Consider the following 115343-nt stretch of genomic DNA (forward strand, 5'->3'; position numbering starts at 1 on the left):
TGCGAGAGAAACAGTAGAAAAAGCTGACGAGCTCTCATTGTTTATAGAAATCATTCGAGAAATATAATCATGAATGATTGCTTAAAGATTGCTATTGTTGCAGGAGAAGAATCTGGAGATTTACTGGGAGCAGATTTAATTTCTTCTTTATCACATCAGATGGAACGTGATATCCACTTGATCGGTGTTGGGGGTAAAAATTTAGAGTCGCTGGGTTTGAAAAGCGTTTTTAACTTTGACGATATTAATTTGATAGGTTTAGGTGCAGTTTTAAAAAAATTACCGTTGTTATTGACACGTATTCGCACTTTGTCCAAATTTATTGCACGAGAAAAACCAGATTGTTTAATTATCATTGACAGTCCTGATTTTACCCATCGTATTGCAAAAAAGGTGCGCGTATTAGCGCCTTCTATTCCGATTATTAAATATGTTGCACCGACTGTTTGGGCATGGCGGCCGGAGCGTGCTAAAGCTATGTGCGGATTTATTGATCATGTTTTGGCGGTCTTTCCTTTTGAAGAAAAGATTATGAAGGATTTAGGAGGACCGCCTACTACCTATGTCGGACATCGTCTTTTGACTCACCCACCGCTTTTAGCTATTCAAGCAGAAAAAAAGCATTCGCTTAGCAAACAAATGCCGCTGTTTACGATGGTCGTTTTACCTGGGTCGCGCACTTTCGAGGTTCGCCATTTAATGCCTATTTTTGGAAAAGCGGTAGAAATTGTTCGACAGCGTATCCCTAATTTACGCATTCTTTTACCAACTTTACCGCATTTGGTGAATGAAGTTCGTTTTTTAGCGCAGAATTGGAGCAGTAAGGCCGAGATTGTTGTCGGTGAAGATGCAAAATGGCGCGCTTTTGGAGATGCTGATGTTGCACTTGCGGCACTTGGGACAGTATCGCTTGAATTGGCACTGGCAAAAATTCCCATGGTGCTGTGCTATAAACTTGATTACCTTTCTAAGCTATTCTTCTTGCCAAAGATAACGTCATGGAGTGCTGCACTTCCAAATATTATCGTCGATAAGCCCATTATTCCAGAATATTTCAATGAATTTTCGCGGCCTGGCATATTAGCAAGACAGGTAGAGCAACTTTTACGTAACCGCTTATTTAGGCAGGCGCAATTTGATGCTTTTGACATAGTGGAACAGAGAATGAGAACGAAAACACGCTCAGGAGTAATTGCCGCTCAAGTGGTCATAAATTTCCTCAAAAAAAAGAGTACGGAAAATTGCGGGCAAAACAATATCGACAATTAATATTTGGTTTTTGCAAAAAAATCACGAGCGCGTTGGCTTTTGGGATTGGTAAAAAATACATCAGATGTCGTATCTTCGATAAGTTTCCCGTTTTCTAAAAAAAGTATCCTTTTTGAGACTTCGCGTGCAAATTTCATTTCATGAGTAACGCAAAGCATTGTTATCCCTGTATTTGCTAATTGAACTATAACCTCCAAAACTTCTCCGACACTTTCTGGGTCAAGAGCTGATGTTGGTTCATCGAAAAGCATAACTTCAGGTGTCATACAAAGTGCGCGCGCAATAGCGACGCGTTGTTGTTGTCCGCCAGACAATTGCAAAGGATATTTTTCGCAGTGTCTTTCAATACCAACGCGTGTAAGATAATGGATTGCTCGCTCTGTTGCCTGTTTTTTTGAAAGTTTTTGAACTGCCATAGGTGCCAAAGTGCAATTTTGTATAACAGTCATATGAGGAAATAAATTAAAATGCTGAAATACCATTCCTATTTTGCGTAGAACATTTTTTTGTTGCTGCATAGGAGCGGTATGAATGTCAACATTGTGAATACGAATCGTACCTTCTTGTGCTCGTTCTAACTGGCTAATGCAGCGGATTAAAGTTGATTTTCCCGACCCAGAAGGACCGCAAATAACAATACGCTCGCCTTTTTTTACATCTAAATTGATATCCTGTAATACTTGAAAATTTCCATACCACTTAGTTAAATGACGGATAGAGATAATTGAATCTTTGGGGATATTGACAGGCTTATTATTTTTATTTTCTGAATTCATATTGTTGCGTTCTTTTATTGAATAAATGAAACGATTACGGGTAGCTTAATCCGCTGGAAAGTTTTTACGATCATTTATGTTTACCGTAAATACCGGGTGAGACGGTGTTCTGCGAAAACGATAAAACAGTGAATAAGCTCAACGATGAAAAGGTAAATAATAGCAACCCACATATAAACTTGAAAATCGAATGTGCGTGAATAGATTAGTTTGGCAACGCCCATTAAGTCGTAGACAGTTACAAGTGAAGTAATGGCGCTGGATTTAATCAACAAAATAAATTCATTTCCTAAGGGACGTAACGCCATGACGGCTGCTTGCGGGAGGATGACTTTGAAAAATGTCACGAAGTTGTTTAGCCCTAAAACTTTTGATGCTTCACGTTGTCCAGTTGCTACTGACAGAAGACTCCCTCTGAAGATTTCTGCTTGATAAGCAGCGGAATTAAGCGAAAAAATGAATAGACAGCAATACCACGCGTTTTGAAAAAACCACCATAAACCGGCGTGTTGCCAAAAATCGCTCATTGAACCGAGGCCATAATAAAAAAGAAATAGTTGTGCTAATAAGGGAGAACCACGGAAAAAATAAATATAAGCGCGGGCTAAGTATTGCAAGGGCTTGTTATTTGCTAAACGTGCAAGCGCAAGCAACATACCGAGCAAAAAACCTATAAAATAAGAAATAGAGACGAGTTCAAAAGTAACTATAAGACCGTCGATGAGCTTCGGCCCATACTGATTTAAAAGTTCAGGATTAAAAAGAAAGCGGAACCACTCAAAGACCATCAGACTAATACCTTTTGATAGGCCTTTTGGCTCGACGTTTCTAGATAGCGCGAAATTATAGCAGAAATCCCCGAAAATATCAGGTAAAATAAACACGCAACAAGATAAAACAGCATGGGTTCGTTGGTTGCTGCAACCGCTAAATTAGTCTGTTGCATAAGGTCCATAAGTGAGATAGTCGAAACAAGAGATGTATCCTTGAGTAAAGTAAGCCAATTGTTAAAAAGCCCCGGTAAAGCATTGCGAATAAGCTGAGGGAAAACGATACGAAAAAACGTCGTTGAACGCGAAAGACCTAAAGCTCTGGCTGCTTCGTATTGGCTTTTATCGAAAATCTTAAATGCCCCAAGCCAAACTTCGCAAGAAAAGGATGCAAAAACCATACTGAGTGCAAGGACACTGGCAGCGAAAGCATTAATGTTAAATATTACATCAATACGAAAATATTCAAGTGTAGTTTGAATGAGACTTTGTAAGCCGTAATAAACAAGGAATAGAGTTAGAAGCTCTGGCAAGCCACGAAATATTGATGAAAATAGAGTCGCTGTAATTTTAGCCACTTTGATATCGGACTGAATCATCACTGCACTCAGAAGTCCCAGGGGCAATCCCAGAAATACACAACATAAAGCTAGCAACAATGTCATCCCTGCGCTAGAAACTATTACCGCACACCACCCCTCATTGCTAAACAATAGCAATGCCCAATTTCCCATCATCCCGGAGCTCCTAATAAAGATTCGGACAACTATTTTCTAACAATATAAATGATTTGTCTAATTTTAAATTCTTATCGATACTCAATAGATATTGATTTTAAAATATTTTTTCATAATTTCATCATATGTCCCGTCTGCTCGAATCTCTTTTATAGCTTTATTGAACTTTTCTTTAAGGTCATCGTTATTTTTGCGAATACCGATCGCAACGGGGGTTTTCGCCTCTTCAAGATCCCCTAAAAGAAGGCAACAATCCTTCCCATCATTTTCAAGCCAGTTTAATGCTTGCAATTTATCCAGGACAACAGCGTCGAGGCGGCGGCTCAAAAGATCGCGATTGACATCTATCGTCGTAGGATAGAGCTTAACAGTTACCCCTTTAGAGGCATAATTATCTTCTGCATACATAGCTTGTATTGTATTTGATTGTACACCAAGGTTTTTGCCTTTAAATGCTTCTGCTGATATTTTTTTAATTTCTGAATCTTTTAAAATAACTACGGCTGACGTTGTATTATAGTAAGAATCCGTGAAGTCAATTTTTTGTAGCCGCTCTCGTGTAGGCGTGAGAGATGCTACGACGGCGTCATATTTTTTCGCCAAGAGTCCTGGAATAATCCCGTCGAAATCTTGGATAGAGACTGTACATTCGACCTTCATTTTTTCACAAAGTGCGTAAGATATATCGATATCAAAACCACGGAGTTTATTGTTTGAATCAATATAGCTGAACGGAGGGTAGGAGCCTTCACTTGCGATTTTCAGCGTTTCAGCATTAGCTAATTGAAAAGGCAGCATCATACTAGTCACCAGAGCTGCTATCAATAATTTCATAAAGTCCTCCTGTTAAATATGCGGAAAAATGACGAGTCACCACGCGTTTTTATAATCTTTAAGTCCTGCTGAAAGGAATACAAAAGTTCATCAGTGTTTAAATAGCATCAAATTTAGCCACAAAAAAGCTCAAATTTAGCAGCTCTGCCCGCGTGAATAAGTTACGCGAATATCGGCGTTTTGGGTATTTCATGTTGAGAATAGGACGAAACTAATAGGCTTGCGTAGATACGGATGTGTTTTTCCACAGAGAAAAAAGGCAGCATATTTTACGCGAGCAATGCCAAAAAAGGCGTAGATATATGGCGTGATTATTCTGCTTATACACTAACGTTGCTTGCTGTTGCTGCGTTATTTTTCAGAAGTAGGAACTTTAGCAGTATATTTTTCCCCTTTTCTAATTTGCGGAAATAAAGATGTAAAGGCACTCTGCACGTCGCCGAAGAGCGGCCATTAAGTAGATTTTGGCGATATTATCTAAAAGGGAAGAGCATAAATTTTTTGCAGTTTCCTTCCTATATGAGGATGATTGTAAGTCAATTATATTTGTATAGGACATTGGTAGAGGCTACTTCTAGCTCAGTGGTATTATCGCTTAAAAGCATCCTCTATATCAATAGGACGGCCGCAACTTCTGCCAACGAATTGGTAAAGAGAGCAGAAAATTTTGGTAATAATTATTATAATTTTAATGATAACGCCATCTTTACAGAAAAAGCCTCAGGGATACGCCTACAAATATTTCTGCCTTAAATTAACCTGGTGGCCCGTGAAATTTAAAAATAAAGTTTCCGATAAACAAAGTTTTCACCGATTGACGATTTCAGCTTTTGAGCTTACACGGTCATCTACGGAAATATACTCACGTGCAGTGGGACCTGTATAAAGTTGGCGCGGCCGGCCAATTTTTTGCGCAGGATCTTCGATCATTTCCTTCCATTGCGCAATCCAACCTGCGCTACGCGCTAGCGCAAAAAGAACAGTAAACATTTCAGGCGGGAAACCCAGGGCTTTTAAGATAATACCAGAATAAAAATCAACATTAGGGTAAAGTTTTTTCTCAACAAAATATTCATCATTAAGAGCAATATCTTCAAGCTTTACAGCAATATCGAGCAGCGGATCATCCTGAATGTTCAATTCTTTTAAAACTTCATGGCAAGTTTTTTGCATAATTTTAGCACGTGGGTCATAATTTTTATATATTCGATGGCCAAAGCCCATAAGACGGAATGGGTCGTCTTTATCTTTCGCGCGCGCGATAAATTCGGGAATTTTTTCAGCAGAGCCTATTTCTTGCAGCATTTTCAAACACGCTTCATTAGCACCACCATGAGCTGGTCCCCACAGACACGCGACGCCTGCAGCGATACACGCGAATGGGTTAGCTCCTGATGAACCTGCAAGGCGTACAGTTGAAGTGGACGCATTTTGTTCATGATCTGCGTGAAGAGTGAAGATTCTGTCCATAGCTCGGGCAAGAACCGGGTTAATTTTATATTCTTCACCGGAGGTAGAAAAGCACATATGGAGAAAATTTTCAGCATAACTGAGATCATCGCGCGGATGGATAAATGCATGTCCAATGCTGTATTTATAAGCCATAGCGGCAAGGGTTGGAATCTTCGAGATAAGGTAAATAGGGGCGATCATTCTCTGTTGAGAATCTGCAATATCAATGGAATCGTGATAAAGCGTGGATAGGGCTCCAAGACAAGAAATCATAACAGCCATAGGGTGAGAGTCACGGCGGAAACCTTGGAAAAAGCGCTCGAATTGTTCACCCACTGCTGCGTTCTGCATAACACAGCGATCAAAATCGATTTTTTCTTGTTTAGTTGGTAATTCGCCGTGGAGCAAAAGGTAGCAGCTTTCAAGAAAATTCCCATTTTCAGCTAATTGGTCTATAGAATAACCACGATAAAGTAATATCCCTTTTTTGCCGTCGATATAGGTAATTTTTGATTCACAGGAAGCAGTTGAGATAAATCCAGGATCATAGGTAAAGGTGTTCATTTTTTTATAAAGAGAGGAGATTTCAATTACATCAGGACCGATAGTTCCTTTACGCACCGGCAACTCTATTTTTGTGTCATTTGCGATGATGTATGCTTTGTGCTCAGACATTAAATATTCCTTTCAGATTCCCCATTTCTAAAACTCAACCGAACCCTTATTTAGACAGGGGATATATAATCGAAGCTTCTCCTACCCATGGCGAGAGTAGATTTACCTTAAAAGTCAGTTCATGCAATCTAAAAATATTTTTTAACTACGATTCTACCTAACATATATTTGCTTCACGTCGAGATAGCTGCATTTAAAATGCTTAGGTGTATTTGTAATACTATTATCAGTGTTCAGCTAGAATAATTTGATCATTAATACGATTAAGAGATTCGTCTCGCCCTAATAAAACGAGGATATCAAAAACTCCTGGTGATGTTGTACGCCCTGTAAGGGCCGCTCGAAGAGGTTGGGCAATAGCTCCAAATTTTAGCTCTTTTTCTTGTGCATAATGCCGAAGAACTTCATCCAGTGTTGTTGCATCCCAATTTGGGCATGCTTTTAAAGCATGATAAACACCTTTCAGGGTGAGCTGGCCGCTTTCATCCAAGAGTGTTTTTGCTTTTTCTTCAAGAGTTAATGGTCGCTGCGTAAAGATGAAGGAAGCACCGTCAATAAGTTCAAGCAGCGTTTTTGAACGTTCTTTTAAGTTCGGTATTGCGGCTAAAAATTGAGCACGGCGTTGTTCATTGAGTTTTTCAAGTATATCTAACCCGCCTTCAATATCTGGCAAAATACCAAGAGCGGCATCAAAAAGGTTTTGAGTATCACATGTGCGTATATAATGCCCATTAATGGCATCCAGTTTTTTGATATCAAAACGAGCGGCACCTTTGTTAATATCATCGATATCAAACCAGGAAATCATGTCTTCTAGAGAGATGAGTTCATCGTCGCCGTGACTCCAACCTAGACGAACAAGGTAATTGCGCATAGCCGCAGGAAGATATCCCATTGTTCGGTAAGCATCAACACCCAGTGCACCACGTCGTTTTGATAATTTTGCACCACTTTCACCATGGATAAGTGGGATATGCGCCATAATAGGGATATCCCACCCCATTGCATTAAAAATAATTGTTTGGCGAGCTGCATTTGTAAGATGATCATCGCCGCGAATGATATGTGTTATCCCCATATCATGATCATCAACAACAACGGCATGCATGTAAGTTGGGGTACCATCGGAACGTAAAATAATAAAGTCATCCAGGTCTTTATTTGGAAAGCGAATATCGCCCTGAACACGATCGTGCAAAACTGTTTCTCCATTTTGTGGTGCTTTAATACGGACAACAGGTTTAACTCCTTTGGGAGCTTCAGAAATATCACGGTCGCGCCACCGTCCATCATAACGGGGAGGACGACCTTCTGCACGGGCATTTTCGCGCATTTCAGCTAATTCTTCAGGAGAAGCATAACAATAATAAGCTTTGCCGTCTTTTACCAATTGTTCGGCAACCTGACGGTGACGTCCTGCTCGTTCGAACTGCGAAATAGGATCCCCATCGTAACTGAGCCCCATCCAGTGTAAGCCGTCTATAATAGCTTTTACCGCGGCATCTGTTGAACGTTCTCTATCTGTATCTTCGATACGTAGAAGCATTTTGCCACCATTGTGTTTTGCATAAAGCCAGTTAAAAAGAGCGGTGCGGGCACTGCCAATATGAAGAAAACCTGTGGGCGAAGGGGCAAAACGGGTAACGACGGGCACGGATATTGTCCTCTAATTAATGTTATGTATGGAACCTTATTAAACAGCTATGTTAGCATAGGTGGCGGAGGGTGCAATAGTTGCATTGTGAGTAAGACGGGGATTCATGGATGCTAGACCAGAATAAAACTGGGGATGGTCTATCAATAAAAGGCTCATCAAAAAAGGAAAATTTTAGCCTGACGTGGCAAGGGTATCCTTATATTATCGGTGATGCAAGTAACGCTACCTATAATGAACAAAAGGTTTCTTTATTTACATCTCTAAAAGAAGCAGCAGTGTTTTCTCAAAAATGGCTGGCAGATTGCATAAAAGAGGAAATCTCTTTTGGGTTCCTTTTCTCGTTAAATTTCGTATTTTTTGCAACAGGAGCCATTTTTTATTTCAGTTTAAATCAAGAACCGAGCTGGAAACAGTTTATCGTAGCAATCAGTATATTCATTGGAACATTGTATATTTTACGTTGCTATAGGAGAATATGGCTCGTAGTTGGGGTTTTATTCTGCGTTGTATTAGGCGCTTTATCCGCAAAAATAGAAACATGGCGCATATCCACATTAATGCTAGACAGCGATGTTTTTGCTACATTAACGGGAAGGATCGTTTCTATTGAAACAACGGCAAAGGGGGAATTTCGTTTAAAAATAGATGTTTTAAGTACAGAAAAGCCTATTTTATATAATGGACCTGATCGTGTTCGTTTAACAGCGAGACATTTGCCGCCGGGGTTAACTCCCGGCGACGGATTATACGGAAGAGTAAAGCTTAGTGCTTTATCCGGGCCGGTGCGTCCAGGAAGTTATGATTTCAGTTTTCATAACTATTTTAAAGGGATTGGCGCCCAGGGAATTTATCTAGGAAAACCAATCAAAATACCAATTTCCCCGCCTGGTACAATATTAGGTATGCTCTCACAGAAAATCGAGAGTTTACGAATGCAAATGGCTGAGAGAATTAGTGCAGCAATTAGTGGAGAAGAGGGAAGCGTTTCCGTTGCCTTAATAACAGGACAGCGGAGTGGTATTTCGTATGGAACCAATGAGGCATTGCGTACGGCTGGGTTGGCGCACATTTTATCAATATCAGGTTTGCATATGGCTTTACTCAGCTGTGTAGTTTTTACTATTATCCGCAGTTTTTTCGCATTTTTTCCAGTTTTTTCATCCTGTTACCCGATTAAAAAGTTTGCTGCGATCGCAGCATTAATAATAGCGGCTTTTTACTTAGTGTTATCTGGCGCAGGCGTAGCAGCACAGAGAAGCTTTATAATGATTGCTGTTATGTTAATTGCCATACTATGTAATCATACTGCTTTGACAATGCGTAATTTTGCTATTTCTGGCTTAGTAATTATTACTGTAAGTCCACATGAAATATTAGAACCAAGTTTTCAAATGTCTTTCTCTGCGGTTGCAGCTTTAATCGCTGCTTTTGATTGGTGGAGTGGCAGGCGGTCTTCTTACAGAGGCATAACAACGCCACCATATGTTGGTGGTCGGGTGTTTCATTTTATTTTTTCATCAGTTATTTCAACTTGTGTGTCTTCATTTGTGGCAGGGTCTGTTAGTGGAATTTACGCTGCGTACCACTTTTCCAATGTAGCATTTCTCGGTATTATTAGTAATGCCTTAGCCTTACCCGTTATATTAATTCTCGTAATGCCATTTGGATTGATGGCGGCATTCGCGATGCTTTTGGGGCTTGAATGGTTGCCATTGCAGATTATGGGCTTCGGTGTAGGGCTCGTGATAAAAATCGCCCACGCTATAACGGCTATTTCTCCTGTTTTTAATCCTGGATTTATGCCATTATCTGTGCTCATTTTACTGAGTTTGGGCTTAATCGGACTAACGTTCTGCAAGACGGCCATTAGATTCTTTTTTAACATTTTTATTTTGGCTGGTATTTTTATCTACGTTACATATTCCCCTGTGCAATTAATTATAGCAGATAGCGCAAAGCTCGTGGGTATTATCGATAACGGAAAGCTGTATATTGACCGTTATTATGCACCAAAATTTGTAGCATCTGTATGGAAAAAATCATTTCATATAAACAAGATTATCAAACCGACAAAAAGCGGTCCACCCTTTAATGAACAGTTCCTCTGCGATGATAAAGTTTGTACATCTTTATGCAAAAATGGGCTGAAAATTGTTATTTTGCACGGAGAAAAGGACCAACATGCAAAACAAAATATTACGGTCAGGACATTCATAACGGATAGTCAAACACGCGACGAGACCGCGCAAATAACATTTACACCTCAAGAATTACTGTCACGTGGGAGTGTTATGGTAACAAAAAGAGGAGATATTATATGGTCCTCTGCAGGGTTCCATAGGCCATGGAATGCGCACAGAAAAAGCTTATAGAGATATTTACTCAATTGCATTAAAAAAACGCGCCCGGATCCTGAGTCCGCAAAATTACAAATTATATCCCCAAAATATCTCAGTGTGATAAAATGATTTTATGCATAATAAACAATGCAGATTACTGCAATTCGGGAATAATAGAATTTTTGAGCATCATACTCACTAACGAAATCATATTCTAAAATTTCTCCGAGATTTCTCCCGACTCGCAATGGCGAAAGGAGTCCGAAGGTTGGGGCACTCTTCGAGAAAAATAATGCGTTTAACGATTTTATCTACATGACCCATTTCTTCCACAGATTCTTTACGTTCTAATTTAGTCAGATTTGTATATCCCCAATTTTCTATCAGAAAAGAATGCAACGAGTACTAATTAATGGTTCTACTTTCGTGTGCAAGAGCTTCGTTTAATTTTTCGATAACCGCTGGATGCCTTTTCATCGTAATCTCTTTTTTCGTATTCCCGATACAAGAGCGCAACTAAAATCAGAAATAATTTGCGGTTTTTTTAATTTGCCTGAATATTCTCACCGTCATCCCCCTAGCTTAAAAAATTTCTTCAAGATGATTAATTTTCAAGACCTGATTACTTCAGCAGCTTCGTAGAGGCGTATAATTAACGCAAATTTTCGACGGTGGAAGTTAAACCAAAATTCTCTATTAAATATGGCGAAATTTAAATGATTTTGACCAATTACTAATTTTCGCGTCATTTCATTAAAATGCTTTTCTGTAATAACTAGTATTTTTTAGTTAGAAGGCAGGAATAAATTTGTGGCAGATTAAAGTGGCAGATTGCTTTTTTATGGTTAATTCGTAATGAATATCACTGATTAATATAAGGAAAAGTGATTCATGGATATCCAAGAGCTTAAAAAAATGGCGGCTTCTAAAGCGCTTGAATTCGTCCAAGATGATATGCTGCTTGGCATAGGGACTGGTTCCACAATGAATGAGTTTATTCGCCTTCTTGGTGAGCGTGTTGCGAGCGGTCTGCGTGTGACTGGTGTGGCTACTTCACGCTATTCCGAACAATTATGCCGCAAATTCGGAATAGCTGTCACTACTTTAGAGCAAGTATCTGAGCTCGACCTTGATATTGATGGAGCCGATGAGATCGGTCCTAAAATGACTTTAATCAAGGGGGGAGGAGGGGCGCTGTTATATGAAAAAATTGTAGCGGCGGCATCGCGTGCGATGCTGGTCGTAGCCGATGAAACAAAAATGGTAAAAACACTTGGCGCTTTTGCTTTGCCGATTGAAATTAACACATTTGGTGTAAACGCTACACGCAAAGCTGTTAGAAAAGCGGCTGAAAATTTGGGGATTTCAGGAGAAATTACGCTTCGGATGAATGGAGAGAATCCTTTTGAAACAGATGGGGGACATTTTATCCTGGATGCAGATTTTGGCCGTATTTTACAGCCAAAGTTATTATCGAACGCACTATTTGAGATTCCTGGCGTTGTTGAGCATGGCCTTTTTTTAGGATTGGCCTCTCGCTCGGTTATAGCGATGGCAGATGGCGAAATAAAAGTTTTAGAACCATCCGATTTTTAAAAAGTGATTTATACGTTGACATATTCGTTATAATAGAAAATACCACTGAAAATTTTGGATAAAATATTAGGACAATTACGGGAGTGGACGTTAATGAGAGCGGTGTTATTTTGTTTCCGGCGCTTTGCAGCGTCATTTAGCGTAGTTGCTATGTTAGTTATGAATATTGGGATAGCTGGCGCACAACAGGATATAGATGAGCGTCATTTAGCTTCAGCTCAAAAAGCGATTTCTGCTATTCACGCAACCGATCAATTTGATGATTTTTTGCTGATTGCTGCACGTGATCTCAAAGACAGATTGATAAGTAGTGATCCTAATTTGGCAACTAGTATTTCTGAGATAGTTGATAAACAGGCACTTGCTTTAGCTAAGCGGTACGCTGATTTAGAAAAAGAAGTCGCTTACGTGTATGCAAAACATTTCAGCGCTGAAGAGCTCGATAAAATCACGATATTTTACAGTTCTGACGTTGGAAAAAAATTTTTAACAAAAGTTCCAGATGCTGCACGCGATGCTTATTCTGCATTTAATACCTGGCGTTCTGCTATTGCACAGAGTCTCATGGAAAACGTAAAAAGGGATATGTCCAACGTGCCCGATTCGAGCAAGTCTGTTACTTCTGTTGCGCCCAGCTCCTCGAAAGGTCCAAAATAGTCTGGCTCAGATAATTGCAGTAACTGATAGCTCTTCTTTTATAAGAAAGTAGGCGGTCCGTGCGGCGTTTTCTGAAAAAATGGCTTTTATATGATGATAAATGACTTTGGAAAACAAAAAGGAGCTTTTATTTTGTGATAAATGCCGATAACGCTGTGCAATGTAGCTGTGTGGGAAGGGGTGGTCCATTATGTCTTTTAATTTTGATTTATTTGTGATTGGAGGGGGGTCCGGTGGGGGCCGTGCTGCCCGCCTCGCTGGGAAGCTTGGTAAGCGTGTGGCTATAGCGGAAGAATATCGTTTGGGAGGCACTTGTGTTATTCGCGGTTGCGTACCCAAAAAATTGTTTGTTTATGCATCACAATATGCACGAGAGTTCAGTAAAAGCGTTGATTTTGGATGGGAACACACTGCTCCAGTTTTCAGTTGGGAAAAATTAATTGCGGCCAAAGATAAAGAAATATCGAGATTAGAGGGGCTGTACCGTAGAGGGTTGGAAGATAATAATGTCCGTATTTATGAAAGTCGTGCTATTTTTGTAGATGATCATACATTGGAGCTTTCTGCAACAGGTGAACGGGTAAGAGCGGAAAAAATTTTAATTGCAACGGGGGCAAAAACCGCGTCAAATACTGAAATAAAAGGGAGCGATTTATGTCTTACTTCCAACGAGATTTTCGATCTTAAAGCATTTCCGAAGTCAATAATAATTGTTGGTGGTGGCTATATTGGTGTTGAATTTGCCAATATTTTTCATGAACTAGGTGTAAAAACAACATTACTCCATCGCGGCGATTTGGTCCTTCGTAATTTTGATCACGATTTGCGGCGATTGCTAAGTGACGCGATGATAAAAAAAGGGATTTCTGTTGTCTATGCAGAAAAAATTTCCCAAATTAAAGCCAGAGGTGAATGTCACGATGTTTTTTTATCAAATGGACAAATCCTTAGTGCTGATCAGGTTATGTTAGCTACAGGACGGGTACCAAATACAGTGGGTTTAGGGCTTGAGCGGGTAGGCGTTCAATTGAATGAATCTGGTGCGGTCATCGTTGATGAAAGAATGACAACAAACATCCCTCATATTTGGGCTGTCGGTGATGTGACAGGCCGTATTCAATTAACGCCCGTCGCTATCCATGAAGCAATGTGTTTTATTGAAACGGCGTTTAAGAATATCCCTACTGTACCCGATTATAATTTAGTTGCAACAGCCGTTTTTTCGCAGCCAGAGATCGGAACTGTTGGTCTTTCAGAAGAAGATGCTGTAGGCCGCTATAAGCGCGTTGAAATTTACCGTACGTTATTTCGTCCTATGCGCGATATTCTTTCTGCTAATTCAGAAAAAATGTTTATAAAACTCGTTGTAGATGGTGAAAGTCGTGTTGTCGTTGGCGCACATATTTTAGGAGAAGGGGCCGGTGAGATGGCTCAGCTTATAGGGATATCTTTAAAGGGAAGAGTGACGAAAGATATCTTTGATAAGACTATGGCCGTGCATCCAACTATAGCAGAGGAGTTGGTGACTATGTACGAGCCAAGTTACATATACGAAAATGGGAAAAAGTTGGAAAATTAGGCAGTGCTATTACAGTGAATAGCAAGATTTTTTGCGTTTAGATTTTGTGTAAGGCTTCAGAGAGGTAGCTTTAACACGGATTGCTTCGAGTTTTTGAGATTGGTGCGCAACATCCGCTCACATGTCACGGATCGGCAGTCGTACACGTCAACCTGGTCATACACATGTTGAATATTGCTAAAATATTAAAAATCTTGTCGGGTTGAAATGTAGCCATTCCGTTGCTCCTGGGGAGCTTTTGAAATTAATCTCTTAATTTTGAAAATGAAGCGGGAAGGCTTAGTCTAATTGTTCGCTTTGGTTGTGATAAAGTCGAGGGTCATCTTCCTGTATTAATGCGTGTAGTTGAACGTGAAAAGCTCAGGATGATATGGTCTTGTTGTCCGATGTACAGTTGTAAATGGCTATAAAATGCGCCCTTTTCGTATTTTGCAGGAGGGTGAGAATTTTTTTGGGTACATCGAAGGGAAGGAACTCATTCAGGCAGTATTTATATCGAAATGATTGGTTATAATGTAACAGAATGCACAGGTGGTGTATGCGCTATATCAGTGGGAGATCTTTCCGATCGCTATCGTATCCACTGTGATCCGCGGTCAAACGCGGGCCAGTCTCTAAAACTAGCCTTCCTCATTGCCGAACTTCTTAAAAAATTGCAATGTTGATCCGAAAACCGCCGTTGGAAATTTATAAAAAAGGCGGAGGCGGTGTCATTTATTTGCGGTATTTGTCAGGCTAAATGCTCTTTAAAAGAAAAACTTTTGCGCTTGCAACCTGTGTGTAATCAGGCTAAGCCTGCGTGTAATCATACTAAGTCGGAGCAGCATGGTGACACAAAAGCTTATAAAAAATGATTTTCGAATTTTTGTTGCTCAATTAGATCCCGTTATTGGCGATATTGATGGGAATTTTTCTCTTGCAATGATGGCATATCAAGAGGCCCAAAAACAGGGTGCTGACCTCGTTTTATTGACTAAGCTTTTTGTGAGTGCTTATCCGCTGGAGGACCTTGTTCTGAAACCTGCTTTTACAGAAGCGTGCGAGGGCGTTATCGGGAAATTAGCAGAGGCGACGACAGAAGGACCTGGAATTATCGTTGGTGTCCCGCTGAGGCGCGATGACGCCGTCTATAATGGCACAGTGCTTCTTGACGGCGGACGGATAATTTCTGAGTGCCTAGGGTTTGATTTGCGTAATAATGCTGCATTTGACAAAAAGGGCGCATTTTCTCCTAGTCTAGGCTCCGAACTTATCGTTCATCGTGGAATAAAATTAGGAATCGTGATTTGTGAAGATATTTTGAACGATCCTTCTATTGATTCAGAGTTTGGTGATGAAAAAGCGGAAATTCTCCTTGTTTTTGATGGATCTCCTTATTTTCGCGATAAGATGCTGAAACGCGTAGATGTTGTTCGTGCACATGCTATAAGGTCTGGTGTACCAGTTATTTACGTTAATCAAATTGGTGGCCAGGATGAGTTTGTTTTTGATGGAGGTTCCTTCGCTCTCGATGGACAAGGTAAGATAGCATTTCAAATGAAACATTTTGAAAGCCATATTTCTTTGAATCACTGGCAACGAAAATCTACAGGGTGGCAATGTATTTCTGGCCCGAGTGAAAAGCTCTTAGATGGTTTGGCTGCAGATTATCATGCTTGTGTTTTGGCGTTAAGGGATTACGTCAATAAAAACCGTTTTAAAGATGTTGTTCTTGGTCTTTCAGGAGGGGTTGATTCAGCGCTTTGTGCAGCGATGGCTGCGGACGCACTCGGAGCTGAAAGGGTCCGCACTGTTATGATGCCCTATCATTATACTTCAGAGCAATCGTTGAAGGACGCTGAAGATTGTGCGCGGCTTTTGGGTTGCCATTATGAAATAATACCAATTTTCCAGCCTGTTGAGGGTTTTTTGAGTGCGTTGGCACTTGTGTGTTCGGGAACACAGCCTGATGTTACGGAAGAAAATCTCCAAAGTCGTGCACGGGGAACCATTTTAATGGCCCTTTCAAATACATTTGGTTCAATGGTAGTGACAACAGGTAATAAGTCGGAAATGTCAGTCGGATATACTACACTTTACGGCGATATGTGTGGGGGCTTTAACCCTATTAAAGACCTTTATAAAACGCAGGTTTACGCATTAGCTGAGTGGCGTAATAAAAATCACTCGCAAAATTTGTTAGGGGCGAAGGGAGCTGTTATTCCGTCGAACATTATAACGAAAGCGCCTTCCGCAGAACTTAGGGAAAACCAAAAGGACGAAGATACTCTCCCCCCTTACCCTATTTTAGATGATATCTTGCAGTTTTTTGTAGAAAGAAATATGAGCATTTGTGATATTGTTAAATGTGGTTATTCACGAGAAATGGTTGAGAAAATTGAACACCTCCTTTATTTAGCTGAATATAAGAGGCGACAGTCTGTGCCCGGCGCAAAGATTAGCTGTAAAGATTTTTGGCGTGGCTTTCGTTATCCTATTACTAACCGTTTTCGTGATAAAAATTGAACGTTGTTTTGATGATCAAAGTCCGTTTTGCTCCGTCTCCGACAGGTAATATTCATATTGGCAATGCTCGTATCGCGTTATCTAATTGGTTTTACGCGCAGGCGCATAAGGGGGCGTTTATTCTGCGTTATGATGACACAGATACTGAACGTTCTAAACAAGAATATATCGATGGTATTGCGGCTGACCTCGAATGGCTCGATATTAAACCAGACGAAGTTTATTATCAATCTAAGCGGTTTGATCGATATAATGAGGTTGCAGAAACTCTGAAACGACGTGGTTTTCTTTATCCTTGTTATGAAACAGAGGAGGAATTAGATCGGCGTCGTAAAATTCGGCTTTCACGCAAACAACCTCCTATTTACGACCGTAGCGCATTGAAATTGACATCAGAAGACAAGAAGGCTTTTGAATCTCAAGGTCGTAAGCCCCATTGGCGTTTTCTTTTGCCTAATTTTGAAAATAATCCATTGCAGACAAGGCGAACAGAGATTCACTGGGACGATATCGTAAAGGGAAAGCAGAGAGTTGATTTAGCCTCTATTTCAGATCCTGTGTTAATTCGTGAAGATGGAAGCTATCTTTATACATTGCCTTCTGTAGTTGATGATATAGATATGGCCGTTACGCATATTATTCGTGGAGATGACCACATCACTAATACAGGTGCGCAGATCGCTATTTTTGAGGCTCTGGGTGCAAAATCCCCAATTTTAGGACATATCAATTTATTGACGACAATTTCGGGAAAAGGACTCTCAAAACGTAACAGCGACCTTTCCATCCGTTCTTTGCGAGAGGAAGGGTTTGAGTCTATGGCCGTCCAATGTCTTTCTGTTTTAATTGGGACGTCGCAAAATGTGCGGGCTTATCCTAATCAAAGAGCTCTTTTAGAAAAATTTAATCTCCAGGATACCTCAAAATCTTCTGCGAAATTTGATATTACTGACCTTTTTATTTTAAATGGGCATCTTATTCATGAATTAGACTACAAAGAAGTTAAGACACGGCTTGAAAAACTTTCTATTCGTGGGGAGAAGGCGGAGCGTTTCTGGAACGCGATAAGGGGAAATATCGAGAAGGTGAAGGATGCATCTTTGTGGTGGACAATTATTCAGGATGATAAAAGCTTTGACACAGTTGCGCTTAAAGATCGTGCATTTTTGGAACAGTCTCTCAATTTGTTACCTGAGGGTACATTAAATGATGAAAGCTGGAAAATTTGGACTGCAGCATTGAAAGAAAAAACAGGTCGCAAAGGAAAAGATTTATTTATGCCGCTACGCCAAGCGCTCACTGGTATGGAGCATGGTCCTGAAATGGGGAAACTTTTACCGCTTTTAGGGCGTGAAAAGATAATAGATAGACTGTCCGTTTGAAAAAAGTGAAAGTGCTTAGGCTAATAGAGTATTTTATTAATCGGGTTATTTTGTGGATAATCAGTTTTGCTACGGCACGATAAATCCGGTTATTTATTGTAGGAATATAAAAATTCGAATCATAATCAGCCTCGCAGCTTAAGCCCGGATTTTGATGAGCATGAACGCGGGGATGTCGTCACCAAATCCCAAAGGCGGGTAATTTTTATCTTTCTCATGGTAATACTGCTCGGGAGAATTTTTTTCTTTATTGCTCGCGACCTCGGTGCAAGACAGTCGACCTTTTTGGGGCACTTTCTGAGCCCGAACAGCGCGCTTTCTTTGAATTGTCTTTGAGGACGGTTTCGCAGATTCTGTTTTACAAATATCATTGCTTGTTTTATCACTAAAAGCCAAAGTGGATGGCCCTCCGTCGAGCCACTCAATTTTTTCTTTGCTCATCTCTTCAATGGCAGCGACGTATTTTTCGTCAGCTTGCGTAACGATCGTAAAAGCCTTGCCGCTGCGTTTTGCACGCCCTGTGCGGCCGATTCGATGAATATAATCCTCAGCGTGCGTCGGCACATCATAGTTGAAGATATGGCTTACAGCTGGAATATCGAGGCCGCGAGCAGCGACGTCAGAAGCAATAAGAAGTGTGATTTTGCCGTCTTTGAAATTAGCAAGCGTGCTTGTACGTGTGTGTTGATCCATATCGCCATGAAGCGCGCCTACACTGAAATTATATTTAACGAGTGATCTAAAAAGCTCAGAAATATCTTTTTTTCGGTTGCAAAAAATAATAGCGTTTTTGAGTTTATCGCCTTCATCGTGGATAAGACCTCGCAGAATAGCTCTTTTATCCCACGGTTTACTCCCAGATTTTACAAGTCGCTGAGTGATTGTCCGCGCAGTTACAAATTCTTTCGTAATTTCAATATATACAGGTGAATGCAAAAATTGCTCTGTTAATTTTGCGATTTCTGGCGCCATTGTTGCCGAGAAAAATAAAGTCTGGCGAGTAAAAGGGGTTAGTCTGCAGATACGTTCAATATCGGGGATAAAACCCATATCCAACATACGGTCGGCTTCATCAATGACGAGAATTTCGACGCCCACTAAAAGCAATTTACCGCGTTCGAAATGATCAAGAAGGCGTCCTGGAGTTGCTATAAGAACGTCAGTGCCTCGTTCAAGTTTACGGTCTTGATGTTCAAAGGAAACACCACCAATTAATAAAGCAACATTTAGGCGGTGATTCATTCCGTATTTGTCAAAATTTTCTTTGACTTGAGCTGCAAGTTCTCGTGTTGGGACTAATATAAGAGTCCGGGGCATTCTTGCCCTTGCTCGGCCTTTTTCGAGTAATGTGAGCATAGGCAAAACGAAAGAAGCCGTTTTTCCAGTCCCTGTCTGCGCAATTCCTAAAACATCTTTTTTTTGAAGAACATGAGGAATCGTCTCGCTTTGAATAGGTGTCGGAATCGTATATCCAACTGATTTAACAGCCTTAATAACCTTTGAAGAAAGGCCTAAATTATCGAAACAGTCCGAAGGTGCTATCATTCTTTCTATCGATTGCTCTGCAATTTTAACTCAGCCAGCCGGGTTATCGGCAAAGCCGAGCGTTCTACCTCATCAAGAAGGGTTAAGATGCATTTATAAAAAAGTCAACTATAACTGCCATTATGTACGAAAAGAGTGATAAAAATAATTAATAACGAAACTGTTCCAGTAAGATTCGTTCATCCCATGAATGGTCGGGATCAAAAAGAATAGAGGCTGTTACTTCTGTAGCTGATGAAATGCTAACTGAGCGAACAGATTTGACTTCGACATTATCGGCGGCGGCATTTACGGGACGTTTATCTGATTCGAGCATGTCAAAGCGCACCGTCGCTGTATTGGGAAGCAGAGCTCCATGCCAGCGCCGAGGGCGAAAAGGGCTGACAGGGGTAAGTGCCATAAGGGGTGCCATGAGAGGAAGTATAGGCCCTTGCGCTGATAAATTGTATGCAGTAGATCCTGCTGGTGTTGCGACGAGAATACCATCGCAACTTAATTGTTCCATGCGCACTCGGTGATCAACACTGATACGAATTTTAGCGGCTTGATAAGATTGACGGAATAAAGAGACTTCATTGATTGCAAGTGCCTCGATATGTCCCCGGCTTTCGGAGTCTGCAATCATACGTAGAGGGTGAATTTCTTTTTTATGCGCGGCTGCAACACGGGTTGGCAGATTTTTTTCATGAAATTCATTCATGAGAAATCCTACAGAGCCTCGATTCATGCCATAAACAGCTTTTCCAGTATTCATGACGTTTCGCACCGCTTGCAACATTGTCCCGTCACCACCGAGTGCAATGACGACGTCTGCTTCTTCAAGAGAAAAATGACCATAAACGGAAATTAACTTTTCAGTAGCTTTAATGATATTTTTAGTTTCGGCGGAAATGAAATGAAAGCGGCTTGGCGGAGTAGTCATTAAGAATTATCCTGAATATGCATAACTTACTTTCTAACGTATTTTTTTGAATTTGAAAATTTTATATTAAGAGGCATTTTTGTGAAAAGAGGGATTTTGCACAAAAAATAATTTGTCTAAAAAATAATATCTACATGAGATAAAATACAGAAATGCGTAAACGCATGGAAAGTGAGCCAGCGTTCTCGTTGCAATTTTTTTTAAAAATGCTGATTCATCATTGAAGCTGGAAGTATGATTAGTTAAAAGGTCATAACTGATTTCGACAATCAGTTTTAAGCACCCGTAGCTCAGCTGGATAGAGCGCTGCCCTCCGAAGGCAGAGGTCACAGATTCGAATTCTGTCGGGTGCACCAGACCTCTCGCTTCTGTAAGCTATTTTTATGTTGGTAATTGTCCGGAAGGTTATTTTTTCGTATCTAGTATGAATTGAGTGTAATTAAATGATGAATATCTGCATAAAGTGAGCAAATAGAGATGACACAGCCTTTCATCTTGTATTTGTTATTTCGATGGAAGATAAGCAAAATTTTAGTTTATAGGAAATTATTTCGGTATTCCTGTGCCTTTTGGAATATCTGATATATAATTGTCGTTAGCTCTCATGGAGTTGTGAATCATGGCTTTTGCGGTTAACCTAGCATTCGTCCGCAGGCTTTCAGGTTTTTAGTTAAAATGCAGGTTTTGTAACCGTTGAAGTAACTACGGCTGCGTGGATGGAAAATAAAAAAGTAGCGCATTCTGTGTTGGCTGATTCACCACCGACTTTGGCAGATTAAGAAAACTGTATTTTAATTGTTGATTATTGTGCTCGTTGATTATTACAACAAAAAAAAATCTTTCCATTGTTATTGGTATTAAAATATTACTGCGAATCAACGGATTGGGTATCGTATTCCTTCAAAAAATACTTCATTGTTGCCCGTTATGGAGTACTTACGTAAAAATATTGTGGCTCCTGAGAGTGGTCATTTGCGATTCCAGACATTGATGGAAGGTATGCACTGGTAAGCGAGGAATGTTTCCGGAGATGATTTTGTACGATTTAAGCTAAAATTAGGTATTATTTTGAGAGGAAGTAGAAAGAAGGTTACTTAATTTTAAGGCTTCCTAGCGCATGTATTCGACGAATAAGCAAGTATATTTGGTTTATTAAAGGACGAAAATCGGCGTTTTTAATGCTTTCATAATGGGCTAACGGTGACGTAAGAAGCCGGAGCGATTCTTTACCGCGATGCCGTTTATGTACAGCTTGGCGATGCTTGCTCCTCTGATTTTTTTTTGTTAAAGTAAGAGATATCGGTCTTAGGCGCTGTGGCGATGCAGGGGGATGTCATCTAGCGGTTTTTTTTGTCATCGATGATTTGTTAGCCCCAAGAGGGTGGGGGGCGGTGTAATTTTTGTTGTAAGTGGCGCACGTCGCGTCACAATACGGAATGAAGTTATGTACCTTGGCCGCTGTAATGTTGTGTTTTTCATGAAAATCAGAGAGATAAAGGTTTTTGGCTCTTTGGATTTGTCAAAATTTTTTACATTTCTATCAGCTTAGGTCCTTATTAATTTGCAGAGTGTATTTTATAGAGGGCGTTGTGGCGTTTGAAGAAAGAAATAAATGACAATAAACGAGCTTAAACGGAGCTTAGCTGGGCGGCAGGTCGTATTTTTGGCCCTCGGTTCTGCTATTGGAACGGGCCTTTTTTATGGTTCTGCGCGAGCAATTAATTTCGCTGGTCCGAGTGTTCTTATAGCCTATTTTATAGCGGGTCTAGCCGTTTTCATGGTTATGCGGGCTTTAGGCGAGATGATTGTTCGTAATCCGTTGCCGGGCTCTTTTGCTCGATACGCTGCGAATTACATATCGCCATTAGCTGGTTTTTTAACGGGGTGGACATATGTTTTTGGGATAATTCTCGTCGGTTTAGCCGATATCACAGCCTTCGCAACTTATATGGGGTTTTGGTACCCCGATGTCGCGCCTTGGATATGGACACTAAGCATTACGCTTATTATCACTGGGATCAATATGGCTGCGGTAAAAATATATGGTGAGCTAGAATTTTGGCTGTCTTCTATTAAAATCATTGCTCTTATTGCTATAATTATTTCAGGTATAGCGCTCATTTTTTTTAACTGGAGTATGAATGTAACTTCCTCTATCGGCATTCATAATTTATGGCAAAATGGCGGCGTATTTCCGAATGGATGGCTTGGTTTTTTGGCTTGTTTTAGTGTCGTTATTTTCGCTTTTGGTGGTGTGGAAATTATAGGAATGGCGGCGATGGAAGTACAGAATCCCTATAAAATCATCCCGAAGGCGATTAATTCTACTCCAGTTCGCATTTTGTTATTTTACGTTATGACTTTAGTGGTCTTAATGTCGCTTCATCCTTGGAACGAAATTGGCCTTATCCATAGTCCTTTTGTTTCAATTTTTGAAAATCTCGGTGTTTCATCTGCTGCTAATATTCTTAATATCATCGTTGTTGTAGCAGTAATTTCAGCAATTAACGGCGAAATGTACGGTGCTAGTCGTATGATACATGGATTATCGCAGGAAGGCTACGCGCTTAAGAAGTTCCAGCATTTATCAAAAAACGGTGTACCGATTTTTGTCATTTTACTAATATTTAGTGTTTTTCTTTTTGGTGTTATCCTTAATTATTTTTATCATACCCAGCTTTTTTTCTTTATTGCGGCAATGGCAACATTTGCAACAGTTTTTGTTTGGATGATGATTTTGCTTTCACAAATTTTTATGCGCCTTAAAATGCTTAAAATGGAGCAGCGTGATTTAAAATTTCCAATTCCATTTTGGCCAATAGGATCGATTTTTTCCGTTTTATTTATGGTCTTTATTTTTGTTTTGTTATGCTTTTTTGATGATACACGGCCAGTTTTGATTGTAGGTATTATTTGGATCATTTGGCTCATTTTTTTCTTTTATATACTTAAATTATACAATTTGAATAAGAGATAAAATACACCAAAATACCAAAAAAACTAAAGTTAAATGGTGAGAATCTTAACGAAGAGGCGGTTGGTTGCGTATTAAAGAAGGGGGGAGCGGTTATGATAGTTCTATTACTTTGTTGGCTAAAGAAACTAAATAAGAATGGATCGAATTGCTGCTATAACAGTCTTTTGGCTGTAAAAGAGGTAGTTAAAGAAGCTCATTGTTGCTGAGTTGCGGATACAAGTTTGGGCATTGGGAGCCAAAAGCCGTATATTCTGCTTCAGGGGGGCGTAAAGTTCAAAAATATGCAAAGCCGCTTATCTATAACTGTTGTTGCAGCTAGCCTTCTTTTCAGTTGTTTTTTATAGAATGCTGAACAGACCAGAAACTTATCGGTGGCTTAGATGAAAAAGAGCTTTAATTTTTAAGTTATTATGAAAGCACTAAAAATGCTCATAAAGCGGGGAAAGGAGTTTTATTATCTGCTTGGGTGCTTTTGTTCGCTAGTTCGAGGCTTTTGATTCCGCTGATATTATCGCGCGGCGCCGGCTAAGGGAGGCGCTTTGTTTTCCGCTTTAACAATACGAATATACTACAACGGCATGAACCGTAATGGTGGGCGTGACAGGGATTGAACCTGTGACCCCTACGATGTCAACGTAGTGCTCTCCCGCTGAGCTACACGCCCACCCAATGATGGTGCATACACACCATATACAACCGCAAACGTCAATGCCTGATTTAGTTTTTTATTTAATAGGCATGCACGGGGACTGTTTTTTTAAGCAGCTATAAGTATTTTTTCAACTTCACTGACCAATTCACGCAGATGAAATGGCTTGGAGAGCACTTTGGCATCGGGAGGAGCGTCACTGTTTGAGTTTAGCGCGACCGCCGCGAAACCTGTGATAAACATAACGCGTAAATCAGGATCAATTTCAGTAGCGCGTCTCGCTAATTCAATCCCGTCCATTTCTGGCATTACGATATCAGTCAATAAAAGGGAAAATGGCTCTTCTTGTAAACGTTTATACGCGCTAGCACCATTGTCAAAATCAGTAACATCATAGCCCGCACGTTCCAGCGCTTTTGTCAGAAAGCGACGCATATCGTTATCATCTTCTGCAAGCAGGATTCGTTTCATAGTTACGTCCAACATTTCTATTTGTCAGAATTTTTTCTCATTACAGCAATATATACAATATAGAGTATTTATAAAAAAAGCGATAAAATGCTTATAATCAGAATGAATGGTAAAATGGTTAATTCTTCTGTATTTACTGTGGGTACATAGTTTTAAGGTTTTTTGAGTTGAATTCGGCGTTATGTGTGACCTTGAAAGAAGGTTTTATACCAAAAGAGCTTGAGTTAGTTACTTTATTTGGAAGGTTGTTAAGATTTTAAATACGGCCAGCTGCAAATTTATTTAAAAAACTTCATGTTGTAGGTAGGTTAGGGGATGAACACGTCGAATGCGACCCAAAATTGCTTTTGATAGCGCTCTTCGTGCATAACCGTGTCGAGTTCAGCACCCATAATTGTGACACTGTCTATTAGATGGGTATGTCGGCATAATCGCCGCGCTTCGATGTTATTCGCGATATTGCTTTGATTAGCGAGGACGAATAGTGTCGGGATTTGTAACTGCCTATTAATTATGTTTTTTTTTGCAATTGCGATTGCGTCGAGTGTTGATACCATCCATCTAAATGTCGGCGGTTTAAGAAGACAACTAGAGGACGAAGATGTTTTATCATCGTGCCTAAATTTAATATTTTTCCGCTTCAACTTTTTTCCACCTTTAATAGGCAGACTTCCGAGGCCTATATCAGAAAGGAGCTGCATTAATTTATGTTGAAGACTGCCAGTTTTGTTACCTAACGGGGCAAAAAGAGGGGAGACGCAAAGCATTTTACTGAATTGAGTGTTAATAAGATCCAATGTACTAAGCGCTATCAGCCCGCCCATACCGTAGGTTAGCATATAGTAAGGAGGGGGACATTGCTTATGAATTATTTTTTTAAAAAACTCATATAAATCATTTATATCATTATTAATATTTAAATAATTATGTCGATTTTGTTTTTGTTTATAAAGCTGGGACCTATCCCGACAAAACCAGTCGAATATCGCTGTGTAGAAGCCGCGTTGGGAAATTTCATTCATTGCTGAAAAATATTCTTCTATAGCATTTGCATAGCTTTCGAGAATGACAATGGTTCCTTTGACTTTCGCCGTTACGGGATGCGTTATTGCAAAACGAATTTTGCGGTCAATGGTTATTTCAAAGTAATCGTTATGAATACCAGAGGGAGAAGGACTTTGGCTCGCAGGGTAAAGAGATGTTTCCAATTGAAATCCTTTACAATGTATTTCCGCAGTTTAATACCAAATAAAGAGAATACTCATTGCTTATTGTAATGCTGAGAAAGGATTAAGAAACCGTTACTTTATTTTCGCACGTTCTTTTATGAATTAAAGCATAAAAGAGTTGAAATACAGGAGATTCATTACCAAATAAACACTACAGTCGCCATGACGGGACTGTTAATTGTGTAAACAAGCCTGCCGCGTAGAGGCTTTATAGGTTGGCTATCGTCGCTCTAAAGGAGGGCAATATTATGCGTCAAGTAGATTTTTCGCCATTTTATCGTTCAACAGTAGGTTTTGACCACCTTTTTAACTGGTTTGATTCTAGAACTCAGCCGGATGATGTTTCTTCTTATCCGCCGTACAATATCGAGCGTTTAGGTGAAGATTCTTACAGGATTTCTATGGCTGTTGCCGGTTTTTCCCAGGATGCAATCGATATCGAGACGCATTGCAATCAATTAACCATTAAGGGTGAGAAGACGCTTGAGGAAAATGATGAAGGACGGGAGTTTCTTTATCGAGGGATTGCCTCACGCGCTTTTGAGCGGCGTTTTCATTTAGCTGATCATGTTAAGGTTGTTGGAGCGGAATTGAGTGATGGTCTCCTTCATATTCAGCTTAAAAGAGAAATGCCGGCTGAATTAAAGCCTAAAAAGATAGTTGTGCAAACGTTACCGTCTGCTGCCAAAAAGGCTGAGGGCCGCAGTGTGAGCGAAGAAATCGCGGGGAGCAAAAAAAATTGAATGATATAAATTCGAGCAGTTAAGTGACGCGGGACGGAAGTCTCGCGTTTTTTGTGTGTTTTATCAGAGAAATGAAATATTTGAGAAAAAGGTTGTTTGCGCGCAATAACGGTTATAAATGCGCAATAAACAGACAATATCGTCGGGGCAGTCATTGCTGAGAAAAAACGCAAATTCAGAAAGCTTGAATTGAGCTAATAAAAGAATCACCTGGCCCACAAAAAACAATGCATGCCCTCCGTTTTTTGATACATGACTTGAGAAAATGGTCGGAGCGGCGGGATTTGAACCCACGACCCCTTGACCCCCAGTCAAGTGCGCTACCAGGCTGCGCTACGCTCCGAATTTTTCGAAATGACTAAACGACTGCCTCTTTAAAGGCAAGAGAAAAAATCAATAGAATAAGATCCGATACGGTGTCTTTTTGCTATTTTAACAAGGGTTGAAAAAAATGAAAAAACTTTGTACCCCAGCTCTTTCCAATTAATCTTATATAAGAAATTTAATAATTAAGATATTGATTATAAATAATTTTAACAATTATCATTTACATAATTTTATCATTTTATGTAAATTATGAAAGTCGTGGATAAGGCTATAAAAAATCCTAAATAGGCCTGCTTTTTAATTTAGCCGTAGCAAAATAGCGGAGAGTAGAGGTTGCGTCTTTCGAAGTTCTTTTCATTTGCGCGAGCGTATTTTTTGAAAATGAAGCAGTTTTGTTAGCATTTCTGTTTGTGTACTGATATATTGCAGAAAGCCGACGGATTTTGGCAGATTTTCTTTTTTTTCTACAGTGTTTGTCATTAAAGAGGCTAAAAAGAGAACGATAGCAAGACTAGGATATAATTATGGTTTAACTCATCTAATATGTCCTTTACTATGAGGGAGAAAGCTCGGAATATTTTAGGTGCGTCTTGTTATTTACTTATTGAGACACCAAGTGAATGAGACCGTTAAAGTGCTTGTACAGCAAAAAGAGAGTGAGCGATGAACCGTTTTTCGGTAATAAATTTGACGGAAGCCGCGGTAGACCGCGTTAAAACTATCATGAAGACAGAGGATGCGCGAGGTATCCTCGTCGGTATGAAAAAAGGTGGTTGTGCGGGGATGGAATATACAATTTCTCTCGTAAAAGAGGAGATACCTGATACAGATCTTGTTGAAATTGATGGTGCTTGCGTTTTTGTCGCGCGGGATGCGGTGTTGTTTTTATTAGGAACTCAAATGGATTATGAAGTGACGACGCTTCGTTCTGGTTTTGTATTCAAAAATCCTAATCAAATTTCGGCATGCGGGTGTGGTGAGTCGGTGGAAATTCGTCCTGTTTCGCAAAATCAGTTAACTGAAATGTACGAAGTAAATTAGGTTTAACGAATCTACGTTCAATGAGCTGCAATTTTTATTAATATTGCTAATAGCCGGAGAAAGTTCTCTCGTGGGAGGTAGTTTGTTCACGTATCATGTTGTGGTTTTCTCGCGCTTTTGCTTTCATCAGACTTTTTAAATAAATTTTATTATATCTTTTATAAGCTCAGAGTTCTTCTGTGCTTTAATTTTAGCCAAACAAAACTAAAAGATAATCATTTTTGCAGTAAACGCGTAGCTAAGCTTATTAAATAAAAGTTTTTTTTCAAAATTTGCATTGAGAATAATTCGCTATAATAGAAAATTATCCCGTTTTAGTGCAACGTTCTCTTTGGTTGTACTGTTTTATGATACAGCCAAGCTTGCAAGCTTCGTTGGCCGCACGAAAATAATAGCTTTAGGTATTTATTTAAATATTTCGGACGTAACGCATCGCATCCTGCGATACGATAGTACCAGCGTCGACTAAGGCGGCTAGGTGCAAACGCTTATACCACCCCGGTTAATAACTAGTCGATATATTAACCCCAGCGTCGATGCAGCCACGTCCATTGTTCCGGATATTCACGTACCCAAGTTTCAACAATATCATTTAATTTTTGCACAGAAGCGTTTACGTCAATTTCATTTTCTCCATTACGTGGAAGTTCTAGGCGTTCATATAACTCCAAACGATAACGCCCCCCAGCTAAACGGATACACCGCGCTGGATAAATATCACAATCATATTGTCGAGCAAGTTTTATAATTAAGGGATTGGTTTTCAAAGGTCTATTAAAAAATGTTCCAGAAATACCTCTGTGAAACTTTTGATCTACTAGCAGGCCCACATTTTCACCTTGCGATAGTTTTTCGGCTAAAGCTAAAGCCGAACCCGCTTGTGAGGGAACAAGACACCCCATGGAAGCTTGCCTAGCTTTAAGAACTTGCGCTGCGATATAAGGATTATTAGGCGGTCTGAATAATACTGCAATATTGAGGTCAAAACTTTGCGCGCATATAGGAAGAAGTTCGAAATTGCCGATATGAGCTGTGAAAAAAATATGTGGCTTTTTTTCATTTTTTAAGCGTTGAAATATTTCTATACCGTTGACTTCAACCAAACCTGGTTTATCAGCGTCAGGGTCAAAATCGAATATTTTGTCAAGAAATACATATTCAGCTAAGAGTCGCCCCATATTTTCCCACATTTTTACTGCAATTGTGTTCAACTCTTGTTCTGTTTTTTCTGGATACGCGGCTCTAAGATTTGCAAGCGCAATTTGGTGGCGAGATACAAGAGGACCAAATGTCCTTGTCAGCCAAGCGATGAACGAAAGCCCTATATTCGCTGGAAGATATCGTAGAACGGCTAAAAAGCTAATTAGTAAGTGGGCCCATAGCCAATTAATAAAATTTTTTCTCATGATTTTAATAAGATAGATAAAAAAAATAATTTGAAACTTTAATATAATTTAGTCAAGTTTGAGAATGATTTTACCAAAAATATTACGGCTCTCCATTCGTTTTAAAGCCGTATCAATATCATCAAAGTTAACGATTGTATCGATAACAGGATGTACAATTCCCTGTGCCATTTTTTGCATGGCATTTACCATATTTTCTATACGACAACCAAATGAACCAAGTATTTTAAGTTGCTGCTGGAACAACATCATTAAATTCATCGGTGCTGAAGTACCAGAAGTGGAGCCGCATGTCACTAAGCGTGCTCCTCGCTTCATGCAGAGCATAGAAGCGGACCATGTATCAGCACCTACATGTTCAAAAACAACATCAACGCCTTTTTTTTGAGTCAATTTACGGACCACGCCCTCAAAACGATCTTTACGGTAATTAATAACGTGGTCTGCTCCAAGAGACTGTGCTTTTGCAATTTTATCATCAGAGCCTACAGTAGTAATGACTGTACACCCCGTTTTTTTGGCAAGTTGGATAGCTGCTGAACCTATACCAGAGCCACCCGCTTGTATGAGAATTGTTTCTCCGTTTTGTAATTTAGCGTTATCGAAAAGCATATGCTCGACAGTGCCAAAAGTAATCGGGGCAACGGCTGCTTGTATTGCATCACACTCTTGAGGCGCTGGTATTAATAGGCGCGCTGGTAAATTAACAAATTCACAAGCAAAACCGTCGAGATGGAAACCATAAACGCCTTTTACATTACTACACAAATTGTCGTGTCCTTTACAGCAAGCTCCGCATACACCGCACGTTTGTGCACCATAAATCGAGACAAGCTGCCCAGGTTGTAAGTTCTCAACACCATCTCCAAGTTGAAAAACTTCGCCAGAAGCTTCTGCACCTATAATCAACGGCATTTTTCTTTTAGCAAAGGCCATACCACGCCACCCCCATAGATCGATATGGTTAAGGGCAACAATTTTGATACGCACTGTCACTTCGTTAGGACCAGGCGGTGGCGGCGAGGAAATATTAGTAATCTCAAGCTGGCGTTCATTGAATAGTTGCAGTGCACGCATCATTATTCTCTTTTAATCCAAACAATTAAAGTTAATTATTAACATACTTTATCACCGTTAAGGAACTACTCTGTATACGCTTTGATGACAAGGCTAGTGTTTTGTCCACCAAAGCCAAATGAGTTAGATAAAACTGCATTGACGCAGGCTTTACGGCTATGGTTAGGAACTACGTCTAAAGGGATAGAAGGATCAGGATCGTCGTAATTGATTGTAGGAGGGAGTATTCCTGATTGGATAGTCAAAAGCGAGAAGACGGCTTCTATGGCACCCGCAGCAGTCAGCGTATGACCAATCATTGATTTATTGGAAGAGACCGGAATATGTTTTAAAATATCGCCAAATACCGTTGATAATGCTAAGTATTCCATTTTTTCATTCTCAGGTGTTGAGGTTCCGTGCGCATTTATATAATCAACCTCGTTTACGGTTATTTGTGCGTCAGCTAGAGCTTTACGGACTGATCCAATTGCCGGCGATGCGTCGGGCTTTGAACGTGTACGGTGAAAATCATCTGCTGTTTCTCCACAACCAGCTAAAATTCCGAGAATTGTTGCTCCACGATCTAAAGCATTTTTGAGAGATTCGAGAACGAGAGCGCCAGATCCTTCTGCCATGACAAAGCCATTTCGGTCACGGCTGAATGGTTTCGCAGCTTTTTCCGCGGGATCATTGTGAGTTGAAAGAGCGGATAGTAAAGAAAAACGGATAATAGCTTCTGCTGAAACTGAGCCGTCTGTAGCGATTGTGAGCGCGCGATCTGTTTCACCTCGTCGAATAGATTCAACACCCAGCTGAATCGCCGTTGCACCAGATGCGCAGGCGGTTGAAAGTGTAACAGGAAGTCCTTTTGTTCCAAATGTTTCTTGAAGCTTTTCTGCAATGACAGCAAATTGCGTAGTTTCAAACAGTGCTTCGTGAAGTTGACGGCTGCAAGCTTCTAGAAGATGCGCGTAGGAAGGTTCATTATTAGGTGTTACTTCTTGATCAAGAGCAAAACGTGCTTTCCAGTCAAGTTCAACAGGAGGTGCTGCTAAAAATAGCGGCCCACCAAAATCTTTCTTACTGAGACCTGCTTGCTCTAAAGCCTCTTTTGCTGAAAGATAAGCAAGTTTTTCGGAAAGAGCTGAAGCACCGAGTGTGCTCTCTTCTAGAAAATCAATTGTCCCTGCGATGCACGTATTTAATCCTTCAATAGGAAAACGCGTTATTTTATGAATACCGCTAACACCATTGGTTAATTTTTGCCAATTTTCCTGTTTTCCTTGCCCCAGTGATGTTACAACTCCTGCTCCAGTTATTGCTATGAGCGGACGTCCGAGATGATCGTTATATTTCATAATAGCAATTCTCTTTAAACAGCTATAAGGCGCGCTACACCTTCGGCCCTTTTTATACCAATTGTAGTAGCAAATGCTTCACGTACCTCTCCAGAAAATGATTTTTCGTGAGGACTTAACGCCGGGAAACTGAGCCTTTTTTTGACAGCAATGGCGGCAAGCGCAAGTGCCAAAGGAAATTGCGCTTCTCGCAAATAACCAAATAATGTCATAATACCACGGTAAGCTACGCCGGCGTCATCGAGCGCATGTTGTTCTGCTATTGTCGATTCGTGGGATCCTGAAGCAGCCGAAATCGTAAAGGCAGACTTAGCGTCTATTTTTTCCAACATTTTTGTGATCGTCTCTTTGAGAGGGATCTTTTTTCTATTTGTTTGATCTGCGATAATCTGGCCGATTTCGGCGTAAGCGTGGGCATTTCGTTTTTTTGCGTGCTCACCGTTTTCAAGAATCAGGAAAACACTTCCAGCGCCCGTTATTACGCCACCACCAAGACAATTTTGACGCTCCCAAATCGGTGCCCATCCACCACGTGTTAAAAGGCCTCCAAGTTCGTGCGCTAACAGCATATCGTAAGCCTGTGCGTTATAAGAACTACCCACCAGTACATGTGTACTCTGTCCTGCTTGAATACGGGAAACAGCAATTTTGATAGCCGAGAGCCCACTCCCTTCTTCGCCCATAAAGGTGCGAGAAGATCCAGTTACTTTGTGAACAATTGAAATATTACCAGCTAAAAGATTTGACAATTGCGCTAAAAATAAAGTCGGGCGAAGCTCGGTTGAAAGGGCTGAATTTAGCATAGAATCGCAGTCGGACATTGTGCGCGCTTTAGCAAGAATTTGTGTATCGACGGTAATATCACGTTCGCCTCCACTGGCTGCAACGATCATATCCATTGTCGATGTTAACTGTTCATTATTCTTCATTCCTGCATCATCGAGAGCAAGGCCGGCAGCATAAGTACCGAGGCGCTGCCACGTTCCCATTTGCCGCTGATCACTGCGCTTCGGAATTTGCAAATTCCAGTCAATTTCAGCTAATTTATGGACGGTATAAGGGGAAAAAGTTATACAATCGAGATTAGGCACAACTGTAGGATCATTCAATTTATCCCAATGACAATCAACCCCTTCACCTAAAGAGCTTACGAGTCCTATACCAGTAATAAATACAGCTCGGTTCTGCATAATAAAAAATCAGTCAGCCTGTTTTAAAGAAACGAGTTCATCAATTTTGGTACAAAGGTTTTTAAGAACGAAATATTCCTCAGTTGCAACCGCACCCTCATTAACTTCTTGAGTCCAACGCTCCAATGGTATTTTGATCCCGAAAGCTTTGTCAATGGCAAAAACAATATCGAGAAAATCAAGACTATCAATTCCTAAATCATCAATTGTATGACTTTCTAGCGTAATCATGCTGCGATCAATTTCACTAATTTCTGCGATAATATCGGCAACTGTGTCAAAAGTAGATTGCAATGTGTGATTCCTTATCGTGGTTGATAATTTTACAAGGGATTTAACGCGATTCTATCTAGCCTCTTTCACCTCAAAAAAAAAGACTTAATCCAGAATGCAGCTGCTTTTCCAATATTAAAGGCAAGCTCATTATAGACGATATCATCGCGTTTGAAAATTTTCTAAAGAAGTCTTTAGGTTTCATTTTGTACAAAGATCACTAACTCCGTTTATTTTATCATGAGATTTTTCTATTTGCAGCAAGTACTGCGAGTGCTGTCATATTGACGACTCCTCGCGAGGTTACTGAAGGCGTTAGGATATGTACAGGATGTGCTGCCCCGATCAAAATGGGGCCTACATGGAGTGCATTTGTTAGATTTTTGACGATATTAAGAGTAATATTGGCTGCATCGAGCGTCGGGAATACAAGTAAATTAGCTTCTCCTTTAAGACGTGAATCAGGAAAAACACGGTCCCGAAAAATCTTAGAAAGTGCGGCATCGCCGTGCATTTCCCCGTCCGCCTCTAAATTTGGGTACAATTGAGCAAGAATCTCGGCGGCGCGGCGCATTTTACACGCGCTTTCTGTATTTTTAGAACCAAAATTCGAATGCGATAACAGAGCCGCTTTTGGTATTATACCGAACGCCTCGATTTCTTGCGCTGCCAGCACTGTCATTTCTGCTATTTCCTCCGCAGAAGGGTCCTCATTAACGTAAGTGTCTGTTAAAAAAAGAGTTCTATTTGGAGAGATAAGCAAGCTAACAGAAGAAAACTGGCTGATATTTGGGTCAAGCCCGATAATTTGTTTTATTAATTCAAGATTGCGCTCAAAACGTCCTTCTAAACCGCAGATCATTGCATCAGCTTCTTCGCGTACAACCGCGAGAGCCGCGATAGCCGTTGTCGATGTTCTCACGATTGTTTTTGCTACTTCAGGTGAAACACCATGCCTGCCTGTATAACGGAGAAATAAATTAACATAATCATGAAAACGCGGGTCATTTTCCGGATTTGTGAGCTCAAAATCTACACCAGGGCGGATTTTTAAGCCAAAGCGCTTTAATCTCGCTTCCACTACATGTGGACGACCAATGAGAAGAGGGATTGCGGTTTGTTCTTCGAGGACAATTTGTGCTGCCCGAAGTACGCGTTCATCCTCGCCATTAGCATAAATTACACGTTTGCGCTTTGCTGTTTTTGCAGCCGCAAAAACAGGTTTCATCGTTAAACCAGAACGAAATACAAAGCGATTGAGAATGTCATGGTAAGCTCTCATATCTTCGATAGGGTGAACGGCTACACCTGTGTCCATTGCCGCTTTAGCGACAGCAGGAGCGATACGCAATATTAAGCGTGGATCGAATGGGAAGGGGATAAGATAGTCTGGCCCAAAATTTGGTGATTCTTTCGAATACGCACGTGCTGCGACGTCCGAGGATTCTTCACGTGCAAGATCGGCGATAGCGCGAACTGCTGCCATTTTCATTTCTTCATTGATTGCCGTGGCGCCGACGTCCAGCGCACCGCGAAAGATATAAGGGAAGCAAAGGACATTATTGACCTGATTTGGATAATCAGAACGCCCTGTACAGATCATTGCATCTGGCCTTACTCTACGTGCTTCTTCTGGCATAATTTCTGGCGTCGGATTAGCAAGTGCCAAAATTAAGGGCTTCGGAGACATTTTTTTCAAATCTTGAGGTTTTAAAACACCACCTGCCGAAACACCTAAAAAGATATCTGCATCATTAATGATTTCGGATAAGGTTCGTGCATCAGTTTTTTGTGCGTAATTGATTTTCCAGCGATCCATAAGTGCTTCGCGGCCTTCATAAACAACACCATCTAAATCGCTGAGCCAGATATTTTCAACTTTTGCTCCAAGGCGCACTAAAAGATTAAGACAAGCTAAAGCGGCTGCACCCGCACCTGAGGTAACTATTTTTGCATCTTCAATTTTTTTTTCAGCAAGGTTTAGTCCATTTAATACGGCTGCGGAAACGATAATAGCGGTTCCATGTTGGTCGTCATGAAAAACTGGAATATTCATTTTTGCACGAAGTTTTTCTTCGATTTCAAAACATTCAGGTGCTTTAATATCCTCAAGATTGATGCCGCCAAATGTCGGTTCTAACGCAGATACGGTTTCTACCATTTTTTCGATATCGGGTGCGTCGAGCTCAATATCAAAAACATCGATATTTGCGAATTTTTTAAATAAAACAGCTTTTCCTTCCATGACTGGTTTTGAAGCAAGTGGGCCAATATTTCCTAATCCAAGAACAGCGGTTCCATTCGATACAACAGCTACTAAATTAGAACGGGCTGTATATTGAGCTGCAAGTTTTGGGTCTTCATGGATCGCGAGGCACGGTATGGCGACACCCGGAGAATAAGCGAGCGCCAGGTCACGTTGATTATCAAGAGGTGTCGTTGCTTGTATTTCTAATTTTCCAGGTTTTGGATATTGGTGGTAAAAAAGCGCCGCGCTATCAAGCTCAGTTTTTTGCAAACTGAATTTATTTTTTTGTTTTGTAGCCATTTTTGTGATACCCGAATTGGTACGTGTCTCTATATAGACGCTATCATCTACGATAGGGCGCTTTTTCTCATATATCCTGGTTTACTTGAATATAAAACGCCCCTGCGTGGTGAGGAAATTTTTCTGGATTGCCAAACCGATTTGATGGATTATTTCGGTTATGCTAGTTAGTAACCCCCGTTATATCGTCGCCATTATCTTCTCCCTGCGAGATTTTGTGTCCGAAAAAATGCTAAAAAATACCGCTTCAAGATTACATTACCAAGCAGCTACTTTTTTTGCAATGCTCTGAAGAAGAGAGTGTTAAAAGCGTGGAAAGTGTTTGCTCGTTCCTTTAACTTTTTTTTGTAAAATACACCCTTTATCTGCATGTTTAATACGCCAGCATGAAACCTCTAAATTAACGCTTACATCTCTTTGCTTAATTAATACACTATAAAAAATTTAACAAAACAAACGATGAGGGGATTGCACTTATAAGCAAAAAACAGCGATGATTACATCTTATGGTCAAAATTACTTAAGTTTTGCAAAGCGTGACGGCGAGATAGAATCACATCTTTAACATACGGATGGCGGGTTCGTTAGAAAATTTTGTAGATATTTTAGTATATGAAAATTTAATTGAAAAATTCTCGTAAATAATATCGATTCTCGACCTCATGCTTAATGACGGGACCGACGCAAGACAAAGGCAAAAAATTATCCTTCCTCGCCTTTGCGTGCTCGTTTTATTGAATACGCCCGCTCGCGTGGGCGAGCATTGTATAAACTTTCCCAGTATTCGATACTAAATATTTCTGAATTAAACCGGTATCCTTGGCTTTGCGAGATACGTCATTTAGTAATTTTTCAAAATCTACAATATATTGATTAACTGAACGTCTAAAATTAGCATCACTCATATATTTTTTCTTAACCATTTCAAATATCATTTTTCCATTTAAGGAATAAAGGCGCTCTATCATAATATTTTTTTGCCCACGCTGATAATTACCCCATAACTCAACAGCAGCATCATGATTAACGGCATTTAGTATATCCGTCGCCAATGAATTGAGAGATCCACTTACAGTGCGAGGTTTCATTTGCGTAGGTGGAGGAGAGGGGATATCATATCTTTCTTCGCATAATGTTTCTTCGTGCGAAGCCCTTGCTAAGAGATTGGATACCCATTTACTTGGTTTTACCGTTTCCTGATCTTGTTGCCGAATAGGTTTGGGGGGCACTATCTTCTTTATGTTTTCAGGGGCAGAAGCATTATTCTTACTGGACGTTAACGGCGTAGAAAACACTGACGTTAATGGATCTTTTTTGCTAATATGGCTATTATTTTGCACAACGCTTGCCAAATCCTTCAGCGCCGTAATTTGTTCATTTAGAGCGTGACGGACTGTGTCCATTGTTTCTTTTGTTTTTTCTGGTAGTGCTTGGACGCCTTGATTAATATCATCGTTAATTTTCGAGAGTTCTAGACGAATTTCGTCTGCTGAGCGGCGTATATTTTCCGTTGCTCCTGAAAAACGTGCCGAAGATTCGTTAATAAGCTGATTAAGCGTTTGATGCAGTAACTGCGTAGAGTCGCGCGTATTTTTATCAGTGCGCTCAAACGCTAGATTAAGAGAGTTTTCATAATGTTTGATTAATTCACTGACTTCGTCTGACTTTGCAATAAGAGTATCGCTTAACATAGAGAGCGTGCTTTGTTTCTCTTCGAGAGTCACGTTAAGTGTATTTTCTGATTGCTCAAGAGCCCGAACAGCCTCAGACAGCGTTTGAGCGTGTTCGCTAAATTTGCTCATTATACAGTTAATTTGTTCAAATGTATTTTTGGAAAGCCACTGCAAAATTTCTACATTGCTGTTGAGAGCTTGGCCAGAAGCTGATAAATTTTCTGCTACTTGATTGGTGCTTTCTAGGAAATTATTTGCAGTTTCGCTAAATTGGCCATCAATATTTTGGACCGCCGATATTAAAATATTGCTATTTTCGCAGATATTATAAGTTGATTGATTCAATTGTTCGATGATAGTCGAGATATTATCAACAATATCTTTTTTTACCGTGTTCATGGTTTGAACGGTCTCGGAGTTCGTCTGTGTAAGGGTATTTATTAAAGCTTCATTTTGCGCACAGATTCTCTGTTCGGCTTCTTGGGCCGAGAGAGAGAGTTGTTTACTGACATGCTGCGTTAAATGCTCAATTGATTCGGTTGTGTTTTGTGCAGCCTGATTCAGATAGTCTGTTAGTTCTGCTAAGTGTTCAACATGCTCTGAGATTTGGCCAGTTGTTTGATCTCTCGCTTCTTCTAAACAATTGCTCACATCGGCAAGCTGGCACCCTAGATTGTTTTTAAACTCCTGCATAGATTGATGTAGGATATTTGAGCGTTCATTGAGTAATTGTTCAATTGCGGTTGTTGAAGTGTGGACTACTTCGTTAATTAAGGTCTGCGCGTTGGTTCCCGCCATTGTGAAAGCTTCTGTAGTATAAGTTGTCTGTTCAGCTAAAGCAGAAAGAACTTTCTCGCTTATTTCGGAAACTGTTTGCTCAACATTTGTCACAATACGGTTACCAGATTCTGAAATAACATTTTCCGCTTCTGAAGCAACATCAGAAAAAGATGAAATAAATTTATTGCTGATAGAGAGGATAGAATCTTCTGATTTTTTTGCTTGATCAGCTATTACGAGCGCCAATTTCTCGGAAATGTCGACGAGTCTTTCTTGTACTTTGTCGGTTTCGTTACGTAACGATAAAAGCATTTGCTCACCCGTAGAAGAAAAAACGTCAGACGTTCTCATGGCTTCATTACGAACATTATCTGTGACCATATCTACGGAATTACCTAATGTAGTGCGTATATCATCGACACTCGCTTCTAACGCTTTTTGAATCGTCTCGCTGTGCTCATTACCAAGAATGATAGACGCTTTTAAATCGTCGGAGCGTTCTCCGATAATAGATGTTTGCACTTCGATGGTGTCGCATACACGGCCAAGTTTCTCGGATAGTGTTTTTTCTAATATATCTGCACGTTCAAAGATTTGGCGCGTACGGCCTTCCAGGGTTTCGTCGAAAGATCCTATGCGTACTTCGAGAGCGCCAAAGAACGTATCACTTGACTGAGAGAGGGTATTTTTAAGAATTTCAGTGCGATCTTCAAAGCTTTTGATGTGCTGTTGAACGGCTTCGGTTATAGTTTCATTATTGTTAACAAGAGCACCAAAGAACGTATCACTTGACTGAGAGAGAGTATTTTTAAGAATTTCGGTGTGATCTTCAAAGCTTTTGATATGCTGTTGAACAGCTTCGGTTATAGTTTCATTATTGTTAACAATTGCGCTTTCGACGAAGTCCATTTGCTGCTTTAGTGCTGTATCAATATGTATGTCACTTTTGGTAATAAGGTCATGAATTGTTTCCACGCGCTGTTCAAGTGTGCGTGCTTGACCCGCGAGGACTTCGTTAAGGGAAAAACTATTGATAGCTAAAGAATCACGTAAAGCATCGGCACGTATATCAATATTTTGGGCTTGTACTTCTATGGCCTCTTTTATTGTTTCGCAGCTTTGTGTGACAACTTCTTGTAGCTTTTCTGTACAGTGAGCTATATTGGTTGCGTGAGTTTCAGCATGTTGATTAACAATTTGGATATTATTAACAAAAATCTTTTCCGCGTCTGAAGTATTTTGTGTCAGTGTATCAATATGATGCTTCATAGTATCGGCGATTTTATCTTTTTCACCGTCAAGCATATCTGCCATTAGATCTCTTTGATCAGAGAGTTGTGATTTGAAATCCTGAAAGCGCTCTTGTATAACATCAATGACCGCATTGTCGACATTTTTAACTTCCTCTTTCAGCGCCTCTTTACTTTTATCAATCGCAGACAGGATAGTGTCGTGGCCGCTTGTAAACACATCAGCAATATTAGCAGTTTTTTCTCTAAGATTTGCATCAATTTGCGAGATATGGTTTTCCAAAAATTCGCCAAGTTTTTCAGCATTATCTTCCAAAGCTTGGCTACGAGAGGCGAAAGATTCTACAATAGAATCACTATGCTTTTTGAGGGAAAGGTCGACAGTTACCAGACGGTCTTCAAAGGCTTTAATTGCTTCGGAGGTTATATTATCAAAAGTAGACGAGAGCTTATACGCTTTCTCATCGAGTTTTATGACCTTTTCGTCAAAATCTTGCAATGACTGATTGCTGCGATCGACAATTGCCTCATCCAGCGTTTTAAATTGTTCATCGACTTTAGATAAAGTTTTATCTGCTTCAGTTTGTATATGCGTTGTAATTTTGCCGATATGCATTTCGGCTTTAACAACCATTTCTTTGAAGGCCTCTTCTAATTGTTTTTCATTATCACCAAAACGTTCCGAAAAATTATTAAAGTTTTCTCCTAATTTGTGAAAAAATTCTATATTTTTTTGCTGAATCTGTTCTGCTGTTTCATTAAATTTTTCAATGAGCTGATTTGTTGTTCCATCGCCCGCGTAAGAGAGTTTACTGACAAGATCCTCTCCCTGTTTTTGCAAAGTTTGGGAAAGGGTCTGCGCAAATTTTTCGATATTAGCCGCAATTTTCGACGTAACGAGGCCAAATTCATCATTCAGTTGTTTTTGCGTTCCTTGAATTGTTGATTGCACACGATCAGCATGATTTAAAATCGCTATGCGCTCGTTATTCAATCCTTTAATTAACGTATGAATACGCGATTCATTCTCAATATAGGCTCGTTCAAGATTATTAACTTCCCCTTGTATAATAGCTTCAAGTTCGACGGCCCGCCCAAGGGTGCGCTCAATTTCCTCGTTCATCGCGGCTACTTCTTCACGAATAGTTTGCCCTATAACGGCGGCTTGTTTTTCAGGCGCGTTTTGCAATCCACCAAGGCGCTGTGCGGCGTTTATCATAAAAACGGCAACATTGCGTAATTCATTTGAGCGTTTTGTTAATTGGGCAAATCCCCAAGACATAAGGATAGGAATCGCTGTCCCCGCTATTACGGCTAACCCCGTAGGCGATGTAACAAAGGAAATTATGTTAGCTAAAGAGTTTAGTTCAATAGGAGCTAGCTTATGGGCAACGACAGCACCTCCTGTCGCCCATAAAGCACTAAAAGCTGTTGTAGTCCAATAAATTCGAGAGACAGAAGTTTGTTTTAATGGTCCAAAGTTTAAGGGAGATGTTACATCATCGTTGGCAGGAAGAGGGAGCGCGGGCAATAATGTATCATGCACAGTTCCGCCAGAAAATTCGTGTGTAGATTTTTGATCAAAAATCTGTTTAACGACAGATTCATCAACAACAGCATCATTATGAATATCGGGGATAGGGGCTAAAACGTCGTTTTCAATAAGAATCTCCTCTTCTGCTGTTGCAATTTTTTGTATCAAATCATCTACATTGATGAGATTCGCAGAATCATTTGGCGATATTGTTTCGATCGCGGCATCGCCAAAGTCGCGGTTCATCGCTTTTTCGAGAGCTTCCTCAACTTCAACTTCAAACATTTGTAATTCAGTTCTGCGTGCCATACTCGCCTCATACTTTAACAGACAGAGAAGAAATTTTTTCTGGTATTTTTGATATATTAGCCGTTAATTGTTTATAAAGGAATATGTTTTAGAATAAAAGTTTTAAACTTATCAATATAAAGTTAACGCCATCCTTGTTGCTGATTCAGAAATAGTATGAAATCCATTAAAACAATATGTTGGTGGATTTTATATATAAGATTATAGCTAAGGTAAACTATTGTACTAGTTTTACTGCTATAAGTTTGGCCTAATGGCAGTGTCGCGGGCCTAAATGTCTAATAAGGACCATTACGATTGTGCGGAGTGCTTTAGCGCTTTTTAGTTGAGGAGCGGTTATTTATATCGTCTCGTAAGTGAAATATATGCGATTTTTTTTACTTTAAAAAAGCATTGTATGCGTCGGCGTCTTCTGCGTAAAAATAGAAAGGCCGATTTTAAAATACAATAATCAGTAAAAACAGGTGCTGAGGAGTTTCGTATTTAATGTTTACTCTTATTTCTGTATAATGCTTAATCCCAGAATAGTAATTTTTTACCGAGCGACATTTTATTAAATTTCTAATGCCAGCGCGTTGACAATTTGCTATTTTTCAGTCGATATGCGTTTATGAATATCCCATGTAATCCGAGGTAAAGGTATAGAAATAATGGCAGAACGATCGCAGCACCTGCAAGATGCGTTTTTAAATACAGTTCGAAAGCAAAAAATTTCTCTTACAGTTTTCCTTGTGAACGGCGTTAAATTAACTGGTATGGTAACGTCGTTTGACAATTTTTGTATTCTTTTACGTCGTGATGGGCACGTACAACTGGTCTATAAGCACGCCATCTCCACGATCATGCCGGGGCAAGCCGTGCAGATGTTTGAAGCTGAAGGGGCCGAATAGAAAGGCCGTTTTCCAAAGATTTTTGTCTTTTTTAAAATTGCCGTTTAAATTATATCATGATGGATGAAAATAAAAGGTCTGAGAAATTTATTTCGCAGATTGCGGAGCGGGTGCGCGCTGTTGTTTTTGTACCGGTCTATAATGGGCAGGGGAGTAAAGAAATTTTAGGTGAACGTTCAATTGCTTCTCGGGTGAAGGAAGCAGTAGGGTTAGCGTGCGCTATTAAGCTGAATGTTGTTCATCATGAAATTATTAATATCACTACGCCACGTCCCTTAACTTTCTTTGGGGCGGGCAAGGTAGACACGTTTGCTGATTATATAAGTAAGCACCGTATTGCACTCGCGATTGTAGACCATTGTCTTACACCTGTGCAGCAGCATAATTTAGAAAAATCGTGGAATTGCAAGGTCATTGATAGAACAGTTTTAATTCTCGAAATTTTTGGCGATCGTGCGCGGACAAAAGAAGGGGTTCTGCAAGTTGAACTGGCGCATTTATCTTATCAAAAAAGCAGACTTGTTCGCAGTTGGACACATTTGGAAAGGCAACGCGGTGGCCGTGGTTTTTTAGGTGGTCCTGGTGAAACTCAAATCGAAGCGGATAGACGCCTTTTACAAGATAAAATCACTCGTATCCGCCGCGAATTAGACACTATTGTGAAAACGCGTTCCCTTCATAGAGCAAAGAGAAAAAAGACGCCTCACCCCGTCGTCGCTTTAGTGGGATACACCAATGCAGGAAAATCAACGCTTTTCAATTATTTAAGTGGTGCAAATGTCTTAACAAAAAATATGCTGTTCGCAACACTTGACCCAACTTTACGTAAAATTATTCTTCCTCATGGGCAAACTATCCTTTTATCTGACACTGTGGGTTTTATCTCTGATTTACCCACACATTTGATTGCGGCTTTCAGAGCAACCCTCGAAGAAGTGGTTGAAGCTGATTTAATTCTCCATGTGAGAGATATGTCTGATCCTGATCATCGTGCTCATAGCCAAGATGTTTTAGAAATACTTTCAAGTCTTGGCGTTGATATTGGTGATACAGACCGTATTTTGGAGGTTTGGAATAAGATTGATATATTGGATAAACACACCCTGAGCGTTTTGCGAACAAGCGCGAAAACATCCTTAAATCCAGTGCTAATGGCGTCAGCGCTCACTGGTGAGGGGCTGAAACAGTTGTTAATGGCAGTTGAAGCGCGAATTTCTGGTGAAACGCAAAGTTTTGAACTTATTTTAAAGCCTAATGAGATGTGGCTTATTGACTGGTTTTATAAAAATTCTGGCAAAATAGAGCAAGAAAGCCACTATGACGGTTCTATTACCATTAAAGCAGTATTAACCAACGAAGCAAGAAAGCGCTTAGAATATATCAAATGCAAAATAAATTAAGATATTTTTATAATATACTTAAGTAACTATTGATATAGTTGTGTCTTTAGGCCATTTCAAAAAAAATACTTTACTTGAGAATGTATTCAATTTTTCTTTTAATAACAATATGACCAATTATACTAAAAAGAATAAAACTGAATTTTTAGTAAGAGCTTGTTCATGGACAGAATGTGGCGACTTTAATTATTTTTAGCTAAGCAGCCTGTGAACAAAACTATAAATTAGCATAAATTGTATAGTCGACGGGTTTTTAGAGTTGTAGTATCGTTTTAATACGGACACCGTCAGATGACGTGGATTCTATTTAAATTTTTGAGGCCTATCAACTAGATAATTTTATATTAAGGTTGCGTGATCGGGGGTATTAATCATCTATTATAACAAAAATAGTTATTTTTATGCGGCATTGACGCACTCATTCAAATGATTGAGACTTTATTTTAAGAGTGAAGAGATGTCCGCGGTTGGAGACCGGATTTCGGGGGTAATTCAAAATGATAAAAAACAGACTGAGTAATGATGTTATTTTAACACCGCTACGAAGACAAAATCGGAGACAAATTAGAGCGTGGCTTTATATTATTTTATTGCTGTGTTTGGCAATAGTTTTGGTGGGAGGGGCTACTCGTTTGACGGGATCAGGATTATCAATAACCGAATGGAAACCAATCCACGGTGTGATTCCACCAATAGGTGTAGATCAATGGCAAGAAGAATTTCTAAAATATCAGCAAATAGCGCAATATAAGCTCCTTAACCGCGATATGACATTAAGCGCATTTAAAGCGATTTTTTGGTGGGAGTGGGGGCACCGCGTCCTTGGTCGTCTCGTTGGTCTCGTGGCTTTATTGGGTTTTATCTGGTTTTGGGCTACTAAATCTATTGAAAAAAAATTTTTTCTTAAACTTGTCGCTGTGCCAATTCTTATCGCCGTTCAAGGCGTCATCGGTTGGTGGATGGTGGCTTCAGGTCTTGGTCAAAGTGATTTGACAAGCGTTAGCCAATATCGTTTAGCTATTCATCTGTTGGCGGCATGCTTCGTTATTATTTTTGTCACTTATTTATCACGAGGTCTCGCAGAATATTCAGAAAAACCGGCGAAGAGGGCGGTTCAATATTTCGCAGGTTGGCTTGTTTTTCTTATTTTGACTGAGATTTATTTTGGTGCTTTAGTTGCAGGTCTTCACGCAGGTAAGGCTTACAATACATGGCCTTTTATGGATGGTCAGATCATTCCTGATGGGTTATTGAGTTATAATCCGGTTTGGCTCAATTTTTTCGAAAATCCTTTAACAGTCCAATTTATTCACCGTTGTTTTGCTTATCTTTTATTTATTGCGGCGATTATTCATGCTTTGTACGTACAAAAAAACATTCCCAATTCGATTCACGCTCGTCGCGCACTTTTTTTGTGCGTTATTATAGTTTTTCAGGCACTTTTAGGTATTGTTACGTTGTTAAATGAAGTGCCAATAGGTTGGGGGCTTATTCATCAGAGCGTCGCGCTAGTAATATTGTGTTTTTCGGTTGTGCATTGGCGCGCAACAAAAGGGGCGTACCGTATCGTCGAATAGGAGATTTGCAATCAGGGATTATATCAGTGATTTGAGAGCATTAGGTCGAGATTTTGAATAGCGGCTGCGGCCGCGCCTTTCCCTAAATTATCTAATACAGCGCACAAATTGAAGACGCCCTCGCTTTCGTTTCCAAAAATGAAAATTTTCATACCATCTTTGTGTACTAAGCATTCTGGATCTAATTTAGTGAGTGTATTTGTTTCTTCTTGTGATGCGATTGATATGACGTTTTGGCCCTCATAGTGGGCGTTGAAAATTTCGCGTAAATCAGAGCAATTGGCTGATTTTGCGAAAAGATTACGATGAAGTGGAAGATTCACTATCATTCCTTGGGGAAAGTGGCCGACACTCGGCACAAAAACGGGCGTGTGATTAATTTGTCCATAGGTTTTAATTTCTGGCACATGTTTATGCTTAAGATTAAGCCCATAAATAAAGTAATTTTCCTGACGAGAATCTTGCTCGCATTGTTTTTCCATTCGGGCAATCAATTGTCTGCCGCCGCCTGTGTATCCGGATATAGCATTAATTGATATTGGATAATAAGGTGTAAGTAAACCTGCTTCACGTAACGGCCGAAGTAAGCTGATTGCACCAGTAGGATAACACCCAGGGTTAGTAACATAGCGCGCCGTTTGGATGCGTTCTTTCTGTCCTGCCGTCATTTCGGGAAAGCCATAAATCCAGCCTGGTGTAATACGGTGCGCTGTCGAGCTGTCAATGATTCTGATTTTTTTATTATTTTTAAGCAATTTGACGGTTTTGCGCGCAACATCATCTGGGAGACATAAAATGGCAATATCAGATTGGTTGAAATAATCTTGCCGAAAAGTGATTTCGTGTCTATTTGCGTGAGGAATAGAGAGTAATTCTAAATCGGGACGCTTTATTAGGCGCTTTCGTATTTGCAGCCCGGTTGTGCCGTGTTCACCGTCGATAAATATTTTTGCCGCCATTATATTGTCCCTGAGTTGATTTTTACTGTCGTATCAGACTTATAACATTGCATTTAGCTCCGGTCATTGAGTATTTCGGAATCATAATTTGCCTCACTCACGCAGAGCATATAGCCGCAATGATAAGTTAGGGGAATTTTAGGAAATTACCTCACGCCATTTTTATATATGATATGGTTAAAATTTTGTTGTTTAAGTAGGGAAATGAGATAAATATTCTCCGTATTTGTGCTTTTTGAATTAAAATGGTTCTAAAGTAGTTTGTCTGTGGGGTGTGTTGTGTTATCGTTTAGTATTCTTTTTTAATGTTAGGATACATTTTATGACCGAAACGATGCGTGATTTACGGAATTCCTTTTTTAATAATAGCCTGCAATCTGTTGATCCTGCGGTGCGCGACGCTATCAACGGTGAGCTTGAACGTCAACGTTGCGAAATCGAGCTGATTGCATCAGAAAATATTGTTTCGAGGGCAGTTCTTGAAGCACAAGGGTCGATTCTTACTAATAAATACGCAGAAGGTTATCCAGGGGATCGATATTATGGTGGTTGCCATTTTGTTGATTTGATTGAAGAATTGGCAATTGAACGAGCAAAAAAGCTTTTCGGTGCTGCTTTTGCAAATGTTCAGCCCAATTCTGGCAGTCAGATGAATCAGGCTGTATTTTTAGCTTTGCTCCAGCCTGGCGACATATTTATGGGGTTGGATTTAAATTCTGGAGGTCACCTTACCCACGGTTCATCTGTCAATATGTCAGGAAAGTGGTTCAATGCTGTCGCCTACGGTGTGCGCGAAGAAGATCAGCTTATCGATATGGAAGGTGTTGAGCGTCTTGCAAAGGAATATAGACCGAAGCTTATTATAGCAGGTGGGACTTCTTATTCTCGTTTATGGGATTGGAAGCGGTTTCTCGAGATTGCAGATGAAATTGGGGCTTACTTAATGGTCGATATGTCTCATATTTCAGGTTTAGTGGCTGGTGGCGTCCACCCTTCCCCCGTACCTTACGCTCATATTGTTACTACTACAACGCATAAATCGTTACGTGGCCCCCGTGGAGGCATGATATTGACGAATGATGAAGCTTTAGCTGGAAAAATTAACTCAGCGGTTTTCCCCGGTCTTCAAGGTGGTCCTTTAATGCATGTCATCGCTGCTAAAGCGGTCGCTTTAGGCGAAGCATTACAACCTTCTTTTAAAGATTACGCCGCCAATGTAGTTGCTAATGCTAAAACTTTGGCAAAGAAGTTGCAAGATAATAGATTCGATATTGTTTCTGGTGGTACGGATAATCATTTATTATTAATTGATTTACGTTCCAAAAATTTGAAAGGGAAGTATGCAGCATCAGCTTTGGGACGCGCTAATATCGTTTGCAATAAAAATAGTGTTCCTTTTGATTCCGAAAAACCGTTTATAACTTCTGGTATTCGTTTAGGTACGCCTGCTACGACGACACGCGGTTTTACGGAAAGTGAATTCATTCAGATTGCGGATTTTATTTCGGAAATTCTTGACGGTTTGAGGATAGCAAAGAGCGATGAGGAAAATGCTTCTGTTGAAATAGCCGTCAAGCAAAAGGTGAAAAATATGACAGATAATTTCCCTATTTATTCTTATTAGCACTTGTTGAGGTACAAAAAGGATGCGCTGCCCTTATTGTCAATGTGAGGATACGCAGGTTAAGGATTCGCGTCCTGCGGAAGAGGGGGCGGTCATTCGCCGTCGACGTGTGTGTTCTATTTGTGGCGGCCGTTTTACAACATTTGAGCGTATTCAGTTGCGCGAACTTTTGGTCTTAAAAAAGAGCGGCCGTCGCGAATCATTTGATCGCGATAAATTAATGCGATCAGTTGATGTAGCAGTACGTAAACGTAATATCGATCCTGACCGTATTGAGCGGGCAATTTCCGGCATTGTACGTCAGCTTGAGAATTTAGGAGAACCTGAGATTGCCTCAAAAAAAATTGGGCATCTTGTAATGGAAGCATTAAAAGGCATAGATGATATTGCTTATATCCGTTTTGCGTCAGTGTATCGGGATTTTCGCAATGCAAGTGACTTTCATGATGTTATAGATGAATTGTCAAAAAGCGCAGCGGATGCAGAATTTTGTTTTGATGAATGAAAAAAAAATACAAGATGACCGATTTATGGCAGCAGCTATCCGTTTAGCGGAGCGCCACGTCGGCCTCACCGGTGAAAATCCTTCCGTCGGCGCGTTAATTGTGCGAAGCGATAATACAGGCGAGTCTATCGTGGGCTACGGCGTAACGGCCCCCGGGGGGAGGCCCCATGCTGAAGTGCAGGCTTTACGTATGGCCGGCCCATTATCCCGCGGCGCTACCGCTTATGTTACTTTAGAACCTTGCGCACATTATGGAAGAACGCCACCATGTGTAAATGCTCTCATTGATTCAGGCATTTCACGAGTTGCCGTCGCTCTTACTGATTTAGATAAGCGAGTTTGTGGCCGTGGTATTGCTCGCTTGCGTGCAGCTGGTATCGAAGTTGTTGAGGGGGTTTTAGCTGAAGAAGCTTTTGAAACGTTAAGCTCTTACTTATGTGTAAAGAAACTAAATCGATGTGAAGTTACGTTAAAGATGGCGATCTCTGCAGATAATGGTTTGGGAAAAAAAAGACAAGGTAGGATAAAAATTAGTGGAGAAATTTCTCGTACATATACCCATACTTTGCGTGCTCAAAATGACGCCATTATGGTCGGTATCGGCACTATATTAGCTGATAATCCAGATTTAAGTTGCCGTTTACCAGGACTTGAAATGCGCTCACCTATACGCGTAATTTTGGATACAGATTTACGTATTCCGATTGATGCAAAGGTTATCCAAACAGCGACAAGAATTCCAACATGGATTATTTGTGGTATGGATTTTTCAAAAGAAAGCAAAAAAATAGCACTGAAACAATGCGGCGTTTCTGTATATCCAGTGAAAGCTGATAATAATTTCATGCAGCCCCTTTCTATTTTAAAGTTGCTTCGTCTACATGGAGTCAACAGTGTTTTACTAGAGGGGGGAGCTGAAACAGCGGAGAGATTCTTAAATGCGGGTTGTGTAGATTATTTACTGTGTTTTTATACATCGGTTATTTTGGGCGAAGACCGTGTAGAAGCTCCCGATCTCGAAATTTATATTTCAGGGTTTGATAAAATTGAAACAAAAATGTTAGGAAATGACCGTTTTTATAAATGGAGGCGTAAGACGCTATGTTCACAGGGATTGTGACAGATATTGGTTGTGTTAAAGATATCACGCCCTTAGAGAAAGGGGTGCGTTTAGATATTTCTACTCGCTATAACGTAGAAAATTTAGAAATTGGCGCATCAATCGCATGTTCGGGTATTTGTTTGACAATCATTGAACGTACGCTGAAACAGACAGACGATAATTGGTTTGCCGTGGAAGCATGGGAAGAAACATTGCGTTTGACTAATCTTTCACAGTGGACCAGAGGGACTTTTGTCAATTTAGAACGCTCTTTGCGGCTCGGTGATGAAATGGGAGGCCATTTAGTTTCCGGACATATCGATGGTTTAGCCGAGATTCTTGATAAAAAAAATGAGGGCGATGCTGTTCGTTTTTATTTACAAGTTCCTCCACATTTTGCACCCTTTATTGCAGAAAAAGGTTCTATCGCGCTTAATGGTACGTCTTTGACCGTTAATGGTGTTGAAGGTAATATCTTTGATGTTCTGATTATTCGCCATACACTTAAAATGACAACATGGGGGCAAGCTGGAGTTGGAGATCAGGTAAATCTAGAAATTGACCAGCTTTCTCGTTACGTTGCCAGACTCTTTAGCTGTAAAATAAAGGGTGAATGAACTGAAAAATCTGCTATATTTTTTTGGAATGTTACCCGAAGTTTTTGTGTTTATTTTTATTGAGAGCGCCCTTATGACAACGAAGGCACCAAAAAAATTACATTTGCTAATTGTCGAAGCGCGTTTTTATAGTCAGCTTTCCGACGAACTTCTTGCAGGTGCAGTTGATGTTTTACAAAAAGCCGAAGCGAGTTACGATATCGAGACGGTTCCAGGAGCGCTAGAAATCCCTGGCGCGATAGCTTTTGCTGAAAAAAAAGGCAATGTACCATACGATGGTTATGTAGCGCTTGGTTGTGTTATTCGAGGGGAAACATATCATTTTGAAATCGTCGCTAATAATTCTTGTCGGGCATTAATGGATTTAACTATCCATGAACAGTTAGCTATTGGGAATGGTATTTTAACTGTTGAAAACGAACAACAAGCGTGGATACGTGCAAAACAGGATAAAAAAAATAAGGGCGGTTTTGCTGCTGAAGCTGCTTTATGTATGATTGCTCTGAAAAAAAAATGGAGGTAGTCGCTTAATATGGCTGATGTAAAAGAAGGACATTCTCTACGTTTAGCCAATAAACGCGGAGCGGCGAGGCTTGCTGCAGTACAAGCGCTTTATCAAATGGATATAGTAGGCACCAGTGTTACGGAAGTAGTAGCTGAGTATGAGACTTATCGTTTAGGAAAAAATATTGACGGTGACCAGTATCTTGACGCTGATTTGCAGTGGTTCCAAGCTATCATAGCCGGTGTTGTACAGGATCAAAAAAAGCTCGACCCAATGCTCCATCAGCAACTCTCTGAAGAATGGTCACTTTCGCGACTTGATTCAATATTACGAGCTATTTTGCGCGCGGGTTTGTGGGAATTAATGAATCGCAAAGATGTGCCTACCGCCGTTGTTGTGAATGAGTATGTTGACGTAGCGAAGGCATTCTTTGAGGGTGATGAGCCGAAGCTTGTAAATGCACTCCTCGACAGTATGGCAAAAAAAAACGCCTATGAAAACGACAAAAAAACCTGTCAGCCCTGAGCTTTTATCAGCGTTGTTAAAACTCAACGATTAGTGGTCGGTAGGTTTGTGGTAGTGACGACGCTTTTGATCATTTGGGTCAAGAAAGACTGATCTTTACCAGGAGTTGGCGTAGTTTGCGTGATGAAATCGAATATTTGACCGTCTCGTAAACCATAATTAGCTACTTTTACAACTTGCTTATCTTTGTCAAAATAAACAGCCAAAATTTTACGATCAACAATTTTTGCCTTCAAGAATCGCGCCCCGCGATACCAGGTTTGCGAGATATAATAGAAAACTTCATCATCATATTTTATTTTAAGCGAGGGAGATCCTAAAGCTATAAGCACCTGTTCCTGACTTGATCCGACAGAGACAGAATCAAGAGCGTTTTGATCGAGGATATAGCCTTCATTATACGTCTGGCTTAAATTAAGAGAGCTAACTGAACTACAACCAGGAAAAATTGCCATAGCAACCATTAAGAGAGAAATCGATGATTTATATTTAATTAAGGTGACTCTACGGGGTATCTGAAACAATGATATCTCCATTTTACTCTTATTACATACGACAAGAAAACAGATTTAATTTTTTCACTTTTAGCCTAATTTAGCATAATCCGCCATAGCTTACACTAAGCCCTCTTATTATAAAACAAATTATATCATAAAGAGTTTTTTTTAAAAAAAAGTTCACAAAATGTAATTTTGTTAAATAAAAGTGCGGTATACTAAACCAGTAATGCATAATTTTGGAGTTGGTGATGAATGTTCAAAATGTTGCTCAAATGACGTTTGCTATAGCCTATCCTATATCGGTACGTTCATTACCCGTTAAAGGTGTAAAGGTGCGTGTTCGCGCGGATAAGCGAGAGTGCGCACAGTTGGCTAAGAATCACAATTTGGTTGAAGTAAAATTTTTCGAAGGAGAGTTCCATATTTTGCCATGGAAAAAACGCGGAGTACGCATAAAAGGTTTATTACGGGCCCATATTGTACAATCATGCGTTGTTACATTGGAAGCGTTGGAAAATATCCTCCGTGAAAATATTGATGTTGTATTCGTTCCCGAAGATTCAAATTTGGCCAAGCCACAAATACCAGAAGATACAGGTGAGTTGTTTTTAGATTCGGACGGACCAGATACACCAGAAACTTTTTACGGTGGTGAAATCGATATTGGCGCGGTCATGGAAGAATTTTTTGAATTGTCAATTGATCATTATCCGCGCAAAGAAGGTGTAAATATGAGCACAATTGAAGGTATAGGAAAGGCTGAAGAGGATTTATCACCATTTTCTATTTTAAAACAATGGAAATAATTATTAATACGTAAAACTTAGCTGTTGTATGTTAGTGTAAAAACGGTATTTTTGCACAAATATCTTTAGCGATGAGTTTTGCGCTGGGTTCGGTGGCAAGAAATTTCAATATAAATTTAAAGATACAGGATATATAGGCGTGATTAAAATTTCTGTGGATGCGATGGGTGGTGATTATGGCCCAGAGGTTACTATTGCGGGAGCGGCAGTTGCGCAAAAATACTTGCCAAATATCAGTTTTTTATTTTATGGGACAGATGAAGCTGTTAGGCCAGTTTTAAAAAATTATCCTTATTTGGCCGCCGCGTCACGCTTTTATTCCACAGAAAGTTACACGCGCATGGATGAGAAGCCAAGTCAAGCGCTTCGCAATGGGCGTGGGAAATCGTCAATGTGGCATGCGATTGAGGCTGTAAAAAATGGAGAGGCTGATACTTGTATCTCCGCTGGCAATACTGGTGCACTCATGGCGATGTCTTATTTTTGTTTAAGAATGATGGCAGAGGCCGAACGTCCCGGAATTGCCGGTATTTGGCCGACGCTTCGCAGTGAGAGTATTGTTTTGGATATTGGTGCGACAATTGGTGCATCTGCCGGCCAGCTAGTTGATTTGGCCGTTATGGGTGCTGGCATGTTTCGCGCTTTATATAACGTTAAAAAACCAACCGTTGGGCTTCTAAACGTAGGTGTTGAAGAGATCAAGGGGCTCGATGAAATCAAAAAAGCTGGAACGATGTTGCGTGAAGTGCAATTAGAAGGGTTGGAGTATAAGGGATTTGTTGAAGGTAGTGATATTGGAAAAGGGACTGTTGATGTCGTTGTGACTGAAGGATTTTCAGGGAATATCGCTTTAAAAACTGCGGAAGGGACTGCGCGCCAAATGGCTGAAATCTTGAACACTGCTATGCGTAGTTCCATTTTTTCGTATTTTGGCTATTTTTTGTCTCGCAATGCTTTCCGCAAAATTAAATCCAAAATGGACCTTGATAAAGCTAATGGCGGCGTTCTTTTGGGTTTAAACGGAGTCGTTATAAAAAGCCACGGTAGCGCCAACGCTAATGGCTTTGCTTCTGCTATTCGTGTTGGTTATGAAATGGTTAATAATAGACTCTTGGAAAAAATATCCACAGATTTGCGGCTTTTTCACGCGGGTAAAGCGGCGTTTTTTGACGACAAAAATGAGTCTGTGATTGATGCGGAAGTGATATGATTAATATTTGTAGTACATGCAAAAAAAATCAGGAGAGGATTATGGCTGAATGATCCGATCAGTTATGTGTGGTGTAGGAAGTGCCTTGCCAAAGAAAAGCTTATCGAATGATGAGATTACGAAATTTATTGAAACATCTGATTCGTGGATTGTTCAGCGTACAGGAATTCGCCAACGTTATATTGCTGGAGAAAATGAAACAACGGTTTCTCTAGGAATAGAGGCAGCACGGGCTGCACTGATAAGTGCTGGCATGACAATAAAAGACATTGATTGTATCATTTTAGCAACTTCGACGCCCAACCGTACTTTTCCTGCTTCTGCTGTTGAAATTCAGTACGCGTTGGGAATGGAACATGGTTTTGCTTTTGATATTCAGGCTGTTTGCTCTGGTTTTATTTTTGCGTTAACAACAGGGGATGCTTATTTACGCTGCGGAGCGGCTAAAAGAATTTTGATAATTGGGTCTGAAACGTTCTCTCGAATTTTAGACTGGAGGGATCGCACGACGTGTGTCTTATTTGGTGATGGTGCAGGTGCAGCTGTTTTGGAAGCGCAAGAAGCTGATGGCGATTTTACCCACGACCGAGGTATATTATCTGCTAAGTTACGCTCTGATGGCGCGCATGTTGATAAATTGTATGTTGACGGTGGTCCTTCGACAACGCAAACAGTAGGTTATTTGCGCATGGAGGGGCGGGAAGTTTTTAAACATGCGGTCGGTATGATAACTGATGTGGTTGATGATTGTTTTGCAGCAGTTGGCGTAAATCCTTCTCACTTAGATTGGTTTGTACCCCATCAGGCTAATAAACGTATCATTGAAGCATCAGCTAAAAAACTGGGAATCACAATAGACAAGGTTGTGATTACCATCGATCAACATGGTAATACGTCGGCGGCATCGGTGCCATTAGCTTTGACAACTGCTGTTCAAGATGGAAGAATAAAGAAAGGAGATCTCATTATGCTAGAAGCTATGGGCGGTGGGTTTACGTGGGGAGCGGTTCTTGTTCGTTGGTGAATTATAGCAGCTTGACCATATTTGAATAAACCGTATAAATCACTCTGTAATTTTTAATGTTTAATAGGTAGTTACGATGGCAAGTAAAACAATAACACGTGCAGATTTAGCTGGCGCGGTTTGTAGGAAAGTCGGCTTGTCACACACTGAATCAGCAGCCTTGGTTGAATTGGTTTTAGACGAAATTTGCAATTCACTTGTGAAAGGTGAGATGGTAAAATTATCCTCTTTTGCAACTTTTCAAGTTCGCAATAAAAGCGAGCGAGTTGGACGTAATCCGAAAACAGGCGTCGAGGCACCTATTCCGCCGCGGCGTGTGGTAACATTTAGGGCAGCGAATGTGCTTAAGAAAAGAATTTTAGATACGCACCGTGTGAAACAGAAAATAACTCTCACAAATAAGTAGTGTTAAAATGCTGTGTTTTCGCTAAAGAGGCTTGTATTAGTTAGAGTTTTTTGCTTCACTCTGGGCAAGGGGGCTACCTGAGTGTAGTGGGGGGGGGTCTTATTGTTAGGCAATATTGGTAAAAAAGTTAAATTTGAGTAGTGATTACAGAGTCATTGTGTAATTTTAGGTAAGGTATTGCAAAATGGACAAGAGCCCGGATGCTTTTCGCACGATTAGCGAGGTAGCCGAGTTACTGGAGCTCCCGCAGCATGTATTAAGGTTCTGGGAAACACGTTTTACTCAGATTAGGCCGCTAAAACGCGGTGGCGGGAGGCGCTATTATCGTCCTGTTGATGTCGATTTTCTTAGCGGTATTAAGCAGCTGCTTTACGGGCAAGGATATACTATAAAGGGCGTGCAGCGCCTTTTAAAAGAAAACGGTACTGCTTTTGTCACGGCGCTCGGCAGCGGTGATCCCGCTGCTGAGAGTATTATAACAGAAAAAAAACACACAGAACAAATATCTGAGCCTGCTCAGCCTAAATCTAAGAAGGCAGCGTTCGGACTTTTAGGATTCATTAAAGGTGAGGAGGGTGAAGCCGTAGATTTTGTCGATGATCATCAAAACAAAACAGATAAAGCATTGCTTCAGCAAACGTTATTTGAATTAATTGAATGCAAACGTATACTCGACAGAGCACGGTGATATAGCAGAGAACCTCACAGCCATCGTGTTTTATATTTGTTTTAGGCGTTTATTAGGCGGCGTAAATCTGGTGGCAGCGCTTCATCAGAGAGTTTTTTTATGAGTTCTTCTATAGATAAAGAAATGTGCCCCTCCTTTCCTAATCGGCGCATATTTACGCTGTTTGTTTCGGCTTCTCGTTTACCGCATATCAGGATGACAGGAACTTTTTGTAGAGAATGTTCGCGTATTTTATAATTAATTTTTTCATTGCGAAGGTCCGATATTGCTGACAGGCCTAGGGTTTGGAGTTTTGCTGTTATTTCTTTTGCATATTCATCCGCTTCAGATGTAATTGTCGCTGTAACAATCTGTTGAGGAGAAAGCCAAAGCGGCATATGTCCAGAGAAATTTTCAATCAATATACCTAGAAAACGTTCCATTGATCCAAAAATAGCCCGATGAATCATAACGGGCTGGCGTTTTTCGGAATCCTTGTCGATGTAGAATGCACCAAAACGTTCAGGCAAATTGAAGTCCACCTGTGTCGTTCCACATTGCCACTCGCGACCGATAGCATCTTTCAGGGTATATTCGAATTTTGGCCCGTAAAATGCACCTTCGCCGGGAAGGATACTTGTTTTGATTCGTCCTTCTGATTTTTTTTCAATCGTTTTGAGAACGGATGCCATGATATTTTCTGCGTGATCCCATAATTTGTCCGAGCCAACGCGTTTTTCAGGGCGTGTTGAGAGTTTGAGGCTGATGTCCTCAAAGCCAAAATCGGCATAAGTCGACAAGATCAGATCGTTAATAGCAAGGCATTCGTCGGCTAATTGTTCTTCTGTACAAAAAATATGCGCATCGTCTTGTGTAAAGCCACGTGCACGCATAAGACCGTGTAAAGAACCTGAAGGTTCATAACGATGGATAAAGCCAAATTCAGCAAGTCTAACAGGTAAATCACGATAAGATTTCAAACCATGTTTAAAAATTTGTACATGGCCAGGGCAGTTCATCGGCTTAAGGGCGTAGATACGCTCATCATCCGCACCATCAGCTGCCGGAGTTGCTTTAAACATATTTTCCTGATACCATTCCCAGTGGCCGGACGTTTCCCAAAGTGATTTATCAAGAACTTGTGGTGCGTTGACTTCAGCGTATTCGTGCTTATCCATTCGCCGGCGCATATAATCAACTAAAGTTTGGAACATTTTCCAGCCTTTTGGGTGCCAAAAAATCATCCCTGGGCCTTCTTCTTGAAAGTGGAATAAATCCATTTCGCGTCCTAGACGGCGGTGATCGCGTTTTTCGGCCTCTTCTAACATTTGAATATAGGATTTTAGGTCATTTTCGTTGGCGAACGCTGTACCATAAATTCTGGTCAACATAGGGTTATTTGAATCGCCACGCCAATAAGCTCCTGCAACTTTCATCAATTTAAACGCATTACCGATTTGGCCAGTGGATCGCATGTGTGGACCGCGGCATAGATCAAACCAATTACCTTGATAATAGATTTTCACATCTTGGTCTTCAGGAACGCTATTGATAAGTTCAACTTTATAAAGTTCACCTTTTTCAAGAAAAATTTTCTTAGCTTTTTCACGAGGCCAAATTTCTTTTCTAAAAGGTTTATTACGTTGGATAATTTCACGCATTTTCTTTTCGATAGCGGTGAGGTCATCTAAAGTAAAGGGTTGTTCACGCGCAAAATCGTAATAAAAACCATTTTCGATAACTGGGCCAATTGTGACTTGTGTACCGGCAAATAGTTCTTGCACTGCTTCAGCTAAAACGTGTGCGCAATCATGGCGTATTAATTCGAGAGCACGTGGATCATCACGGACGATGATTTCCACCTGACCGGATTGCCCTAATGGGTCGGAAAGATCCCGAATAACTCCGTCAAGACTATAAGCGACTGCCTTTTTTGCAAGTGATTTAGAAATAGATTCAGCTAGCTCTAAACCGGTTATTTCAGCGTGGTAGTCACGTTTCGAACCATCGGGAAAAGAAAGAGAAATAGAGTAAGACACAGTGCACCCCTTTAATCCAATTCCGCTAACGATTGCGGATGGTTTTATGCAAATCAGTGATAATTAGACGAAGTTAACGGATCAATTTTTCTATACAATATGCATTAAAAAAGGAAAGAATTATTTGTTATTTTTAGCAGAAATTTTCCAGTAGCGCCAAGGTTTGTAAAAATAATAAGAGTTGTCAAGAGAGGTCGGTACTAAATCAATACCGTGCGTCCCGAAGGGACCGCAGCGTATAACGCGAAAAAGGCCCATCCATATACCAGCCCATAGCCCGTAACGCGCTATTGCTTCATAAGTATATTCTGAGCAGCTTGGCATGTGACGGCACTGGTTTCCTATAAGACTGGAAAATGTTATTTGATAGAAACGTACTAAGGCAGCGCCCACTAGCCGTCCGGGTGTTTTCCGCCAGGGACCTGCATAATTTCGGGATTGTATTTTTTCCTGTTTTGGTTGTAGCTTAAACATTTACTTTTCCTTCAATTTGCTCGATGCAATCTATAACTGCATCAAAGGTAAGCATCGTTGAGGCGTGACGCACTTTATAGTCTTTAATAGGCTGTAAGCAAGCAAATGCCTCGAACGGAGCGGAGGGTGGAGGGCCATTTTTTGTCAGCATACTTTGGATAGTCTCATGTAATATTTTAAGACTTTGCGTTTTTTTTCCAATAATATGACTTGCTAAAAGAGAAGATGAAGCTTGTCCAAGAGCGCATGCCCGCACTTCGTGAGCAAAATCTACGATGATGCAGTTTTTTACTTTTAAATCTACAATAACTGTTGAGCCACAGATAGGTGCATACTTTTTTGAAGTTGCATCCGGATTATCGAGGCGTCCGATTCTGCTTATGTGAGCAGCATATTCAAGTATTTTATTACTGTAGATGTTGTCAATCATGAGCTATTGCTTGAAATTTCAAGAGTTTTTGTTATTCGAGCTTTTAATTCACTTATATAAAGATTATACAGGACGGAATTGGTATATATCAAACGCTTTGTACATAGTAAGCTGGAGTTTTTGAAGGGGTAGTGCCGTGCAAGGAAAAGCTGCAAATCTGTTTTTGTCTAAGAAAGAGCGTCCTAGTTTTGAAGAAGTAAAAGTAGCGATTCGCACATTACTCTTATGGGTGGGAGAAGACCCAAACCGAGAAGGGCTTTTAGATACCCCAAGCCGTGTTGCTAAAGCATACAGCGAGCTTTTTACCGGGTATAATGAATCAGCGGAGGAAATTTTAGGAACGGTCTTTGAAGAAATTTCGGGGTATAATGAACCGGTGGTAGCGAAAGGTATCCCTTTTTATTCACATTGTGAACACCATATGCTCCCGATTATCGGAAAAGCCCATGTCGCTTATCTTCCCGGCGAAAAAGTTGTTGGTTTGTCGAAAATCGCGCGCGTCGTAGATATTTTTTCCCGTCGTTTACAAACGCAGGAGGCTATGACCGCTCAGGTAGCTAATGCTTTAGAAAAACATCTAAAACCACGCGGTGTTGCTGTATTAATCGAGGCTGAGCATATGTGCATGGCCATGAGGGGTGTACAAAAGCAGGGAGCTAAAGCGATCACAATGAGTTTTCATGGTTATTATGAAACAGATCGGGTTGCACGGGCTAATTTTATAACTATGACTCATGGGACACAGTAGAGCACGTACTCTACAATTTGTATCATAGTAAGTGGTAATTTGAGTAAAATAAATCATCAGAGCGCGAAAATAGGCTTGTGCCCGGCTTTATGATTTGTTAAATGCCGGGAGGGGGGCAACTTTTATCGCGTGTGCGGTCGTGGCGGAATTGGTAGACGCGCAGCGTTGAGGTCGCTGTGGGGCAACCCGTGGAAGTTCGAGTCTTCTCGACCGCACCATTTATAGCATCGGTTACTGATATTCGAGTGCTGATTAAAGGTATTACAGCGCGCGTTATGGTTGAGTTTTATTTATTTTTTTGTATGTTGTACTACATTCCTGATGAGAGCTTTGTCGTGGGGCATTAAATTTGTTTCTCGCACTGTGGGTTCAAGACGTTGGCTTATTTTAAAATAAGAGTGGGCGACATTATAGTGAAAAATATAATTTGTTCAAAATATTTGGTACCGTTTATTTGCGTTATTTTTCTAACAGCATGCAGTAGTTCGCGTGCTGTGCTTTGGCACGGGGTACACGCGACTCCATCCATGATTGAAGTACAACGGGAGGTTGAAAATAAATCGGTCTTTCCGCGTGCTGTTGTCCCCGTGTACGTTGCAACAAGCCGTATGGCGCAAAATAGTTATTCGCAGCCTTATGGAGCAGAACGGTCAAATAAACTGCACTATAATCGTGTTGATGTAGGAATTCCTCAAAAACACGTGAAAGGTGCTGTTGAAACAAATGCATATAAACCCACTTACGATAAGTACTTTGCTGCAGTGGCTCTGCAACAATATAAAGATAGAGAGCAGTTTAAACAGCAATTAAATGCTGCTCTAGCAAAACGCCCAAAAGGGAAAAAGGAAATTTTCCTTTTTATTCACGGTTATAATAACAATTTTGCAGATGGTGTATTCCGCACGGCTCAGTTAGTTCATGATTATTCATTAGATGTAGTGACTGTACATTATTCATGGCCTTCTGCTGGATCGGTTCCTCTTTATGTTTATGATCGTGATAGTGCTAACTTTGCGCGCGATGGCCTAATGGAACTCTTGCAGATTATTAGTGAAACGGATGTTGAGAAGGTCTCGGTCATTGCACATTCCATGGGCAATTTTGTTATGATGGAAGCGTTTAGAACTTTAGCATTACAAGGAAAGTATGAGCCAATCCGCCGTATGATCAGTCTTTTAATGGCCGCGCCAGATATCGATCTCGATGTATTTGAGCGCCAACTGAAGGATATAAAAAAAGTACCTCAGCCGACGGCTATTTTAGTATCTCGTAAAGATAAGGCTCTTGCTATTTCGGGACGCCTCACGGGCGGGCATCCTCGTGTAGGAGATGGTTCAGATGTTGCACTATGGCGCCAAAATGGGATAGCCGTTTTCGATTTCTCTAATATTGATGGTGGGGCGCATAGTGTATTTGCATCTTCGCCGACATTGATGGCTCTTTCTCGAGAAGGGTCTTTAGCTTTAACGATTATGCAGGGTACGGAATTGTCACCTAGTCAAGCGATTCTTGCTGACAGTAGCAGTGTTTTAGAAGGAACGACGCACCTTATTCTTTATACACCTGCGCGTATTTTATCACCGCTGACACGCCCTTAAATACGAACATTAAAGCAGTAAATGGGGTATAAATAGCTTGGAGGCGATATTTTTTAGTACTTTCTTTAGAATAATTTTATAGAACGGAAAGCAAATAGTGGGATAAATGTATAAAGCCAGTCGTTAGGTGAATTCATGATGGTTACACAAAAATGCCCCACTAAGACGCTTACCTTAGTTGATTATTTGTCTCATTCTGCAGCGAAGTTGCTAGACATTCACGCTATGCTTTTGAAAGTGAAGAAAGAGAACGTCCGCGGATCATCAAGCTTAATGCGTCAGCTTGACACCACCAAAAAGCAGCTAGACGAAATAAGTTATGCTCTTATTTTAGAATATCGTAAACGTCAAGAAAATGAGCGCTTTTTAAAACAAATTTTAATGTCAATTTCTGATCGGCTTTCTGCACTCAATAGCGATTTTAAAGAATCTGGCCGCCTTTTATTTCAAGAGATAAGGATACTTCAATCTCAGATGCAATGCTTCTATGAAAGTGGGGAAAGGCAGCTCGCATTAAATGATTCAGCGTCTTCAGGTTCTCCATCGAAAATTGATGAAGTTATTAAACAATTACAAAAGGCTCGAGAAGACCTCGCTCTTGAGAGCCCGCATCTCTTTGGAAAATAATATCGAAGAAAGAAAAAATGCTTCTTGAATGGCATTTATATAAAAATGGTGAGTCTAATAAAAAAGCTGTGCCTTCGAGGCCGAATCGCGGATGTGCGAGTCGCTGCTGTTTGATTTTTTTATATTTTTTGATGCTTACTTTATTTTACAACATAGGCCTTTTAATACCAATCGTAGGGCCTGTGGTAATATAATCTGTAGATTCAATTAGTGGATTCACGTATTTTTCTGCTCTATTAGTTGCTAGAGGCAATAATGTCGGTAGAAAAGAAGGATTTGGTAGCAGGCGCTTTTGACGGAGAAGAATACGGTAAAAGAGGGGGACGAATTTTTTGTAAAGGGATTTCGTGAAGATTCCTCTTATGGTGTTCAAGGATACATAGGTAAGGACGATAATAGCGGCAACGGTGGAGTTGTAGCGACAAAAGACCCCAGCCACAAAGATAACGCGTATAGGGCTGAGCTTTGTAAGTGATCGTATATGGGGGAAGGTCCTTTTAATCAGTTATCCCTGAGAGCTCGCAATTGAGTAATTTCACAGTGTAAAGACACTGAGCGTAAACATCATTTAAAAAATTATCAATTACACAGGGAACAATTTTTTGAGAAGGATAATCAGTTCATTAGATGATATGATAAAAATGTATACTGATTTGATTGGTCTCTTCAAAACTATCTTAAGTGCACAGCGGCTAAAGTGCCGGAGAATTTTTTTTATTTTGACTCATTATGTGCTTATATTAAAAACTAACCACGTGCGACTGTACCGCAAAATGTTTTGGTGAAAATAATAATAGGCTGCATTTTGCATTACCGGCTTTGCCTTAGGCCTTTGTTCTTTTTTAAAGAATAGAACATCTTCCGCTTGCGCATTTATTGATCAAAGAACTTCTTGGTAATTGCCTGTTTCCTCTTCTATTTTTTCCTTCTCCTGTGCAATTATTTTGAGAGATTGCAACATTCAGAGGTCGTCTTTCGACTCCGGTTAACCGCAATGTCGCAAAAGCATGCAAGGTCGCATGTGCTCGTGGGGCAAACCGCGACAAAATAGTATCTAGACCACCAATTTCTACAAGTGCATTAGAAAAATCTGTAAAACTCGCTGCATTAATTGGAACATTTGTTGGAATTATTGTAAGTACAAAAGAGCGTAAAATTGGAAATGCGTGTCTGATTATGGTACCATCTGGAAGAGTATAGATAGACAAACCGATCCATATCGTTCCAGAAGGTGCACGGAAAAGCCTTGAAACGGAATCCCGGATAGCCTCCTGGCCGATGGCCGTTTCCGATAATTCCCAGTCGTAGTTCGGTAAAGCGGTTTGCGTCGCTGCAGCTGCTGACCTCATATCATTCGTGAAGCTATTTTCTGTCGGAGCTAAAGGAACGCCATAAAGAACATCAGCGAGTTCCAGAGCCTGATAAAGCAAAGGGTATCTTTGTCCTAACGAAATCAGCGGATTAGTATTTGGAGCTGTGTCAAAGAAATAACCTCTTGTACGAGGCACCATTGGGTAATTTTCTTGAAGTTCCGCAATCATCTGAAAAGTTTGTAAAAGGCAGGTACCACATATCCCCGCGGTGATTTGAGAACCAGTTGTAGTAGTTGCTATATCATAAAGCCGTCTTCGCCATTCCTCATTAAGTACGAAATTAGGGGGCAAAGACCGCTTCACTCTTTGTTTAGATCTGGAAACATCCTGTTTTTTTCCGGGAGCCGGACAGTATGGAAGAGAATCTTCCACATTTGCCATAGCATAGCGATTCCACCGTTCAATATCATAAGACAAAACAAATTCAGATTTTGGGGAGTTTTCCGTGTCTTGTTTAAGATAACTAGGCTTTGCCGTATAAGGCATCCCCCAATTAGAGCCGTACTGAGTAACCCTTAAAAAATTACCCTTTCGGTCCAAAAGCGGCCCCTCACGTCCGGCCAAAAGAGAGACGTTCCAGTAGCCACTATCCTTTTTACTGGGAATATTATCATTGCAATATAACCATTTTACCCAATTCCAATTCTCCGAAAAAGATTGTTGAGAAGCCATGCAAGAAAGAAGACCAGCAGAAGGGAAATACCTGGCAATATGGCCATTTTCAGGATTATAATAAAGGTCAGAGATTTCAGGTTTAGATCCATCATACGAAATATAATACATATAGAAGCCGGAAGTACCCGTAAACTTCCAGCCTAGGGAAGTTTTGAGACTCATATTGCCAGGAGTTGCGATAACACTTATCCATTTGTCCATCGTTGAGCTTAAAGTATGATCATAGTAATCTCCTTTATTTTTCGAGATATAGGCATACCATTTGTGATCTTTAACGCGAAATTGCTTATCAGCTGTATACAAAACTCTGCCTGTAATAACCCAACGCTGATTGGCATCATTGATGACACAGGGCCTAAGCTTGATATAATCCCAATCCGCCGTTGCTTTTCGACCAACACCTGTGACTGAATTAGGAGCCGTCATGCACAGCCAGACATTTTTAATCTTCCAAGCCACTCTTTGAAAGACATCATACCGAGCGGATTGAACATTGGAAGAAGAGCAGTTATCGATATAAACATAACTTTCACCATCCACAAATGCCGGAGCATAACAATATTCTCCTCCGCCATGAAGCTTAACGCGGATAGGTTTTTCAATAGGCTCATCGGCAAGTTCTTGAAGAGCAGGAGAATTAGCAAAAGAACTGAAAGAACTAAAAGACAGTAAAAAGGCTGGAAAAAACAGAAAAAAGCACACATCATTTTTCTTTTTTAAATTGTAATTATTTAAATTTAAAAACAAAATTTTGCTATGTTTCATTGTGCGGTAAACCTCGACCTTTAACGGTTTAAGTCACGTTCAAGTCTAAATTTAAGGCAAAAAGTAGAGTAAATTAGAAAAATTGTAAAAGAAAAGGCATTTCAAATTAAAATGCACATAAGCCAATTCAATTAATATGAATATCACAGCTCCATTCTAAAAGCTTCTTTGTGAGATGATCAATGACAAAAGGAAGAGAAACACCCGTAACCTAAATGAAATTGCTTATATGTAGAAAAAGTGGATTGTGTTGGTGATTTTAGCATTTATACCGAAGCTCCGCGATTCGTTTATGCAATTGATAATTTCCTCAGTCAAAAAACGACCTTAGAAAATTTATCCCTATTTTCGTTTGCCTACAAAAGTGTGCAACAACACCATCGGTATATTTCAATATCTCAAAAAAGCACTTTGGTATTTCCATAAGGTAAGTTTGAAATACCAAGATAAAGCGTCAGTTATCATATGTTCTTAAACAAATTGATAAATATATTCTTATTTCGCCTAGCACCATACGCAATCAATAAAAATCGTTCAAGCCTGCGCTGAAAGACGAGTTTAAAAAGATGAACTGAAAAATCATCATAAAAGGTAGAGTATAAAGTGTGTGCATGCAGATATTGAATATTGAAGATACCCATATCCGCGATCTGTGTTGCAGCTTTATTTTTTTACACAGTAAGCTTAGATACAAGCTTAATTTATTGTTAGCAAATTTTTTGATTACACGTGGGCGCAAACCACCACGCTACCGCACAGCTTTATTTAATTGCCCGCTAAACAAATGTCAGACAATATTGTAGAATCGCGCGGAGCTGATGGGGTAGATCAAGAAAATCAAGACAGAGCAACGAGCATGTTGTAAATGGGGCTTACAAAGTGTTGTATAAAGCCCAAAAACTGTGCTTCAATCTCTTTTACCCAGCGTTTACGAAAATTTACGGCTTTTTAAATGAGAAATCTTGACTTTTTATGCAGATATCTGTTCTGTATCCTCGGGTGTCTGTGGATTTTTAAAAAAATGAACAGATGGCATTTATTTGATTTTTGTATCTTATGAAATTTCTTTAAAATGCTGGTGTTTACGCTTTATTAAAAGGGGAGGACATGAGGGATATAATTTGCAGATGATAGATGCAGTGGGCGAGCTTTGTACGGGGATACAGCTGGTGGCTGTGCGCATGCGATTGTTAATTTGGTGGATTAGTCTGTCGTAGAATTTTGGACCCTTAAATGAGTTAGTTAATTCAGTAAGTAGCCGCTTTTTGATATAAGTAAAGATGGCAATCCGTAGCTAAATTGATATCTACACTAAGGTGACCTATCCGTTTCTATCAAGCTAAAGTATCGCTAAACGGTGAGGATGTTGCATTTATAAATAGGTCTGCGTCGATACCGGTAATGTCAAGGACACAATGATGATCAAACACAATTGCTGCGCCCATTGTACCGCGCATTTTTGTCGATGGCCTCTACATTGGTAGCTGCTATAATTTATATAAGTGCGATGCTGGCGGCGGTTGAGATTCATTGCTTTAGGATGCCGCCGCTAGCTTCTTGAGCGTCAATGAGATGTTTAATTAAGGGTATTAAGTACATGCCAGAACAAAAAAGCACAGAGATGGCTTTTCAGATTCAGCATATTTGTACTAAGGATATCTCTTTTGAAGCGTTGAACGTGCAACAGATTTTTCAGCAGGAATGGCAACCGGAAGGTACACTTGATTTAAGTACCGTTTTCAGTCAACCGGCTAATAAAATGTATGCAGCTGCACTGTACGTAACTGTGATTACACCCCTAGATGGAAAAATTGCGTTCCCGTGTGAAATAAAGCAGGCGGGTATCTTCTTTGTGATGAATGAAAGGCGAAGGCGCTGCGCGACATTAAGATGGCAATGAATACCGTCAATGCTTCGATGACCATAATTGGCGCTGGCTCGTACGGCACTGCGTTAGCTGTTATGCTAGCACGTAACGGCCATTCCGTGGTGCTGTGGGGGCGTAATTCTGCGCAAATTCAAAAATTGCAGCGAGATCGCTGTAATAAGGTATTTTTTCCTGACATTCCTTTTCCCAATTTGCTGTTTCTTGAAGCCAATTTATCGTGCGCACTGGCTGCTAGCCGCGATGTGCTGGTAGCGGTGCCGAGCTACGTATTTGGCGATGTGTTGTGCCAATTGAAACCGCATCTGCGCCCAGATGCGCGTGTCTTATGGGTGACCAAAGGGTTGGAAGCAGGAACTGGCCGATTACTGTGGGATGTAGCGCGTGAAATATTGGGCGGCGACATTCCATTAGCAGTGGTTTCCGGGCCAACATTTGCCAAAGAATTAGCCGTTGGACTACCAACAGCGGTTGCATTAGCAGCGACTGATATGCAGTTTGCTAGCGATCTGCAATTGCTGTTGCACTGCAGTAAAAATTTCCGAGTGTATAGCAATCACGATTTTATAGGCGTGCAGTTGGGCGGCGTGGTAAAGAACGTAATTGCTATCGGTGCCGGTATGTCTGACGGTATCGGTTTTGGCGCCAACGCTCGCGTCGCATTGATCACTCGCGGTCTAGCGGAGATGAGTCGCCTTGGCTCTGCGCTGGGGGCTGATCCTCTGACTTTCATGGGCATGGCTGGACTGGGTGATTTGGTCTTAACCTGCACCGATAACCAATCGCGCAACCGCCGCTTTGGGATTATGTTAGGGCAAGGCAAGAGCGTGCAGGAAGCGCAGGACAGCATTGGTCGAGTGATCGAAGGCTACCGCAATACAAAAGAGGTATTAGTGCTAGCGCAGCACCACGACGTGGAGATGCCGATTACCGAACAGATTTATCAAGTGCTGTACCGCAATAAAGATGTTCGCGAAGCGGCATCGAGCTTGTTGGGGCGCACAAAAAAAGATGAAAAGCACGGCACGTGACCTAAAAACGATATGTTGCCTTCCGGTAATTGGCTAGCCGCTTAACTGCAATGTAGTGAGCGATCTATTTAGCGAGACAGAGAGGGGGCTTATGTCGTTTGGAGAGTTAAAGCAGGTTTGAAATAGCATTAAAGTGGAAGTGGGAGTTCTGGCTGACTGGACCCAGGACTTAAACATATCTTATCAACGTCCGAAGCTTTATACGCGATAAATGACATAAAGTCCGACTTCGTTATTCTTTCTGGTGGAGGAGCTTTTGAGTTTGATCGCGATTCACTTTTGTAAAAAATATTTTTGCATCGCTACAAGGGGCATGTTCACGTCCAACCATATTTGGAGCTATTAAAAATAACCCGTTCTTTTGGGGATATAAATAGGTACAGATGTTACGCTCTAATCTGCTTAAATGGGTGTGCAGTAAATAGGAGCCTCTGTGAGGATACTGAGCGAAAAAAATCGCTTCAATTAGCGGTTTTTTGCTTTTTGTAAAATAAACCCGAACGGGATGAATTCACTAAAAATACGCCTATTTTTTATAAAATAATACCGAACGGGTTTATTTTAAAATAACGAGTAAATGCTTCTCTCACTAGAATGGGTATGTGGCAAATAGAAGGGAAACTTGCATAGGGTGGTTCCGTCAAAGGATGTGGTCGATATGAGTCTCTTTTTAGCCTTCTAAATCTCAAAACATAACACTCACGGAGCCAGGATTTATTTGTGGAAATCTAGTGAAAAAAAACGTTTAATTTATTGATTATTATGCATTTTTATGCAATAACGATAAACATTGCAAACGCACCTTTATATTTTAAAAAAAGAAAAAGCGCCAGAGGATCCATTCGCAAAAATCTCCTCTAACGCTTCCAGTAATCTAACCCTTAAAAAAGGATATCAATATGAGTGGTCGTAACATGATTCCATGTGAACCGAAAATTAAAAATATAAATACCCCTTTCGCTATGTCCGGTATTAAGACCGCTAAATTGCGCGAAAAACAACGCAAATACGTTGTTCGAGGTATTCATAATATGCTGAAAACATTAAATAATACCATTGAGCCCAAATTTGGGCCCAATGATTTTGAAGGAACTTACCCGGATTCGATTGGCTGAAAGTTGGTCTGTTACAATATTCCTAAGCGTGAATGCTTAGTCCTAGTGTCCGGTTATGATGTAAACTTGCGTGCCAAAGATTATCGACTGGTGGACGGAATTGGGAAAGGCGTCAAAGGCCCAAAGCTGCAGCCTGTAAACATTTAACCAGGATAGGCGGTACCACATGCATTACGGGCGCGGCCAAATCATTAGGGGTAAGTCTTAGGTGCCTGCTCTCCTATCTTGAAAGGGGAAAGCGGATGGCCGTTATGCCCCTTACCAAGATAAGATACAATCGGGCCACGTAGATTATCGTATAACACCTTTCAGAAACGCGGACAATCCTAAGAAGATTGCTATAGAGGCACACCTTACAGCAAAAGGTGAAGCGCGTTTATTAGATTTTTTCGAGAACTTCTTTAGCAGGGAGGGGCAGTCTAATGAGTAGAAGAAAATATATTCGTTTTAATTATTTAACACCGACTCCTATTTTGAGGGGTGAGGTGATATATGGCAGATAAAAAGAGAGCTATCCGTAGAAAAAATATCCAAAGCCTCAATGAAAAAGAGTTCAAGCTTTTACTTGAGCTTTTAGATCATTACGAAAAATTCAAAATTTTTATATGGATAGTGAAGCGGGCTATATTATTCATTTTTGTATTTACGTTTGAACTACCAAGATTCATTGACGCAATTGATAACTGCGTAACTCACATCAAAAAATGGTTTCTGAAACTTTGATTCTATCATCTTCCTGAAAAATGTCACAACAAAACCGCTAATGTATTTCAAAATCTTAAAAAGAACGCTAAAAATCCCCCCAAAAAGCTTCAAAAAAGCGCTTTGGTGCCCCCAGAGAGACTCGAACTCCCGACCCCCTGATTACAAATCAGGTGCTCTACCAACTGAGCTATAAGGGCACTATCGCGATGGGAGTAACACAAACTCACGAAAAGGCAAATAGAAAATTATAAATCTTGATACATATCTTAAAATAAGTACGCCCTAAATATAAATAAAGTTGAGCTTTTGCTATATTATTACCTACCCTATAGCGCTTATGATACTATCATAACAGTTAGCGCTCATAGGGATAAAACGTGGATTTTTATGTAATTAGCCAAATTTTTTAAGTGTGCAAAGTTATCCAGGGAATAATCTCGTCTTTTAAATAAATACAGAAACTTTAGCGGTTACAGTATCATCTAATTTTTTAAGAATTTCCATTCGTAAGCGATAAGTAAAAAAGCTGCGTTGAGTCTTATTACTTTCGTGGTTAGCTACGGGTTTTGCAAAGCTGATTGATCAGAAAGATATTTTTCTAGCCAGTGGATATTATAATTGCCACTAGCGATATCTTGATTATCAATGAGATTGCGAAAAAGAGGTAGCGTTGTTTTGATACCATCAACTACGAATTCATCTAAAGCACGCCGTAGACGCATCATGCATTCTAAACGTGTGCGTCCATGAACAATTAACTTACCGATTAAGCTATCGTAGTAAGGCGAAATAGAATAACCTGAATATGCACCTGAATCGACCCGAATACCCAGGCCTCCGGGTGTGTGAAAATGAGTAATAAGTCCCGGCGACGGGATAAAATTAACGGGATCTTCAGCATTTATACGACATTCAATGGCGTGACCAGAAAAGCGAACATCGTCTTGCGTAACTGAAAGTCCCTGACCTGCCGCAATGTGGATTTGTTCATGAACCAGATCTATTCCTGTAATTGCTTCAGTCACAGGATGTTCGACTTGCAGACGAGTATTCATTTCAATAAAGTAAAATTCGCCATCTTCATAAAGGAATTCGACAGTTCCTGCCCCACGATATCCGAGTTTTGCACAAGCGTTGGCAACAATGTTGCCGATTTTTTTCCTTTCAGCATCATTAAGCGCGGGTGAATATGCTTCTTCCCATATTTTTTGATGGCGTCGTTGTAGCGAACAATCACGTTCCCCTAAATGAATGGCGTTTCCAGTCCCATCGCCTAAGACTTGAACTTCAATATGGCGCGGTTTTTCTAGATATTTTTCAATATAAACTGCATCACTATTAAAGGCCGCTCCAGCTTCTAAACGTGCGGTTCTGAGAGCTATAGAAAGTTCTTTTTCGGAGCTGACTACTTTCATACCACGTCCACCACCGCCTGCAGAAGCTTTAATGATAACTGGATAGCCAATTTCGGCAGCGATACGTAAAGCTTCTGCTTCTTCAGTTACAGCTTCACTCGAACCTGGAACAACTGGAATTCCAAGATTTTTGGCAGTTTTTTTCGCTTCAATTTTGTCACCCATGATGCGAATATGTGCAGGCGTTGGGCCAATAAATGTAAGGTTATGAGCTTCTAAAACATCCGCGAACTTTGCATTTTCAGAGAGAAATCCGTAGCCCGGATGGACAGCATCAGCCCCTGTGATCTCACAGGCAGAAATAATTTGATAAATATTTAAATAAGAATCACGGGCTGAGGGAGGGCCAATACAAACACTTTCATCAGCAAGACGCACATGCATAGCATCAGCATCAGCGGTTGAATGAATAGCTACTGTCTTAATTCCGAGTTCTTTACAGGCCCGTAAAACGCGAAGAGCAATTTCTCCCCGATTAGCGATAAGAATTTTTTGAATCATAACCATTCCTTGATTTATTCGACAACAACAAGTGGTTCACCGAACTCGACTGGTTGACCATCTTTGACAAAAACAGCGGTTACAACGCCTGAACGCGGTGATGCAATGTGATTCATTGTTTTCATTGCTTCAATGATAAGTAATGTTTGGCCTTCAGAGACAGTTTGTCCCACTTGCACAAAAGATTGTGCACCTGGTGCAGGCGCGAGATACGCTGTGCCGACCATCGGGGATGTGACTGCATTTTCTGATTTTTCTTCTTTTTTAGGCGCTGCAGTTACCGAGGATGAAGGAGTGGCTATAGTGGGGGGGGAAACAGGTACGTGAATTGTGTGTTCAGGTAAAGCCGGGACGTGTTGACGTGATACACAAATACGGAGTCCACCTTGTTCAAGTTCAATATTGGTCAGATTCGTATCATTTAAAATCTCAGCAAGATCACGGATAATTTCTGTGCTAATTCCGGTATGTTTTGTTGTATCCACTTTTTTTGTTGTCATTTTAATTTTAAACTCCTTAACCGACGAAGATCGCCATTATTTATATCTTTATGGCTAAATATCTCTAGATTTTTGGTGAGCCTTTTGACGATCTTATCTAAGTTCAATGACTTCTTTTCTAATATTTTCATCACATTCCGTGATTTGAGAGCAGTCTACTGCTTGAAACTCCACTTATAAGCTCGTTAACAAAAAAGAAAAAGCAGAAAATGATGTATCCGGAATGTCCTTTGATAATTTTGATGAAATAAAAAGAGGCCTCATTGTAAATTTTCTATTGCTGTCTTTAAGATATCTTTGCTTGCAGCCCCGATGAATACTCTATCGCCGATTATATAAGAGGGGGCACCAGTAATATTCAACGCTGACGCGATTCGAATATTCTTCCTGAAAGATTCTAACACTTCAGGGTCTGATATTGCGTTACGCAATTCTGTTTCATTTGCACCTAATGCAACGGCTATTTTAATAGCATTAGCTTCAGTTGCACGACTTTTGCTAGTCAAAAGTTCTTTATAAAATTGGGGATATTTTTGGGGAAATTGTTTCCGAAAAACATAAGAAACAGTATGCGCTGCTGTTGAGTCAGCTCCTAAAATTGGGAAATCTTTAATAATCACTCGCAAATTTGAGTATTCTTTTATTAAGGCCTCCATGTGCAAATAAAAGCGCTTACAATGTCGACAATTATAATCAAAAAATTCAACTAGCTCTATTTCACCATCTGGATTTCCAAAAATAGCATCATTAGAGGATTTAAAAATTTCTTCTTCCAACGATTTAATGACCAAAGCTTGTTTTTGAATTTCTTTTTCTAGATTTTCTTGGAGTGCAAGCTGCATTTCAAGTATAATTTCTGGATTATCGAGCAAGTAATTTTTTACAAGCTGCTGGATATAGTTATCGCTTATGTGGGGTGTGAGTTTTTCGCTAAGCTTTGATAAAAATGCAGAATCTTCCAGAATTTCTGTTTTAAGTCTTTCTATAGCTAAATGATTGGGAGTTTTTTCTTTCGCTTTTGGGTTTGATAAAGGCAGGAAAATTAAAGCACTTAGCGTAATTATCTTTAAAAAATTTACAGCGAACGTAGCTGCCGAGCATTGAAGTGGTTGGATCATCTTTATACTCCGTTGAAATACGATCAACTATATGAAAAGCATCACATATGTGCAATAAAGTATTCAACTATGATATAAATTTAGTGAGATATAAAACTGATAGCTGCTTTTAACTGTTACGAGGAAGTTTTACACGATACATGTACGGAGATAGTTATGTTTTTTTCGGATTTAGCTACTTCGTGCGGAGGTCAACGTGCTTTTTGTCAGTTTAACATCTTTCGAAAAATTTAGCTATTTTGGTAAAAAATATATTTTAAAATTCTTTAGATATATACTATATACTACAGCATATAGTATATAAAAATAGGTTTTGCGAAAAATGAAAAAATATAAATATTGCTGCAATATTTCAATTAACTTTTAAGCTACAGGGATGGTCAGCGGGCAGTTTATTTTTGCGTTAGCAAGTTGTGTACTCTTGTTATAAGCGTCAAAAAACTTTGGTTATTACAGTGATTGATGTAACTTGTTCTTTGTTGCTCGACACTGCCTTTAAATTATTCCGATATCGAAAATATTTTTACGCGTGTTTCTGTAAAAGAAATACCTGAACGCTTGCTTTCGGGCAGTCGTCTTACCTTCCTATTATCTTCGTGTTTAGAACAGTAGGACAAAATAACTCTAATATGAAAGTAAAAAGATGGAGACCACGACGCATTATGATCTGTTTGTTATTGGTGGTGGGATAAACGGATGTGGAGTGGCAAGAGATGCTGCAGGTCGCGGATTTAAAGTTGGATTAGCTGAAATGAATGATCTTGCATCAGGCACATCTGGCGCGTCGACAAAACTTATTCATGGTGGTCTTCGTTATCTTGAAAATTATGAGTTTAAATTTGTCCGTGAAGCGCTGAAGGAACGCGAAGTTATTTGGCGTATGGCTCCGCATATTGTGCGTCCTTTGCGCTTTGTTCTCCCTTATCATAAAGGATTGCGTCCCGCATGGATGTTACGTCTCGGCCTTTTTATTTACGATTATCTTGGTGGTTGGCAGCAAAAATTGTGGCGCACCAAAATGGTCGATTTTTCGAAAAAATTTGGCACTCCACTTAAAGAAAATTATCGCAAAGGTTTTGAGTATTCTGATGCGATAGTCGACGACGCTCGTTTAGTCATTGCCAATGCGCGCGACGCAGAAAAGTGGGGCGCTGATATAAAGGTGCGTACAGAAGTTTTATCTTTGAAGATAAAAGGACAGAAATGGCTTATAACGCTTTGTGATAAGTTGAAAGGCGAAAAATACCGCGTTACAGCTTCTTACATCGCCAATATGGCAGGGCCTTGGATCAATCATATTTTGACGAATGTATTAGATTATAAAGGCTATTCGCCGATACGGCTTGTTAGAGGCTCTCATATTTTAGTTCCTAAGCTTTATACTCATAATCGTGCTTATATTTTTCAAAATGATGATAGGCGTGTCCTTTTTTCTATCCCATATCAGGAAGAATTTACATTGTTAGGCACAACAGATTGTGATCATCAAGGTGATCTTTCTGATGTTCATATTAGTGATGCAGAAATTGAGTATATTTGTACTGCAGCAAGCGAATATTTTGCACGACCGATATCACGTGAAAGTATTATATGGGCTTACTCTGGTGTTCGTTCGCTTTACGATAATGGCTCTCCGAAAGCACAAAAAATAACACGTGAATATGTCTTAAAAGAAATTGGTACACAGGGTGGGCCACAGATTCTCAATCTTTATGGTGGAAAAATCACGACATATCGTAAATTGGCCGAAGATGCGATGCAATTTATCGAAAAAGCGCTTGGCTTCAGAGGGAAGTCTTGGACGAAAAATTCGGTGCTTCCGGGAGGAGATTTTCCTTATAACAGGTTGGATATGATCGAAAAGAGGATTGCCTTTTTGCTCCCAGATTTAGATACTTTTACTCACCGCAGACTTGCCCGTTCTTACGGTTCAGAGGCACTTATAATATTTGCGAATAGTAATGTAGATAAAGGAAAAGATTTCGGGCACGGGCTTTATGAGCTAGAAGTAAGATGGTTAATGGAAAAAGAGTGGGCTAGGACGTGCGAAGATGTATTATGGCGCCGTTCAAAGCTTGGTCTTTTATTTAACAAAAAAGAGACCGATAATCTTGCAGATTATATAGAAAGCAGAAGATAGTAGTTTATAATACTATTTGAGCCGGGTCGTTACGGATTGATTTTCAGAGTTTTTGAGAAGCTTAAATCATTAATACATCATCTGTGTGATGCTTTGCTATATTGCGTATCAAGTTTAAAGGAATCTTAGATAAAATAACGGCGAAGTAAAATTTAAAGGCGTTGTAGGTGGGTAGAAACGTTGTTGTAAAATTACCTCATGATATTGCAATGAGGTCGTCCGTAGCTTGACACAAAAAACGAGGAATCTGCTGTCATTTGGTTAAATTTATTAGCGTTTTGTAAGACAGACAAAGTTATTACATGTTTGATAAAATTGGGGGTAAAATCTTAGAATAACCAAAAAGAAGTAATTAGACGTAAAACCGCATTTTTATATTTTAAATCGACAGTAAAAATATCATAAATTACGGTGAGGATATGAAGTATTTATGGAAAAAAATTATAAAAAGTGGTTATTTATATGTGTAGGCGGGGGTACCTTTAACGGAGGTACATGGCGGTATTTTTATGGCATTTTATAATTCTTCGTCATTAGTAAAGTTTGCGGTAGCGCCAATGTTAGGGTGGACGGATCGACATTGTCGGTTTTTGTACCGTCTTTTGACAAAAAGAGCTCTTCTTTATACTGAGATGGTGGTAGCAGACGCTGCAATCTATGGTGTTCGCGAGCAACTGTTAGCTTTCAGTGATAAGGAACATCCAATTGCGTTACAATTAGGGGGATCGGATGAGAAAAAGCTGGCAGAAGCTGCACGAATCGCCGAAGATTTTGGTTATGATGAAGTAAATTTGAATGTAGGTTGTCCATCAGACCGCGTTCAAGCAGGTACGTTTGGTGCTTGCTTGATGTTGCATCCTGGCGTTGTGGCGGACGCTATAGAAGCAATGAAACGATCCGTTTCTATACCCGTAACTGTTAAATGCCGTGTTGGTGTAGACGAGCAGGATGAAGAAAAAGCTCTAGATTTTTTAACCAATCAGGTATGGAATGCTGGTTGCGATGCGCTTTGGGTACATGCGCGCAAAGCATGGTTGAAGGGATTAAATCCAAAACAAAATCGTAATATTCCGCCGCTTAATTATGAAAGAGTTTATAAATTAAAACGTAAATATAATAATAAATTCATTGGAATAAATGGTGGAATTAAATCAATTAATGAAATAAAAGAGCACCTGAAATTATGCGATGCTGTTATGGTGGGACGGCAGGCTTATCAGGACCCAGCTTTACTGCGGCTTATTGATTCGGAAATATATGGCGATTCTCAAAGCAGTTTTAACGACTGTGATCTCATCGATACCATGTGCGATTACGCTGCTGAACATATCGCGTCAGGCGGGCGTCTTTCTCATGTGACACGCCATATGATTAATTTATTTTACGGCCGGGATGGCGCACGTCGGTGGCGGCAGATACTATCAAGCGACGCGACAAAAAGTGATGCAGGCGCCCACGTCTTAAAAGAAGCTTTTGCTTCTTTTACCTAAAAAATCCCACCGCCGCTTTAACATTTATAAAGCGCTACGGATTTTTTTAATTGATATAAGAAAAATAAGGAGCTTATATACCCTTATCCACAACAACGAAACACCTTCTGCGGAGACTTTTCCCAGTACGCTTAGAGTCAGATCAACTTCAAATCGGGGGAACAGCCCACGCTTATTACCCCACCTTCATGAAATTCACACCCCACAAAAGAGCAAACGACCGCGCGACACCGCCTACAATACTCCCACCTAAAACCAATGAATTCTTCATATCCTACCCGTATAACGGAATTCCAGACCATACACTGTAAATTAAAAAAGGTATTTTTATGACAGCCAGTCCATTTGATGATTTTCGTGCTTTACTTATAAATCTACCCGTTACTGATGAATTTGCTATGATTTTGGCAAAAAAACGGCAAAAAAAAATAACAAAATTGCAAGATACATTGGGAAAATTAGAAGATGTTGCAATTTGGTATGCAGGATGGAGAGGTGAAGAAAGACCTATTATAAAGCGACCTTTAGTGGCTATTTTTTCTGGTAGTCACGGTATTACAGATGAAAATATTACATCATTTTCACAATCCACGATGCGTCATATGGTTAACAATTTTGCTACTGGTGGTGCTGCCACTAATCAAATTTGTACGCTTTATAATCTTGGTCTTAAGATATTTGATTTAGCGTCAGAATATCCTACGATGAATATTACTAAAGATGCAGCGATGGATGAACGGGGTGCGGCTGCAACGATGGCCTTTGGAATGGAATCAATTGCTGGAGGGACGGACCTTTTATGTGTAGGTGAAATGGGAATTGGCAATACGACGATAGCTTCAGCTTTATGTCTAGCCCTATTTGGTGGAGAAGTTGAAGAGTGGATAGAGCCCAGTATAGGACCTGAAGGGGAATTTTACCAGCGCAAAGTAGCAGCAATAAAAGCGGCAATTTCCTTACATAAAGATTATTTTAGCGATCCTCTTGAAGTTATGCGCCGCCTGGGAGGGCGTGAAATTGCTGCGATGGTGGGTGCTATCTTAGCGGCAAGAGTAGAAAAAATTCCAGTTATCTTAGATGGCTTTGTAGCAACAGCAGCAGCGGCAGTACTTTATAAAATGCACCCAAGAGCTCTTGATCATGTTATTGTTGGTCATGTCTCTCCTGAGCCAGTACACGGTAAGCTCCTGGAAAAAATTGAAAAAAAGCCGCTTCTAGATTTAAGGATGCGTTTTAGTGCAGGAGGGGGTGGGGCTATAGCAGCTGGTATTGTGAAAGCTGCTGTTTTAACCCACGCACAAACAGCACTTTTTGAGCAAGAAGACTAATTTTAGTGAGAGCAGCATGGTCATAAATATGAAAAAGTTCCGAGGCAGGCGCTGATTTACTTTTACGTGCTCTAAATAGTTGTCTTTTCATACAGCCCCTTGCTAAACATAATTATTAAAGAAGGATAGGGGGTGTATATCTGCTCGATTTGATAGTATTGCAATTGCGAGATGCGAATAAAAAAATTGATTGCGGTTTATGAGAAAAAGAAAAAAGTCGTAGGATATATTAGATAGAAGAGGGTGGACTTAATTATATTTTATTTTGCTTACTCAGCAACTTAATGGAGAGGGTAGGAGCTATGCCGAGAAAAAGAATTATTTTTCTTTTTTTTAGAGCGTGTTTTTCGCCATACTTCGGGTTTTTGAAAACTTGATTGCCATATTCCTTTTTTTTTCTTTTTAGCTTCTCGTTCTTCTTCGCGATAACTATGATAACTTACAGCCCAACCATTACGCACCATTATTGCATTAATATTGTTGACTTTTTCTGTTCTGCACGTTGCTAAGATACGACGATATTTATCTTTTTTATTTCCGTAGCATGTAACAGGCAGGTTTGCTACGAGTTTTTCTAGGTGTTCTTTTGCTTTAAGACCACATGGGTAGCGTCCTTTTTTTATGCCACAAAATTGATAAAGTTCCGGGGCATCAATTCCTATAAGTCGAATTTTAACAGAGTTTATAGTGATTGTATCACCATCAATGACAAATGCGTCGCCTTTAATAGGCTTTTTTGTGACAGAAATTACCTTTTGAGGATATGCTTGAACGTGCCTGAGATAAGCCATATTGGCGAAAATAACGGCTGTTATAAAGATACTTAGGCCTACGACTTTTTGGCTGAAACTCTTTAAATTAAAATAAAAGATTTCTTTATCCATGATATTAAGCAATTAACATCGTAGTGAATTCGATTAAATCAGAGTGTACCCGAATATGCTGCACTAATCTCGCGATTATGAGGGCGATTTTATCGCTTTTAATGCCCATTATTTAATAATATAAATTACTTACTGTTGCTAGTGAAAATGTGATTCGGCAAAAAAATTGCTCCTACAGCTATAAGTTGTACAATGAAGAGGCGTATACCTTCAGTGTATCACATAAAGCTGTTTAGCTTTTTCTTCATTGCTATGAAAGTTTGTAAGATATTTCTAAAATGTTGCTGTCACTTTATAAGTGCAGTGCTTGTTGCGTCTTAAAGTTATAAGTCTGCGCTTCCCGTACTTTATTTCAGCGATACATAAGCATAATTTATGAACAAAGTTTCATAAAATGGTCAGTTTTATTACCAAAATTATAAAGATGTTATTTTTCTTTTTTTTCAAATTATTATTATAAATATTTTATGTATTAGTTTATTTTTCAATCCACCAGATTTTTTTTACACTGAGGTAAAATCGGCCAATATATTGATGCTAAAAAATATATAGGCTGCAGGTATGCGAATACTAACAAAGTCAAGCCAATCTTAAGTTGCGTATTCTAAAATAATACACGCTGTTATGCTGCTCATGGACAGCAACATTAAGTTATTAGAAAAATCTTAAAGAAACTTTCTTAAATTTAGGCGAACAACATAAATTACATAAATGTAAAAACGCCGAAATTTCTCCTTTAATTAATGGCCAATTACTTAGGGAGAAGATTCCTCAAAAAACTTAAAAAACCCCCACTTTTGTCCGCAGTATTCATAAATGAGCAGAAAAAAGTGGTTATTTAATTTTCGTTTCTCTGAATTCTACGTGCTTTTTTACAACAGGGTCATATTTACGTTTGCTCATTTTATCTGTCATTGTACGGCTATTTTTCTTTGTTACATAAAAAAAGCCAGTATTTGCAGTCGACAAAAGTTTAATCTTAATTGTTGCTGCTTTAGCCATGATAAAGAGTCCTATTCATATCTCAAATGACGGAATTTTACTGTCAAAACCTATTTTAACACGATCAAATGTCGCGGTGACACTAAGGATGTTCTAAAAAAAGTCAAGAGCCGATTAATCTTCTCACTAATCGGACGAGTATTAGTATGATGTATAAGCCAAAAAAGCAAGCCATTGTAAAAGAAAAACCAAAAGGCTTAAAGCTATCCATAGCTTGACCGGCAATAGTTGGTCCAATGAGCATACCAATTCCGTAGCAAAACATAAAAGCAGAATTAGCAGCAGCAAGCTTGGGCCCTTTGAAGCGAGTGCCTAATTGTGCAAGCCCAATTATATAGAGGCTTGCGGATACACCGCCAAGGAGAAAGAGATCAAGCATAAAAAGCCATTTATGTTCCGCTATCCATGATATAATAAGGGTCCCAGCAAAACCTAAGGTAGCGCAGCATATAAGGGAATAATTTTCATTTTTTACATAATCACTTATGAAGCCGATAAGGATTAAAAGAAAGACATTACCAAGCGCAAGCATTGCCATAAATTGTGCAGATTCACTTTCACTATACCCAATTAATAAGCTAAAAGGTATAGTGAGCGTTAATGCGCCTGTTTTAACTGCGCCATAAACGAAGGCTGCCATAGTCAAAGTCGGAGTGTGGAAGATATAAGGGAAAAATGCCGTACGTTCATTCTTTTTGAATTTAGGAGTTGCCTTCCAAGCAAAAAAGATTGGTACAGTAGCAATTGCAGTAAAAATGCAGCAGGTGCCGACGGGCATAAAACCACGAATGCCTATTTTTGCCAGCAATGCTGTGCCCACAGTAAATCCAAGTCCCAAAGTAATTACATAAACAGAAAGTATTAAATTTCGTTTTTGGGGCGGAGCGGAACTGTTAATTAAAAATTCTAATAATACAAACATGATTGTCATAGTGAAATGCAGTGCAAACCGCAAAACGAACCAAATCCACAGCGATTCGAAAAAATAGAAGCCTAAAAAGCTTAAGCATCCAATAAACACCATGAGTAATATTGATTCGGCAATACCAAGATATGAAGCGATGCGAGAAACGAAGACGGCACCGATAATCGTAGCTATTCCGGCAACTGTTCCGCTATAACCAATAGCACTGTTTGAAAACCCTTTTTCAACCATCAACAGTGATATAAGCTGTAGTCCCATCCCTAATGCTATAGCGACGGCACCAATAGCCGTAATCACAGCGATAATTGTGCGCCGAGAGTTATTTTGGAAGCCGGAGAGTTCATCTATCATGAAAAAATCTTAACCCTGCTATATCGCCCATTCCTTTATACATCTTATGATAAATTAACAAAAAATGAGAAAAAACAAAGCTTCATCGAAGGTGCACGCAGCCGTAGCACGTCGTTCATACGGTATCGCACAGATTTTTGAAGTACGAAAAGGAGAGACTTAGCATCATAAAATTCCGTAATTAGTTAGGTTTGCGAAATTTTTTATGTACCACGTACAGCCTCCCTTAGTCCAACCAAACCGCTACACGCAATCGCAGCTTTTTAAAATTTTTTCCTGAAAAAAACAATAGCTTAATCAAAGAGGCGATTTTTTTCTTCTTCTTTATAAAAATCATGATGTGCTAATTTTATAAATTATCTATTTGATTTTTAGTTGTTTTTTGAATACTGTTTTCTTTTATGGAAATTGGGCACACGCTCTTTCTCTGTAAATCTATTTTTGTGGTAAGACAACAGCGAAAAGGTCACTCGACGAGGTTTTGTTAATACTTCAAAGCATAATGAGCCAGATAAAGGCTGTACTTCTATAAGCTTTACCTCTACTTTATCGTTAAGTTGATAACACTTGCGAGTACGTTTTCCTACAAGAGCTTGATGTATTTCGTCAAAATAATAATAATCGCCTTTAAGCGTGGAAACGGGGACGAAGCCGTCTATACTCAGTTTATCAAGTGAAACAAAAAAACCCGCTTTTATAACTCCGGAAATGCAACCTCCAAATGAGCAGCCAACTTTATCGGTTAAATAGTGCGCTAAAAGTCGGTCGATAGTTTCTCTTTCAGCTGCCATTGCACGGCGTTCATGTAAAGAAATTTGTGCGGCGATTTTTGCAAGATTTTTTTCTTGCGAATCTGTTAATATATCGTCACCTAATTGTAGGACTTTAATCAGCGCTCGGTGAACGATTAGATCAGCGTAACGACGGATTGGGGATGTAAAATGTGTGTAATTATGCAGATTTAGGCCAAAGTGTCCTGTGTTTTCGGGATTGTATTCGGCTTGAGACTGTGAGCGTAAAATAATCTGATTGACCAATTCTTGTTGCTGTGTATTTGTAACTTTTGCAAGAATATTATTGAATCGCGCTGATGTAAGTTCTGCTCCCCTTGAAAGGGAAATCCCCAGGCTTTTAAAAAAAACCCGCAGAGTTTCCTGTTTCGCGAGAGATGGTTTATCGTGGATACGGTAAATGAAGGGCTGATTATATTTCTTTAATGTTTCAGCAGCGGCAACATTAGCTTGTATCATGAATTCTTCAATTAAACGATGTGCCTCTAGTTGTGGTGGAATCACAACATCTTCGACATGTCCATTTTGATTAAGAATAATCTTTTTTTCTGCTACTTTTAATTCTAGTGGTTGCCGACGATTACGCGCGGTTTTTAGGCTAGCGTAAGCTGCCCATAGTGGCTGTAAGACATTTTCAAGAAGAGGCTCTGTTTTTTCGTTTGTATTTCCTTCAATTGCACATTGGACTTCTTGATAAGACAATTTGGCCGCAGTACGCATTATAATGCGATGAAAACTATGCTTGCATTTATTGCCATTAGCATCAAAAATCATGCGAACAGCGAGAGCAGGTCTATCTTTTTTTTCATGTAGAGAGCATAAATCATTAGAAATACGCTCTGGCAGCATTGGTACAACTCTATCGGGAAAATAAACAGAATTTCCCCGTTTGAGTGCTTCTTTATCTAAAGCGCTTCCCGTTTTTATATAACAGGAGACGTCGGCAATCGCGACGGTGACGATCCAGCCTCCACTGTTTGCTGGATCTTCATCTTTTATTGCGTGAACTGCATCATCATGATCCTTTGCATCAGGCGGATCAATTGTAACGAACGATAATTGCCGCCAGTCTTCGCGGTTAATTGTATTGGTAAATTTTACATTTTCGGCTTGCTTAAGGACGTCTTCAGGAAAAATATAGGGAATTTCTTTTGAAATAAGAGCTATCATTGAAAGCGCTTTTTCGCTATCTATGCGCCCTAGGACATTTTTTATTTTTGCACTTTTTAGTCCGCAAAAAGTTCTTTTTCCGATTTCAACTTCAACTAAATCGCCGGGTTCTATGTCAATTTTTGAAGATGCATCAATGACCAGTTCGCTGAATTTTCGTTCTATAGAATCAAGTCGCCATTGACCATCTTTGGATTTTTTCACTATACCAAAACTGGTTATTTCTTGTTTATTAATTTTGCGGATAATCCGCCCTGTATAGGAGCTGTCGCGAAGAATCTTATTTCGAAGAATTTTCACAAGGACGTGATCTCCAATATCAATGTTTATACTTCTTATTTGAGGAGAAGGGGGTATTTCAATATTTGGCTTTGGATCACTTTGCCATTTAAGAGGCTGTGCAATAAAATTTCCAGTCTTATTAAGTGCGCTGATTTTCGCTAAAACAATGGTGGGTAATCCCACTTTACTTATTCCTTTTTTGCGTTGTTTTAATATAAGATTTTCGTTTCTTAAATCACACAATATACCTTTTAGCCAGGCACGAGAATCTTTTTTTAAGTTAAAAGCTTTAGCGATTTCACGTTCACTTAATCGATCGGGCTTATCACTGATAAAGGAAAATATTTCCTCTTTAGTGGGTAATCGCTTAATGCTGGACGATTGTGAGCTTTTTATTTTCTTTTCGCTTTTAGCCAAAATTTACACCTTTTTTTCAAGAAAAGCTTTTATTGGTTTTATTTCTTCTTGGAAGTCGTTTTTTTGGTGGATACTTTGGCTGATATAAGCTCTAATGCTTCTGAAAGAGTCACACTAATTGGGTCTTTGTCTTTTGGTAATGTTGCGTTGATTTTGCCCCAATTGACGTACGGGCCGTAACGCCCGCTACGTACGGTGACGGTCCCACCATCTGGATGATCCCCTAATGTTTCTAGTACGGAAGATGCGGTTTTATCCCGTTTTGTTTCATTTTTTTGCTTTTCTGCAAGCACTGTAACAGCCCGATTTATGCCGATATCGAAGACTTCGTCTATATTAGGAAGGGTTGCGTATTTTCCATCGTGTGCGAGATAAGGGCCGTACCGTCCGGTTGCTGCTGTGATTATTTTACCTGTTTCAGGATGAACTCCAACTTCACGGGGGAGAGATAATAAAGCCAAAGCTTTATCAAGATCAATATTATTTATTTTCCATTCTTTTGGTAATCCTGCGCGTTTGGCCTCTTTGCTTTCACCGAGTTGAATATACGGCCCAAAGCGGCCATTACGAAGTGAGACATTACCTCCTGTTTCAGGATCAATACCAAGAAGGGTAGGTTCATTATTATATACAGCTTCATCTTTTTCTTCTGTATCCGAGCCGAGTTTGTGTGTATATTTACATTCAGGATAGTTGGAACATCCAACGAAAGCTCCGTAACGGCCTAATTTTAGCGATAACCGGCCATTCGCACATAGAGGGCAAGAGCGAGAATCACCCCCGTCTTCGCGCGCGGGGAAAGCGAGAGGCGCTAACGTTACATTTAAGACATCGAGGATATCTGTTATACGCAATTCCTGAATGTTGGTGATGGACGCATTAAATCCGCTCCAAAAATCGCGTAAAACATCTTTCCAAGAAAGTTTTCCATCCGATATAAGGTCTAGTTTTTCTTCAAGGTTCGCTGTAAAGCCGTATTCTACATAACGATTAAAAAAGTTTTCAAGGAAAGCTGTAACGATGCGCCCTTTAACATCGGGAATGAGCTTTCGTTTATCAACCATGATATAACCACGATCAGAAAGTGTTGCCAATGTAGATGCATAAGTTGAGGGCCGCCCAATCCCTAGTTCTTCGAGTTTTTTAATTAACGAAGCTTCAGAATAACGAGGAGGCGGTTCTGTTGTATGTTGTATTGATTCAATTTTTTCTTTTGTAAGCGTTTCATCGATATTAATCTCTGGCAAGCGCGTTGATTCATTCTTTTCGCCATTTTCTTCATCTTGCTGGTCAGTGTAGGCGGAAATAAAGCCATCAAAACGAATAATAGAACCTGTTGCACGCAGATTTGCACTATCCTCTCCTTGCAGCGCTTCAATTTCGACAGTCGTACGTTCAATTTCTGCGGAGCGCATTTGGCTAGCAATAGCGCGTTTCCATATCAATTCATAAAGTTTTGCTTGATCGCTATCGAGAAAATTACGTACTTGATCAGGAGTACGCTTAAAATCTGTTGGGCGGATAGCTTCGTGCGCTTCTTGAGCATTTTTTGCTTTTGTTGAGTAAAAACGTGGTTTTTCAGGGAGATAATTACCACCAAAAGAATCAATAATTACTTCTCGTGCTGAATGGATAGCTTCTGACGCCATTTGCACACCATCAGTACGCATATAAGTAATAAGTCCCGCTACTTCACCATTAATTTCGATACCCTCATAAAGCTTTTGGGCAAGTTGCATGGTGCGAGAAGCTGAGAAACCTAATTTTGAAGAAGCTGCTTGCTGTAGCGTAGATGTTGTAAATGGCGGGGAAGGATTTCTTTTTATGGGTTTTGCTTCAACATTTAGTGTGCGGTATACCGCGTTTTCCAGCATAAGGCAGATCTTGTCCGCTTGTTCTTGAGATTGAATATCAAGTTTGTCGAGCTTTTTGTGATTAAGTGCTAATAATCGTGCATGAAAACTATCGTTTCTGGGTGTTTTTAAAAATGTCTCGATTGACCAATAATCTTCTTTAATAAAGCGTTCTATTTCTGATTCGCGATCGCAAATAATACGTAAAGCGACCGATTGGACACGACCAGCGGAACGCGCACCGGGCAATTTGCGCCACAAGACGGGTGAAAGCGTAAAGCCAACCAGATAGTCAAGGGCGCGGCGTGCAAGGTAAGCGTCTACAAGTGATTCATCAATGTTGCGCGGATTGCTCATGGCATCAAGCACAGATTTTTTTGTAATTGCGTTAAAGACAACCCGCTTAATAGGTTTATCTTTTAGAATTTTTTTTTGCTTAAGAACATCAAGAATATGCCATGAAATAGCCTCTCCTTCGCGATCAGGGTCAGTTGCCAAAATAAGACTATCAGCTTCTTTAACTGCTTTTGCTATTTCATTTAAACGTTTTGCGGAGGCGGCGCCAATATCCCACTTCATGGAAAAATCTTCATCAGGTAAAACGGAGCCGTCTTTTGCGGATAAATCACGAACGTGTCCAAAAGATGCCACTACTTTATACTGAGGTCCGAGGTATTTATTAATTGTTTTTGCCTTTGCCGGGGACTCGACGATGACGATATCCATAATTTTATCCGAATGTTGAAATAAAAATTATTCCTATAACCTCCTTTCACATGAATAGCTAATGACAATTGGTCAAAAGCACATAAAAAAAATTATATTATACAACTTTTAATTGTTATTATTTAAAATGCACCTTATAAAAAATAGTACGGCTTATTTTCCACAGCTAGCATAAAAAGCATACGGCGAAATACTAAAATGACGTCTATTGAGAGGTGGGGAGAATGCTCAAGGATAGAAGATTATGCTTATAGATCATTTAAAAGTTATCCAATATATCACGGATATGTCAAAACAAATGAATCAGATGGCTCGTCAAGCTCATAGCCCGCTTTTGGCACTGCTTTTGGATATGGTGGCCGAAGAGGGGCAAAGTATCATTAATAAAGCTGAGGCTCTTGGCGAAGATTCGAACCCGACAATGACACATAACCACCGGAATGCCGAATAAGCTTCCCGGCAAGATCGAGTTCGATCAACAAGAGGTAAAGATTTTGCAGGGAAACACCTGAGTGAGCGCTGAGAGTATCTAAGTCAATTGGAGCTGATGAGAGAGCTGAAAGGACAGCTGCGCGCTCTGCGTCGTCTTCAATTAAAAGAGGCTTATCGATCCTTATATTAGGTGAGCTAAGATTCTCTGGCGGAGGTGGTTCTTCAAAAAAGTTCAGTTGCGGGTTAGCTGTATTTGGAATTAACGGCGTAAGCGCTTCTACAATATCAGAAGGATGCGCGGACAGCAAAGCGCCTTCTTTGATAAGGTTATTTGTGCCAATGGACCTTGGATCAAGTGGGGAGCCTGGGATGGCGAAAATTAATCGCCCTATCTCAGCGGCGTAGCGGGCTGTGATTAGGGAGCCGGATCGCATCGCTGCTTCCGCTACTAAAAGACCAAGTGATAAACCTGCTATAATCCGATTTCTTCTTGGAAAATCGATGGCGCGGGGCCTCCAATTAATCGGCATTTCGCTGATAATTGCTCCTCCATTGGCGATAATATCATCATAAAGTTTTTTATTTTCAGGAGGGTAGATATGATCGATGCCACCAGCCATGACCGCGATTGTACCTGTCGAGAGGCTTGCTTGATGAGCGACACTGTCGATTCCACGTGCGAGTCCAGAAATAATTGTGAAGCCAGCCTTACCAAGGAAATGAGCAAATTGGGCTGCTAATTTTTTGCCAGCTGCTGAAGCATTTCGGGAACCAACGATCCCGACCGAGGGTTTATGAAAAGCCGCAGAATTACCTTTTATGGCAATAAGTGGCGGTGACGCTTCCGTTACCTTGAGAAATGGCGGGTAATCCGGTTCTCCGACACCGATAAACTGAATACCCAATTTTTCGGCTTTTTCCATTTCTCGTTCAGCATCTTTTAATGTTGCTACTCGTATAGGCGCGCTAAGACCGCCTTTTTTACTGAGCTCAGGGAGTGCAGCTAGAGCATTTTCGGCTGTTTTGTAATGGTCAATCAAATTACGAAAAGTAACTGATCCAACATTCTCGCTCCGCAATAACCTCAGCCAGTTTAAACGTTGATGATCAGTGAGCGGAATTCCTCTATCTGTTCCTTTTTTTACCACCAAGTTTACTTTCTTTCCCGATTAATAGCCTACTAATATTTGTGTGATGTTTTACAATTACGAGTACGCTCATCGCAATCATTACGCAATTAGAATAGAGACCAGGAGAAAAAAAATAAGTAAAAACTGGAACAATGATAACAGTAATGATTGCAGATAACGAAGAATAGCGCGTAAGCAAAAAAGTTGTAGCCCAAACAATGGCAAAAATAATCGCTAGCGGCCAACAAAAACCTAAGCATATACCTAGATAAGTGGCAACGCCTTTTCCACCTTTAAATTTCAGCCATATCGGAAAGAGATGTCCTAAAAAAGCAAAAAAACCAGCCAATATAACAATGACATCGTCTTCTGCTAGATGAATTAAGAATTTTGCAATCAGAACAGCAATAGTTCCTTTCAGTATGTCGCAAAGTAGAGTAAGAGCGGCGATTTTTTTATTCCCTGTCCGTAAAACATTTGTAGCGCCAATATTTTTAGAACCAATCGTCCTTATATCGCCAAGCTTAGCAAATCGCGTAAAAAGCAACCCAAACGGAATAGAACCGAGGAGATATGATACCAAAAAGATGAAAAATATACGGAATTGAAAAAGTGTTTCTGCGTCACCCATTGAGAATCTCATTTGATTTGTTGATCGAGCTTAAATACCGACCGGCCTTTAACAAAAGTTTGGAGGACGCGCCCTTGAAAGCGCGCATTCTCAAATGGCGTATTTTTCGAGCGTGAATGCAGCATATCCGCAGACAATATCCATGGTTCATCAAGATCAACCAAAAGAAGATCTGCGTGAGCACCTTTTTTGAGTGTCCCTGCGTTGATACCGAAGAGTTTTGCAGGTGCCGTTGATAAAAGTTCAACTAGTCGAAGAAGAGACACTGACTCGCTGTGATAAAGGCGTAAAGCTGCGCTTAATAAAGTTTCCATGCCAACAGCGCCGGCTTCAGCATCTTGAAATGGTAGACGTTTTGTATCAACATCTTGGGGATCATGAGAAGAAACGATAATATCTATCGTTCTGTCTTTGATTGCTTCGATCATCGCTATACGATCTTCTTCTGCGCGCAATGGGGGAGTTAAGCGAAAAAAGGTACGATATTCACCGATATCATTTTCGTTAAGCGACAAATGATTGATGGACACGCCCGCTGAAATTTTTGTATTACGCTGCTTTGCCAAACGAATAGCATCAGCAGACAGGGCTGTCGATATTTGTGCGGCGTGGTAGCGTGCCTCTGTTAACGCAGATAATCGCAGATCTCTTTCTAATGGAATCACTTCCGCTTCGCGTGGCACTCCAGGAAGACCAAGCCAACTAGCTAAAAGGCCTTCATTCATGACTCCTTGGCCTACAAGATCTTTATCCTGAGTTTCGTGAATTAATGTAATGTCGAAGTCGCGAGCGTAAGTCATGGCCCGGCGAATAATAGCTGAGTTTTGAAGCGTTTTTTTCCCCTCACTGAATGCGACTGCACCTGCATCTTTTAATAAGCCAAATTCAGTTATTTCTTGCCCTTTTAAACCTTGTGTAATAGCGGCAACAGGATGAATATTGACCAGCGACATTTCATGTGTCGTGCGCGTAATAAATTTGACGAGCGCTACATTATCAATCACCGGTTGTGTATCAGGCATCATGAGGAAAGAAGTGATACCACCTGCAGCAGCAGACTGACTCGCTGAAGCTATTGTTTCACGGTGCTCTGCTCCTGGTTCACCGACAAAAACCCGAGCATCAACAAGTCCAGGTAAAATTGTTTTATTTCGCGCGTCGATAATTTCCGCTCCTTCAGGTATCCCCTGATTTAGAGCTTCTTTTCCAGAAGCTATAATGAGCCCATTTTCGACTATAATCGTACCAATTTCGTCGATTGCGCGCGAGGGGTCAACAACACGGGCGTTTTGAAAAACCATCGACCTTGTCATTTTTTTCTTTTCTCCAATTATGCCGGGGATCCAATAAAGCTTCCATGACAGCCATGCGCACAGCAATCCCCATTTCTACTTGTGTATGAATCATACTTTGTTTTCCATCTGCTATGTCAGAGTCAATTTCTATGCCACGATTTATTGGGCCGGGATGCATGATAATGCAATCATCTTTAGCATAAGCTAAGTTTTCTTTATGTAATCCAAAATGGTGAAAATATTCACGAACGGAGGGAACGAAAGCACCTGCCATACGCTCACGTTGCAGACGTAACATCATAATGACATCGACGCCTTCAAGACCTTTCCTCATAGTATTAAAAACCTCAACGCTCATATCTGAGATTCCAGCAGGGAGCAGCGTTGAAGGAGCAACAACGCGCACACGCGCACCTAAAGCATTGAGGCTGATGATATTGGAACGCGCAACACGTGAATGTAGAATATCACCGCAAATTGCAACAGTTAATCCTTCGATACGGCCTTTTGTTTTTTTAATGGTTAAAGCGTCCAATAAAGCTTGCGTTGGATGTTCATGTGCACCGTCGCCTGCGTTAACTACACAACAATCAACTTTTTGTGCTAAAAGGGTGGCCGCTCCAGCGCAATTATGGCGAACGACCAATATATCAGGCTTCATTGCATTGAGAGTTGTCGCCGTATCGATCAATGTTTCCCCTTTTTTTACGGATGAATTGCTAATAGCCATATTCATTACATCTGCTCCTAACCGCTTACCGGCTAATTCAAAAGAGGATTGCGTTCGTGTAGAAGCTTCGAAGAAGAGGTTAATCTGAGTACGTCCACGTAATATAGTTCTTTTTTTGTCAATTTTCTTGGAAAAGAGGACATTTGCGTCTGCACGATCAAGCAATATATTGAGATCTTGTACACTGAGGCTCCTAATATCCAAAAGATGTCTGTGTGGAAAAATTGGAAAAAAAGTATTTTGAATCATAGCATTCTTTTCTATAGATCTCTAAAAAGCTTAAACGGGCACCTGTTTGAGTGTAACAAATGTTTTTAACCACAAAAAGACAAATAGTCTATGATATAAATGGTTTAGTATTTAGGGATATATATCTTATGAGCGCTGTGTTTACGCAGAGAGCAGACCAGAAAAATGCATTTCTTGACGATACACTTATGTTTCGTATCGCATCTACGTTTCCTGCATCTTTGTTAGAAAGTTTTGAAAAAATAGGAAATTTTGTATCGAGTTACGAAGCAAAAGATTTTTCTCGTTTAGCGAATCGCTACCGTCCAGTATTACGCTACGATAAAAAATGGGGTCAGTTAGCAGGGCAATTAGAGATACATCCCGCTTATCACGCTCTTCAACGGTACTCAAGAGAGGCGGGTTTGGTTACTTCGTTATGGGAAGATATAACTTCAGAAACTGGAGTACGTTATCAAGCACGGGCCATCCGTTTAGCTTTATTAGCTGGCTTAGAAACGGGACATTTAAATGAAATTACTGTAACAAGCGCGGTTATTGCGGCATTAATTGGTGATATTGAATTATTTCAAAAATGGCAAAATATACTTTTATCACGCCGGTACGATTTATCGCCAAAACCTATTCTTGATAAAATGGGGGCTTCACTCACTTGTGCTTTCGATGATGTTGAAACAAGTGAAAGGCGCTTTTCCAATTTTTCAGCCGCTCAAAAAGTTTCTTTTGATGAAAAAATGGAGCGCGATCTGTATTGTTTATATGTCACAAAAACCAATGTTATTAATCCTATGGCAGATGGATATCTCGTTAGTGCCGAATTAGATGGTTGTTTAAGCTGTTTTTTAGTTCCGCGTATACAAGAAAATGGCGCATTAAATGGCACTATATCGATTTGCCATTTAGTAGAGCGTTCCGGAGAATGTTCAGTTTCAGAGGGATGTGTTAATTTTCGAGGGAGTCATGGTTGGCTTTTGGGTAACGTCGGGGAAGGAGATAAAGTAATCAAGGATATCGAGACCATGATGCGTTTCGATCAGTCCGTAGTATCAGTCGGTATTTTGCGAGCAGCGCTTCAATTTGGCGTTGATTTTTTTCGGCAGAGAATGCCAAAACAGCCTTTTCCTGCATTGGCAGAACGTATTTTTGCCGATATTGCACTCGACGTCGCTGCTTCACAAGCATTGGTTATGCGTTTAGCACGAGCTTTTGATAATGCTGCAAATAATTGCGCTGAAGCAGCTTTTGCGCGTATCATGACGCCCATCATTGTTTATCATGTAAGTCAGTTGATTGTCCCTATTATTGGCGAAATTATTGCACAACTTGGCTTAGAAAGCTTCATAGAGGGCAATCCATTATCGCAAATGTTACGTGATGGGCCTGCGCGGATAGTTAGAAATAGTAGTGCTAATCAATTAGCGAAGGATGCAGTTCTGATAGCCGATAAAGCACCTGGGTTATTTCAGCAATTATTAGAAGAAATCGCAACTGATATTGGACCAGCCGGTCCACGAGCAATTGAAATTATCAATTCTGCTGCACGTATGGCGTTAACAAATGAGGGAGCAGGTAGGTTTTTTGTTGAGCAAGTAGCGTACGCAACTGCGGCTGCATCGTTACGTTATACGGGGATGGAGGATGTTTCAAATGCCTATATGGAAAGTCGCCTTGGAGGGCAATGGAGATCATCTTATGGTATGCTGATTGCGCGGTATAATGCAGGACGGTTATTGGATATTCTTTATCCATCTGTATGATTCAGAATCTGAATTCTATCAAGAGCACCTTGCAGTATAAAAGCAGCAGCGGCTGAATCGATGCGGTTTGGCCTTTTAGAGCGTGATACATCCATTTCTAAAAGGCAGCGTTGCGCGGCGATTGTCGATAATCGTTCATCCCAAAAAACGAAGGGAATTCTTGTATATATTGTCATATTTTTGACAAAAGTTTTAGTAGCCTGGACGCGTGGGCCGTTACTTCCATCCATATTGATGGGTAGACCGATGACGGCGGCGCCTACATTTTCGTTATTAAAAATCTTTACAAGTGCGTGAGCATCGAGTGTAAACTTTTTCCGTTGAATAACAGGGCGCGGATTCGAAAACATCAAACTGATATCGGAAATAGCAATGCCAATAGTTTTCGTGCCTAAATCTAAACCTGCCACTGTTTGCCCAGATAAAAGATGCGCGGTAACCTCGTTTATGCTAATAATTGTCATGGAGTTTATAACTGGGTGCGTTAATAGTATAGGTTAATATTTTCAGCGAGTTTTTAGTGTGCGCATCAATGTTCTTGCGCTTATGGACGCGGGACTGTATAGCCTAAAGAGTACATAGATTAACATCGGGATAAAATTCAAGCAGAAAGGCAACAATATGTCTGTTGACGATAAGACAGTCAAGCGGGTAGCGCGTTTGGCGCGTATTGCTGTCCATGATGATGAGGCAGAGCGTATAACAAAAGAGCTCAATACCATTTTAGGTTTTATAGAACAATTGGACGAGGTCGACGTCAGTGGGATTGAGCCATCGATATCGGTTGTGGAAGCGACTTTACGAATGCGCAAAGACGTCGTCACGGACGGTAATAAAGTGGCGGATATTATGGCAAATGCGCCTGCAACAGAAGAAAATTTCTTTCTTGTCCCAAAAATCGTCGAGTAATTTTTTATACTCTATAATTTGAGAATTAATATGACAGATTTAACAACCTTAACAATTGCGCAAGCCCGTGACGCTTTAACAAAGGGAGATTTTAAGGCAGTTGAGTTAACTGAAGCTTACTTAAAAGCAATTGAATTAGCTAATCCAATTTTAAATGCTTATGTAGCAATAGTCGCGGAACAGGCGCTAAAAATGGCCGCTAAATCAGATGATCGCTTTGCTAAAGGGCAGGCTGGTATTTTGGAGGGAATACCTCTTGGAATTAAAGATCTCTTTGCAACACGGGGTATTCACACACAGGCTTGTTCATATATCCTCGATGGTTTTAAACCGGAATACGAATCAACTGTAACCGCTAATTTATGGAAAGATGGAGCGGTTATGCTAGGTAAGCTTAATATGGACGAGTTTGCCATGGGATCGTCTAACGAAACGTCGTATTATGGGCCAGTGATTAATCCATGGCGGAAAAAAGGGGCAGATGAGGATCTTGTACCAGGCGGATCGTCAGGTGGTTCGGCGGCCGCCGTTGCGGCACGGCTTTGTGCAGGCGCAATGGCAACCGATACCGGAGGATCGATACGCCAACCCGCGGCTTTCACTGGTACTGTGGGCATAAAGCCAACTTATGGACGATGTTCGCGTTGGGGAGTGATCGCATATGCTTCGTCATTTGACCAAGCAGGGCCTATCGGGCGGGATGTTCGTGATTGTGCTATCATGCTTAAATCAATGGCTTCTTTTGACGATAAAGATTCAACTTCGGTTAATTTACCGGTACCCGATTATGAAAGTTATATTGGCCAATCAATCAAAGGAATGAAAATTGGTATTCCACAAGAATATTATATGGAGAGGATGCCTCCCGAGATTATTGAGCTTTGGCAGAAAGGGATTCTTTGGTTGAAAGAAGCGGGGGCTGAGATTATCGACGTCTCGTTACCTCACACAAAATACGCCTTACCTGCTTATTATATTGTAGCTCCGGCAGAAGCATCTTCTAATTTAGCTCGCTATGATGGCGTCCGTTTTGGGCTTCGTGTTCCGGGAAAAGACATCACCGCAATGTATGAAAATACCCGATCAGTTGGTTTTGGTTACGAAGTTAAACGGCGTATTTTGATTGGGACCTACGTCCTCTCAGCGGATTGTTACGATTCGTGCTATCTTAAAGCTCAAAAAGTACGAACATTAATTAAACGTGATTTTGATCAATGTTTTTCTTCTGGTATTGATGCCATTTTAACACCCACAACCCCGACACCGGCTTTCGGAATTGCAGATAAAAGGATAAAAGACGACACTGTGGCAATGTATCTTAATGATATTTGTACTGTGCCAGTTAACATGGCGGGCTTACCAGGGGTATCTGTCCCCGCGGGTTTATCGTCAAATGGTTTGCCGTTGGGATTGCAATTGATCGGTAAGCCTTTTGCTGAAGAAATAATTTTCCAGATAGCGTATATTATAGAACAGGCAGCAGGGATGCTGAAGGCCGAAAAATGGTGGCCTTAAAGAATAAATTTAAAAGGGGAGGTAGGCATTTTTTAAAGCGCAAAAAGTTAACGTTGCTTAATGAAACATATAGCTCGGTTATTGTACCGTATTTTCAGCCGCCGAGGTAGGCTTTTTTGACTCGTGGATCAGAAAGCACGGCTTTACCTTCACCGTGGAAGAGAATTTTTCCTACTTCCAGAATATAAGCGTAGTCGGCAACGGAAAGTGCTGCGAACGCGTTTTGTTCAATGAGAAGAACAGTTTTTCCCATGTCATTAATTTTCTGAATAATTGAAAAAATTTCTCGTACAAGCAGTGGTGCCAAACCGAGAGATGGCTCATCCAATATCACTACATCAGGATTGCTCATGAGTGAACGCCCTACAGCTAGCATTTGCTGCTCGCCACCTGACATCGTACCACTTAATTGCTTGCATCTTTCACGTAAACGCGGGAATAGATCAAATATCCATTTAATATCACGAGCAACGCCAGCTTTATCACTACGAGTATACGCTCCTAGCTGCAGATTTTCTAAGACGGTAAGATGTGGTATAATACGCCGCCCCTCGGGGCTAAGCGCGATGCCCAGTCTCAAAATTTCCTCTGGCTGTTTGTGAATAATAGATTCACCTTTATATATAATTTCTCCATGAATCGACTTATTAAGCCCTACAATAGAACGCACAGTACTGCTTTTTCCCGCTCCATTAGCGCCAATTAAAGTCACTATACTTCCTTTTTGTATAGACATAGAAAGGTCTTGAACAGCTTTAATAGCGCCATAATGAACATGGAGATTTTTAATTTCAAGAATATTCATGTATATCTCCACCAAGATAAGCTTCAACGACTTTGGGATTATCGCGGATTTTGTCGGGCGTGCCGTTAGCGATGCAACTGCCGTGTTCTAGCACCCAAATATACTGACAAAGTCCCATAACAACTTTCATATCATGCTCAATCAACAAAATCGTGAGATCGAATTCTTTTCTTACTTTTTCTATAAATTCTCTGAGTTCTTCGCTTTCTTTTGGGTTCATACCGGCTGCAGGTTCATCAAGGAGAAGCAATTTTGGTTTTGTTGCTAAGGCACGAGCTATTTCTAGACGTCGTTGCGCGCCGTAAGATAAAGTAGTTGCTCGCTGATCAGCGAGATGATCGAGCTGAAGCTGTTTAAGAAGCTTCATCGAGCTTTTGTAAATTTTATTTTTTTCTTTAATTGCATTTGGCAAAAATAGAGCTGAAGCGAACCATGGTTGTTTCTGCCAGATATGAGCGCCCACCATGACATTTTGCAATACTGTTAACCCTGAAAAAAGGCGAATATTTTGAAATGTTCGCGCAATACGGCTTTTACAAATAGCATAAGGTGGAAGCCCGCAAATTTTCTGCTCGTTTAGCAAAATTTTTCCATCAGTTGGAGCATAAAAACCAGAAACCATATTAAAAACAGTGGTTTTTCCTGCACCATTTGGGCCAATTAACCCGGTAATTGTCCCACGCTTTATAGCTATATTAACATTATTTACGGCAATCAATCCGCCAAAACGCATCGTAACGTTATTGAGTGAAAGGATAGTATTATTCATGATTTTTCTTACTATTAGAGGGCTTTTTTCGTGTTAAAAAGCAATAAATTCCGTTCCACGAGAATTCATGTTGGCCCAATAATCCTTTTCTCCAAAATAAGATAATTGCCAACAGTAAAAGTGAAAAAACGACCATTCGTAAACCAGGTATCCCAGGAATGTTTATAAATCCAAAATTTAATGGATTTTCTATAATACGAAGCCATTCAAGCATTACTGTAATAACGACGCTGCCAACGACACTGCCTGTAATAGAACCGAGACCGCCAGCGACGACAATCATCAAAATATTAAAGGTGAGGAGAAAGTTGAACATTTTTGGGTCGATAGTCGAAATAAGAGAAGCCATTAATGCGCCCCCAATACCCGCAAAAAACGCACCGACAGTGAAGGAAAAACTGCGATAAAAAAAAGCATTAATCCCCATTGTTTTCGCGGCAATTTCGTCATCACGGATAGCACGTAATACATTGCCAGTGTTGCTGCGCAATAAAAGAGCAACAAAGATAATCGTAAATGCCAACCAACCATAATTCCACCACAATGTAGCTTTTTGAGGTATCCCTTTGATTCCTAAGGCACCGTTTGTTAAGGATGTGGTATTGGTAATGACAACGCGAATAATTTCCGAAAAACCTAAAGTTGCAATTCCAAGATAATCGCCTCCAAGGCGCAATACAGGTAAGGTAATTAATAGACCTATAACTGCAGCACACAGGCCGCCTATAAGAACGGCAGGAAAAAATGGTAACTGTAAATTTTGCAGCGGTTCGGCTATCGGTTCGAGAATCCACATCATTTCTTTTTGTTCTGGAGAGAGGAGCAAAATTGCGCATACATAAGCACCAATTGCCATAAAACCAGCATGCCCAAGAGAAAACATACCTGTAAATCCGTAAATTAAATTAAGCGAGATCGCTAATATAGCATTGATGGCGATAAGATTAATAACACGGAGTGTATAGTCATTAAAATGACTCTCAGCATAAAATAAGAAACCGATAAAAACTGTAATAGCAATGACTGATAAAAATATTTTAGCTGATCTCGCCATTAAATTTTCTCCTGACTTTTTTTGCCCATTAAGCCAGTAGGCATCATCAATAAGATAAGAATTAATAAGATGAATGCAAAAGCATCTCGATATCCGGATAAAGCCGGAAAGAAGGCTGTAACCATAATTTCAATAAATCCCAGCAATAATCCCCCAAGCATTGCTCCTGGAATTGAGCCGATACCTCCGATAACGGCGGCTATAAAAGCTTTTAATCCAGGAAGAACGCCCATATAAGGCTGAATTTGCGGGTAGCGCAAAGCCCACATAATTCCTGCAACAGCAGCTAGCCCAGAACCTACGGCAAACGCGAATGCAATGACTTTATCAACAGAAACACCCATTAAACGAGTAGTTTCAATATCATGTGAAATCGCACGCATAGCAAGGCCAGGTCTCGTTTTGTTGATGATCCATAGCAAAAAAATAACAAGAATGAACGAAATAATAGGGACGATGAGAGACATAGGAACAATTCGAATGATTTTCTCTGATCCCAAATGCAATTGAATTGGTGCAACAAGAAAATCTGGCTGCTTTACACCTTTTGGAACACCACCAAAGATCATGGTTGCAAGATTTTCGATGAGAAAAGAAATCCCAATCGCACCGATAAGCCCCGAAATACGCGGAGCATTACGCAAGGGCTTGTAAGCAAACCAATCAATAGCAATGCCTACTGCACTCGTAATAAAAATTGCAAAACAAATGGATAAAATCCAAATTGGTGTAAAATTTTGTGGTGCAATTTTTGAATAGTAGACAAGTCCCAAGATAAAAATAAGAAAAATAGCAATCCAATAATTTTTAGGCCTTTTTTTAAATCCTATAAATGCTGAATAATACATTAGAACTGCGCACAATAGCAGCAAAATAGCGACCCAGGTAGGCATAAAACTAACTGTAGAAAAGAAAACAAAATATGCCCCCAGCATAAAGATATCACCATGAGCAAAATTAATTAATCTCAAGATGCCATAGACAATGGTGTAACCAATTGCGATAAGCCCATAAAGAGATCCTAATGCTAGCGCATTAAAAAAATACTGGATGAACATTTCAGTGCTCATCTCTTGTTCCTCCGTATTTGTTAATTCATATAGGATAAAATGCAAGACACCTGAGAGGCTTAGTTGAAAGAATAATCCTCAACCACATCCTATATTTTGACTCGAGAATTGCTGCTTCAGGGTATTTTTTAGATGGCTGGTTCGATTTCATTCAGATAGACGCGTTTTCCATCCTTTATTTCAATTATACCAATAGGCATTTGGGGATTATGATTTTCATCCATAGACATATTACCAAAAGGGGTCTGAAAATCTTTTAATTTTCCAAGTTCCGTTGTAATTGCTTCCCGATCTGCGCTGCCGGCGTTTTTAATGGCTGTCACGAACATTAAGTAACTAGTATATCCTAAAACAGAATTGATATTCGCCCCTTTACCGGGGTAAGTTTCCTTCCATTCATTCGTAAATTTTTGCGCAGCTTCTGACATATTGGGCATATTTTCATCATAAGGAAGTGTTGTATGTAAAAAGCCCTCTGCGGCTTTCCCTGCAATTGCGATAGTTTCTGGATTATCCATGGCATCGCCACCCATAATATGAAATTTTGCGCCCAGCTCGCGTGCCTGCTTCATGATAATTGCGCCTTCAGAAAAATAGGATGGCATAAACAAAACATCCGGCTCCTGTGCTATAATTTGTATGAGAGCTGCTGAAAAATCCTGATCCCCAGAATTGTAATTTAAATTTGAAATAATTTCGCCCCCTAATTTTTTAAATGATGCACTAAAATAGCTTGCGAGGCCGATTGCATAATCACTCGATATATCTTTTAATATAGCTGCTTTTTTTGCATGTAAGGTTTGGAAAGCGTAAGTCGCGGCACCCATACCTTGATAAGAATCAGTAAAGCATGCGCGGAAATAGTATTTTTTGCCCTGTGTGACCAGTGGATTTGTCGCTGAAGTTGCTACAGCGGGGGTTTTGGCCTTTTCAGATACTTCACCGCCAGCTAATGCTAACGAAGAACCGTAGCTTCCGATGATACCGCTAACTTTATCACTCGCGGTCAAGCGCATTACGGCATTGGCCGCTTCTACTTTATCAGATTTATTATCGATAATAATAAGCTCAACCTTACGCCCTAATACTTCCGGCATTTTTTTGTGAGCTAACTGTACGCCTTCAAGCTCAAGTTGGCCTCCAAACGCATTTTGACCTGTTAATGGAAGGTACACGCCAATTTTGATGGGATCGCTGGCATAAGCGCTTGTTATAAATGCCATCACTGTAGCAGCTGTGGTAAAAAATTTCCTCATTATTGTGCATTCTCCTGAATTTTCCGCGGCTGCGATTTTTATAGCTTATCCCGATTCCTACGCACTCTACCTTGAACTTTATTGTCATGCAAGTTACACGCCCCAAAATTAGCCACTGTATATTAAGGTTTTTTGCTATTTTTAGCCACGTAAAAAATTAGATCAGGCGCTTTGTCTCAATATTTACAATTCATGGACCGGCGCTGCAAATTTTGTGCGACAATGTGGGGAAATCTTATCTTTGGGCTTGCTTGTCAATGCAAGAGCAATGTTTACTTAAATATATAGAATCAATTTACGAAACTTAGACCTACAGGATCATGTTTAATTATGATAAGTAAGGATGCATTAAGAGATTGTGCTCTGTCTGAGGACAATTTTGGTGTTTGTAGCGAAGTTATTGAAATTAGCGGTGTCATTAAATGGTTTGATGGCAGCAAAGGGTACGGTTTTATCGCGCCTGATTTACTGGAACTCCCTGATGTATTACTGCATGTTACCGTAATGCGACGGGACGGTTTTCAAGCGGCTTTGGAAGGCGCCAGGATTGTTTGTGTTGTACAAAAAACTGAGCGAGGATTGAAATGTGTTCAAGTTAAGTCTATTGACTGCTCATCAGCTCTTCATCCGTCAGAAACTCCAGTGCGTACGCACGTTGTCGTTACTCCTGAAAGTAGTTTAGAGCGCGCAATTGTTAAGTGGTTTAATCGTGATAAAGGCTTTGGTTTTTTGAGCCGGGGACAAGGAACAGAGGATATTTTTGTTCATATGGAAACATTGCGTCGCTTTGGCTTGGCAGAACTTCGTCCAGGACAAGTTGTTATCGTACGTTTTGGTAATGGAAAAAAAGGTTTGATGGCTGCTGAGATTTATCCTGATATAGCTCTTCCATTTGCTACGCACTAGATTCTAATCATAGAGTGCTTGTTTTATTTATTCTTAATTTTTTTCGTTTTTGGCTCACGAAAATGGTTTTTGATTTTTTTTAAAAGGCAACTTATTCATTTTTTGCTGTTTTTTTGCGTGAGTATAAATATGAGCACAGCAAAAGAATTTATGAAAATTCCCGTTGACCCAATCCCTTTGAAGATAATAACGGAGAAAGGAACGATTTTTTATAAAGTGGAGCTTGCTTTTTCAAAGGCTCAATCAAAAGCTGGCTTGATGTATCGTACTGATTTTCCTCATGATCACGCAATGCTATTCAGGAATGTAATAAGTGATAAACCAGAAAATGAACGGGAAATGCTTATGTGGATGGCAGATACACCTTTACCTTTGGATATGATGTTTGTAGATTCTAGGGGAATAATTGTTTCAATTGTTGAAAATGCTCGTCCATTTTCTGAAGATATCATTTCGTCAAAAGTACCTGCAGCCTTTGCTATCGAAATTAATGCTGGTGAAGTTGCTGATAAACGAATACAAAAAGGGCAACGTATCATCCATCCTGCTATTTACGAGAAATATTAAGGGTAATAAAAAATGACAGCAGAAGATGTTTGTTTTTTTGAGCATGATGGTTTGCGATTAGCTTACCGTGAAGAAGGGCAGGGCGCACCCATTTTATTAATTCATGGTTTTGCGTCTTCTGCACGTGTTAATTGGCAAGCAACAGGTTGGTTTCGTAGCCTTGTTGAAGCGGGTTACCGCGTTATTGCCCTTGATAACCGCGGACACGGTAATTCAGATAAAAGTTACGATCCTTCATTTTATATGCCGCCAGCTATGGCTAGTGATGCGGTCAGGTTACTTCAGCATTTAAGATTACCCAAAGCCCATGTTATGGGATATTCCATGGGTGCTCGAATTAGTGCATTTATGGCTCTTTTACATCCGACGTATGTGCATAGTGTGATCTTTGGTGGCTTAGGTATTGGTATGGTAAAAGGAGCAGGTAACTGGAAACCTGTCGCAGAAGCTCTTTTAGCAAAAGATGTTTCGGCTATTGCCGATTCGCGTGGTCTAATGTTTCGTAAATTCGCGGACCAAACCAAAAGTGATAAGCGGGCTTTAGCTGCTTGTATTATGACATCAAAACAGGAATTAACAGAGTCTGAGATTCGTAGTATCAAGCGGCCCGCGCTCGTTGCAGTTGGCTCTTTGGACGAGATTGCTGGTCAAGCAGAGCCGCTGGCAGCTTTGCTACCACACGGTGAAGTATTACAAATTCCTAATCGAAACCATATGCTCGCTGTGGGAGACAAAGTTTATAAAAAAGGTGTTATCGATTTTCTTTCTCGTCATCCTATGGTTTAAGGGCCGTTCATAATTTACAAAGATTAAAGAAGGGGATGATGTCTTTTCGTTTTTGGCTTACGAAAATTTTACTTATAATTACATTATTGCAGTACGAAATTTGTAAGCTGTGAGGCGGGAGAATATTGCATTTAGCGTGTTTTTATGTTTTTTGCGTAAAAATTTTGAACAAATTGTTGCAAGTCATATATTAACTCATTTATTGATAAGCGGAAGTCAGATATTTAGGTACGATCGCCGTCTATTAAATATCGCATGAGCGTAGATATATGAAGCTTTGTATAGATCATTGTAATGGGTGTTTTAGTGTGTTGTGGCCGGATTTTGCTGTAAAGCATGAAGTACGTAATTGAAAATTTTATCGTCTTCTCCGCCGGAAAAAAATTATTGATAATCTCAAAATGCAGGAGAGCGCAGTGAATGCTGATGAAATCAAAAAACTTGACAGTTATTTTAAAACAACATTCCAAAATTCAGCGTTGCAGGTAAAAGCTCGGCCAAAGAAGAATGACTCCTGTGAAGTTTATATAAGAGATGAATTCTTGGGTGTGATTTACCGCGACGAAGACGAAGACGGACTGTCCTATAATTTTTCAATGGCAATATTAGATATCGATTTAAAAAATTAATGTATTCTCGTAACCGGATTCAGTTTTCTTTATATGAGCTTTAGTTCTTTAAAGCTTGTATAGTTGTTACGTGCGATAATAATATGGTCGTGGACCGTGATTTCTAGCGCATTGGCAGCGTCTTTTAATCTGTAGGTCATTGATATATCGGCTTGAGAAGGTGAAGCATCACCTGAAGGGTGATTGTGAACTAAGATAAGCCCTGACGCAGACAATTCCAAGGCTCTAGAGACTACTTCACGAGGATAAACGGGAGTGTGATCAATGGTTCCAATTTGTTGTACCTCATCAGAAAGCAGACCGTTTTTCTTATCAAGAAATAAAACGCGAAACTGCTCGCGTGTTTCATGAGCCATGACGGCTTTACAATAAGCTAATACTTTATCCCATGATGAAAAAATATTACGTTTAGATAATTCCGCGCGGGCGAGGCGTCCTGCAACACTTGAAATAATTTTCAGATCAATAGCGGTAGCTGGACCGCACCCTTGAACTTCTTGAAGTCGGTGGATATCAGCCCCTAGTACCTCAGCTAATGAACCAAAACGTGCTATTAAATTTTTGGCTATTGGCTTTGTGTCTGCTCGTAAGATGGTACGAAAAAGCAATAATTCGAGATATTCATAATCTTCAATTGCGTTACCTTTCATCTTTAAATAGCGTTTACGAAGACGCTCACGATGTCCTTGATAAGACTTATTGATCTCTGCTTTCTTTTTAAATTTTTCACTTTTTGTTGATGACGTTGAATTAAGTGGAGCATCTAAGGTTAAGTTTGAGCAATTATTTTTAGCAACTCCATTTTTATCTGATCGTTTTGCCATGATATTTTTACATTTATCTAAGTACACGAATTTGAAATATAAAAAATATTTTTCGGAGAGTAAGTAAATACCTCACATCCTTCACTTGTTACGCCAATTGTATGTTCATATTGTGCACTAAGAGAGCGGTCACGTGTAACAGCAGTCCAGCCATCGGATAAAATTTTGACCTGAGGTTTACCGAGATTGATCATGGGTTCAATTGTGAATATCATACCTTTTTTGATTTCTTCACCTTCCCCCGGTGTTCCATAATGCAAAATATTGGGGGCATCGTGAAAAAGCTGGCCGATACCATGTCCACAAAAATCCCTCACGACTGAGCAGCGTTCAGATTCTGCATAACGCTGAATAGCTGCACCAATATCGCCTATTGTTGCACCGGGTTTTACAGCGGCAATACCTCTCATAAGGCTTTCATGGGTTACATTTAATAAGCGTTCTGCGGCGCGCTTGATTTTCCCGACAGGATACATACGGCTCGAATCTCCGTGCCAGCTATTGAGGATAAACGTTACATCAACATTAACAATATCGCCTTCTTGCAAAGATTTTTTATTTGGTATGCCATGACAAACAACGTGATTGATGGATGTACAGCATGAGTGGCTGTATCCGTGGTAATTTAGATCAGCGGGTAAGGCGCCCCGCTCAACTCCAAAACTAAAAACAAAATCATCAATTTCTTGCGTAGTGACACCTGGCTTAATAATATCCACAAGTGCATCGAGGCATTCTGCAGCAACACGGCAAACTTTGCGCATTTCACCAAAAGCATAATCGTCGAAGATACGGATTTGTCCGTTAAATTTTGGAGGTACTTTATTGTATTCAATGTAACTGGCCATTTTTTTTGCTATTTTCTATTTTCACTCGATGAATCGGAAAGATACCTTCCACACTTACGTGGCATTTTATAGCATAAAATTCTACCCCTGATTTTACCGCTAAATCAAATTTACGTCCATAAACAGGGTCAAGATCATGGCATACCGCAAAAGCTGAGCAGTCTTCTCTCTGAATTATGTAAAGCATAGCTGCTCGTTTTCCTCGCTGTACAATTTTTATAAGCTCTTCGAGGTGACGTGTGCCGCGCTTTGTCACTGTATCAGGGAATTCTGCTAATCCTTTTTGCCGAATAAAATGAACATTTTTTACTTCTAAATAACATTCAGGAAGAGTGCCATCGCATAGTAAGAAATCGATGCGGGATCGTGTACCATAGCGCTGCTCACTTAAAATTGTTTTATATCCATTTAATTCGGGCAATAATCCACACTGAATTGCCTCCCGGGCAAGTTGATTGGGTAAAGTCGTGTTAATGCCAACCAAGGTATTATCTGCTTCGACAATTTCTAATCGATAGGGATATTTTCGTTTAGAATTATTGTTATAGGAAAGCCAAACGTTAAAATTAGGGGTTGTCAGTCCAAGCATTGAACCGGTGTTAGGAACAGAAACAGTTAAGATGCGTTGATCATTTGTTCTGACCTCAGCGAGGAAGCGTTTATAACGACGAATGAGTTTTGCAGGATAAAGTTCGGGGATAAAAAGCATATTCCTTTATTAAAGTGTGCAACATCATAATTCAATTTAAATTATGGTTCAATAAATCAGTGATACATCCGGTAAAGCTGCGTTCATAAAAAATAACAGATGTGACGATATGTGCCATTGCGTATAAAAGTGGGAGCTATTTTTTCGACATCCTTTGTTCATCTTAAGGTTTTAGGCAAATAATTATTTGATTTTAAAAGCTAAAATTGATTACAGTTTACCGCTAAAAATCTCATTTTAGGGAGTACTTGTTCGCAAAATTGAGTTAAAAAAACCGACGGTAAAACACAATTTATGAAAATTGGTGAAATTAATGGCAGGAACAAATAAAAATTGTAAAAATATAATGAGTGGTCCAATTATTATTTTGGTTGAGCCGCAATTACCTGAAAATATCGGTATGGTCGCAAGAGCAATGGCGAATTTTGGGTTATCTGAACTTCGGTTGGTCAAGCCGCGAGAATCATTTCCGAATGAGAAAGCCAGAGCTGCTGCAAGTAAAGCAGATCATGTAATTGATAATACATTGATTTTTGAAACATTACGTGACGCAATTATAGATTTAAATTATGTTTTTGGTACAACCGCGCGCAAAAGATATAGTTTTAAAGGTGTCAAAAGCGCCGTTGAAGCGGCGGGTATTTTACGTTACCGCGAAAACGCTGGTCATAAAACGGGAATTTTGTTCGGAAGAGAAAAGTGGGGACTAAAAAATGACGAAATCAGTCTTGTAGATGAAATCGTCACTTTTCCGGTTAATCCCGCTTTTGCGTCGCTTAACATCGCTCAAGCAGTTTTACTTATGTCTTATGAATGGATGAAATCAGGTTTAGAAAATTTAAATGATACTGCTTTTGGCGCGATAGAGATGAAACCCGCTGATAAAAAGGAGCTTCATGGTTTTTTATCACAATTAGAAAGTGCTTTGGATGTGCGTGGATATTTTAGGCCTAAGGAACGTAAAGAGGTGATGGTTGCAAATATGCGTTCTGTTTTTACACGTGCTAATTTTAGCGAACCCGAAATTCGTTTATTACGGGGAGTTGTATCTTCGCTCGATCATTTTTCGCCTAAATTTCCGCGGGGAAGTGGCGCACCTGTAGAACTTGATCGGAAACAAGTCAAAACGAGCGTGAATGCTGATGGATAAACGACCACTCCTTTTTTTTGATAGCGGTATCGGTGGATTAACGGTGCTGAGGGAAGTATATGCTCTCGTCCCAGAGTTTCAATTTATTTATGTTGCTGACGACGCAGGGTTCCCTTACGGCGTCTGGGAAGAGGATGTTTTAAAACGCCGCATTTTAAAGATTTTTACGAATCTCCTAGAACTCTATAATCCTACTTTATGTGTGATCGCTTGTAATACAGTTTCTACATTGATGATGGCAGATTTACGAAATGAATTTCCCCATGTCCTTTTTGTAGGAACTGTACCGGCAATTAAATTAGCTGCGGGAAGAACAAAGTCTGGTTTAATCTCAGTGTTAGCGACTCCTGGAACAGTTAAGCGTGCATATACATATGAATTGATAAAATCTTTTGCTGGCCAATGTCGTGTCCAGCTCGTTGGAAGCGAAAAGCTTGCTGGATTTGCTGAAGATTATTTACACGGATATCCTGTTAATTATGAAGACTTACGCCGTGAAATTTTGCCATGCTTTGTTGAGGAAAATGGTAAATATACTGACGTCATTGTTTTGGCCTGTACGCATTATCCTTTTTTGGTCAACCTGTTTTGTGAACAAGCTCCGTGGCCGGTTGAATGGATTAATCCCGCAAAGGCTGTGGCCAGACATACGAGATCGTTGTTACTTCCCAAAATGCAAAGCAAAAATTTGAAAAAACATGAAAATCTTGCATTGTTTATATCGCAAAATATCAGTTTCCCAACAGAGCATTTATTGAAAAGATTCAATTTAAATATAATAAAGGGAGTTGACTTTAATTTGTGAGACTAATAGAAAAGGCGCGGATTTTTCTTTTGAGAAAATGTCGTTAACTGACGTGTCCCGTGGATATCTTCGCAAGTTGTGCGTGAGGTGTTCTGTCAGTCTTCGTTTTTGAAGACAGAGGAGGGCGCGTTTCCTCTGAGTTGGGTTATTTTGACCTTGTTTTTTATTTGAAGGAAATGCGATGAGTAAGCGCGAATCAACAAAATATAAAATTGACCGCCGTATGGGGGAGAATATCTGGGGCCGCCCGAAATCTCCCGTTAATCGTCGTGATTATGGTCCTGGCCAACATGGTCAGCGGCGTAAAGGAAAACTCTCTGATTATGGTGTACAGTTGCGTGCAAAGCAGAAATTAAAGGGTTTTTACGGTGATATTTCCGAGAAACAATTTCATAAGACTTACGTAGAGGCCGCTCGCCGTCGTGGTGATACAGGTGAAAATCTTATTGGCCTTTTGGAGTCGCGTTTGGATGCTGTTGTTTATCGCGCAAAATTTGTTCCTACCATTTTCGCTTCCCGCCAATTTATCAACCACGGTCACGTTAACGTAAATGGTCGGCGCACTAATATCCAGTCTTATCGCTGTAAGCCAGGTGATGTTATTGAGGTTCGAAAAAAATCGAAACAGCTCGTTTTAGTTTTAGAGTCTGTGCAATTGGCTGAGCGGGACGTTCCTGAATATATTGAAGCCGACCACAGCGAAATGAAAGCGACTTTTATCCGCATTCCTTCTTTTGCGGATGTTCCCTATGCTGTGCAAATGGAGCCGAATTTAGTTGTCGAATTTTATTCGCGATAAATTTCTCTATACAAAATTACTTTTCGCTCTTATATCTCTGATATGTCGAGAAAATTAAGCATTTTGCTTTGTTTTCATCGGGACTTTTTTTAGGCGGCGTTAAAAAGTCCCTTTTTATTGGATGCTAAGCGCGGTATGTTTTCTGTTTTTTTATCACGCTGTAACATAGAATAACTCTTTTTTTAAGTTTACGGATTTAAATTAGAATAGGTTCGGTTTTTTATATCTGTTATTGCGCGTGTGGGGTATTACGGAACGGACTGTTGCGTTATGCGAGGTCGTGATCTCATGTACAAATCTTTAATTAAATATCAGGAAACTGCAGAAAATAGTGATCTTTTAGAGGGGGAGGGTACTGGTTATCATTCGATGTTCCGGGACGCCCCTTCAAATGTAGAGTTTAATAAATTGCGCAAACGGCTTTTGCGCCACGTGCGGCAGGCATTTAATGATTTTTCTATGCTTTCTTCAGGAAATAAATGGCTTGTTGCCTTGTCAGGCGGAAAAGATTCTTACGGCTTACTAGCGCTTCTCCTCGATTTAAAGTGGCGTGGTCTTTTTCCCATTGAAATTTTGGTTTGTAACCTTGATCAGGGCCAGCCTGGCTTTCCGAAGCATATTCTTCCTGATTTTTTAAATTTTCACCGAATTCCGTATCGTATTGAGTATCAGGATACTTTCTCAGTTGTTAAAGATAAGCTAAAAGACGCGTCAACATATTGTTCACTTTGTTCTCGATTAAGACGGGGAAATTTATATCGTATAGCACGTGAAGAGGGGTGTTCTGCTTTAGTTCTTGGGCACCATCGTGATGATGTTTTAGAAACGTTTTTTATGAACCTATTTCACGGTGGTCGGTTAGCCGCTATGCCGGGCAAATTTTTAAATGACGAAGGCGATCTTTTTGTTTTGCGCCCTCTTGTTTACGCCGCTGAGGAAGACATGGAAAAATTTTCTCAGTTAATGCGCTTTCCTATCATTCCTTGTAATCTTTGTGGTAGCCAAGATGGTTTACAGCGCAATGCAATGAAAAAAATGCTAAAAGATATCGAAAAAAGGATGCCGGGACGTAAAGACACAATGATTCGCGCTTTGACAAATGTGCGCCCAAGTCATTTACTTGATAAAAAGCTTTTTGATTTCAATGCGTTAAATTAAGTATTGATGACATAAATCTTCTTCTTTTTTGATATTCTAAACTGCAATGCCGTAGAGATCATAGGAATCAGATCGTTCAATTTTAACGGTGACAAATTCACCCACACGAAGCGGCCGCCGCGATGATATATGCACGATGCCATCTACTTCTGGAGCATCGTATTTACTACGGCCTTTAGCTGTTTTTCCGTAACTTTCATCAATAAGAACTTGGAGCCTTTTTCCAACTTTTTTCTTCAGAAGATAAGCGGAAATTTTCTGTTGTTTTGCCATAAAACGGTTCCAGCGACTTTCCTTTACTTCTTCAGCAATATTTTCTAATCCTAAATTATTTGCGGCGGCGCCTCTCACCGCTTCGTATTTAAAGCAACCCGCTCGTTCAATTTTTGCTTCTTCCAACCACTCAAGGAGCATATCGAAATCTTCATTAGTTTCTCCTGGAAAGCCAACAATGAACGTTGATCGTAAAGTGAGGTCTGGACAAATTTTACGCCATTTTTCAATTCTATGGTTTATTTTTTCGATGTGAGCAGGGCGTTTCATATTGCGCAAAACAGTTGGAGATGCGTGCTGGAAAGGAATATCTAAATAAGGAAGAATTTTTCCTGCAGCCATAAGTTCGATGACTTCATCGACATGGGGATAAGGATAAACATAATGCATTCGTATCCAAATGCCCATATTTCCTAACTCAAGACAAAGATCCAAAAATTTTGTTTTTATTGTGCGGTCTTTCCAAAGGCTTTCAGAATATTTTACATCGATTCCGTAAGCACCGGTATCTTGAGAAATAACCAAAAGCTCTTTTACACCTGCTTGTACAAGTTTTTCTGCTTCGCGAAGAACATTGCTTATAGGACGTGAAATAAGATCACCACGCAGAGAAGGGATGATACAAAAACTACATCGATTGGAGCACCCCTCAGAAATTTTTAAGTAAGCATAATGGCGGGGCGTTAAGCGGATGCCTTGTGGAGGCACTAAATCAATAAAAGGATCGTGGATAGGAGGAATCACTGTATGAACCGCTTGCATGACACTTTCATAATCTTGTGGTCCAGTAATCGCTAGTACATTAGGGTATGCTTGGCGAATAGTATCCGGTTCGGCTCCTAAACATCCAGTTACAATGACTTTTCCATTTTTTTTAATAGCTTCGTCAATGTTAGCTAGTGATTCATTGCGTGCAGAATCAAGAAAGCCACAAGTATTAACAATAACGAGATCAGCACTTTTATGATTATTTGATACTTCATAGCCTTCGGAACGAAGACTTGTAATAATTCGTTCAGAATCTACAAGCGCTTTTGGGCAACCAAGAGAAACAAAACTAATACGAGGCGCTACCATGATAATTCCTGCATTTTATTCATTATTGTTTACTCAAAGAGTAAAATTTAAAGTATCCTGTGTTTTTCTGTCTTTATATATTTACAATGCAATTTACTACCAAGTTATTTATTCTTTTCATAGGTATCCTGGCAGAACGCGTGATATAAAATACGGAAAATATACCATCAACTTTTTATTTAAATACACAAATTGTGCTTATTTTTGCTGCATTATTTTAGTCAATATCGACGAATAAGCCCAACGAGTTTACCTTGTATGAGAACGCGCTCAGATCCATATATGCGCGTTTCATAGTGAGGATTCGCGGCTTCTAGTGCAATAGAGGCCCCTTGACGTCGATAACGTTTTAAAGTTGCCTCTTCTTTATCGATTAATGCAACGATAATCTCGCCTGATGTTGCTGTACTTTGACATTTAACAATTATAGTATCTCTGTCAAAAATACCTGCTTCGATCATAGAGTCTCCTTTAACCTCTAAAGCGTAATGTTCTCCTAAACCGATCATGTCTGGCGGAAGAGAAAGTGTATTTATTTGTTGTTGTATAGCAGAAATAGGTACACCAGCGGCGATGCGGCCCATGATAGGAATAGTGACGTTTTTTTTATCTACAGCGTTAATATTATCGAGACTGTCTAAGTTTCTTGATATTTTCTTTTTGTCTTTTTTTATCATACTTGGAAAAATTTTACGAGCCGAAGAAAGATCAAATGTTATTCTATCTGGGAGTCTGATAACTTCTACTGCGCGGGCACGATTTGGTAAACGGCGTATAAATCCTCGTTCTTCTAGAGCTGTAACGAGTCTATGAATACCGGATTTTGAAGCAAGTTCTAGCGCTCTTCTCATTTCATCAAAGGAGGGTGGGACACCTGTTTCTTTCATATGATTGTGAATGAACAAAAGCAGCTCATATTGTTTACACGTCAGCATTCAACATTCCAATCAAGAAATCGAAAAAGAAATCACTAAAAAACAAAACATAAAAAACAAAACATATGTATTTCACACTTGTTCTACAAGTTTTTATGAAATAAATCAAAAATCTTTGCCTATTGTTTGAGTATAAATTAGAAGCTTATAGGGCTATTTTTTTTATGTTCAGCTTATAAGTTACTTAGCTGTGTTCTCTGTGTTATCTGAGTGATGTCGTTAAAAAATAATGATATATTTCGTAAAAACAGCTTCACGTAATTTGGCTATTATTTATTTGTCACGCATCATAATATCGGTTAAATGCTATTTTGAACTTTGTGTAGTTAACTATTTTAGTTAAACACTCGAAATTATCGTACATACTGGTTTTATTATCGTTCGTAAAATATTTACAACTGAAAGCTTTATGTTTTTATTTTAATAGTGATTTTCGAGCACACAAGCTTCCTTTTTATAATATAGATTGTTGCTTGAACGTAAGTATCTACTGATACAGCTCAGTATAATATTTTCGATATATATCAATATATTATATTATAGTTTTAATTTATTAATTAAATGATATTAAACACAATTTACTGTATTTATATATAACTTTAATATAATTACTTTAATAATTCTAGGATATTCACTTATTTAAACTATTTTTATTATTTAAAATTAACAAAATAGCACAAAATGATAAATTAACAAAAATAATAAACATTTTGGATAATTTGAATTGAGGAATAATATTTTTTTAAAAAGTGTTGACCAAATGAGAAGTCGCCCGTATGTTCCTGTCACTTTCCAAAAGCAAGTTAGCTTGCTTGGGAGCGCGTAGCTCAGCTGGTAGAGCAACTGACTTTTAATCAGTAGGTCCAGGGTTCGAATCCCTGCGCGCTCACCAATGATAATATTTCAAATATTATGCAAGAAGTTAGGAAGTTAACTTTTCTAATTTGTTTATTGTTGTTGTCCTAAAACTGTTTAAGGTAAACTATATTCTATTTATTCACAGTTTATAATTTTCTATTTTTGTGCTAGACTTTTCTAAAGCAATTATTTCGTAAATATAAGCTTTATTGTATACAGAAGGTGCAAGCTGCTGTTTATGGACGTGAATAGAAATAATTAGGTTAATAAATGTTTTTAAACAGTGAAGAAAAAGCTATTTCCATTACTAAATTAATATTTCGATTTTTTTTATGATGGCTACATTGCAATTGCTAACGGCGTGCGTGAATCAAGTAACACACTCTGTAATGAAAGACTCCAGTGATAAAATGGAGGCTAAAATTGCCTCAGTACCCCCAAAATTATTAAATAACCAAAATCAGAAAAAAGACGAGGGGAGATTTGTTGTCGGTAAACCTTACCAAATAAAAGGAAAATGGTATCATCCAAAAGATGACCTGAGCTACAAGCGTGTCGGGAAAGCATCATGGTATGGTTCGTATTTTCATGGGCGTTTAACAGCAAATGGGGAGATTTATAATATGAATCTTTTGACTGCTGCTCACCCGACACTGCCTTTACCTAGTTATGCTCGTGTTACTAATTTGAAAAATGGAGCTTCTATTATTGTTAGGGTAAATGATCGCGGTCCTTTCAAAAAGGATAGAATTATTGATTTATCAAAACAAGCTGCAGTAATGCTTGGCTATGCAGATGAAGGTGTGACAGATGTTCAGGTGGAGTACGTCGCTAGAGCACCTACTGATAATTACGAAAATTCCTATTTAATGGCTTCTTATGTACGTAGAGATAGTATTCCATCCGTAACGAAAAAAAAGGAAAAAGATGCTGTATTTTTGGCGTTTAGTACAGACAGCCAGCGACGATTAATTAAAACTTCAATAGATAAAAGGCAACCAATAGTAAATAAAGAACAATCAATTAAGCCTGTGCTGATAAAATTGCCGGAAGCGGGTCCAATTTTGCCTGATAAACCTGTATTATTCAATCAAATGGTTTTCGCAGATAAAGCGATTGGGAAGATTATGATAAATTCGCTCAATCTGCTTTAAACGGAAAATTAAGTTTACGTTAATGATAAAAAATGTTTAAGCGACAGATAATTAATGATGATCGATTAGCAAGTAGCTTATTCCAAACGTGCTAAATAAGTCAGGACGGACATGCTCGCTGAAAAGTCAGATTATCGAGAATTTATTGTATCAGCGGTGAATTTGAAATATTGAAGGTAATTTCAAAGGAAGAAACAAAAGATTCTACAACACATTATTGTATCGCTTTAATGATGTTGAATGAAGCTTGAAAAGTTGTTAAATTCCAGGGCGCTTTGGTCATTCTTTCTACGGAAGTAAATTTCTTCTCGCGCAATATATTTCTTTGTATCGATTTTCTAGATAAGGGGGAATCAACTGTGCGTGCTGCATTAAAGCTTTTGCTTGTCTTATTTTGGATATTAATATTAAATAAAGTGGGATGGGCAAAAGAATTCCAGACGCCCGCGCCGCAGTTGCTTTTATTAGATGGTAATACAGGCACGGTGCTTTTAAAAAAACAAAGTGATGTCGCTTTTTTTCCTGCCTCTTTAGCGAAATTGATGACAGCTGAAGTAGTGTTTCATCAATTAAAAGAAGGAATATTAAACGAGACACAGAAATTTAAAGTAAGCGAAAATGCTTGGCGCAAGGGGGGAGCGCCTTCAGGTACCACTACTATGTTCGCGAAGATTAATACAGAGGTAGGTATTCTTGATCTTTTGCGGGGTATGATTATCGTAAATGGGAATGATTCGGCCATTATTCTTGCTGAAGGCATAGCGGGAAGCGAAGACAATTTTGCAAAACTTATGAATCAAAGAGCTAAAGCGCTTGGACTATTACACAGCCATTTTGTTAACGCAACGGGTCTTCCCGAAGAAGGGCAATTTGTCACGTTATATGACATGATCACGTTAGCGCGTCATATTGCGCGTGAATACCCTGATTATTACGCGCTTTATAGTGAGCCTCATTTTACTTGGAATAAAATTTTTCAACGCAATAAAAACCCCTTTATTTCTGAGAAAATTGGCGTAGAGGGATTAGGTTTTGGGTATAGTGAAAAGGGAGGTTTTTCAGCGGTTGTTACCATTAATAAAGAACATAGGCGCCTTTTTTTAGCGATGAATGGTTTACAAAATAATAAAGAGCGTACAAAAGAAGTGGTACGCACTTTCCAATGGGGAATGACAGCTTTTGACCTAAAAACAGTTTTGGCAAAAGGAGAAATAGTCGGTTACGCTTCTGTTTACGGTGGATCGCAAATTTCTGTTCCCCTTATCGTTAAAGAGCCAATAAATTTTATGCTTTCAAATGAAAAGAAGAAGAATATTAAAGCAGTAATTAGATATCCTGGTCCGCTGAAAGCCCCTGTTTTTTCTGGACAACAAGTCGGTGTTATTCAGATTTTATTGGATAAAAATCTCCTTCTTGAAAAGCCAGTTTTTACTGGATCTGATATTCAAGAAGGAAATTTTTTTATAAAAGTAAGAGATGCGTTATATGAAGCAACAATCGGGAAATTGCGAAGATATTTATAATGCGCACTAAATAAAAAATTAAGGTCCATACGTGTCAGGTTATTTTATCACATTTGAAGGCGGGGAGGGGGCGGGTAAAACGACTCAAATCTTTTTTCTTGCTCAGTATTTTCGGAATAAAGGCTACGAAGTCGTTGTAACACGAGAGCCTGGAGGAACAGCAGGTGCTGAAGCGATTCGCTATATTTTATTGTCTGGTAATGTAGAGCAATACGGAGCCTTCGCTGAAGCAATCTTGTTCACAGCTGCACGTGCTGACCACGTCGCTAAAGTAATAGCACCTTCGTTGAAGGAAGGTAAAATTGTTTTATGTGATCGTTTTATTGATTCCACGCGTGTTTATCAAGGATTAAATGGCCAAGTAAGTTCCCATATTCTTTCTATTTTAGAAGATATTGGTATGTGCGGAATAATACCTAACTTGACGTTTTTGTTAGATGTACCGGCGAAATTTGGCGTGCAGCGTACAAATTTACGAAGAAAAAAAACTGAAAAAATTGATTATTTTGAAAAAGATGAATTAAGTGTTCAAGAACAAAGACGACAGGCTTTT

The 115343-nt window shown here is 39.9% G+C and carries 97 protein-coding genes, 6 tRNA genes and 2 pseudogenes (2 of these 105 running past the window's edge); 54 read left to right on the top strand and 51 right to left on the bottom strand.

Features of this window, described 5'->3' with window-relative positions; genetic code table 11:
- Together BANH1_RS02915 and lpxB are read left to right on the top strand one after the other, a co-directional pair.
- Positions 1-77, top strand: a pseudogene (locus BANH1_RS02915) (LpxI family protein); it begins 800 nt to the left of the window's first position.
- Positions 70-1269 (top strand): lipid-A-disaccharide synthase, encoded by a 1200-nt coding sequence (lpxB, locus tag BANH1_RS02920; protein ID WP_015397940.1) that lies wholly within the window; start codon positions 70-72, stop codon positions 1267-1269. Before BANH1_RS02915 ends, lpxB begins: the two are co-directional and overlap by 8 nt.
- Here the strand turns inward: lpxB and BANH1_RS02925 are convergent.
- The 6 genes from BANH1_RS02925 to gltX (BANH1_RS02955) form a co-directional block, all read right to left on the bottom strand.
- A complete protein-coding gene (locus BANH1_RS02925) occupies positions 1266-2045 on the bottom strand; it encodes an amino acid ABC transporter ATP-binding protein (RefSeq protein WP_015397941.1) in 780 nt (259 codons plus the stop codon). The genes lpxB and BANH1_RS02925 overlap by 4 nt on opposite strands.
- Positions 2046-2125: 80 nt before the next feature.
- Positions 2126-2833, bottom strand: coding sequence for an ABC transporter permease (locus BANH1_RS02930; protein WP_015397942.1), 708 nt, complete (start codon positions 2831-2833; stop codon positions 2126-2128).
- On the bottom strand, positions 2833-3552 hold the full coding sequence (locus BANH1_RS02935) for an ABC transporter permease (protein WP_041582953.1): 720 nt from the start codon (positions 3550-3552) through the stop codon (positions 2833-2835). The genes BANH1_RS02930 and BANH1_RS02935 overlap by 1 nt, the downstream gene beginning before the upstream one ends.
- A gap of 81 nt (positions 3553-3633) precedes the next feature.
- Complete coding sequence (locus tag BANH1_RS02940) at positions 3634-4386, bottom strand: transporter substrate-binding domain-containing protein (RefSeq protein WP_015397944.1); 753 nt, start codon at positions 4384-4386, stop codon at positions 3634-3636.
- Between the two features lie 807 nt (positions 4387-5193).
- On the bottom strand, positions 5194-6513 hold the full coding sequence (gene gltA / locus BANH1_RS02950) for a citrate synthase (RefSeq protein WP_015397945.1): 1320 nt from the start codon (positions 6511-6513) through the stop codon (positions 5194-5196).
- Between the two features lie 226 nt (positions 6514-6739).
- The gene (gene gltX / locus BANH1_RS02955; protein ID WP_015397946.1) at positions 6740-8167 is read right to left on the bottom strand and encodes a glutamate--tRNA ligase; all 1428 of its coding nucleotides are present in this window, start codon (positions 8165-8167) and stop codon (positions 6740-6742) included.
- Between the two features lie 110 nt (positions 8168-8277).
- Between gltX (BANH1_RS02955) and BANH1_RS02960 the strand changes: the two genes are divergently transcribed.
- Entirely contained in the window at positions 8278-10542 is a 2265-nt protein-coding gene (locus tag BANH1_RS02960) for a ComEC/Rec2 family competence protein (RefSeq protein ID WP_015397947.1), read from the top strand.
- A gap of 174 nt (positions 10543-10716) precedes the next feature.
- Here the strand turns inward: BANH1_RS02960 and BANH1_RS07530 are convergent, their stop codons facing one another.
- Positions 10717-10908 carry a ferritin-like domain-containing protein gene (locus BANH1_RS07530; protein ID WP_244427667.1) on the bottom strand — a complete coding sequence of 64 codons (192 nt, stop codon included), beginning with the start codon at positions 10906-10908 and terminating at the stop codon, positions 10717-10719.
- A gap of 492 nt (positions 10909-11400) precedes the next feature.
- Here BANH1_RS07530 and rpiA point away from each other — a divergent pair, with 492 nt between their 5' ends.
- The 6 genes and pseudogenes from rpiA (at position 11401) to gltX (BANH1_RS02990) (ending at position 18228) form a co-directional block, all read left to right on the top strand.
- Complete coding sequence (gene rpiA, locus BANH1_RS02965) at positions 11401-12105, top strand: ribose-5-phosphate isomerase RpiA (protein ID WP_015397948.1); 705 nt, start codon at positions 11401-11403, stop codon at positions 12103-12105.
- A gap of 93 nt (positions 12106-12198) precedes the next feature.
- Positions 12199-12762 (top strand): DUF2059 domain-containing protein, encoded by a 564-nt coding sequence (locus tag BANH1_RS02970; RefSeq protein ID WP_015397949.1) that lies wholly within the window; start codon positions 12199-12201, stop codon positions 12760-12762.
- 187 nt (positions 12763-12949) lie between these two features.
- Positions 12950-14341 (top strand): glutathione-disulfide reductase, encoded by a 1392-nt coding sequence (gor, locus tag BANH1_RS02980; protein WP_041582959.1) that lies wholly within the window; start codon positions 12950-12952, stop codon positions 14339-14341.
- Positions 14342-14628: 287 nt separating this feature from the next.
- Positions 14629-15006, top strand: a pseudogene (locus BANH1_RS07625) (3-deoxy-7-phosphoheptulonate synthase).
- Positions 15007-15166: 160 nt separating this feature from the next.
- Positions 15167-16846 carry an NAD+ synthase gene (locus BANH1_RS02985; RefSeq protein WP_015397951.1) on the top strand — a complete coding sequence of 560 codons (1680 nt, stop codon included), beginning with the start codon at positions 15167-15169 and terminating at the stop codon, positions 16844-16846.
- An 11-nt stretch (positions 16847-16857) separates the two neighbouring features.
- Positions 16858-18228 (top strand): glutamate--tRNA ligase, encoded by a 1371-nt coding sequence (gene gltX, locus BANH1_RS02990; protein ID WP_015397952.1) that lies wholly within the window; start codon positions 16858-16860, stop codon positions 18226-18228.
- 138 nt (positions 18229-18366) lie between these two features.
- On the opposite strand, the gene BANH1_RS02995 is transcribed toward gltX (BANH1_RS02990), so the two are convergent.
- Both BANH1_RS02995 and BANH1_RS03000 read right to left on the bottom strand, forming a co-directional pair.
- Positions 18367-19773 carry a DEAD/DEAH box helicase gene (locus tag BANH1_RS02995; protein ID WP_015397953.1) on the bottom strand — a complete coding sequence of 469 codons (1407 nt, stop codon included), beginning with the start codon at positions 19771-19773 and terminating at the stop codon, positions 18367-18369.
- A gap of 148 nt (positions 19774-19921) precedes the next feature.
- Complete coding sequence (locus BANH1_RS03000) at positions 19922-20695, bottom strand: NAD kinase (protein WP_015397954.1); 774 nt, start codon at positions 20693-20695, stop codon at positions 19922-19924.
- Between the two features lie 279 nt (positions 20696-20974).
- Here BANH1_RS03000 and BANH1_RS03010 point away from each other — a divergent pair.
- Together BANH1_RS03010 and BANH1_RS03015 are read left to right on the top strand one after the other, a co-directional pair.
- Positions 20975-21051 (top strand) — tRNA-Arg (locus BANH1_RS03010).
- A 1256-nt stretch (positions 21052-22307) separates the two neighbouring features.
- The gene (locus BANH1_RS03015) at positions 22308-23672 is read left to right on the top strand and encodes an amino acid permease (RefSeq protein WP_015397955.1); all 1365 of its coding nucleotides are present in this window, start codon (positions 22308-22310) and stop codon (positions 23670-23672) included.
- A gap of 589 nt (positions 23673-24261) precedes the next feature.
- Here BANH1_RS03015 and BANH1_RS03020 read toward each other — a convergent pair.
- The 3 genes from BANH1_RS03020 to BANH1_RS03030 all read right to left on the bottom strand — a co-directional run bounded on the left by BANH1_RS03020 (position 24262) and on the right by BANH1_RS03030 (position 26000).
- Positions 24262-24336 (bottom strand) — tRNA-Val (locus BANH1_RS03020).
- Positions 24337-24429: 93 nt separating this feature from the next.
- Positions 24430-24792: a cell cycle two-component system response regulator CpdR gene (gene cpdR / locus BANH1_RS03025; protein WP_015397956.1), complete on the bottom strand. Its 363-nt coding sequence runs from the start codon at positions 24790-24792 to the stop codon at positions 24430-24432.
- A 308-nt stretch (positions 24793-25100) separates the two neighbouring features.
- The gene (locus tag BANH1_RS03030) at positions 25101-26000 is read right to left on the bottom strand and encodes a serine aminopeptidase domain-containing protein (RefSeq protein WP_015397957.1); all 900 of its coding nucleotides are present in this window, start codon (positions 25998-26000) and stop codon (positions 25101-25103) included.
- A gap of 269 nt (positions 26001-26269) precedes the next feature.
- Here BANH1_RS03030 and BANH1_RS03035 point away from each other — a divergent pair, with 269 nt between their 5' ends.
- Positions 26270-26764, top strand: a complete 495-nt coding sequence (locus tag BANH1_RS03035) for an Hsp20 family protein (protein ID WP_015397958.1) — start codon at positions 26270-26272, stop codon at positions 26762-26764.
- A gap of 266 nt (positions 26765-27030) precedes the next feature.
- Here BANH1_RS03035 and BANH1_RS03045 read toward each other — a convergent pair.
- Positions 27031-27107: transfer RNA gene (locus tag BANH1_RS03045), tRNA-Pro, on the bottom strand.
- Between the two features lie 647 nt (positions 27108-27754).
- Here BANH1_RS03045 and BANH1_RS03050 point away from each other — a divergent pair.
- Positions 27755-28132, top strand: a complete 378-nt coding sequence (locus tag BANH1_RS03050; protein WP_015397959.1) for an iron-sulfur cluster assembly accessory protein — start codon at positions 27755-27757, stop codon at positions 28130-28132.
- 521 nt (positions 28133-28653) lie between these two features.
- Here the strand turns inward: BANH1_RS03050 and BANH1_RS03055 are convergent.
- The 7 genes from BANH1_RS03055 to BANH1_RS03085 form a co-directional block, all read right to left on the bottom strand.
- Positions 28654-29556: a lipid A biosynthesis lauroyl acyltransferase gene (locus BANH1_RS03055; protein WP_041582966.1), complete on the bottom strand. Its 903-nt coding sequence runs from the start codon at positions 29554-29556 to the stop codon at positions 28654-28656.
- Positions 29557-29586: 30 nt separating this feature from the next.
- Positions 29587-30615, bottom strand: a complete 1029-nt coding sequence (locus BANH1_RS03060; RefSeq protein ID WP_015397961.1) for a zinc-binding dehydrogenase — start codon at positions 30613-30615, stop codon at positions 29587-29589.
- Between the two features lie 65 nt (positions 30616-30680).
- The gene (locus tag BANH1_RS03065; protein WP_015397962.1) at positions 30681-31955 is read right to left on the bottom strand and encodes a beta-ketoacyl-ACP synthase; all 1275 of its coding nucleotides are present in this window, start codon (positions 31953-31955) and stop codon (positions 30681-30683) included.
- Between the two features lie 14 nt (positions 31956-31969).
- Positions 31970-33145, bottom strand: a complete 1176-nt coding sequence (locus BANH1_RS03070) for a beta-ketoacyl-ACP synthase (RefSeq protein ID WP_015397963.1) — start codon at positions 33143-33145, stop codon at positions 31970-31972.
- Positions 33146-33154: 9 nt separating this feature from the next.
- A complete protein-coding gene (locus BANH1_RS03075) occupies positions 33155-33439 on the bottom strand; it encodes an acyl carrier protein (protein WP_015397964.1) in 285 nt (94 codons plus the stop codon).
- A gap of 217 nt (positions 33440-33656) precedes the next feature.
- Positions 33657-35966, bottom strand: coding sequence for an NADP-dependent malic enzyme (locus tag BANH1_RS03080; protein WP_015397965.1), 2310 nt, complete (start codon positions 35964-35966; stop codon positions 33657-33659).
- A gap of 731 nt (positions 35967-36697) precedes the next feature.
- A complete protein-coding gene (locus BANH1_RS03085) occupies positions 36698-41512 on the bottom strand; it encodes a CCDC158 family protein (protein WP_015397966.1) in 4815 nt (1604 codons plus the stop codon).
- 650 nt (positions 41513-42162) lie between these two features.
- Between BANH1_RS03085 and hfq the strand changes: the two genes are divergently transcribed.
- The 3 genes from hfq (at position 42163) to BANH1_RS03100 (ending at position 45379) form a co-directional block, all read left to right on the top strand.
- Complete coding sequence (gene hfq, locus BANH1_RS03090; RefSeq protein WP_015397967.1) at positions 42163-42402, top strand: RNA chaperone Hfq; 240 nt, start codon at positions 42163-42165, stop codon at positions 42400-42402.
- A gap of 56 nt (positions 42403-42458) precedes the next feature.
- Positions 42459-43802, top strand: a complete 1344-nt coding sequence (gene hflX, locus BANH1_RS03095) for a GTPase HflX (protein ID WP_015397968.1) — start codon at positions 42459-42461, stop codon at positions 43800-43802.
- A gap of 497 nt (positions 43803-44299) precedes the next feature.
- Positions 44300-45379, top strand: a complete 1080-nt coding sequence (locus BANH1_RS03100) for a COX15/CtaA family protein (protein ID WP_015397969.1) — start codon at positions 44300-44302, stop codon at positions 45377-45379.
- A gap of 23 nt (positions 45380-45402) precedes the next feature.
- Here the strand turns inward: BANH1_RS03100 and argC are convergent, their stop codons facing one another.
- Positions 45403-46338, bottom strand: a complete 936-nt coding sequence (argC, locus tag BANH1_RS03105) for an N-acetyl-gamma-glutamyl-phosphate reductase (RefSeq protein WP_015397970.1) — start codon at positions 46336-46338, stop codon at positions 45403-45405.
- 322 nt (positions 46339-46660) lie between these two features.
- Here argC and glyA point away from each other — a divergent pair, with 322 nt between their 5' ends.
- From glyA to nusB, 6 genes are all read left to right on the top strand, one after another.
- Positions 46661-47962 carry a serine hydroxymethyltransferase gene (gene glyA / locus BANH1_RS03110; protein ID WP_015397971.1) on the top strand — a complete coding sequence of 434 codons (1302 nt, stop codon included), beginning with the start codon at positions 46661-46663 and terminating at the stop codon, positions 47960-47962.
- A 22-nt stretch (positions 47963-47984) separates the two neighbouring features.
- A complete protein-coding gene (nrdR, locus tag BANH1_RS03115; RefSeq protein ID WP_015397972.1) occupies positions 47985-48467 on the top strand; it encodes a transcriptional regulator NrdR in 483 nt (160 codons plus the stop codon).
- Positions 48442-49587 carry a bifunctional diaminohydroxyphosphoribosylaminopyrimidine deaminase/5-amino-6-(5-phosphoribosylamino)uracil reductase RibD gene (gene ribD, locus BANH1_RS03120; RefSeq protein WP_420804622.1) on the top strand — a complete coding sequence of 382 codons (1146 nt, stop codon included), beginning with the start codon at positions 48442-48444 and terminating at the stop codon, positions 49585-49587. Before nrdR ends, ribD begins: the two co-directional genes overlap by 26 nt.
- On the top strand, positions 49569-50186 hold the full coding sequence (locus tag BANH1_RS03125) for a riboflavin synthase (protein ID WP_015397974.1): 618 nt from the start codon (positions 49569-49571) through the stop codon (positions 50184-50186). Before ribD ends, BANH1_RS03125 begins: the two co-directional genes overlap by 19 nt.
- Positions 50187-50259: 73 nt before the next feature.
- Positions 50260-50709, top strand: a complete 450-nt coding sequence (locus tag BANH1_RS03130) for a 6,7-dimethyl-8-ribityllumazine synthase (RefSeq protein WP_015397975.1) — start codon at positions 50260-50262, stop codon at positions 50707-50709.
- A gap of 9 nt (positions 50710-50718) precedes the next feature.
- Positions 50719-51216, top strand: coding sequence for a transcription antitermination factor NusB (gene nusB, locus BANH1_RS03135; RefSeq protein WP_015397976.1), 498 nt, complete (start codon positions 50719-50721; stop codon positions 51214-51216).
- 23 nt (positions 51217-51239) lie between these two features.
- On the opposite strand, the gene BANH1_RS03140 is transcribed toward nusB, so the two are convergent.
- Entirely contained in the window at positions 51240-51752 is a 513-nt protein-coding gene (locus BANH1_RS03140) for an outer membrane protein assembly factor BamE (protein ID WP_015397977.1), read from the bottom strand.
- Between the two features lie 212 nt (positions 51753-51964).
- Here BANH1_RS03140 and BANH1_RS03145 point away from each other — a divergent pair, with 212 nt between their 5' ends.
- From BANH1_RS03145 to BANH1_RS03165, 5 genes are all read left to right on the top strand, one after another.
- Positions 51965-52522 carry a YceD family protein gene (locus BANH1_RS03145; protein WP_015397978.1) on the top strand — a complete coding sequence of 186 codons (558 nt, stop codon included), beginning with the start codon at positions 51965-51967 and terminating at the stop codon, positions 52520-52522.
- Between the two features lie 139 nt (positions 52523-52661).
- Positions 52662-53732 carry a phosphate acyltransferase PlsX gene (gene plsX, locus BANH1_RS03150; RefSeq protein WP_015397979.1) on the top strand — a complete coding sequence of 357 codons (1071 nt, stop codon included), beginning with the start codon at positions 52662-52664 and terminating at the stop codon, positions 53730-53732.
- 49 nt (positions 53733-53781) lie between these two features.
- Positions 53782-54756, top strand: coding sequence for a beta-ketoacyl-ACP synthase III (locus BANH1_RS03155; RefSeq protein ID WP_015397980.1), 975 nt, complete (start codon positions 53782-53784; stop codon positions 54754-54756).
- Positions 54757-54832: 76 nt separating this feature from the next.
- Positions 54833-55162, top strand: coding sequence for an integration host factor subunit alpha (locus BANH1_RS03160; RefSeq protein ID WP_015397981.1), 330 nt, complete (start codon positions 54833-54835; stop codon positions 55160-55162).
- A 184-nt stretch (positions 55163-55346) separates the two neighbouring features.
- On the top strand, positions 55347-55850 hold the full coding sequence (locus tag BANH1_RS03165; RefSeq protein WP_015397982.1) for a MerR family transcriptional regulator: 504 nt from the start codon (positions 55347-55349) through the stop codon (positions 55848-55850).
- Positions 55851-55891: 41 nt separating this feature from the next.
- On the opposite strand, the gene thrS is transcribed toward BANH1_RS03165, so the two are convergent.
- From thrS to BANH1_RS03180, 3 genes are all read right to left on the bottom strand, one after another.
- Positions 55892-57868 (bottom strand): threonine--tRNA ligase, encoded by a 1977-nt coding sequence (thrS, locus tag BANH1_RS03170; protein WP_015397983.1) that lies wholly within the window; start codon positions 57866-57868, stop codon positions 55892-55894.
- 120 nt (positions 57869-57988) lie between these two features.
- Positions 57989-58342 (bottom strand): membrane protein insertion efficiency factor YidD, encoded by a 354-nt coding sequence (yidD, locus tag BANH1_RS03175; RefSeq protein ID WP_015397984.1) that lies wholly within the window; start codon positions 58340-58342, stop codon positions 57989-57991.
- A complete protein-coding gene (locus BANH1_RS03180; protein WP_015397985.1) occupies positions 58335-58772 on the bottom strand; it encodes an iron-sulfur cluster assembly scaffold protein in 438 nt (145 codons plus the stop codon). Before BANH1_RS03180 ends, yidD begins: the two co-directional genes overlap by 8 nt.
- 136 nt (positions 58773-58908) lie before the next feature.
- Here BANH1_RS03180 and folE point away from each other — a divergent pair, with 136 nt between their 5' ends.
- From folE to BANH1_RS03205, 5 genes are all read left to right on the top strand, one after another.
- Positions 58909-59520 carry a GTP cyclohydrolase I FolE gene (folE, locus tag BANH1_RS03185; protein WP_015397986.1) on the top strand — a complete coding sequence of 204 codons (612 nt, stop codon included), beginning with the start codon at positions 58909-58911 and terminating at the stop codon, positions 59518-59520.
- Between the two features lie 133 nt (positions 59521-59653).
- Positions 59654-59738, top strand: a tRNA-Leu gene (locus BANH1_RS03190).
- 195 nt (positions 59739-59933) lie between these two features.
- Positions 59934-61118: an alpha/beta hydrolase gene (locus BANH1_RS03195; protein ID WP_015397987.1), complete on the top strand. Its 1185-nt coding sequence runs from the start codon at positions 59934-59936 to the stop codon at positions 61116-61118.
- A 138-nt stretch (positions 61119-61256) separates the two neighbouring features.
- Positions 61257-61745: a hypothetical protein gene (locus BANH1_RS03200; protein ID WP_041583212.1), complete on the top strand. Its 489-nt coding sequence runs from the start codon at positions 61257-61259 to the stop codon at positions 61743-61745.
- 292 nt (positions 61746-62037) lie between these two features.
- On the top strand, positions 62038-62220 hold the full coding sequence (locus BANH1_RS03205; RefSeq protein ID WP_041582970.1) for a hypothetical protein: 183 nt from the start codon (positions 62038-62040) through the stop codon (positions 62218-62220).
- Between the two features lie 367 nt (positions 62221-62587).
- Here BANH1_RS03205 and BANH1_RS03210 read toward each other — a convergent pair whose 3' ends face one another.
- Together BANH1_RS03210 and BANH1_RS07570 are read right to left on the bottom strand one after the other, a co-directional pair.
- Positions 62588-64558 carry a DUF1561 family protein gene (locus tag BANH1_RS03210; RefSeq protein WP_015397989.1) on the bottom strand — a complete coding sequence of 657 codons (1971 nt, stop codon included), beginning with the start codon at positions 64556-64558 and terminating at the stop codon, positions 62588-62590.
- A gap of 1334 nt (positions 64559-65892) precedes the next feature.
- On the bottom strand, positions 65893-66015 hold the full coding sequence (locus BANH1_RS07570; protein ID WP_256378712.1) for a hypothetical protein: 123 nt from the start codon (positions 66013-66015) through the stop codon (positions 65893-65895).
- A 140-nt stretch (positions 66016-66155) separates the two neighbouring features.
- On the opposite strand from BANH1_RS07570, the gene BANH1_RS03215 reads away from it, so the two are divergent.
- The 3 genes from BANH1_RS03215 to BANH1_RS03225 all read left to right on the top strand — a co-directional run bounded on the left by BANH1_RS03215 (position 66156) and on the right by BANH1_RS03225 (position 68589).
- Positions 66156-66458 carry a protein-export chaperone SecB gene (locus BANH1_RS03215; protein ID WP_051039097.1) on the top strand — a complete coding sequence of 101 codons (303 nt, stop codon included), beginning with the start codon at positions 66156-66158 and terminating at the stop codon, positions 66456-66458.
- On the top strand, positions 66455-67474 hold the full coding sequence (gpsA, locus tag BANH1_RS03220; RefSeq protein ID WP_015397991.1) for an NAD(P)H-dependent glycerol-3-phosphate dehydrogenase: 1020 nt from the start codon (positions 66455-66457) through the stop codon (positions 67472-67474). The genes BANH1_RS03215 and gpsA overlap by 4 nt, the downstream gene beginning before the upstream one ends.
- A gap of 899 nt (positions 67475-68373) precedes the next feature.
- Complete coding sequence (locus tag BANH1_RS03225; protein ID WP_041582972.1) at positions 68374-68589, top strand: hypothetical protein; 216 nt, start codon at positions 68374-68376, stop codon at positions 68587-68589.
- 826 nt (positions 68590-69415) lie between these two features.
- Here the strand turns inward: BANH1_RS03225 and BANH1_RS03235 are convergent.
- From BANH1_RS03235 to BANH1_RS03250, 4 genes are all read right to left on the bottom strand, one after another.
- Positions 69416-69491: transfer RNA gene (locus BANH1_RS03235), tRNA-Thr, on the bottom strand.
- Between the two features lie 360 nt (positions 69492-69851).
- The gene (gene accC / locus BANH1_RS03240; protein WP_015397993.1) at positions 69852-71210 is read right to left on the bottom strand and encodes an acetyl-CoA carboxylase biotin carboxylase subunit; all 1359 of its coding nucleotides are present in this window, start codon (positions 71208-71210) and stop codon (positions 69852-69854) included.
- A gap of 14 nt (positions 71211-71224) precedes the next feature.
- Positions 71225-71710 (bottom strand): acetyl-CoA carboxylase biotin carboxyl carrier protein, encoded by a 486-nt coding sequence (gene accB, locus BANH1_RS03245; protein WP_015397994.1) that lies wholly within the window; start codon positions 71708-71710, stop codon positions 71225-71227.
- Between the two features lie 260 nt (positions 71711-71970).
- The gene (locus BANH1_RS03250; RefSeq protein WP_015397995.1) at positions 71971-72828 is read right to left on the bottom strand and encodes a DsbA family protein; all 858 of its coding nucleotides are present in this window, start codon (positions 72826-72828) and stop codon (positions 71971-71973) included.
- Between the two features lie 643 nt (positions 72829-73471).
- Between BANH1_RS03250 and glpD the strand changes: the two genes are divergently transcribed.
- The 3 genes from glpD (at position 73472) to BANH1_RS03265 (ending at position 77786) form a co-directional block, all read left to right on the top strand.
- Positions 73472-74968 (top strand): glycerol-3-phosphate dehydrogenase, encoded by a 1497-nt coding sequence (gene glpD / locus BANH1_RS03255; RefSeq protein WP_015397996.1) that lies wholly within the window; start codon positions 73472-73474, stop codon positions 74966-74968.
- A 509-nt stretch (positions 74969-75477) separates the two neighbouring features.
- A complete protein-coding gene (gene dusA / locus BANH1_RS03260; RefSeq protein ID WP_015397997.1) occupies positions 75478-76458 on the top strand; it encodes a tRNA dihydrouridine(20/20a) synthase DusA in 981 nt (326 codons plus the stop codon).
- Between the two features lie 329 nt (positions 76459-76787).
- A complete protein-coding gene (locus tag BANH1_RS03265) occupies positions 76788-77786 on the top strand; it encodes a nicotinate-nucleotide--dimethylbenzimidazole phosphoribosyltransferase (RefSeq protein ID WP_015397998.1) in 999 nt (332 codons plus the stop codon).
- Between the two features lie 281 nt (positions 77787-78067).
- Here BANH1_RS03265 and BANH1_RS03270 read toward each other — a convergent pair whose 3' ends face one another.
- The 5 genes from BANH1_RS03270 to topA form a co-directional block, all read right to left on the bottom strand.
- A complete protein-coding gene (locus tag BANH1_RS03270) occupies positions 78068-78670 on the bottom strand; it encodes a thermonuclease family protein (protein WP_015397999.1) in 603 nt (200 codons plus the stop codon).
- An 834-nt stretch (positions 78671-79504) separates the two neighbouring features.
- Entirely contained in the window at positions 79505-79672 is a 168-nt protein-coding gene (gene rpmG / locus BANH1_RS03275; protein ID WP_015398000.1) for a 50S ribosomal protein L33, read from the bottom strand.
- Between the two features lie 103 nt (positions 79673-79775).
- Complete coding sequence (locus BANH1_RS03280; protein WP_015398001.1) at positions 79776-80948, bottom strand: MFS transporter; 1173 nt, start codon at positions 80946-80948, stop codon at positions 79776-79778.
- A 371-nt stretch (positions 80949-81319) separates the two neighbouring features.
- Entirely contained in the window at positions 81320-83608 is a 2289-nt protein-coding gene (gene rnr, locus BANH1_RS03285; RefSeq protein ID WP_015398002.1) for a ribonuclease R, read from the bottom strand.
- A 38-nt stretch (positions 83609-83646) separates the two neighbouring features.
- Complete coding sequence (gene topA, locus BANH1_RS03290) at positions 83647-86187, bottom strand: type I DNA topoisomerase (RefSeq protein WP_015398003.1); 2541 nt, start codon at positions 86185-86187, stop codon at positions 83647-83649.
- 244 nt (positions 86188-86431) lie between these two features.
- Between topA and BANH1_RS07535 the strand changes: the two genes are divergently transcribed.
- Complete coding sequence (locus BANH1_RS07535) at positions 86432-86638, top strand: hypothetical protein (protein ID WP_083878117.1); 207 nt, start codon at positions 86432-86434, stop codon at positions 86636-86638.
- On the opposite strand, the gene dprA is transcribed toward BANH1_RS07535, so the two are convergent.
- The 4 genes from dprA to BANH1_RS03310 are packed head-to-tail and all read right to left on the bottom strand — an operon-like array spanning position 86568 to position 90654.
- Positions 86568-87767: a DNA-processing protein DprA gene (gene dprA, locus BANH1_RS03295; protein WP_015398004.1), complete on the bottom strand. Its 1200-nt coding sequence runs from the start codon at positions 87765-87767 to the stop codon at positions 86568-86570. The genes BANH1_RS07535 and dprA overlap by 71 nt on opposite strands.
- The gene (gene plsY / locus BANH1_RS03300; RefSeq protein ID WP_015398005.1) at positions 87745-88380 is read right to left on the bottom strand and encodes a glycerol-3-phosphate 1-O-acyltransferase PlsY; all 636 of its coding nucleotides are present in this window, start codon (positions 88378-88380) and stop codon (positions 87745-87747) included. Before plsY ends, dprA begins: the two co-directional genes overlap by 23 nt.
- 8 nt (positions 88381-88388) lie before the next feature.
- Complete coding sequence (locus BANH1_RS03305; RefSeq protein ID WP_015398006.1) at positions 88389-89693, bottom strand: dihydroorotase; 1305 nt, start codon at positions 89691-89693, stop codon at positions 88389-88391.
- Positions 89653-90654, bottom strand: coding sequence for an aspartate carbamoyltransferase catalytic subunit (locus BANH1_RS03310; RefSeq protein WP_015398007.1), 1002 nt, complete (start codon positions 90652-90654; stop codon positions 89653-89655). Before BANH1_RS03310 ends, BANH1_RS03305 begins: the two co-directional genes overlap by 41 nt.
- A gap of 128 nt (positions 90655-90782) precedes the next feature.
- Between BANH1_RS03310 and BANH1_RS03315 the strand changes: the two genes are divergently transcribed.
- Positions 90783-92411, top strand: coding sequence for an acyl-CoA dehydrogenase family protein (locus tag BANH1_RS03315; protein WP_041583220.1), 1629 nt, complete (start codon positions 90783-90785; stop codon positions 92409-92411).
- Here the strand turns inward: BANH1_RS03315 and ruvX are convergent.
- A complete protein-coding gene (ruvX, locus tag BANH1_RS03320; RefSeq protein ID WP_015398009.1) occupies positions 92396-92875 on the bottom strand; it encodes a Holliday junction resolvase RuvX in 480 nt (159 codons plus the stop codon). The two genes, BANH1_RS03315 and ruvX, sit on opposite strands and share 16 nt — an antisense overlap.
- Positions 92876-93032: 157 nt before the next feature.
- Here ruvX and gatC point away from each other — a divergent pair, with 157 nt between their 5' ends.
- Both gatC and gatA read left to right on the top strand, forming a co-directional pair.
- Complete coding sequence (gatC, locus tag BANH1_RS03325) at positions 93033-93320, top strand: Asp-tRNA(Asn)/Glu-tRNA(Gln) amidotransferase subunit GatC (RefSeq protein ID WP_015398010.1); 288 nt, start codon at positions 93033-93035, stop codon at positions 93318-93320.
- Between the two features lie 30 nt (positions 93321-93350).
- Positions 93351-94835, top strand: coding sequence for an Asp-tRNA(Asn)/Glu-tRNA(Gln) amidotransferase subunit GatA (gene gatA / locus BANH1_RS03330; protein WP_015398011.1), 1485 nt, complete (start codon positions 93351-93353; stop codon positions 94833-94835).
- A gap of 94 nt (positions 94836-94929) precedes the next feature.
- Here gatA and BANH1_RS03335 read toward each other — a convergent pair whose 3' ends face one another.
- The 5 genes from BANH1_RS03335 to BANH1_RS03355 form a co-directional block, all read right to left on the bottom strand.
- Positions 94930-95640, bottom strand: coding sequence for an ABC transporter ATP-binding protein (locus tag BANH1_RS03335; protein WP_015398012.1), 711 nt, complete (start codon positions 95638-95640; stop codon positions 94930-94932).
- On the bottom strand, positions 95627-96409 hold the full coding sequence (locus BANH1_RS03340; RefSeq protein ID WP_015398013.1) for an ABC transporter ATP-binding protein: 783 nt from the start codon (positions 96407-96409) through the stop codon (positions 95627-95629). The genes BANH1_RS03335 and BANH1_RS03340 overlap by 14 nt, the downstream gene beginning before the upstream one ends.
- Positions 96402-97463, bottom strand: coding sequence for a branched-chain amino acid ABC transporter permease (locus BANH1_RS03345; protein WP_015398014.1), 1062 nt, complete (start codon positions 97461-97463; stop codon positions 96402-96404). The genes BANH1_RS03340 and BANH1_RS03345 overlap by 8 nt, the downstream gene beginning before the upstream one ends.
- Positions 97463-98533: a branched-chain amino acid ABC transporter permease gene (locus BANH1_RS03350; protein ID WP_015398015.1), complete on the bottom strand. Its 1071-nt coding sequence runs from the start codon at positions 98531-98533 to the stop codon at positions 97463-97465. Before BANH1_RS03350 ends, BANH1_RS03345 begins: the two co-directional genes overlap by 1 nt.
- Positions 98534-98661: 128 nt before the next feature.
- Positions 98662-99789 carry an ABC transporter substrate-binding protein gene (locus BANH1_RS03355; RefSeq protein WP_015398016.1) on the bottom strand — a complete coding sequence of 376 codons (1128 nt, stop codon included), beginning with the start codon at positions 99787-99789 and terminating at the stop codon, positions 98662-98664.
- Positions 99790-100119: 330 nt separating this feature from the next.
- On the opposite strand from BANH1_RS03355, the gene BANH1_RS03360 reads away from it, so the two are divergent.
- The 4 genes from BANH1_RS03360 to BANH1_RS03375 all read left to right on the top strand — a co-directional run bounded on the left by BANH1_RS03360 (position 100120) and on the right by BANH1_RS03375 (position 102677).
- Positions 100120-100695, top strand: coding sequence for a cold-shock protein (locus BANH1_RS03360; RefSeq protein WP_015398017.1), 576 nt, complete (start codon positions 100120-100122; stop codon positions 100693-100695).
- A gap of 129 nt (positions 100696-100824) precedes the next feature.
- Positions 100825-101262 carry a DUF192 domain-containing protein gene (locus BANH1_RS03365; protein ID WP_144050535.1) on the top strand — a complete coding sequence of 146 codons (438 nt, stop codon included), beginning with the start codon at positions 100825-100827 and terminating at the stop codon, positions 101260-101262.
- A gap of 12 nt (positions 101263-101274) precedes the next feature.
- Positions 101275-102048 carry an alpha/beta fold hydrolase gene (locus BANH1_RS03370; RefSeq protein ID WP_015398019.1) on the top strand — a complete coding sequence of 258 codons (774 nt, stop codon included), beginning with the start codon at positions 101275-101277 and terminating at the stop codon, positions 102046-102048.
- Between the two features lie 416 nt (positions 102049-102464).
- Complete coding sequence (locus BANH1_RS03375) at positions 102465-102677, top strand: DUF3126 family protein (protein WP_015398020.1); 213 nt, start codon at positions 102465-102467, stop codon at positions 102675-102677.
- Positions 102678-102706: 29 nt separating this feature from the next.
- Here BANH1_RS03375 and radC read toward each other — a convergent pair whose 3' ends face one another.
- Genes radC through sfsA form a run of 3 tightly spaced genes read right to left on the bottom strand, consistent with a single transcriptional unit; the run spans position 102707 to position 105058 of the window.
- Entirely contained in the window at positions 102707-103501 is a 795-nt protein-coding gene (gene radC, locus BANH1_RS03380) for a RadC family protein (protein ID WP_015398021.1), read from the bottom strand.
- Between the two features lie 17 nt (positions 103502-103518).
- Positions 103519-104349: a type I methionyl aminopeptidase gene (gene map / locus BANH1_RS03385; RefSeq protein ID WP_015398022.1), complete on the bottom strand. Its 831-nt coding sequence runs from the start codon at positions 104347-104349 to the stop codon at positions 103519-103521.
- Complete coding sequence (gene sfsA, locus BANH1_RS03390; protein ID WP_015398023.1) at positions 104333-105058, bottom strand: DNA/RNA nuclease SfsA; 726 nt, start codon at positions 105056-105058, stop codon at positions 104333-104335. Before sfsA ends, map begins: the two co-directional genes overlap by 17 nt.
- Before the next feature lie 313 nt (positions 105059-105371).
- Between sfsA and BANH1_RS03395 the strand changes: the two genes are divergently transcribed.
- The 4 genes from BANH1_RS03395 to ttcA all read left to right on the top strand — a co-directional run bounded on the left by BANH1_RS03395 (position 105372) and on the right by ttcA (position 108970).
- Positions 105372-106208: an RNA methyltransferase gene (locus tag BANH1_RS03395; RefSeq protein WP_015398024.1), complete on the top strand. Its 837-nt coding sequence runs from the start codon at positions 105372-105374 to the stop codon at positions 106206-106208.
- The gene (gene murI, locus BANH1_RS03400; protein ID WP_041582976.1) at positions 106201-107013 is read left to right on the top strand and encodes a glutamate racemase; all 813 of its coding nucleotides are present in this window, start codon (positions 106201-106203) and stop codon (positions 107011-107013) included. The genes BANH1_RS03395 and murI overlap by 8 nt, the downstream gene beginning before the upstream one ends.
- Positions 107014-107194: 181 nt before the next feature.
- Positions 107195-107812 (top strand): 30S ribosomal protein S4, encoded by a 618-nt coding sequence (gene rpsD, locus BANH1_RS03405; RefSeq protein WP_015398026.1) that lies wholly within the window; start codon positions 107195-107197, stop codon positions 107810-107812.
- Between the two features lie 270 nt (positions 107813-108082).
- Positions 108083-108970, top strand: a complete 888-nt coding sequence (ttcA, locus tag BANH1_RS03410; protein ID WP_015398027.1) for a tRNA 2-thiocytidine(32) synthetase TtcA — start codon at positions 108083-108085, stop codon at positions 108968-108970.
- A 36-nt stretch (positions 108971-109006) separates the two neighbouring features.
- On the opposite strand, the gene rimO is transcribed toward ttcA, so the two are convergent.
- The gene (gene rimO / locus BANH1_RS03415; RefSeq protein ID WP_015398028.1) at positions 109007-110320 is read right to left on the bottom strand and encodes a 30S ribosomal protein S12 methylthiotransferase RimO; all 1314 of its coding nucleotides are present in this window, start codon (positions 110318-110320) and stop codon (positions 109007-109009) included.
- A 221-nt stretch (positions 110321-110541) separates the two neighbouring features.
- Positions 110542-111255 (bottom strand): transcriptional repressor LexA, encoded by a 714-nt coding sequence (gene lexA / locus BANH1_RS03420; protein ID WP_015398029.1) that lies wholly within the window; start codon positions 111253-111255, stop codon positions 110542-110544.
- Positions 111256-112071: 816 nt separating this feature from the next.
- On the opposite strand from lexA, the gene BANH1_RS03425 reads away from it, so the two are divergent.
- The 4 genes from BANH1_RS03425 to tmk all read left to right on the top strand — a co-directional run.
- A tRNA-Lys gene (locus BANH1_RS03425) sits at positions 112072-112147 on the top strand.
- A gap of 331 nt (positions 112148-112478) precedes the next feature.
- A complete protein-coding gene (locus BANH1_RS03430) occupies positions 112479-113267 on the top strand; it encodes a septal ring lytic transglycosylase RlpA family protein (RefSeq protein WP_338022601.1) in 789 nt (262 codons plus the stop codon).
- 359 nt (positions 113268-113626) lie between these two features.
- The gene (locus tag BANH1_RS03435) at positions 113627-114790 is read left to right on the top strand and encodes a D-alanyl-D-alanine carboxypeptidase family protein (RefSeq protein ID WP_015398031.1); all 1164 of its coding nucleotides are present in this window, start codon (positions 113627-113629) and stop codon (positions 114788-114790) included.
- Between the two features lie 31 nt (positions 114791-114821).
- Positions 114822-115343: the 5' portion of a dTMP kinase gene (gene tmk, locus BANH1_RS03440; RefSeq protein ID WP_015398032.1), read on the top strand. The gene runs 123 nt beyond the window's last position; 522 of the gene's 645 nt are visible here — the first part of the coding sequence; its start codon is at positions 114822-114824; its stop codon lies off the right edge, out of view.

The sequence above is a fragment of the Bartonella australis AUST/NH1 genome, from assembly GCF_000341355.1.
Lineage (GTDB): Bacteria > Pseudomonadota > Alphaproteobacteria > Rhizobiales > Rhizobiaceae > Bartonella > Bartonella australis.

Bases quoted from the DNA above. Each gene is read 5' to 3' on its own strand.
- map (WP_015398022.1), bottom strand. From the start codon at position 104,349: ATGGCCAGTTACATTGAATACAATAAAGTACCTCCAAAATTTAACGGA.
- lexA (WP_015398029.1), bottom strand. From the start codon at position 111,255: ATGCTGACGTGTAAACAATATGAGCTGCTTTTGTTCATTCACAATCAT.
- BANH1_RS03145 (WP_015397978.1), top strand. From the start codon at position 51,965: ATGAATGTTCAAAATGTTGCTCAAATGACGTTTGCTATAGCCTATCCT.
- rpmG (WP_015398000.1), bottom strand. From the start codon at position 79,672: ATGGCTAAAGCAGCAACAATTAAGATTAAACTTTTGTCGACTGCAAAT.
- hfq (WP_015397967.1), top strand. From the start codon at position 42,163: ATGGCAGAACGATCGCAGCACCTGCAAGATGCGTTTTTAAATACAGTT.
- BANH1_RS07535 (WP_083878117.1), top strand. From the start codon at position 86,432: ATGCTTATAGATCATTTAAAAGTTATCCAATATATCACGGATATGTCA.
- argC (WP_015397970.1), bottom strand. From the start codon at position 46,338: ATGGCGGCAAAAATATTTATCGACGGTGAACACGGCACAACCGGGCTG.
- BANH1_RS02995 (WP_015397953.1), bottom strand. From the start codon at position 19,773: ATGATAGCACCTTCGGACTGTTTCGATAATTTAGGCCTTTCTTCAAAG.
- BANH1_RS03085 (WP_015397966.1), bottom strand. From the start codon at position 41,512: ATGGCACGCAGAACTGAATTACAAATGTTTGAAGTTGAAGTTGAGGAA.
- rpsD (WP_015398026.1), top strand. From the start codon at position 107,195: ATGAGTAAGCGCGAATCAACAAAATATAAAATTGACCGCCGTATGGGG.
- BANH1_RS03155 (WP_015397980.1), top strand. From the start codon at position 53,782: ATGATCCGATCAGTTATGTGTGGTGTAGGAAGTGCCTTGCCAAAGAAA.
- BANH1_RS03060 (WP_015397961.1), bottom strand. From the start codon at position 30,615: ATGCGTGCACTGCAACTATTCAATGAACGCCAGCTTGAGATTACTAAT.
- BANH1_RS03100 (WP_015397969.1), top strand. From the start codon at position 44,300: ATGATAAAAAACAGACTGAGTAATGATGTTATTTTAACACCGCTACGA.
- BANH1_RS03050 (WP_015397959.1), top strand. From the start codon at position 27,755: ATGAACCGTTTTTCGGTAATAAATTTGACGGAAGCCGCGGTAGACCGC.
- BANH1_RS03165 (WP_015397982.1), top strand. From the start codon at position 55,347: ATGGACAAGAGCCCGGATGCTTTTCGCACGATTAGCGAGGTAGCCGAG.
- gatA (WP_015398011.1), top strand. From the start codon at position 93,351: ATGACAGATTTAACAACCTTAACAATTGCGCAAGCCCGTGACGCTTTA.
- radC (WP_015398021.1), bottom strand. From the start codon at position 103,501: ATGGCAAAACGATCAGATAAAAATGGAGTTGCTAAAAATAATTGCTCA.
- rimO (WP_015398028.1), bottom strand. From the start codon at position 110,320: ATGGTAGCGCCTCGTATTAGTTTTGTTTCTCTTGGTTGCCCAAAAGCG.
- yidD (WP_015397984.1), bottom strand. From the start codon at position 58,342: ATGTTTAAGCTACAACCAAAACAGGAAAAAATACAATCCCGAAATTAT.
- BANH1_RS03125 (WP_015397974.1), top strand. From the start codon at position 49,569: ATGTTCACAGGGATTGTGACAGATATTGGTTGTGTTAAAGATATCACG.
- sfsA (WP_015398023.1), bottom strand. From the start codon at position 105,058: ATGCTTTTTATCCCCGAACTTTATCCTGCAAAACTCATTCGTCGTTAT.
- ttcA (WP_015398027.1), top strand. From the start codon at position 108,083: ATGCGAGGTCGTGATCTCATGTACAAATCTTTAATTAAATATCAGGAA.
- lpxB (WP_015397940.1), top strand. From the start codon at position 70: ATGAATGATTGCTTAAAGATTGCTATTGTTGCAGGAGAAGAATCTGGA.
- BANH1_RS03080 (WP_015397965.1), bottom strand. From the start codon at position 35,966: ATGGCTACAAAACAAAAAAATAAATTCAGTTTGCAAAAAACTGAGCTT.
- rpiA (WP_015397948.1), top strand. From the start codon at position 11,401: ATGGATATCCAAGAGCTTAAAAAAATGGCGGCTTCTAAAGCGCTTGAA.
- BANH1_RS03345 (WP_015398014.1), bottom strand. From the start codon at position 97,463: ATGGCGAGATCAGCTAAAATATTTTTATCAGTCATTGCTATTACAGTT.
- BANH1_RS03365 (WP_144050535.1), top strand. From the start codon at position 100,825: ATGAGCACAGCAAAAGAATTTATGAAAATTCCCGTTGACCCAATCCCT.
- BANH1_RS03335 (WP_015398012.1), bottom strand. From the start codon at position 95,640: ATGAATATTCTTGAAATTAAAAATCTCCATGTTCATTATGGCGCTATT.
- nusB (WP_015397976.1), top strand. From the start codon at position 50,719: ATGGCTGATGTAAAAGAAGGACATTCTCTACGTTTAGCCAATAAACGC.
- BANH1_RS03310 (WP_015398007.1), bottom strand. From the start codon at position 90,654: ATGATTCAAAATACTTTTTTTCCAATTTTTCCACACAGACATCTTTTG.
- BANH1_RS03265 (WP_015397998.1), top strand. From the start codon at position 76,788: ATGACAGCCAGTCCATTTGATGATTTTCGTGCTTTACTTATAAATCTA.
- BANH1_RS03315 (WP_041583220.1), top strand. From the start codon at position 90,783: ATGAGCGCTGTGTTTACGCAGAGAGCAGACCAGAAAAATGCATTTCTT.
- BANH1_RS03210 (WP_015397989.1), bottom strand. From the start codon at position 64,558: ATGAAACATAGCAAAATTTTGTTTTTAAATTTAAATAATTACAATTTA.
- accB (WP_015397994.1), bottom strand. From the start codon at position 71,710: ATGACAACAAAAAAAGTGGATACAACAAAACATACCGGAATTAGCACA.
- BANH1_RS02930 (WP_015397942.1), bottom strand. From the start codon at position 2,833: ATGGTCTTTGAGTGGTTCCGCTTTCTTTTTAATCCTGAACTTTTAAAT.
- BANH1_RS03180 (WP_015397985.1), bottom strand. From the start codon at position 58,772: ATGATTGACAACATCTACAGTAATAAAATACTTGAATATGCTGCTCAC.
- BANH1_RS03370 (WP_015398019.1), top strand. From the start codon at position 101,275: ATGACAGCAGAAGATGTTTGTTTTTTTGAGCATGATGGTTTGCGATTA.
- accC (WP_015397993.1), bottom strand. From the start codon at position 71,210: ATGATTCAAAAAATTCTTATCGCTAATCGGGGAGAAATTGCTCTTCGC.
- BANH1_RS03000 (WP_015397954.1), bottom strand. From the start codon at position 20,695: ATGACTACTCCGCCAAGCCGCTTTCATTTCATTTCCGCCGAAACTAAA.
- BANH1_RS02940 (WP_015397944.1), bottom strand. From the start codon at position 4,386: ATGAAATTATTGATAGCAGCTCTGGTGACTAGTATGATGCTGCCTTTT.
- nrdR (WP_015397972.1), top strand. From the start codon at position 47,985: ATGCGCTGCCCTTATTGTCAATGTGAGGATACGCAGGTTAAGGATTCG.
- gpsA (WP_015397991.1), top strand. From the start codon at position 66,455: ATGAATACCGTCAATGCTTCGATGACCATAATTGGCGCTGGCTCGTAC.
- gltX (WP_015397952.1), top strand. From the start codon at position 16,858: ATGATCAAAGTCCGTTTTGCTCCGTCTCCGACAGGTAATATTCATATT.
- BANH1_RS02970 (WP_015397949.1), top strand. From the start codon at position 12,199: ATGAGAGCGGTGTTATTTTGTTTCCGGCGCTTTGCAGCGTCATTTAGC.
- BANH1_RS03280 (WP_015398001.1), bottom strand. From the start codon at position 80,948: ATGATAGATGAACTCTCCGGCTTCCAAAATAACTCTCGGCGCACAATT.
- BANH1_RS03130 (WP_015397975.1), top strand. From the start codon at position 50,260: ATGACAACGAAGGCACCAAAAAAATTACATTTGCTAATTGTCGAAGCG.
- murI (WP_041582976.1), top strand. From the start codon at position 106,201: ATGGATAAACGACCACTCCTTTTTTTTGATAGCGGTATCGGTGGATTA.
- gltA (WP_015397945.1), bottom strand. From the start codon at position 6,513: ATGTCTGAGCACAAAGCATACATCATCGCAAATGACACAAAAATAGAG.
- BANH1_RS02925 (WP_015397941.1), bottom strand. From the start codon at position 2,045: ATGAATTCAGAAAATAAAAATAATAAGCCTGTCAATATCCCCAAAGAT.
- BANH1_RS03035 (WP_015397958.1), top strand. From the start codon at position 26,270: ATGCGTCAAGTAGATTTTTCGCCATTTTATCGTTCAACAGTAGGTTTT.
- BANH1_RS03350 (WP_015398015.1), bottom strand. From the start codon at position 98,533: ATGAGCACTGAAATGTTCATCCAGTATTTTTTTAATGCGCTAGCATTA.
- plsY (WP_015398005.1), bottom strand. From the start codon at position 88,380: ATGGGTGACGCAGAAACACTTTTTCAATTCCGTATATTTTTCATCTTT.
- BANH1_RS03070 (WP_015397963.1), bottom strand. From the start codon at position 33,145: ATGCAGAACCGAGCTGTATTTATTACTGGTATAGGACTCGTAAGCTCT.
- BANH1_RS07570 (WP_256378712.1), bottom strand. From the start codon at position 66,015: ATGCGCGGTACAATGGGCGCAGCAATTGTGTTTGATCATCATTGTGTC.
- BANH1_RS02960 (WP_015397947.1), top strand. From the start codon at position 8,278: ATGCTAGACCAGAATAAAACTGGGGATGGTCTATCAATAAAAGGCTCA.
- dusA (WP_015397997.1), top strand. From the start codon at position 75,478: ATGGCATTTTATAATTCTTCGTCATTAGTAAAGTTTGCGGTAGCGCCA.
- BANH1_RS03200 (WP_041583212.1), top strand. From the start codon at position 61,257: ATGGTTACACAAAAATGCCCCACTAAGACGCTTACCTTAGTTGATTAT.
- BANH1_RS02935 (WP_041582953.1), bottom strand. From the start codon at position 3,552: ATGATGGGAAATTGGGCATTGCTATTGTTTAGCAATGAGGGGTGGTGT.
- BANH1_RS03355 (WP_015398016.1), bottom strand. From the start codon at position 99,789: ATGAGGAAATTTTTTACCACAGCTGCTACAGTGATGGCATTTATAACA.
- BANH1_RS03065 (WP_015397962.1), bottom strand. From the start codon at position 31,955: ATGAAATATAACGATCATCTCGGACGTCCGCTCATAGCAATAACTGGA.
- BANH1_RS03395 (WP_015398024.1), top strand. From the start codon at position 105,372: ATGGCAGGAACAAATAAAAATTGTAAAAATATAATGAGTGGTCCAATT.
- BANH1_RS03270 (WP_015397999.1), bottom strand. From the start codon at position 78,670: ATGGATAAAGAAATCTTTTATTTTAATTTAAAGAGTTTCAGCCAAAAA.
- BANH1_RS03225 (WP_041582972.1), top strand. From the start codon at position 68,374: ATGAGTGGTCGTAACATGATTCCATGTGAACCGAAAATTAAAAATATA.
- cpdR (WP_015397956.1), bottom strand. From the start codon at position 24,792: ATGAAACGAATCCTGCTTGCAGAAGATGATAACGATATGCGTCGCTTT.
- hflX (WP_015397968.1), top strand. From the start codon at position 42,459: ATGATGGATGAAAATAAAAGGTCTGAGAAATTTATTTCGCAGATTGCG.
- BANH1_RS03160 (WP_015397981.1), top strand. From the start codon at position 54,833: ATGGCAAGTAAAACAATAACACGTGCAGATTTAGCTGGCGCGGTTTGT.
- glpD (WP_015397996.1), top strand. From the start codon at position 73,472: ATGGAGACCACGACGCATTATGATCTGTTTGTTATTGGTGGTGGGATA.
- BANH1_RS03340 (WP_015398013.1), bottom strand. From the start codon at position 96,409: ATGAATAATACTATCCTTTCACTCAATAACGTTACGATGCGTTTTGGC.
- gatC (WP_015398010.1), top strand. From the start codon at position 93,033: ATGTCTGTTGACGATAAGACAGTCAAGCGGGTAGCGCGTTTGGCGCGT.
- BANH1_RS03305 (WP_015398006.1), bottom strand. From the start codon at position 89,693: ATGACAAGGTCGATGGTTTTTCAAAACGCCCGTGTTGTTGACCCCTCG.
- ruvX (WP_015398009.1), bottom strand. From the start codon at position 92,875: ATGACAATTATTAGCATAAACGAGGTTACCGCGCATCTTTTATCTGGG.
- BANH1_RS03360 (WP_015398017.1), top strand. From the start codon at position 100,120: ATGATAAGTAAGGATGCATTAAGAGATTGTGCTCTGTCTGAGGACAAT.
- BANH1_RS03140 (WP_015397977.1), bottom strand. From the start codon at position 51,752: ATGGAGATATCATTGTTTCAGATACCCCGTAGAGTCACCTTAATTAAA.
- topA (WP_015398003.1), bottom strand. From the start codon at position 86,187: ATGGATATCGTCATCGTCGAGTCCCCGGCAAAGGCAAAAACAATTAAT.
- BANH1_RS03250 (WP_015397995.1), bottom strand. From the start codon at position 72,828: ATGATCCAACCACTTCAATGCTCGGCAGCTACGTTCGCTGTAAATTTT.
- glyA (WP_015397971.1), top strand. From the start codon at position 46,661: ATGACCGAAACGATGCGTGATTTACGGAATTCCTTTTTTAATAATAGC.
- ribD (WP_420804622.1), top strand. From the start codon at position 48,442: ATGCAGAATTTTGTTTTGATGAATGAAAAAAAAATACAAGATGACCGA.
- BANH1_RS03215 (WP_051039097.1), top strand. From the start codon at position 66,156: ATGCCAGAACAAAAAAGCACAGAGATGGCTTTTCAGATTCAGCATATT.
- BANH1_RS03015 (WP_015397955.1), top strand. From the start codon at position 22,308: ATGACAATAAACGAGCTTAAACGGAGCTTAGCTGGGCGGCAGGTCGTA.
- BANH1_RS02985 (WP_015397951.1), top strand. From the start codon at position 15,167: ATGGTGACACAAAAGCTTATAAAAAATGATTTTCGAATTTTTGTTGCT.